The organism is Amycolatopsis sp. WAC 04169 (assembly GCF_003947535.1).
Lineage (GTDB): Bacteria > Actinomycetota > Actinomycetes > Mycobacteriales > Pseudonocardiaceae > Amycolatopsis > Amycolatopsis keratiniphila.
This window is the reverse complement of the sequence record NZ_QHJI01000015.1, coordinates 1-112,588: the sequence shown is the minus strand read 5'-3', so window position 1 is coordinate 112,588 and position 112,588 is coordinate 1. Positions and strand designations below refer to the sequence as shown.

Annotated in this window: 109 protein-coding genes (1 of these 109 cut by a window edge); 52 read left to right on the top strand and 57 right to left on the bottom strand. The window is 69.3% G+C overall.

The annotated features are described in order from the left end of the window. On the top strand, positions 1-720 hold the 3' end of the coding sequence (locus tag DMC61_RS36840; protein WP_125695147.1) for an FAD-dependent oxidoreductase. 786 nt of this gene lie to the left of the window's left edge; 720 of the gene's 1,506 nt are visible here — the last part of the coding sequence; its start codon lies beyond the left edge, outside the window; the stop codon is at positions 718-720. Between the two features lie 115 nt (positions 721-835). Here the strand turns inward: DMC61_RS36840 and DMC61_RS36835 are convergent, their stop codons facing one another. The 7 genes from DMC61_RS36835 to DMC61_RS36805 form a co-directional block, all read right to left on the bottom strand. Further along, a complete protein-coding gene (locus DMC61_RS36835; RefSeq protein WP_125695146.1) occupies positions 836-2,059 on the bottom strand; it encodes a cytochrome P450 in 1,224 nt (407 codons plus the stop codon). Between the two features lie 86 nt (positions 2,060-2,145). Then, entirely contained in the window at positions 2,146-3,099 is a 954-nt protein-coding gene (locus DMC61_RS36830; RefSeq protein ID WP_125695145.1) for a PDR/VanB family oxidoreductase, read from the bottom strand. 15 nt (positions 3,100-3,114) lie between these two features. Then, positions 3,115-3,864, bottom strand: a complete 750-nt coding sequence (locus DMC61_RS36825) for an SDR family NAD(P)-dependent oxidoreductase (RefSeq protein WP_125695144.1) — start codon at positions 3,862-3,864, stop codon at positions 3,115-3,117. Continuing rightward, positions 3,861-4,355 carry an aromatic-ring-hydroxylating dioxygenase subunit beta gene (locus DMC61_RS36820; RefSeq protein WP_125695143.1) on the bottom strand — a complete coding sequence of 165 codons (495 nt, stop codon included), beginning with the start codon at positions 4,353-4,355 and terminating at the stop codon, positions 3,861-3,863. The genes DMC61_RS36825 and DMC61_RS36820 overlap by 4 nt, the downstream gene beginning before the upstream one ends. Next, a complete protein-coding gene (locus DMC61_RS36815; protein WP_125695142.1) occupies positions 4,348-5,643 on the bottom strand; it encodes a Rieske 2Fe-2S domain-containing protein in 1,296 nt (431 codons plus the stop codon). Before DMC61_RS36815 ends, DMC61_RS36820 begins: the two co-directional genes overlap by 8 nt. 5 nt (positions 5,644-5,648) lie before the next feature. After that, positions 5,649-6,020, bottom strand: a complete 372-nt coding sequence (locus DMC61_RS36810) for a hypothetical protein (protein WP_016334550.1) — start codon at positions 6,018-6,020, stop codon at positions 5,649-5,651. A gap of 38 nt (positions 6,021-6,058) precedes the next feature. Then, positions 6,059-7,198 (bottom strand): acyl-CoA dehydrogenase family protein, encoded by a 1,140-nt coding sequence (locus DMC61_RS36805; RefSeq protein WP_125695141.1) that lies wholly within the window; start codon positions 7,196-7,198, stop codon positions 6,059-6,061. Between the two features lie 159 nt (positions 7,199-7,357). On the opposite strand from DMC61_RS36805, the gene DMC61_RS36800 reads away from it, so the two are divergent. From DMC61_RS36800 to DMC61_RS36780, 5 genes are all read left to right on the top strand, one after another. Next, a complete protein-coding gene (locus DMC61_RS36800; protein ID WP_125695140.1) occupies positions 7,358-8,845 on the top strand; it encodes a PAS domain-containing sensor histidine kinase in 1,488 nt (495 codons plus the stop codon). A 70-nt stretch (positions 8,846-8,915) separates the two neighbouring features. Continuing rightward, on the top strand, positions 8,916-9,416 hold the full coding sequence (locus DMC61_RS36795) for a flavin reductase (protein WP_063276534.1): 501 nt from the start codon (positions 8,916-8,918) through the stop codon (positions 9,414-9,416). Next, a complete protein-coding gene (locus tag DMC61_RS36790; protein WP_125695139.1) occupies positions 9,413-9,673 on the top strand; it encodes a hypothetical protein in 261 nt (86 codons plus the stop codon). Before DMC61_RS36795 ends, DMC61_RS36790 begins: the two co-directional genes overlap by 4 nt. After that, positions 9,670-10,890: an amidase gene (locus DMC61_RS36785; RefSeq protein ID WP_125695138.1), complete on the top strand. Its 1,221-nt coding sequence runs from the start codon at positions 9,670-9,672 to the stop codon at positions 10,888-10,890. Before DMC61_RS36790 ends, DMC61_RS36785 begins: the two co-directional genes overlap by 4 nt. A gap of 13 nt (positions 10,891-10,903) precedes the next feature. Continuing rightward, positions 10,904-11,545, top strand: a complete 642-nt coding sequence (locus DMC61_RS36780; RefSeq protein ID WP_125695137.1) for a response regulator transcription factor — start codon at positions 10,904-10,906, stop codon at positions 11,543-11,545. Between the two features lie 71 nt (positions 11,546-11,616). Here the strand turns inward: DMC61_RS36780 and DMC61_RS36775 are convergent, their stop codons facing one another. Both DMC61_RS36775 and DMC61_RS36770 read right to left on the bottom strand, forming a co-directional pair. Then, on the bottom strand, positions 11,617-12,165 hold the full coding sequence (locus tag DMC61_RS36775) for a nuclear transport factor 2 family protein (RefSeq protein WP_125695136.1): 549 nt from the start codon (positions 12,163-12,165) through the stop codon (positions 11,617-11,619). Then, the gene (locus DMC61_RS36770; protein ID WP_125695135.1) at positions 12,162-13,484 is read right to left on the bottom strand and encodes an MFS transporter; all 1,323 of its coding nucleotides are present in this window, start codon (positions 13,482-13,484) and stop codon (positions 12,162-12,164) included. Before DMC61_RS36770 ends, DMC61_RS36775 begins: the two co-directional genes overlap by 4 nt. A gap of 160 nt (positions 13,485-13,644) precedes the next feature. On the opposite strand from DMC61_RS36770, the gene DMC61_RS36765 reads away from it, so the two are divergent. The 3 genes from DMC61_RS36765 (at position 13,645) to DMC61_RS36755 (ending at position 18,476) form a co-directional block, all read left to right on the top strand. Beyond that, on the top strand, positions 13,645-15,051 hold the full coding sequence (locus DMC61_RS36765; protein WP_125695134.1) for an amidase: 1,407 nt from the start codon (positions 13,645-13,647) through the stop codon (positions 15,049-15,051). A 112-nt stretch (positions 15,052-15,163) separates the two neighbouring features. Beyond that, on the top strand, positions 15,164-15,904 hold the full coding sequence (locus tag DMC61_RS36760) for an ABC transporter ATP-binding protein (protein ID WP_125695133.1): 741 nt from the start codon (positions 15,164-15,166) through the stop codon (positions 15,902-15,904). 4 nt (positions 15,905-15,908) lie between these two features. Beyond that, positions 15,909-18,476, top strand: coding sequence for an FtsX-like permease family protein (locus tag DMC61_RS36755; protein WP_125695132.1), 2,568 nt, complete (start codon positions 15,909-15,911; stop codon positions 18,474-18,476). A gap of 18 nt (positions 18,477-18,494) precedes the next feature. On the opposite strand, the gene DMC61_RS36750 is transcribed toward DMC61_RS36755, so the two are convergent. Then, a complete protein-coding gene (locus DMC61_RS36750; RefSeq protein WP_125695131.1) occupies positions 18,495-19,844 on the bottom strand; it encodes a DUF2252 domain-containing protein in 1,350 nt (449 codons plus the stop codon). A 51-nt stretch (positions 19,845-19,895) separates the two neighbouring features. Beyond that, on the bottom strand, positions 19,896-20,753 hold the full coding sequence (locus tag DMC61_RS36745) for a DUF1206 domain-containing protein (RefSeq protein ID WP_125695130.1): 858 nt from the start codon (positions 20,751-20,753) through the stop codon (positions 19,896-19,898). Positions 20,754-20,803: 50 nt separating this feature from the next. Between DMC61_RS36745 and DMC61_RS36740 the strand changes: the two genes are divergently transcribed. Together DMC61_RS36740 and DMC61_RS36735 are read left to right on the top strand one after the other, a co-directional pair. Next, positions 20,804-21,163, top strand: coding sequence for an antibiotic biosynthesis monooxygenase (locus DMC61_RS36740; protein ID WP_125695129.1), 360 nt, complete (start codon positions 20,804-20,806; stop codon positions 21,161-21,163). 95 nt (positions 21,164-21,258) lie between these two features. Next, positions 21,259-22,206, top strand: a complete 948-nt coding sequence (locus tag DMC61_RS36735; protein ID WP_125695128.1) for a nitroreductase — start codon at positions 21,259-21,261, stop codon at positions 22,204-22,206. On the opposite strand, the gene DMC61_RS36730 is transcribed toward DMC61_RS36735, so the two are convergent. The 5 genes from DMC61_RS36730 to DMC61_RS36710 form a co-directional block, all read right to left on the bottom strand. Next, positions 22,140-23,507 carry a DJ-1/PfpI family protein gene (locus DMC61_RS36730; protein ID WP_125695127.1) on the bottom strand — a complete coding sequence of 456 codons (1,368 nt, stop codon included), beginning with the start codon at positions 23,505-23,507 and terminating at the stop codon, positions 22,140-22,142. The genes DMC61_RS36735 and DMC61_RS36730 overlap by 67 nt on opposite strands. 2 nt (positions 23,508-23,509) lie before the next feature. Beyond that, the gene (locus DMC61_RS36725; RefSeq protein ID WP_125695126.1) at positions 23,510-23,908 is read right to left on the bottom strand and encodes a hypothetical protein; all 399 of its coding nucleotides are present in this window, start codon (positions 23,906-23,908) and stop codon (positions 23,510-23,512) included. Between the two features lie 295 nt (positions 23,909-24,203). Then, positions 24,204-24,845 carry a response regulator transcription factor gene (locus DMC61_RS36720; protein WP_063272518.1) on the bottom strand — a complete coding sequence of 214 codons (642 nt, stop codon included), beginning with the start codon at positions 24,843-24,845 and terminating at the stop codon, positions 24,204-24,206. Then, a complete protein-coding gene (locus tag DMC61_RS36715) occupies positions 24,842-25,945 on the bottom strand; it encodes a sensor histidine kinase (protein WP_125695125.1) in 1,104 nt (367 codons plus the stop codon). Before DMC61_RS36715 ends, DMC61_RS36720 begins: the two co-directional genes overlap by 4 nt. 91 nt (positions 25,946-26,036) lie before the next feature. Further along, complete coding sequence (locus tag DMC61_RS36710; protein WP_125695124.1) at positions 26,037-27,035, bottom strand: LacI family DNA-binding transcriptional regulator; 999 nt, start codon at positions 27,033-27,035, stop codon at positions 26,037-26,039. Between the two features lie 161 nt (positions 27,036-27,196). Between DMC61_RS36710 and DMC61_RS36705 the strand changes: the two genes are divergently transcribed. From DMC61_RS36705 to DMC61_RS36680, 6 genes are all read left to right on the top strand, one after another. After that, positions 27,197-28,264 (top strand): ABC transporter substrate-binding protein, encoded by a 1,068-nt coding sequence (locus tag DMC61_RS36705; protein WP_125695123.1) that lies wholly within the window; start codon positions 27,197-27,199, stop codon positions 28,262-28,264. A gap of 2 nt (positions 28,265-28,266) precedes the next feature. After that, positions 28,267-29,742, top strand: a complete 1,476-nt coding sequence (locus tag DMC61_RS36700) for a sugar ABC transporter ATP-binding protein (protein WP_125695122.1) — start codon at positions 28,267-28,269, stop codon at positions 29,740-29,742. A gap of 34 nt (positions 29,743-29,776) precedes the next feature. After that, positions 29,777-30,733, top strand: a complete 957-nt coding sequence (locus DMC61_RS36695) for an ABC transporter permease (protein WP_125695121.1) — start codon at positions 29,777-29,779, stop codon at positions 30,731-30,733. Next, positions 30,730-31,722 carry an ABC transporter permease gene (locus DMC61_RS36690; RefSeq protein WP_016334527.1) on the top strand — a complete coding sequence of 331 codons (993 nt, stop codon included), beginning with the start codon at positions 30,730-30,732 and terminating at the stop codon, positions 31,720-31,722. The genes DMC61_RS36695 and DMC61_RS36690 overlap by 4 nt, the downstream gene beginning before the upstream one ends. A gap of 10 nt (positions 31,723-31,732) precedes the next feature. Further along, the gene (locus tag DMC61_RS36685; RefSeq protein ID WP_125695120.1) at positions 31,733-34,456 is read left to right on the top strand and encodes an AbfB domain-containing protein; all 2,724 of its coding nucleotides are present in this window, start codon (positions 31,733-31,735) and stop codon (positions 34,454-34,456) included. 89 nt (positions 34,457-34,545) lie between these two features. Further along, positions 34,546-35,298 carry a LysR family substrate-binding domain-containing protein gene (locus tag DMC61_RS36680; RefSeq protein WP_125695119.1) on the top strand — a complete coding sequence of 251 codons (753 nt, stop codon included), beginning with the start codon at positions 34,546-34,548 and terminating at the stop codon, positions 35,296-35,298. Between the two features lie 98 nt (positions 35,299-35,396). Here the strand turns inward: DMC61_RS36680 and DMC61_RS36675 are convergent, their stop codons facing one another. The 5 genes from DMC61_RS36675 to DMC61_RS36655 form a co-directional block, all read right to left on the bottom strand. Continuing rightward, positions 35,397-35,753: a hypothetical protein gene (locus DMC61_RS36675; protein WP_233595071.1), complete on the bottom strand. Its 357-nt coding sequence runs from the start codon at positions 35,751-35,753 to the stop codon at positions 35,397-35,399. A gap of 1 nt (position 35,754) precedes the next feature. Continuing rightward, positions 35,755-36,105 (bottom strand): DUF5997 family protein, encoded by a 351-nt coding sequence (locus tag DMC61_RS36670; protein WP_016334523.1) that lies wholly within the window; start codon positions 36,103-36,105, stop codon positions 35,755-35,757. Between the two features lie 75 nt (positions 36,106-36,180). After that, positions 36,181-36,450: a PASTA domain-containing protein gene (locus tag DMC61_RS36665; RefSeq protein WP_125695118.1), complete on the bottom strand. Its 270-nt coding sequence runs from the start codon at positions 36,448-36,450 to the stop codon at positions 36,181-36,183. Between the two features lie 27 nt (positions 36,451-36,477). Then, the gene (locus DMC61_RS36660; protein WP_125695117.1) at positions 36,478-37,494 is read right to left on the bottom strand and encodes a DUF1648 domain-containing protein; all 1,017 of its coding nucleotides are present in this window, start codon (positions 37,492-37,494) and stop codon (positions 36,478-36,480) included. Further along, a complete protein-coding gene (locus DMC61_RS36655) occupies positions 37,491-37,886 on the bottom strand; it encodes a GntR family transcriptional regulator (RefSeq protein WP_125695116.1) in 396 nt (131 codons plus the stop codon). The genes DMC61_RS36660 and DMC61_RS36655 overlap by 4 nt, the downstream gene beginning before the upstream one ends. A gap of 70 nt (positions 37,887-37,956) precedes the next feature. Between DMC61_RS36655 and DMC61_RS36650 the strand changes: the two genes are divergently transcribed. Continuing rightward, positions 37,957-38,307, top strand: a complete 351-nt coding sequence (locus DMC61_RS36650; RefSeq protein ID WP_233595070.1) for a hypothetical protein — start codon at positions 37,957-37,959, stop codon at positions 38,305-38,307. On the opposite strand, the gene DMC61_RS36645 is transcribed toward DMC61_RS36650, so the two are convergent. Continuing rightward, the gene (locus DMC61_RS36645; protein WP_125695114.1) at positions 38,304-38,798 is read right to left on the bottom strand and encodes a hypothetical protein; all 495 of its coding nucleotides are present in this window, start codon (positions 38,796-38,798) and stop codon (positions 38,304-38,306) included. The genes DMC61_RS36650 and DMC61_RS36645 overlap by 4 nt on opposite strands. A gap of 211 nt (positions 38,799-39,009) precedes the next feature. Here DMC61_RS36645 and DMC61_RS36640 point away from each other — a divergent pair, with 211 nt between their 5' ends. Beyond that, entirely contained in the window at positions 39,010-40,146 is a 1,137-nt protein-coding gene (locus tag DMC61_RS36640; RefSeq protein WP_125695113.1) for a serine hydrolase, read from the top strand. Between the two features lie 57 nt (positions 40,147-40,203). Here DMC61_RS36640 and DMC61_RS36635 read toward each other — a convergent pair whose 3' ends face one another. The 3 genes from DMC61_RS36635 to DMC61_RS36625 all read right to left on the bottom strand — a co-directional run bounded on the left by DMC61_RS36635 (position 40,204) and on the right by DMC61_RS36625 (position 43,430). Then, entirely contained in the window at positions 40,204-40,953 is a 750-nt protein-coding gene (locus tag DMC61_RS36635) for an isocitrate lyase/phosphoenolpyruvate mutase family protein (RefSeq protein WP_125695112.1), read from the bottom strand. Further along, positions 40,950-42,335: an MFS transporter gene (locus DMC61_RS36630; RefSeq protein ID WP_125695111.1), complete on the bottom strand. Its 1,386-nt coding sequence runs from the start codon at positions 42,333-42,335 to the stop codon at positions 40,950-40,952. The genes DMC61_RS36635 and DMC61_RS36630 overlap by 4 nt, the downstream gene beginning before the upstream one ends. A gap of 75 nt (positions 42,336-42,410) precedes the next feature. Next, positions 42,411-43,430 (bottom strand): sigma-70 family RNA polymerase sigma factor, encoded by a 1,020-nt coding sequence (locus DMC61_RS36625; RefSeq protein WP_125695110.1) that lies wholly within the window; start codon positions 43,428-43,430, stop codon positions 42,411-42,413. Between the two features lie 382 nt (positions 43,431-43,812). Between DMC61_RS36625 and fusA the strand changes: the two genes are divergently transcribed. Beyond that, positions 43,813-45,852 (top strand): elongation factor G, encoded by a 2,040-nt coding sequence (gene fusA, locus DMC61_RS36620; protein WP_125695109.1) that lies wholly within the window; start codon positions 43,813-43,815, stop codon positions 45,850-45,852. 112 nt (positions 45,853-45,964) lie between these two features. Here the strand turns inward: fusA and DMC61_RS36615 are convergent, their stop codons facing one another. From DMC61_RS36615 to pdhA, 6 genes are all read right to left on the bottom strand, one after another. Beyond that, positions 45,965-46,738 (bottom strand): PE-PPE domain-containing protein, encoded by a 774-nt coding sequence (locus DMC61_RS36615; RefSeq protein ID WP_016334513.1) that lies wholly within the window; start codon positions 46,736-46,738, stop codon positions 45,965-45,967. Between the two features lie 78 nt (positions 46,739-46,816). Further along, a complete protein-coding gene (locus tag DMC61_RS36610; RefSeq protein WP_233595069.1) occupies positions 46,817-47,080 on the bottom strand; it encodes a VOC family protein in 264 nt (87 codons plus the stop codon). Continuing rightward, complete coding sequence (locus DMC61_RS36605; protein WP_125695107.1) at positions 47,001-48,389, bottom strand: MFS transporter; 1,389 nt, start codon at positions 48,387-48,389, stop codon at positions 47,001-47,003. Before DMC61_RS36605 ends, DMC61_RS36610 begins: the two co-directional genes overlap by 80 nt. Positions 48,390-48,470: 81 nt before the next feature. Beyond that, positions 48,471-49,664 (bottom strand): dihydrolipoamide acetyltransferase family protein, encoded by a 1,194-nt coding sequence (locus DMC61_RS36600; RefSeq protein ID WP_125695106.1) that lies wholly within the window; start codon positions 49,662-49,664, stop codon positions 48,471-48,473. Next, positions 49,657-50,655, bottom strand: coding sequence for an alpha-ketoacid dehydrogenase subunit beta (locus DMC61_RS36595; RefSeq protein WP_125695105.1), 999 nt, complete (start codon positions 50,653-50,655; stop codon positions 49,657-49,659). The genes DMC61_RS36600 and DMC61_RS36595 overlap by 8 nt, the downstream gene beginning before the upstream one ends. Further along, the gene (gene pdhA / locus DMC61_RS36590; protein ID WP_125695104.1) at positions 50,655-51,743 is read right to left on the bottom strand and encodes a pyruvate dehydrogenase (acetyl-transferring) E1 component subunit alpha; all 1,089 of its coding nucleotides are present in this window, start codon (positions 51,741-51,743) and stop codon (positions 50,655-50,657) included. The genes DMC61_RS36595 and pdhA overlap by 1 nt, the downstream gene beginning before the upstream one ends. Before the next feature lie 135 nt (positions 51,744-51,878). On the opposite strand from pdhA, the gene DMC61_RS36585 reads away from it, so the two are divergent. The 3 genes from DMC61_RS36585 (at position 51,879) to DMC61_RS36575 (ending at position 53,670) form a co-directional block, all read left to right on the top strand. After that, complete coding sequence (locus DMC61_RS36585; protein ID WP_072027029.1) at positions 51,879-52,361, top strand: Lrp/AsnC family transcriptional regulator; 483 nt, start codon at positions 51,879-51,881, stop codon at positions 52,359-52,361. Between the two features lie 339 nt (positions 52,362-52,700). After that, a complete protein-coding gene (locus DMC61_RS36580) occupies positions 52,701-53,105 on the top strand; it encodes a hypothetical protein (RefSeq protein ID WP_125695103.1) in 405 nt (134 codons plus the stop codon). Between the two features lie 103 nt (positions 53,106-53,208). Then, the gene (locus DMC61_RS36575; protein ID WP_016334506.1) at positions 53,209-53,670 is read left to right on the top strand and encodes a hypothetical protein; all 462 of its coding nucleotides are present in this window, start codon (positions 53,209-53,211) and stop codon (positions 53,668-53,670) included. Here DMC61_RS36575 and DMC61_RS36570 read toward each other — a convergent pair. Then, a complete protein-coding gene (locus tag DMC61_RS36570) occupies positions 53,627-54,802 on the bottom strand; it encodes an ROK family transcriptional regulator (RefSeq protein WP_125695102.1) in 1,176 nt (391 codons plus the stop codon). The genes DMC61_RS36575 and DMC61_RS36570 overlap by 44 nt on opposite strands. Before the next feature lie 93 nt (positions 54,803-54,895). Between DMC61_RS36570 and xylA the strand changes: the two genes are divergently transcribed. After that, on the top strand, positions 54,896-56,065 hold the full coding sequence (gene xylA / locus DMC61_RS36565; protein WP_125695101.1) for a xylose isomerase: 1,170 nt from the start codon (positions 54,896-54,898) through the stop codon (positions 56,063-56,065). Here the strand turns inward: xylA and DMC61_RS36560 are convergent. Both DMC61_RS36560 and DMC61_RS36555 read right to left on the bottom strand, forming a co-directional pair. Then, complete coding sequence (locus DMC61_RS36560; RefSeq protein ID WP_125695100.1) at positions 56,062-57,078, bottom strand: alpha/beta fold hydrolase; 1,017 nt, start codon at positions 57,076-57,078, stop codon at positions 56,062-56,064. The two genes, xylA and DMC61_RS36560, sit on opposite strands and share 4 nt — an antisense overlap. A gap of 96 nt (positions 57,079-57,174) precedes the next feature. Next, a complete protein-coding gene (locus DMC61_RS36555) occupies positions 57,175-57,930 on the bottom strand; it encodes a thioesterase II family protein (protein WP_125695099.1) in 756 nt (251 codons plus the stop codon). A gap of 161 nt (positions 57,931-58,091) precedes the next feature. On the opposite strand from DMC61_RS36555, the gene DMC61_RS36550 reads away from it, so the two are divergent. Next, positions 58,092-58,469 carry a hypothetical protein gene (locus DMC61_RS36550; RefSeq protein ID WP_063272543.1) on the top strand — a complete coding sequence of 126 codons (378 nt, stop codon included), beginning with the start codon at positions 58,092-58,094 and terminating at the stop codon, positions 58,467-58,469. Here the strand turns inward: DMC61_RS36550 and DMC61_RS36545 are convergent. Then, positions 58,466-59,329 (bottom strand): alpha/beta fold hydrolase, encoded by an 864-nt coding sequence (locus DMC61_RS36545; RefSeq protein ID WP_125695098.1) that lies wholly within the window; start codon positions 59,327-59,329, stop codon positions 58,466-58,468. The genes DMC61_RS36550 and DMC61_RS36545 overlap by 4 nt on opposite strands. A 57-nt stretch (positions 59,330-59,386) precedes the next feature. On the opposite strand from DMC61_RS36545, the gene DMC61_RS36540 reads away from it, so the two are divergent. Together DMC61_RS36540 and DMC61_RS36535 are read left to right on the top strand one after the other, a co-directional pair. After that, positions 59,387-60,223: a helix-turn-helix domain-containing protein gene (locus DMC61_RS36540; RefSeq protein WP_125695097.1), complete on the top strand. Its 837-nt coding sequence runs from the start codon at positions 59,387-59,389 to the stop codon at positions 60,221-60,223. Then, positions 60,220-61,068, top strand: a complete 849-nt coding sequence (locus DMC61_RS36535) for a fructosamine kinase family protein (RefSeq protein ID WP_125695096.1) — start codon at positions 60,220-60,222, stop codon at positions 61,066-61,068. The genes DMC61_RS36540 and DMC61_RS36535 overlap by 4 nt, the downstream gene beginning before the upstream one ends. Before the next feature lies 1 nt (position 61,069). On the opposite strand, the gene DMC61_RS36530 is transcribed toward DMC61_RS36535, so the two are convergent. Next, on the bottom strand, positions 61,070-61,738 hold the full coding sequence (locus DMC61_RS36530) for a TetR/AcrR family transcriptional regulator (protein ID WP_125695095.1): 669 nt from the start codon (positions 61,736-61,738) through the stop codon (positions 61,070-61,072). Between the two features lie 92 nt (positions 61,739-61,830). Here DMC61_RS36530 and DMC61_RS36525 point away from each other — a divergent pair, with 92 nt between their 5' ends. Further along, the gene (locus DMC61_RS36525) at positions 61,831-62,556 is read left to right on the top strand and encodes an SDR family oxidoreductase (RefSeq protein ID WP_125695094.1); all 726 of its coding nucleotides are present in this window, start codon (positions 61,831-61,833) and stop codon (positions 62,554-62,556) included. Between the two features lie 145 nt (positions 62,557-62,701). Here DMC61_RS36525 and DMC61_RS36520 read toward each other — a convergent pair whose 3' ends face one another. The 3 genes from DMC61_RS36520 to DMC61_RS36510 all read right to left on the bottom strand — a co-directional run bounded on the left by DMC61_RS36520 (position 62,702) and on the right by DMC61_RS36510 (position 64,792). Continuing rightward, entirely contained in the window at positions 62,702-62,965 is a 264-nt protein-coding gene (locus tag DMC61_RS36520) for an amphi-Trp domain-containing protein (protein WP_016334492.1), read from the bottom strand. Between the two features lie 82 nt (positions 62,966-63,047). Further along, positions 63,048-63,644 carry an SUMF1/EgtB/PvdO family nonheme iron enzyme gene (locus DMC61_RS36515; RefSeq protein ID WP_125695093.1) on the bottom strand — a complete coding sequence of 199 codons (597 nt, stop codon included), beginning with the start codon at positions 63,642-63,644 and terminating at the stop codon, positions 63,048-63,050. After that, positions 63,635-64,792, bottom strand: a complete 1,158-nt coding sequence (locus tag DMC61_RS36510; protein WP_125695092.1) for a Cmx/CmrA family chloramphenicol efflux MFS transporter — start codon at positions 64,790-64,792, stop codon at positions 63,635-63,637. The genes DMC61_RS36515 and DMC61_RS36510 overlap by 10 nt, the downstream gene beginning before the upstream one ends. A 377-nt stretch (positions 64,793-65,169) precedes the next feature. Here DMC61_RS36510 and DMC61_RS36505 point away from each other — a divergent pair, with 377 nt between their 5' ends. Continuing rightward, a complete protein-coding gene (locus DMC61_RS36505; protein ID WP_072027041.1) occupies positions 65,170-66,249 on the top strand; it encodes a dihydrodipicolinate reductase in 1,080 nt (359 codons plus the stop codon). Next, positions 66,246-66,725, top strand: coding sequence for a carboxymuconolactone decarboxylase family protein (locus DMC61_RS36500; protein ID WP_125695091.1), 480 nt, complete (start codon positions 66,246-66,248; stop codon positions 66,723-66,725). The genes DMC61_RS36505 and DMC61_RS36500 overlap by 4 nt, the downstream gene beginning before the upstream one ends. Positions 66,726-66,767: 42 nt before the next feature. Here the strand turns inward: DMC61_RS36500 and DMC61_RS36495 are convergent, their stop codons facing one another. Then, a complete protein-coding gene (locus tag DMC61_RS36495) occupies positions 66,768-68,309 on the bottom strand; it encodes a GMC oxidoreductase (RefSeq protein WP_125695090.1) in 1,542 nt (513 codons plus the stop codon). A gap of 173 nt (positions 68,310-68,482) precedes the next feature. Between DMC61_RS36495 and DMC61_RS36490 the strand changes: the two genes are divergently transcribed. Beyond that, complete coding sequence (locus DMC61_RS36490) at positions 68,483-68,848, top strand: RNA-binding S4 domain-containing protein (RefSeq protein ID WP_125695089.1); 366 nt, start codon at positions 68,483-68,485, stop codon at positions 68,846-68,848. On the opposite strand, the gene DMC61_RS36485 is transcribed toward DMC61_RS36490, so the two are convergent. After that, positions 68,834-69,823 carry a DUF5937 family protein gene (locus DMC61_RS36485; protein ID WP_125695088.1) on the bottom strand — a complete coding sequence of 330 codons (990 nt, stop codon included), beginning with the start codon at positions 69,821-69,823 and terminating at the stop codon, positions 68,834-68,836. The two genes, DMC61_RS36490 and DMC61_RS36485, sit on opposite strands and share 15 nt — an antisense overlap. Positions 69,824-69,871: 48 nt before the next feature. Between DMC61_RS36485 and DMC61_RS36480 the strand changes: the two genes are divergently transcribed. From DMC61_RS36480 to DMC61_RS41865, 5 genes are all read left to right on the top strand, one after another. Continuing rightward, a complete protein-coding gene (locus tag DMC61_RS36480) occupies positions 69,872-71,059 on the top strand; it encodes an MFS transporter (protein ID WP_125695087.1) in 1,188 nt (395 codons plus the stop codon). Positions 71,060-71,089: 30 nt separating this feature from the next. Then, on the top strand, positions 71,090-71,656 hold the full coding sequence (locus DMC61_RS36475; RefSeq protein WP_233595068.1) for an NADPH-dependent FMN reductase: 567 nt from the start codon (positions 71,090-71,092) through the stop codon (positions 71,654-71,656). Positions 71,657-71,755: 99 nt separating this feature from the next. Continuing rightward, positions 71,756-74,080, top strand: coding sequence for a cellulose binding domain-containing protein (locus tag DMC61_RS36470; protein ID WP_233595067.1), 2,325 nt, complete (start codon positions 71,756-71,758; stop codon positions 74,078-74,080). Continuing rightward, complete coding sequence (locus DMC61_RS41870; RefSeq protein WP_233595066.1) at positions 74,077-74,898, top strand: cellulose binding domain-containing protein; 822 nt, start codon at positions 74,077-74,079, stop codon at positions 74,896-74,898. Before DMC61_RS36470 ends, DMC61_RS41870 begins: the two co-directional genes overlap by 4 nt. Beyond that, complete coding sequence (locus DMC61_RS41865; protein ID WP_233595065.1) at positions 74,847-75,530, top strand: right-handed parallel beta-helix repeat-containing protein; 684 nt, start codon at positions 74,847-74,849, stop codon at positions 75,528-75,530. Before DMC61_RS41870 ends, DMC61_RS41865 begins: the two co-directional genes overlap by 52 nt. A 44-nt stretch (positions 75,531-75,574) precedes the next feature. On the opposite strand, the gene DMC61_RS36460 is transcribed toward DMC61_RS41865, so the two are convergent. Beyond that, entirely contained in the window at positions 75,575-76,315 is a 741-nt protein-coding gene (locus tag DMC61_RS36460; protein WP_125695218.1) for a class I SAM-dependent methyltransferase, read from the bottom strand. A gap of 113 nt (positions 76,316-76,428) precedes the next feature. Here DMC61_RS36460 and DMC61_RS36455 point away from each other — a divergent pair, with 113 nt between their 5' ends. Continuing rightward, positions 76,429-77,001, top strand: coding sequence for a TetR/AcrR family transcriptional regulator (locus tag DMC61_RS36455; RefSeq protein ID WP_125695085.1), 573 nt, complete (start codon positions 76,429-76,431; stop codon positions 76,999-77,001). 182 nt (positions 77,002-77,183) lie between these two features. On the opposite strand, the gene DMC61_RS36450 is transcribed toward DMC61_RS36455, so the two are convergent. The 3 genes from DMC61_RS36450 to DMC61_RS36440 form a co-directional block, all read right to left on the bottom strand. After that, on the bottom strand, positions 77,184-78,017 hold the full coding sequence (locus tag DMC61_RS36450) for a bifunctional 5,10-methylenetetrahydrofolate dehydrogenase/5,10-methenyltetrahydrofolate cyclohydrolase (protein WP_125695084.1): 834 nt from the start codon (positions 78,015-78,017) through the stop codon (positions 77,184-77,186). Further along, complete coding sequence (locus DMC61_RS36445; protein WP_125695083.1) at positions 78,014-78,637, bottom strand: cyclodeaminase/cyclohydrolase family protein; 624 nt, start codon at positions 78,635-78,637, stop codon at positions 78,014-78,016. The genes DMC61_RS36450 and DMC61_RS36445 overlap by 4 nt, the downstream gene beginning before the upstream one ends. Positions 78,638-78,758: 121 nt before the next feature. Beyond that, a complete protein-coding gene (locus DMC61_RS36440) occupies positions 78,759-79,583 on the bottom strand; it encodes a peptidoglycan-binding protein (RefSeq protein ID WP_125695082.1) in 825 nt (274 codons plus the stop codon). Between the two features lie 170 nt (positions 79,584-79,753). Between DMC61_RS36440 and DMC61_RS36435 the strand changes: the two genes are divergently transcribed. The 3 genes from DMC61_RS36435 (at position 79,754) to DMC61_RS36425 (ending at position 84,163) form a co-directional block, all read left to right on the top strand. After that, the gene (locus DMC61_RS36435; RefSeq protein ID WP_125695081.1) at positions 79,754-80,209 is read left to right on the top strand and encodes a hypothetical protein; all 456 of its coding nucleotides are present in this window, start codon (positions 79,754-79,756) and stop codon (positions 80,207-80,209) included. A 189-nt stretch (positions 80,210-80,398) separates the two neighbouring features. Continuing rightward, complete coding sequence (locus DMC61_RS36430; protein ID WP_125695080.1) at positions 80,399-82,732, top strand: chitobiase/beta-hexosaminidase C-terminal domain-containing protein; 2,334 nt, start codon at positions 80,399-80,401, stop codon at positions 82,730-82,732. Between the two features lie 105 nt (positions 82,733-82,837). Next, positions 82,838-84,163, top strand: coding sequence for an aldehyde dehydrogenase family protein (locus tag DMC61_RS36425; protein WP_255431768.1), 1,326 nt, complete (start codon positions 82,838-82,840; stop codon positions 84,161-84,163). Position 84,164: 1 nt separating this feature from the next. On the opposite strand, the gene DMC61_RS36420 is transcribed toward DMC61_RS36425, so the two are convergent. Beyond that, complete coding sequence (locus DMC61_RS36420; RefSeq protein WP_125695078.1) at positions 84,165-84,833, bottom strand: hypothetical protein; 669 nt, start codon at positions 84,831-84,833, stop codon at positions 84,165-84,167. Between the two features lie 166 nt (positions 84,834-84,999). Between DMC61_RS36420 and DMC61_RS36415 the strand changes: the two genes are divergently transcribed. Together DMC61_RS36415 and DMC61_RS36410 are read left to right on the top strand one after the other, a co-directional pair. Further along, positions 85,000-85,455 carry a DUF4383 domain-containing protein gene (locus DMC61_RS36415; RefSeq protein WP_125695077.1) on the top strand — a complete coding sequence of 152 codons (456 nt, stop codon included), beginning with the start codon at positions 85,000-85,002 and terminating at the stop codon, positions 85,453-85,455. Positions 85,456-85,487: 32 nt separating this feature from the next. Beyond that, the gene (locus tag DMC61_RS36410; RefSeq protein WP_063273916.1) at positions 85,488-86,369 is read left to right on the top strand and encodes a manganese catalase family protein; all 882 of its coding nucleotides are present in this window, start codon (positions 85,488-85,490) and stop codon (positions 86,367-86,369) included. Between the two features lie 37 nt (positions 86,370-86,406). On the opposite strand, the gene DMC61_RS36405 is transcribed toward DMC61_RS36410, so the two are convergent. From DMC61_RS36405 to DMC61_RS36385, 5 genes are all read right to left on the bottom strand, one after another. Continuing rightward, complete coding sequence (locus tag DMC61_RS36405) at positions 86,407-86,622, bottom strand: ferrous iron transport protein A (protein WP_125695076.1); 216 nt, start codon at positions 86,620-86,622, stop codon at positions 86,407-86,409. Then, positions 86,619-86,858 (bottom strand): glutaredoxin domain-containing protein, encoded by a 240-nt coding sequence (locus DMC61_RS36400; RefSeq protein ID WP_037338316.1) that lies wholly within the window; start codon positions 86,856-86,858, stop codon positions 86,619-86,621. Before DMC61_RS36400 ends, DMC61_RS36405 begins: the two co-directional genes overlap by 4 nt. A 3-nt stretch (positions 86,859-86,861) precedes the next feature. Next, complete coding sequence (locus tag DMC61_RS36395) at positions 86,862-89,750, bottom strand: helix-turn-helix transcriptional regulator (protein ID WP_125695075.1); 2,889 nt, start codon at positions 89,748-89,750, stop codon at positions 86,862-86,864. 89 nt (positions 89,751-89,839) lie between these two features. After that, positions 89,840-90,034, bottom strand: coding sequence for a hypothetical protein (locus DMC61_RS36390; RefSeq protein ID WP_016334466.1), 195 nt, complete (start codon positions 90,032-90,034; stop codon positions 89,840-89,842). Positions 90,035-90,047: 13 nt separating this feature from the next. Further along, positions 90,048-92,918: a type 2 lanthipeptide synthetase LanM family protein gene (locus tag DMC61_RS36385; RefSeq protein WP_125695074.1), complete on the bottom strand. Its 2,871-nt coding sequence runs from the start codon at positions 92,916-92,918 to the stop codon at positions 90,048-90,050. A gap of 258 nt (positions 92,919-93,176) precedes the next feature. Between DMC61_RS36385 and DMC61_RS36380 the strand changes: the two genes are divergently transcribed. Next, the gene (locus DMC61_RS36380) at positions 93,177-94,409 is read left to right on the top strand and encodes an acetyl-CoA hydrolase/transferase family protein (protein WP_125695073.1); all 1,233 of its coding nucleotides are present in this window, start codon (positions 93,177-93,179) and stop codon (positions 94,407-94,409) included. A 1,015-nt stretch (positions 94,410-95,424) separates the two neighbouring features. Here the strand turns inward: DMC61_RS36380 and DMC61_RS36375 are convergent. Beyond that, the gene (locus tag DMC61_RS36375; RefSeq protein WP_233595064.1) at positions 95,425-96,168 is read right to left on the bottom strand and encodes a hypothetical protein; all 744 of its coding nucleotides are present in this window, start codon (positions 96,166-96,168) and stop codon (positions 95,425-95,427) included. Between the two features lie 311 nt (positions 96,169-96,479). On the opposite strand from DMC61_RS36375, the gene DMC61_RS36370 reads away from it, so the two are divergent. Both DMC61_RS36370 and DMC61_RS36365 read left to right on the top strand, forming a co-directional pair. Further along, positions 96,480-97,610, top strand: a complete 1,131-nt coding sequence (locus DMC61_RS36370; RefSeq protein ID WP_199750188.1) for a sensor histidine kinase — start codon at positions 96,480-96,482, stop codon at positions 97,608-97,610. Further along, positions 97,607-98,272, top strand: a complete 666-nt coding sequence (locus tag DMC61_RS36365; protein ID WP_199750187.1) for a response regulator transcription factor — start codon at positions 97,607-97,609, stop codon at positions 98,270-98,272. The genes DMC61_RS36370 and DMC61_RS36365 overlap by 4 nt, the downstream gene beginning before the upstream one ends. 36 nt (positions 98,273-98,308) lie before the next feature. On the opposite strand, the gene DMC61_RS36360 is transcribed toward DMC61_RS36365, so the two are convergent. Next, complete coding sequence (locus DMC61_RS36360) at positions 98,309-99,442, bottom strand: peptidoglycan-binding protein (RefSeq protein ID WP_125695072.1); 1,134 nt, start codon at positions 99,440-99,442, stop codon at positions 98,309-98,311. 32 nt (positions 99,443-99,474) lie between these two features. Then, the gene (locus DMC61_RS36355; RefSeq protein WP_125695071.1) at positions 99,475-100,473 is read right to left on the bottom strand and encodes a peptidoglycan-binding protein; all 999 of its coding nucleotides are present in this window, start codon (positions 100,471-100,473) and stop codon (positions 99,475-99,477) included. A gap of 250 nt (positions 100,474-100,723) precedes the next feature. Here DMC61_RS36355 and DMC61_RS36350 point away from each other — a divergent pair, with 250 nt between their 5' ends. After that, positions 100,724-101,686 carry a helix-turn-helix transcriptional regulator gene (locus DMC61_RS36350; RefSeq protein ID WP_158634157.1) on the top strand — a complete coding sequence of 321 codons (963 nt, stop codon included), beginning with the start codon at positions 100,724-100,726 and terminating at the stop codon, positions 101,684-101,686. A 50-nt stretch (positions 101,687-101,736) separates the two neighbouring features. Here the strand turns inward: DMC61_RS36350 and DMC61_RS36345 are convergent, their stop codons facing one another. From DMC61_RS36345 to DMC61_RS36335, 3 genes are all read right to left on the bottom strand, one after another. Beyond that, positions 101,737-103,263 (bottom strand): alkaline phosphatase, encoded by a 1,527-nt coding sequence (locus DMC61_RS36345; protein WP_125695069.1) that lies wholly within the window; start codon positions 103,261-103,263, stop codon positions 101,737-101,739. Between the two features lie 10 nt (positions 103,264-103,273). Beyond that, the gene (locus DMC61_RS36340) at positions 103,274-104,875 is read right to left on the bottom strand and encodes an FG-GAP repeat protein (protein ID WP_125695068.1); all 1,602 of its coding nucleotides are present in this window, start codon (positions 104,873-104,875) and stop codon (positions 103,274-103,276) included. Between the two features lie 74 nt (positions 104,876-104,949). Beyond that, positions 104,950-106,644: a glycoside hydrolase domain-containing protein gene (locus tag DMC61_RS36335; protein WP_125695067.1), complete on the bottom strand. Its 1,695-nt coding sequence runs from the start codon at positions 106,642-106,644 to the stop codon at positions 104,950-104,952. A gap of 145 nt (positions 106,645-106,789) precedes the next feature. On the opposite strand from DMC61_RS36335, the gene DMC61_RS36330 reads away from it, so the two are divergent. The 6 genes from DMC61_RS36330 to DMC61_RS36305 all read left to right on the top strand — a co-directional run bounded on the left by DMC61_RS36330 (position 106,790) and on the right by DMC61_RS36305 (position 112,396). Beyond that, the gene (locus DMC61_RS36330; protein WP_125695066.1) at positions 106,790-107,707 is read left to right on the top strand and encodes a peptidoglycan-binding protein; all 918 of its coding nucleotides are present in this window, start codon (positions 106,790-106,792) and stop codon (positions 107,705-107,707) included. 26 nt (positions 107,708-107,733) lie between these two features. After that, entirely contained in the window at positions 107,734-108,705 is a 972-nt protein-coding gene (locus DMC61_RS36325; protein WP_125695065.1) for a penicillin-insensitive murein endopeptidase, read from the top strand. Positions 108,706-108,817: 112 nt separating this feature from the next. Beyond that, positions 108,818-110,140 carry a M20/M25/M40 family metallo-hydrolase gene (locus DMC61_RS36320; protein ID WP_016334451.1) on the top strand — a complete coding sequence of 441 codons (1,323 nt, stop codon included), beginning with the start codon at positions 108,818-108,820 and terminating at the stop codon, positions 110,138-110,140. Beyond that, complete coding sequence (locus tag DMC61_RS36315; RefSeq protein WP_125695064.1) at positions 110,140-111,018, top strand: alpha/beta fold hydrolase; 879 nt, start codon at positions 110,140-110,142, stop codon at positions 111,016-111,018. The genes DMC61_RS36320 and DMC61_RS36315 overlap by 1 nt, the downstream gene beginning before the upstream one ends. 40 nt (positions 111,019-111,058) lie before the next feature. Further along, positions 111,059-111,649: a helix-turn-helix domain-containing protein gene (locus tag DMC61_RS36310; protein ID WP_125695063.1), complete on the top strand. Its 591-nt coding sequence runs from the start codon at positions 111,059-111,061 to the stop codon at positions 111,647-111,649. Continuing rightward, the gene (locus DMC61_RS36305; RefSeq protein WP_125695062.1) at positions 111,650-112,396 is read left to right on the top strand and encodes an SRPBCC domain-containing protein; all 747 of its coding nucleotides are present in this window, start codon (positions 111,650-111,652) and stop codon (positions 112,394-112,396) included. Positions 112,397-112,588: the final 192 nt, after the last annotated feature.

The following is a 112,588-nucleotide window of genomic DNA, read 5'->3' as shown; positions in this document are numbered from 1 at the left end:
AACGTCGCGCTGGACGTGGCCCGGATCCTCACCGCCGACCCCGACGACCTCGCCGGGACGACGATCGCCCCGCACGCACTGGAACGCTTGCGTACCAGCAAGATCCGGGAGGTCGTACTGCTCGCCCGGCGCGGCCCGGAGGACGCCGCGTACACGTCTCCGGAGCTGCTCGCGCTGGCGGGACGCGCTGGTGTGCCGCTGGTAGTGGACGACGCCGACCCGCGCACCACGGCCGCGATCGATGCGGGCAGCGGCAAGGCGGCGCTGCTGCGGGAACTCGACCGCGAGGCCGTCGACTGGACCGTTCCGCCGGAGTCGGACGCTCGCCGGATCGTTCTGCGGTTCCACTCCGCGCCCACCGAGATCGTCGGCGACACCCAGGTGCGCGGCCTGCGCGTCACGGGACAGGATGGGCCGGTGGAGATCGCCGCCGGTCAGGTCGTGCGTGCTGTCGGCTATCGCGGAGTCCCGGTGCCGGGGCTTCCGTTCGACGACGACCGCGGCACGATCCCGAACACGTCCGGTCGCGTCGACGGGCGCCGTGGCGCGTACGTGGTCGGCTGGATCAAACGCGGTCCTTCGGGCGGAATCGGCGCGAACCGCACTTGCGCGCGGGAGACCGTGGCGACCTTGCTTGAGGACATCACTTCCGGCGCGCTTCCGGTGCGGGGGCGGCGGTCGCCGGTGGCCGCTTTGGCGGCGCGGTTCCGCGGTCGGTGACGGGGACGATTCCTTGCTGCCGTGCGCAAAGGCGTGACTCGCGTGATCAGGGATGTAACTCGCGTGATTGGGTGCCGCACTCGGTGTTTCGCCGCTGATCACGTGAGTTCCGTCTTCAATCACGTGACGCCGGGCGCTTGAGCGAGACCGGCAGCGATCGATGGCCGTTGGAGATGAACGAGTCCAGATGCCGTAAAGCGTCCGGCGAGGCCGCGAGGGTCATGTCCGGGAAACGCTCGAACAGGGCCGGAAGGGCGATCGCCGCCTCCAGCCGGGCCAGCGGCGCGCCGATGCAGAAGTGCGCCCCGAAGCCGAAAGCGATGTGCGCTTTGTCCTTCCGCTTGATGTCGAACGCGTCGGCGTCCTGCCCGTGCAGTGCCGGATCCCGCCCGGCGGCGGCGTAGCCGGCCAGGATCGCGTCGCCCTGCCGGATCACCACGTCGGCGACGGCGATGTCTTCGACGGCGTAGCGCAACGGCAGGTTCGCCACGGGAGCCTGCCAGCGCAGGGTTTCCTCGATCGCGTCGGTCCAGGAGGCCTGTCCGGCGCGGAGCAGAGCGAGCTGATCGGGATGGGTCAGCAGCGCGGTGATGGCCTGGTCGAGGAGGTTCACGGTGGTTTCGTGACCGGCGGAGATGAACAGGATCAGGGTGTCGATCAGTTCCGTTTCGTCGAGCCGGGCGCCGTCGTCCTGTGCGGCGATGAGCGCGGTGGTGAGATCCTCGCCCGGGTTCTCCCGCTTGGCGGCGACGAGTTCGGTGAAGATCGAGTGGATGTCCTGGTAGGCGGCCAGCATCGCTTCTTGGCTGGCCGAGGTCCGGAAGAAGACGTCGACCGAATGTCGCAGTCTGTCGCGGGCCGCGTCCGGTACGCCGAACAGGTGGCAGATCACTTCGATGGGCACCGGATAGGCGAAGTTCTCCCGCAGGTCGACGGGTTCGCCCTCGGCCAGGGCCGCGAGCCCGTCCAGCAGATCGGTGACGATCCGGGTGATCCAGGGCTCCAGCGTGGCGATCCTGCGTGCCGTGAAGGCCTGCGTGACGAGGGATCGGAGCCGTTTGTGGTCGGCGCCGTAAGCGGTGAACATGTTCCGCACGTTGACCCACACCAGCAACGGCCATTCCGCGCTGACCTCGGCCAGCGCCGGCCAATGCTGCCGGGCGTCCTTGGAAACACGCGGATCGCTGAGCAGGTCACGCAGCAGCTCGTAACCCGTCACCGACCAGGCCACGACACGGCCCGGCAACTCGACTCGGGTGATCGGGCCTCGTTCGCGCAGTCGTGCGTTCTCGGCGTGGATGTCTTGGCCGTTCGGGTCCAGAACCAGGGGACGCGTCACCGGGGATCACCCTTTCTCGGCGGAGCGGACCGGGTCCAGCGTGCCAGCGGTGGCCGTCACCCGGCTATTCGCCAAACGGTGGTCGCTCAGTAAAGCTCGATGACGAGCCGGTCGGTGAGCGCGCGTGAGACGCACAGCGCCATTTGGCCTTCACGGTCGGCGGCGGTCAGGCAGTTGTCCCGATGGTCCGGGGTGCCTTCGAGCACGCCGGACACGCACGAGCCGCAAATCCCTTCCTCACAGGACTTGAAGACCTCGATGCCGTTGTCTTCGAGCACCGCCAGGATCGATTTCCCGGCCGGTACCTCGAATTCCTCGCCGGTGTCGAGTTCGACGGTGAGGGGACGGTCGCCGGAGGTGTCCACTTCGGCGGCTTCGAAATGTTCGACGTGCACATGGTCGGCGCCGACGACCGGCCCGAGCACGTCGCCGACCTGTCGCATGAAACCGTCGGGGCCACAGGTGTAGACGTGGGCCGACGGGGTCAGGCCCTCGGCGATCGTCCGCAGCACGGCGGGATGTTCGGCGCGGGGGACGCCGAAATGCGGCCGGATCCGGTCGGCGAACTCGACCCGGTTTTCAAGAAGTTCCACGAACGCCGCGGTTTCCCGTGAGCGCGCGAAGTAGTGCAGCTCGAATTCACTGCCCCAGGTGTAGAGCTCGTAGGCCATCGAGAGCAGCGGCGTGATGCCGATACCCCCGGCGACGAGGACGTGCCGGTCCGCGTCTTCGGCGACGGCCAGCAGATTGCGCGGCTCGCTGACCTTGAGGTGGTCGCCGACCGAGACCTGGTGCATCGCCACGGATCCGCCGCGCGACTCCGGTTCCCGTTTGACCGCGATCAGGATCGAGCGCGGGTCGTCGGGGGCGCCGCACAGCGAATACTGCCGCAGCACCCCCGTCGGGCCGACGACGTCGACGTGCGCCCCTGCCCGGTACCGGACGCGCAGCGGCTCGTCGTCCTGCCGGACCAGCCGCAGGGTACGGATTTCCGGTGTCTCTTCGGTGATTTCGACGACGCGGAAGAGGACGTTCGTCATCTGGTTGCCTCCTGGTCAGCGCATGAACAGGCCGCCGTTCGCGTCCCAGCAGGCGCCGGTGACGGAGGCGGCTTCGGGGGAGGCGAGCAGCGCCACCATCTCGGCGATGAACGTCATGCTGCCCAGCCGTCCGACCGGGATGCCGGCCGTCAGCTTCGCGAGGTTCTCCTCGCCGACGATGCGGTGGACCATGGGGCTGTCCTGCGGTCCGGGGGAGACCGCGTTCACCGTGACTCCCCGTGCGGCGAGCTCGCGGGCGAACACCTTGGTCGCCGTGAGGATCGCGCCCTTGGAGGACGCGTAGTGCCCGCCGGTCGAGGTGCCGCCGTTCTGCCCGGCCAGCGAGGCCAGGTTGACGATCCGGCCGTATCCGGCTTCGGCCATGTGCGCGCCGAACAGCTGACAGGCGTGGAAGGTGCCGTTGAAGTTCACCGCCATCACCTCGTCGAGCTCCTGCGGCGTGATCTCCAGCAACGGTCGTGCTTGGGTGCGGGCGGCGTTGTTGACCAGCACCTGCACCCCGCCGAAGTCGCCCAGCACCGACGCGAGCAGCTGATCGATGTCCGGGCGGCTGGCGACGTCGACGCGGTAGCTCTGGGCGTGTGCCCCGGTCCGGTCCAATTCGGTCGCGAGCCGTTTCGCGGCCGCCTCGTCGAGATCGGCGATCGCCACCCGGTGGCCGCCGCTGTGCAGGCGCCGTGCGATCTGCTCGCCGAGCCCGGTCGCCCCGCCGGTGATCACGGCGACCGGCGCGTTGCCGCTCACAGCAGGAATCCCGCGGCGGGAACGGCTTCGTCGGCGTTGACCAGCCGGACGACCTTGCGGGCGAAGCGGTCTTCACTGGCACTGGCACCGAGGCGGACGACGTAGTCGACGTCCGCGGCCCAGAGGTCGTGACGGCCGCGTTTGTACGCCACGATGATCTGGGCGGCCTTGAGCGTGACCGACCGGTCGTCGACGTCCGTGGGGATGAAACGCGAGACGGTCCGCACGGTGATCGCCGAGTCCACCGCGGCGATCGCGTAGCCCTCGGTCATCCGCCGCACGCGCAGTCCGCGCATCCGGGCGTCGTCGTTGACCATGTTGAGGACGTCGTCGAAATCCTCGGCGTCGCGGTCGATCGGGATGACGTACCTCGCGTCTTCGGCGTAAAGCCCTTGCCAGGTCTCGTAATCCTTGGCGTCCAGCAGCGCGGCCTCGCGCCACGCCAGTTCGATCGCGCGGACCACGCGGGGATCGGTGAGGGTCTCAGTCATCGCTCATCATCCGCTTCCATTGGGCGTACGCCGCCCGCATCCCGGTCTCGTCGGTGACGTGGCTGGTCGGCCAGCCCTCGGCGGAGGGCTTCTCGCGACCGAGACCGCGGTTGACCATGATCGGCAGTTCGGGTGCGCCCTGGGCGCCGCGCTGCACCCGGTCCCAGCCCTCGGAGTCGTCCGGGGTGCCGAATCCGAACGGGCCCTGGAAATGTTCGTGGGCGCGCAGCCGCTCCCGGTTGACCGGTCCGACGATCTCGGCCGGGCCGTCGCTGCCGAGGGCGACGTGCTCGATCACGGTCTCGTCGACGCTGATCGGCCGCAGCACCCGGAAGAACGAGATCGACATCGACACGTTCGGGAACAGGTTGAGGTTGAACCCCGTGCCGTGCACGGCACGGACGAGCCTGCGGATCTCGGCCTCGTCCGCCCCCGCGGCTTCGAGCCGGGCGACCAGTCCGTCGAAGCGCGGCTGGAGCGGTTCGCTGCCGTCGTCCGCGTTCAGATCGGAGTGTTCGGGGACCATCTGCATCACAGAGTGGCCGTTCCCCAGATCGTGGGTGACCGCCGTCGGATCGGTCATGAACGACATCATCTCGGCGGTTTCCGCGTCGACCGAGGCCATCCAGGAGCGGTGCACGATGGGGAAGTGGTACCCGTCGGTGGTGTTCTCCAGCTGGATCTTCCAGTTGCCCCGATAGGTGAACCGGTGGGTGCCGAGCACCTTCACCGGGTAACCGCCGCCCTGCGCCATGAAGCGATCGATCCACAGCTTGACGTCACCGAGGAAGTCGGCCAGCGGCTCGGCCTCGGTGTTCAAGGTCGCGAAGATCATCCCGCCGTAGGACTCGGTGCGCAGGGTCTTCAACCCGAGATCGGCCTTGTCCATGACGCCCTCGTACCCGTCGGGATACGGGATGCCGCGCAGTTTGCCGTCCAGCCCGTAGGACCAGGCGTGATACGGACAGGTGAACCCGTTGGCGTGGCCGGTCTTCTTCTCGCAGAGCGACGCGCCCCGGTGGCGGCAGCGGTTCACGAGCGTACGGATCTCGCCCTTGCGGTCCTTGGTGACGATGACCGGATGGCGCCCGACATGGGTCGATTTGAAGCTGCCGGCCTTGGGCAGTTCCGATTCGTGGGCGACCCAGATCCAGGACCGCTCGAAGATCTTCGTCATCTCCTGGTCGAAGATCGCGGGGTCGGTGTACATCCGGCCGGCGACCCGGTCGCCGAGGACGAGGTCCGCGGGCGGGAGGTCGTACACGGTGGCGGCGGTGAATTCGGTCATCGCGATCAGCCCCGGTATTCGCGCGGAGTGAGGGCGCGGCCGATGCGCGCTTCGATCTTGGCGTACTTCCACAGCTTCCACGGGCTGTCGCCGACCGGTGTGGTGCGCAGGAAGTCGCACGCCTTCTTGACGGTCTCCTGCGTGTCGACGTCGCAGAGCAGGTAACAGGTCCACGGCCAGCCGTCGGACGGGCCGACCATATGCGAGTCGTCGTCGATGTCGCCGATGAAGTCCACGCCGGGCAGGCCCTTGATGCCGTCCATCAATGCGACGAAGGCGGTCCAGACGTCGCCGGCGGCGACGCCGCCTTCGGGCAGGTCGAAGAAGTTCTGGTTGATACCGATGCAGAACAGCACGCGCAGCGGGGTATCGCTCATGGTGGTGGTCCAACTCCTCGTCAGCGGTCGGTGGTGGGTCACTGGAAGCCGGGAACGGTGGGCGGATGGCCCATCAGCACGGCACCCGCGGCGTCGTACATGGCCGGTCCCAGGAAGGCGTGCTGCTGCGGGACCAGGGCGTCGCCGAGCAGCCACTGCAACGGATGGTCCGTGGCGATGGCACCCGTCCCGGACAGGCCGATGACCCGGTTGACGGTCTCGGCGGCGGTCTTCGCGAGATGGGTCGAGGCCAGCCGGAGATGGGCGTTCTGGTGTGGCGCCACGGGATCGCCGTCCAGCACGGTCTGCCACGCCTCGTCGGTGACCTCGTAGAAGTACGCCCGCGCGGAACGCATCGTCGCCTCGGCTTCGGCGAGTCCCGTCCGGTAGTAGGCGCGGTCGGCGAGTTTCGGCGCACCCGTGACGCCCGAACGGCCGCTGCCGACCTCGGTCGCGAAGTCGAGTGCCGCGCGGGCGACCCCCGCGCCGACGACCGCCAGCACCTGGGAGGCGTACGCGAGCGTGGGGTAGCGGTACAGCGGCTCGTCGATGGTGGGCTCACCGCCGCGGATGAACGTCCATTCGCGTGGCACCTCGACCTTGTCGACGACCAGGTCGAAGGAACCGGTGCCCTTCATCCCGACGACGTCCCACTCCTGGACGATCTCGACCTGCTCGGGCCGCAGCAGGGCGGTGCGCGGCTTTCCGGCGGTCGTGTCGTCCCCCGGGATGCCGACGCCCAGGACGTCCGCGCCCATACAGCCGCTCGCGAACTTCCAGCGTCCGTCGACCAGGAAGCCGGAGGCGGTGGGCTCGGCTCGTTGCACGGGGAAGAGACCACCGGCGAAGCACACGTCCGGACCGTCGGCGTACAGCTCGGCCTGCGTCTCGACGGGCAGCGCCGCGAGATAGACCAGCGCGGAGCCGAAACTGGCCACCCAGCCGGTGGATCCGTCGACGACGGAGATCCGCTCCACCGTCCGCAGGAATTCGGCCGGGGGCAGGGGCCTGCCGCCGAACCGTTCCGGCGTCGCGGACCGGTAGACGCCCGCCGCCTTGAGCCTGCCGACGAAGTCGCGGGAGACGTACCGCTGGTCGCGGAACTCCTGACGGCGCTCGAGGAGTTCGGCCAGGACATCGTCGAGTGTCACGGCCGGGCTCTCCTGGATCTGGGCCATCGGGCGCTCCTCGCGTCGTAGGGAAGATGTCTCCGACGCTAGGGATCACCGCCGCGCGTGGCCATTGGTCATTGCCTGCCGACGGCCGGGGATTCCCACGCAGAGGGGTAGGGGAAATCCTTACCGGAGGGTCCGGCGGCGAACTCCTATGCTGAGCCCGTGGAGGTCGACCCGATCGCGCCCGAGCTGGCCACCGGCGACTTCGTGGCGATGATGAACGCCTCGAAGGTGTGCGTGCTGGTCCACGACGCGGCGACCAAGAACATCCTGTGGGCCAATCCCGCCGCGTGCGAAATGCTCGAATTCAGTCTTTCCGAGCTGCGCCCGCTCAAGGCCAACCACATGAGCAGCTCCGCCCAGCAGTACGACCGGGTGATCGGACGGGCGTGGCTCCAGGCGGCGGTGGAACACGGTTCGAGCCGGATCGTGTGGCACTACCGGAGCAAATCCGGCCGGGTCATCCCCACCGACGCGGTCGCCATCCGGGTCGAGCTGGAGCGCGGGCCCGCGGTGATGGTCCAGTTCCGCGACATCCAGCGCGCGGAAGAGATCGAACGGGAGCTGAAGCTGACCACGTCGTACGTCGACGCGCTGGCGCGGCACACCTCGACCGTGGCGTTCATGCTCGACGCCGCCGGCTCGGTGCGGTTCGCGACGGACAGCGCGCTGACCTTCCTCGGCCTGACCGGCGACGACGACCGCCTGGCAGGCGAGCCGCTGACCGCGTACGCGCGGCTGTATCTGGGCGGCAGGCCGGTGCGCTGGGCCGAAGTGGTCGCCGGCGCCGATCCGGTCGGGCCGGTGCAGCTGGAGTTGCCGGGGGAGAGCTCGACCTGGCTGGAAGGGAGTCTGGAGCGGCTTTCCGAATCCGAGGTCGACGCGTATCTGATGATCCTGCACGACGTGTCCGAGCGCGTCCGCGGCGAAGCCCGGCGAGAACTGGAGCTGCGGCACGAGAACTACCTGGCGCGCTACAACGCCATGGGGGACATGGCGATGGCGATCGCGCACGAACTCGGGCAGCCGCTGGCCGCCGCCGCGAACTTCATCGCGGGTATCCGGGCGCGTGCGGCCACGATCGCGGACGGCGGCGACGTCCGCGAGCAGATGGGCTACGGCCTGGACAGCGTCGCCCGCCAGATCGACCGGGCCAAGGACATCGTCGGTTCACTGCGGTCCTTCGTCGGGCATCTGGAACAGGTCGAGCAGGTGGTCGACCTCAACGAGATCGTCCGGGAGTGCCTGTACTTCATCGAGCTGAGCGCCGCGCCGAACTCGGTCGCCGTCGAGGTCCGGCTCGATCCGGCACCGGTGCTGGTGCGGTGCGAACGCGTCCTCACCGGGCAGGTGGTGATGAACCTCTGCCTCAACGCGATCGACGAGACCACCGAATGCGAACCCGTGCAGCGGCGGATCACGGTGGGCACCCGGGCCAAGGAGGGGGTCGGCGTCCTCACCGTCGACGATCACGGCCGCGGCGTCGCCAGGGATCCGTTCGCCGAGTCGTTCACCAGCAAACCCGGTGGCAGCGGGATCGGGCTGGCGCTGAGCCATCGCATCATCACCCGGCAGCACGGGAGCATCTGGGCCGAGCGGCGGGACGGTGGCGGCTCGCGGTTCGGGTTCGCCCTGCCGCTGGCCACGTAAGGGAAATCCTCAGGCGGCGCGGTGGAACTCGGGATATCGCCGGTTTCGGCCACGGCTCTAGCGTCGGGGTATGCCCGATGAGCTGACCACCACCCAGCGACGGTTCCGCGCGGCGATGGCGAACCTTTCGACGGCTGTCAACATCGTCACCACCGACGGCGTCAGCGGCCGTGCCGGCATCACGGTGAGCGCGGTCTGCTCGGTCACCGACTCGCCGCCGACGCTGCTGGTCTGCGTCAACCAGTCGAGCTACACACACGACATCTTCCGGACCAACGGCAGGATGGCCATCAACGTCCTGGCCGCCCAGCACGAGGATCTCGCCCTGCAGTTCGCCGGTGCGACGGACGTGCCGATGCTCGACCGGTTCCGGTTCGAGGTCTGGGATCACGACAGGTTCGGCATCCCCGTGGTCCGTGACGCGGCCGCCGTCCTCATCGGAGGAGTCGGCGCCGAGTTCACCCAAGGGACGCACACGGTGCTCTTCGTCGAGGTCGAAGACGTCTTCGTCGACGAGGAGGCCGGTGGTCTCGCCTACTTCCGGCGCGAATTCCACCGGATCGCGCCATGAGCGAGCGCACCACGTTGATGTGTTACAACGACAACCACGGCTACGGCTGGCGCCATGTGGATCTGTTCGTGCACGACTCCGAGGGCCGTGAGCTGAACTGGGTCCATTGGCAGGCCCCGGCCGACGGTCCCGACGCCGCCGACGAGGTGACGGCGCGGGTCGAACCCCGGCTGAAGCGGACGTCGGAGTGGCGGCACGGGGTCAGCGCGGGCGGCGTGGACTATTGGGAAGCGGATGCCGCGTGGGAGGACGAGTGAACCTCGTGCGCCCGTGGTCGCTGCGGGAACTCGTCCAGGACCTGCGGCTGGGGCGGACCACTCCGGAAGCGGCTGCGAAACGCGCGCTCGCCCGGATCGCCGGGACGGACTCGGATCTGCACGCCTGGGTCGACCGGACGGACTTCCTGCCGGGCGCGGGTGTGCCACTCGGGGTCAAGGACATCATCGACTTGGCGGGTGTGCCCACCCGTTGCGGTTCGACGCTGCGCGCGGAAGCCGCTCCGGCGGCTTCGGACGCGGCGATCGTGACCGCGTGGCGCGCGGCCGGACTGGCTCCGCTCGGAAAGACGGTCACGACCGAGTTCGCGTTCTTCGCCCCTGGCCCGACCCGGAATCCCGCTGCTCCCGGTCACACCCCGGGCGGCTCGTCGAGCGGGTCGGCCGCGGCGGTCGCGTCCGGGCAGGTGCCGTTGGCGCTCGGTTCGCAGACCGCCGGGTCGGTCACCAGGCCGGCGTCGTACTGCGGGGTCGCGTCGCTGGTGATGAGCCACGGCCGGTACCCGGTCACCGGGGTGACGGGATTGAGCCCCAGTCTGGACAGCCACGGCGTCTTCGCGGCCACGGCCGCCGACCTCGCGATCGCGTGGCACGCGCTGACCGACGATCCCGCGCAGGAACCGCGTCCGCCGCGGATCCTGGTGTGGTCCGCCGACGCGCTCGACGTCGTCGAAACACCGATGCGGCATGCGTTGAACCAGGCGTCGAAGCGTCTGCACGAAGCAGGGGCGACCGTCGAGCCGTTCCGCGACGAACGACTGATGGCCGAGCTCACGGCCGCGCATCCGGTCGTGATGGCCTATGAGGCGGCGCAGGAACGGGCCGCGGAACTCGCCGTGGCCGAGCGGTTGAGCGTGCCTTTGGCACAACTGCTCCGGGCCGGTGCCGCGACTTCGGCCGACGAGTACGAAGCCGCCCGCGCGACCATCGCCGACGGCGCGGTGCGGCTCGCGGAGATGTTCGACGTCGTGCTCGGCCCGGCCGCGCCCGGCGCGGCGCCACCCGGACTGGAGGCGACGGGGAACCCGGTGCTGAGCCGGGGCTGGCAGGCACTCGGCCTGCCCGTGGTCGCCTTGCCCGGCTTCACCGACACGGCGGGGCTGCCGCTGGGTCTGCAACTCGTCGGCCGCCATGGTGGGGAGAACGAACTGCTCGGCCACGCGTGCTGGGCGGAGCGGGTGCTCGCCGGGGATTCATGATAGGGAGCTCTCCATGGTCACCACCGATTCCGCGTCCGGCGGCGAGACGTCGCCGGTGGTCTACATCGTCGACGACGACGAGGCCATCCGCCAATCCCTGGTGTTCCTGCTGGAGAGCGTCGGCATCCAGGCGCTCGTCTACCCGGACGGGCCGACGTTCCTGGAGGAGTTCGACCCGGACGAGCCGAGCGTGCTGATCGTCGACGTCCGGATGCCGGGGCTCAGCGGCCTGCAACTGCAGGAGAAGCTGGTCGCCCGCGAATTCCCGGCCCCGGTGATCTTCTGTTCCGCGCACGGCGACATCCCGATGTCGGTGCGGGCGCTCCGCCTCGGCGCCGTCGACTTCCTCGAGAAGCCGTACGAGCCGCAGCGGATGCTGGAGGTCGTCCAGGCGCAGCTGGTGGTCGCGGCGGAACGGTTCGCGGAGGCCGCCTGCCGGAAAGCCGTCACCGAGCGGATCGCGACGCTGACCCCGCGCGAACGCGAGGTGCTCCGGCTGGTGATCGACGGTCTGCCCAGCCAGCTGATCGCGCGGCAGCTGGGCACGAGCGTGAAGACCGTCGATGTGCACCGGGCCCGGATCAAGGCCAAGACCGAGTCGGACAGCCTGGGCACTTTGGTGCGCGATGTGCTTCAGCACCAGGTCACCGTGTAGGTGCCGATCGGTCCAAGTGGTCGTGAGTGGCGATTCGGGTTAGAACACGAATCGCCACTCACGACACGCGATCAAGCCATCAGCACCGAAGCTGCAGGGAAGTCCGAAGCGAACCCCGCGGGCAGCGGGGCGATGAAGACGTTCTCGGTCCGCGTACGGGTGATGAGCCAACGCCCGTCCTGACGCCGGAACGCGTTGTTGAGCCTGCTCGATCGCAGCAGTCCCGTCCCGTCGGCGTACAGCCAAGGCTGGACGTGGATCCATTGCCCGTCGGCCCGATCGCCGTCGACGTGGATCTGCTCCGAGGTCAGGTAGTGCGCGTTGAGGACCAGCGCCGGGTCCCGTTTCTCACCCCAGAACCGCCCGAAATGCGCCCGGATCGCGTCCTTGCCCACCGCACGGCCGAACTGCCCCTCGTAGTACTCGCCGACGCCCTCCCAGACCGCGTCCTCGGCGTACAGGTCGAGGATCAGGTCGATGCGCCGCTCGTCGTCGGTGACGCCGTACTCCGGGCACGGCGTGTCGCAGAGGAACATGTAGCGCGCCTGCACGCGGCGGATCTCGGCCTCGGCCTCCAGCATCTCGACGCGGCGCCGGAGTTCGGTGAGTTCGTCGTTCATCGGTGGGTCCTCACGGGTGCGGTTTCGGGAAGGGCCAGCAGGCAGACGACGGTCAGTGCCATCCCGCCCGCCAGGTAGTAGCCGACCGACGTCGACGTGCCGGTCCATTCGATGAGCCGGTTCGCCATCGACGGTGCGAGGCCGCCGCCGAGCACCGCACCGATCTGGTACGCGAGCCCGGCGCCGGACTGCCGTTGTTCGGGCGTGAACAGTTCCGTCAGGTAGGTGATCAGCGGACCGAACAGGAATCCGGTGAGCGCGAAACCACCGGCGATGGCGAGCGCCCAGGCGGTCAGCGTGCCGACCCGCGCGATCGGGAAGAGCACGAACATGTACGCCAGGACCGCGACGGACGCCGCGAGCATCACCGGTTTGCGGCCGAGCCGGTCGGAGAGCCGGGCGCCGAGCACCACCGTCACCGCGTGGATCGCGAGGCCGGGCAACGTGCACCACAGCACGTCCTGGATGTCCAGGCCGAGACCCTTCGGCGCGGGGCCGGCGGCGTAGGAGAGCATGAACCCGGCCAGCACGAACATGACGCCGTTGAGCCCGGTGTTCGCGCCGGCCGCGAGCAGCAGCCTGCCCCAGTTGTCGCGGATGACGTTCCAGATCGGGATCTTGACGATCTTCTCGTCCAGTTTGCTGGCCGCGAGCTCCTGGAACACGGGCGATTCCTCGAGCGCCCGCCGCGCCCAGACACCGATGGCGAGGACGACCGCGCCCGCGATGAACGGGATCCGCCAGCCCCAGCTGGTGACGACCCCTTGCGGCAAGTAGAAGATCAGCACGAAGGCGAGGTTCGCCAGCAGCGCGCCGAGCGGTGAGCCCAAGGCGACGAAGGCGCCGAACGCCGCCCGTCGTGACGGCGGCGCGTGCTCGACGGCGAGTACCGACGCCCCGCCCAGCTCGCCGCCCCGGGAGAAGCCGTGCACCAGACGCAACAGGACGAGCAGGAACGGCGCCGCGACGCCCATGGTGGCGTACCCGGGCAAGAGTCCCATCAGGACGGTGGCCGCGCCCATGAGGTAGAAGGTGATGAGCATGGCGCGGCGGCGGCCGTAGCGGTCGCCGACCCAGCCCATCACGATCGCGCCGAGCGGCGCGACGACGTAGCCGATCGTGTAGGTCGCCAGGCTCATGAACGAGGCGAACCAGGGATCGGTGTCGCCGGAGAAGAACACCTTGGGGAAGACCAGCGCGGAGGCGACGGTGTAGATGGAGAAGTCGAAGAACTCCAGCGAGGTCCCGGCACCCGCGCCGATCGCGAGCCGGCGGGTCTGGGTCGAGGTGGTCTTGGATGGAGCGGTGGATGCTGTCATGCGCGCTCTTCCTTGAACGGTGACGGGCGGTCGACGTTGCACCCCTCCCGGCAACGTTCGTCTCAAGGTAGGAAGGTCGAAGTACCGCGCCAAGTGGAGGAACCCGTTCCCCGGCTGAAGGTTTTCCCTACCCGGTTCCCGACATGAAGGAGGTCCGCGCGTGAGCGCCGTCAACGATCTGCCCGCCACCACCCAGGCCGAGTTGCTGGCCACCGGCGAGTTGTCGGCGAGGGAACTGCTCGACGCCACCCTCGGTCGCGTGGCGGAGCTGAACCCGGCACTGAACGCCGTCGTCAGCATCGACGAGGAGAGCGCACGGACCGCCGCCGCGGCGGCCGACGAAGCACGGGCGGCCGGGCGGTCGCTCGGACCGCTGCACGGGCTTCCGCTCGCCGTGAAGGATCTCCACGCGACGGCCGGGATGCGCACCACCTTCGGCTCGCCCGCGTTCGCGGACAACGTTCCCGACGCCGACGAACTCGTCGTCGCCCGGATGCGCGCCGCGGGTGCGATCGTCTTCGGCAAGACGAACGTGCCCGAGTTCGGCGCGGGCTCGCACACCTTCAACCCGGTGTTCGGCCTGACCCGCAATCCCTACGCGCCGGACCGTTCGGCGGGTGGTTCGAGCGGGGGTGCCGCCGCCGCGCTCGCGGCCGGGATGACGTCGCTGGCCGACGGCAGCGACATGGGCGGATCGCTGCGGAATCCCGCCTCGTTCTGCAACGTCGTCGGCCACCGCCCGAGCCCCGGGCGGGTCCCGACCTGGCCGGCGCGGGACGCCTGGTTCACCCTGGGCGTCCAAGGCCCGATGGGACGCACGGTCGCCGACACGGCGCTGCTGTTGTCGGTGCAGGCGGGTCCCGACGACCGCGCTCCGCTGTCGCTGGCCGAATCCGGCAGCGTGTTCGCGGCCGGATTGCCGACCCGGCTGGACGGGCTGCGCGTCGCGGTGTCGCCCGATCTCGGCGGCCGGGTGCCCGTCGACGCCGAGGTCGCGGCGATCGTGGAAGACCAGGTGGACGTTCTGCGCCGCCTCGGTGCCGAGGTCGTCTCGGGCTGCCCGGATCTGACCGGGGCGGAGGAGGTCTTCCGTACCTTCCGCGCCCTGAACTACGCGCAGTCGGTCGGTGATCTCGTCGACGGTGAACCGGACAAGGTCAAGGAGACCGTCCGCTGGAATGTCGCGAAAGGACGCGCGCTCACCGGCGCGGACATCGCGACCGCCAACCGGCTGCGCACCGAACTGTTCCACCGCGTCCGCGCGTTCTTCTCCGAAGTGGACGCCGTCGTTCTCCCCGCCAGCCAGGTCCTTCCGTTCGACGCGGAGCTGGAGTACCCGAAGAGCGTGGGCGGGACCGAGGTCGAGGACTATCTGCACTGGATGCGGACGGCCTACTTGATTTCGGCCACGGAGTGCCCGGCCACGGCCGTCCCCGCGGGTTTCACCACCGATGGGCTGCCGGTCGGGGTCCAAGTGGTCACGCCACACCATGCCGATCTGCGAGCGCTGGGGATCGCGCACGCGCTGGAGCAGGCGAACGGTCACACCGCTCGCAGGCCGGTCTGACCGTCTCGTGGTGGTGCCAGCGCTACCACGAGTCTTCCCTCACGCGGGATCGATCCGAGCCCTCGCCGACCGTACGTTTGGCGGGAGAGATCACCACCGCTAAGGGGAAATGATGAATTCAGGGGGCGCGTGCGCCTTGACGCTGGAATCCGTGAGCAAGGTCTACGGATCCGGCGACGGCGCGGTCACGGCTTTGAACGGGGTGACCGTCGAAGTGCGCCGGGGCACGTTCACCGCGGTGATGGGACCGTCGGGCTCGGGCAAGAGCACCTTCCTGCACTGCGCGGCCGGGCTGGACAAGCCGAGCTCGGGCCGGGTGCTGCTGGGGGACACGGAACTGAGCAGGATGCGTGAGAAAGCGCTCACCGAGCTGCGGAGGACGCGCATCGGGTTCGTGTTCCAGGCCTACAACCTGCTGCCGTCGCTGAACGTGCTGCAGAACATCACGTTGCCGATGCGGCTGGCCGGGAAGAAGCCGGACCCGCAGTGGCTGCGCGAGATCGTCGAGGGCGTGGGGATCGCGAAGCGGCTCGAACACCGTCCGTCCGAACTGTCCGGTGGCCAGCAGCAGCGGGTCGCGATCGCCCGCGCGCTGGTCACCCGGCCGGAGGTCGTCCTCGCCGACGAGCCGACCGGGGCGCTGGACACGCGCACCGCGAAACAGGTCCTCGACCTTCTTCGCTCCATTGTGGACAGTATGGGGCAGACCGTGCTGATGGTCACCCATGACCCGGTCGCGGCGTCGGCCGCGCACAGCGTGCTGTTCCTCGCCGACGGCAGGCTGGCCGGGCACCTCCCGGCGCCGACGCCGGACCGCGTCGCCGAGCGCATGACCCACCTCGGGGAGTGGTGACGTCATGTGGGATTTGGCCTGGCAGACGACGAAGACCCGCTTGAGCGGTTTCGTCGGCGCGTTCGTCGCGATCCTGTGCGGGACGGCGCTGGTCGCCGGTTGCGGCGTCCTGATGGAATCCGGTCTGCGCGCCGGTGTCCCCACCCAGCGGTACGCCGACGCGGCGGTCGTCGTGGGCGGCGGGCAGACGGTCGCACCGCCCGGGACCGGCGCGCTCGACAGCCAGCAGGTCGCCGAGCAGGCGTCGGTGCCGGTGACGCTCACCGGGGCGATCACCGCGCTGCCCGGCGTCCGGGGTGTGGTGGCGGAGCAGAGCTTCCCGGCCACCGTGGTGACCGCCGACGGCCGGGCGCTGAACGGGCCGGAAGGCGGCCAGTCGCTCGGTCACAACTGGGACGCCGCCGTGCTGGCGCCGTTCTCCCTGCGTGACGGCCGCGCGCCCGCCGGTGCCGACGAGGTGGTCCTGGACGCGGACCTGGCGTCGCGGAGCGGCGTGTCGGTCGGGCAGCGGGTGAAGATCGCCGTCCGTTCGGCACCGGTCGAGTTCCGGGTCTCCGGGATCGCCGCCCCGAAGACGGGCGATGGCCTCACGCGGCAGTCCGCGCTGTTCTTCTCACCGGAGAAGGCCGTCGAACTCGCCGGGACGCCGGGGCAGGCGCACGCGATCGGCGTGCTGGCTGAGCCCGGTGTCACGCCGGGCGACCTCGCCGAGAAGATCAGCGCCGCGGTCGGCGACAAGGTGACGGTGGCGACCGGGGTCGAGCGCAGCACGGTCGAATTCCTCGACGTCAGCCAGACCCGGATGCTGCTGATGGCGCTCGCGGGCTCGTTCGGCGGTTTCGCGCTCCTCATCGCGGTGTTCGTCGTGGCCAGCACGCTGGCGCTCGTCATCAACCAGCGTCGCCGGGAGTTCGCCCTGCTGCGGGCGATCGCGGCGACACCGCAGCAGATCCGCAAGCTGATCGGCGCCGAGACGATGCTGGTCGCCTCGGTCGCCGGGGTGCTGGGCAGCGGACTCGGGGTGGCGGTGGGCTTCGGCCTGCGGAACGCCTTCGGTGCCATCGGGGTGATCCCGCCGGACTTCGAACTGGCGATCAGCCCGATCCCGCTCGTCGCCGCGCTGGTGCTGGGCTTGGGCACGGCACGGTTGGCCGCCTGGTCGGCTTCGCGGCGTCCGTCGTCGATCCGCCCGGTGGAGGCCCTCGGCGAGGCCGCGGTGGAGCGGCGCGAACTCGGCCGGGTGCGCCTCATCGTCGGCTGCGCGCTGGTGGTGGCCGGTTTCGCCGGGTCGATGGTCCCGATCTTCGTACGCGGTGAGGCGGGGCTTGCGGCTTCGGGCAGTTCGGCGCTGGTGATCGTGATCGGACTGGGCGTGCTCGGCCCGAAGGTGGTCGCGCTCATGACCCGGCTGATCGCCCCGGTGCTGAACCGGACTTCGCGGATCAGCGGCTACCTGGCCGCCGCGAACAGCCAGGCCAACTCGCGACGGCTGGCGGCCGCGGTGACGCCGGTGATGCTGGCGGTCTCGTTCGCGCTGACGATGTTCTACAGCCAAACCTCGGCGGCCGCGGCACGCCAGGAGGAGACCGTCGAGTCGACCACGGCGGACTACGTGCTCGCCAGTGGCGCCGGCGGGCTGTCCCCGGAGGTCGCCGAGGCGGCACGGCGGGTCCCCGGTGTCTCCGCCGCGACGCCGGTCGTGCGCACCGAGGTGCTGAACACGGTGCAGGAGCAGGACAAACTGCGCGTCGAGCGGTACGCGGCGCAGGGACTGGACGGCGCGCAGGTCCGCGGGAACGTCGATCTGGGTGTCGTGTCGGGCAGGATCACCGACCTGACCGGGAACACCGTGGCGATGAGCGAGTCGGAAGCCGATTGGTACGAGAAGAAGATCGGCGACGAGGTCGAGTTCTTCTTCGGTGACGGCTCTCCGGCGAAGCTGCGGCTGGTCGCCACCTACACCCGTGAGCAGGCTTTCGGCCGGTACGTGCTGCCCGCCGAACTCGCGAGGGCGCACACCGGCGACCGGATGGACGATTCGGTGCTGGTGCGGCGGCAACCCGACGCGGATCCCGCCGCCGTGACCGCCGCGCTGAACGAACTTGGGGCCCGCTATCCCGGCCTGGCCGTGACGCCGGGGTCGGCGGTGGCCGCGCCCGCGAACGGGCAGCAGGACGCCCAGTTCTACGTGAACCTGGTCGCGGTCGGGGTGATCCTCGGCTACGTCGTGATCTCGGTGGCGAACACGCTGGTGATGAGCACGGCGCAGCGCTCGCGGGAGTTCGCGCTGCTGCGCCTGATCGGCACCACGAAACGCCAGGTGGTGCGGATGATGCGGTTCGAGGCGCTGGCGACGGTCGGGGTCGCGGCCCTGCTGGGCACCGTGGTGGCGGGGATCCCCCTGGTGCTGCTGAACCTCGGCCTGCGCGGGACACCGCTGCCGTCGGGCACGGTCACCGTCTTCGGCGGGGTCATCGCCGGGGCGATCCTGCTCGGCCTGCTCTCGCTCGGCCTCGCCACCCGCGTGGCGCTGCGGTCGAAGCCGATCGAGGCGATCGGTCTCCGCGAATAGCCGGTCCCCGTCGTCCGGTCAGCCCTCGGCGGCCGGCCGGACGGCGGGGATCTTCCCACCGCGGAAGGCGTCCACGAACAAGCGGTGGTCGTCCCGCGACTGCTCGGCGTAGGCCATCCCGAACTCGGTCAGCGTGCGGACGAACTCGTCCTCGCGGTCACCGATGACCCCGGCGATGGCCTCTTCGCTCTGGAAATCGACCAGTGTCTGCTCGGAGTCCGAATCGGACACACAGTGCATCTTCGCGGTGGCGCGGCCGAGATAGTCGAGGACCGGCCCCATCTCCGACGGTTCGGTCAGCTCCGACCAGTCCAGGTCGTCGACGTAGGGCGACAACTCCGAGACGACGAAACCGGTCCCGTCGATCTCCGTGTATCCGAGCCAGGGGTCCGCGTGCGCCTGCAACGCGCGCTGGGAGACGGCGGTGCGGTGCCCCTCGTTGGTGAAGTAGCCGCGGATGCGCTCCTCGGCGACGATGCGGCTCGGCGCCGCGACGTTCCCTTGCTTCATCGACAGGACGACGTCGTTCTCGAGCGCCTGGGTCCGGCCTTCGACGAGGATGTTGTACGCGGGCAACCCGGCGGAGCCGATGCCGAATCCGGTCCGGCCGACGATGTCCTTGACCCGGTAGGTGATACTGCCGAACCGCTTGTTCTCCGGGATGGTGTCCAGATAGGACTCGAAGGCCTTGGTCGCGATCTCGCGCTCGGCCCGGTCGAGGACCCGGACGCCCGGCCCGTGCCGGAACCTGCGGTCGTAGTCCTCCACGGTGGTCAGCTCGTCGAGCAGATCGATCCGCGTCTTGAGCCGGGCCCGGAGCAGGACGTTGTGCAGGACGCCCTCGGTGCTGTCCAGCTGGAGCCGGACGAGTTCGTCGCCGGGGCGCTCGGCGTACTCGCGGACCTGTTTGACGTAGGCACGCAGATAGGTGCCGATCAGCGCCTCGATGTCGTCGTCGGAGATCGCCTTGCTCCACGCCAGCAGCGCGACACTGGCGGCCAGCCGTTTGAGGTCCCAGGTGAAGCAGCCGAGGTAGGCCTCGTCGAAGTCGTTGACGTCGAACACCAGCGTCCCGGACGAATCCATGTAACTGCCGAAATTCTCGGCGTGCAGGTCGCCCTGGATCCACACGCGACCGGTCTCGGCGTTCGACCACGGGTCGTCCTCGTGCGCCATGTCCGCATAGAACAGGCATGCCGAGCCCCGGTAGAAGGCGAACGGGGCGGCGGCCATCTTGCGGAACTTGCGGCGGAACGCGTCGGCGTCCGCACGCATGAGGTCCTCGAAAGCCTCCACCAGCACCTCGACGATCCGCGCCTGGCGAGCGTCCTCGCCCTGCTCACGGATCGACTCGATCACACCTGCCATCACGACCTCCCGACGTCGTTCACGGTGCCACAGGTCGGTTCGCCGGGCAGATCAGATCTTGCGGAAACGCGCGTCCAGCAGCGCGAAGGCACCGAACGCGGCGATGCCGGCCGCGAGCGCGAGGAGCATCGGGCCGCCGTACGGCTGAGCGGAGAGCGTCTTCAGCGCGGCGTCGAGGCCGCTCGCCTTGGCCGGGTCGAAGGTCACCGCGGCGATGATCGTCAGCACGCCGATGGTCCCGTACGCGGCGGAGAGCGCGATCCAGCCGATCTGCCCGAGCCGGATCGTGAGTGTCCTGGCCGTCCCGGTGGCGCCGCCGAAGTCGAGCTCCCGCACGAAGGTCTTCCGGAGTCCGCGTTGGGCGAGGAACACCGCCACCGCGACGACGGCGACTCCGGCGACGGTCACCAGTGCAGGCCCGTAGGACTCCGCGAGAATCCCGGCCACGAGGGAGCCTTGGCCGTCGTCGGCGCCCGAGAGGGCGATCTTCACCGCGCTGTAGGAGACCAGGCCGTACAGCACCACCTCGATCCCGCTGACGATCCTGCGCACGGTCCGCCGCCGCGTCTTCACGTGCCGGTGCCCGGTGATCGCCTCGCTGAGCTGCCACATCGCCAGCACGGCGAGACCGGCCGCGATCAGCCACAGCAGCCACGCGCCCCCTTCGGCGACGACCATCTGCAGCGCGCCCGCCTTGTCCGCCCGCGCGTGGTCGCCGAGCGCGACCTGTGCCGCGAGCCACGCCACGAGCAGGTGCACGACGGCGTAGCAGACCAGCCCACCCCGGGCGATGAGACCGAACATCTTGCTGTCGCGCATCGGGCGATCCTCGCCGAGCAGCCGTTCGCTCGCCAGGTCCGGCCGGAGCAATGTGCCCGGAATGTCGGGCAGGTCACTCTTGATCTCCACCGAGGTCGAGGGTGAAGGCTGGGGTTCATCAGCTGCTTCGAGGAGTGAACATGAGTGAGGACAAGGGTTTCTACTCGATCATCGAGTACGCGGTCGACGGGCCGGAGACCCAGGCGGCGTTGGTGGAGGCATTCGCCGAGATCCAGGACCGCTGGGTCCGGTTCTACCCGGGCTACGTCTCGGCCCGGTTCCACGCGAGTGTGGACGGGACGCGGGTCGTCAACCTGGTCAGCTGGGCGAGCGAGGCGGACTACCGGCATTTCGAAGAGACGTCGGACACCGCGGGCCGGCTCGCGGCCATCCAGGCGGCACTCGACGGCCTGCCCGGCGAGGTCGAATCGCGGGTGAGCGCGAACCCTCGTTACCGGGTCGTCCGGGAGACCGGCCCCGGGCCGAGGGTGGGGGACTGAAGGCCGAAGGTCCCGATCCGGAAAGGACCACCGCCACTTCCGGCCCCGGCTCCCGCACGAAAGGCTGAGGCGACCCCTCCGGCTAGGGAGCCGCGATGATCCTCACCGAAGCACCGGTCGTCACCGCCGCGCTGGAGGCCGCCGTCCGGGCACCGTCACCCCACAACACCCAGCCGTGGCTCTTCGAGGTCGGGCCGGACGTCATCGGCGTCGTCCTCGACGAGGATCGCGTGCTCCAGGTCTGCGACCCGGACCGCCGTGAGGCGCGGTTGGCCTGCGGCGCGGCGCTGCTGAACCTCGAACTCGCGATCGCCGTCGCGGGGCGGTCCTGCGACGTGGAGTTCCTGCCCGAGAAGGACCGGCCGGAACTGCTGGCCAGGGTGAGGATCGGGCCGCGGCACCGGGCGAGTGCGGCCGAGCAGCGCCTGGCGGCATCGATCCGCATGCGGTACAGCAACCGGCGGCCGTTCGCCTCGACCCCGGTCCCGGCCGGGGCCCGGCACGCGGTGCGGCGGGCGGCCGGGGACGAGGGCGCGAAACTGATCCTGCTCGACGAGGTGGGTCTGCTGGAGGCCGTCGCGGGACTCATCCGGCGGGCGGATCACCTGCAGACCCACGACGACCGCTTCCAGGCGGAACTCCGGGCGTGGACCAGGGAAGCCGGGAGCCACGACGGCGTCCCGGCATACGCGGGCGGGCCGCGACCCTCGGGTGGGTTGCTGCCCGTCCGGCATCACGGGGAGAGCGACCAGGTCCGGGAGTTCGAACGCGATCCGGTCGTCGCGGTGCTGACGACACCGACCGACGGACCGCTCGCCCAGGTCCGGGCCGGGCGGGCGATGCAGCGGGCGTTGCTGACGGCGACTTCGCTCGGCCTCAGCGCGTCGTTCTACTCGCAGCCCATGGAGATCCCGTCCGCCCGGGCCGTTCTCCGGTCGCTGGTCGGGGGCAACGCGCAGGTCGTTTTCCGGCTGGGTTACGGCTTCCCGGGGTCCACCACACCTCGCCGCCCGGTCGGTGACGTCCTGCGGATCCTGCGGTAGAGGGCCCGGATCCCGAAGGCCACGAGCAGACCGAGGACGGCCAGCCCGATCGGGCGCAGCGAGACCGTCCACGGCCACGCCTCGCCGTCCAGCGAGAGATGCCCCGTCTCGTACTCCAAGGTCCTGGCAGTCCACCGCGTGGTCGCGGTGTCGGTGGTGCGCACCAGGTCTTCGAGGACGGCGTCGAACGGGAACCCGGGCCCGGCGTGCAGGTACACCGGTGAGAGCGCGGAGTACCGGTCGGCGGCGTGACTCGCGGCGGCGTCCGCGCCGGGGACGACGAGCCGGTCTTCCGGCACCGGCGTGCCGCGGGGGACGAAGGTCAGTCCGTGCCGGGACCGGATCGGCGAGCCGTCGAGCCCGACGGCCGTCGTCTCGACCGCCAGCGACTGGCCGTAGGTGTCGAACACCGCCGCGAGTTCGAGTTCCCGGATCCCGGGAGTCAGCAGGACCCCCAGCATCGGCTTGTCCCACCGGAACGCGGTGTTGAACCCGACGACGGTGTCCGCCGCTTCGAAGCCGTTCTGCGTCATCGGCGCGCTCGAAGCGGGGGAATAGTGGGTCCAGCCGACGGCGTCGGCCGCCTTCCGCGCGGTTCCGGTGCCGGCGAACCGCTCGGTGAGATGGAGCGCCCCGTCGATCCCGGAAAGGATCCCCGCCGTGGTCACGATGTTCCCGTCGTCGACGTAGCGCGTGCCGCGGATCCAGTCCACGGCGGGGAATTCGTCGTCGAAGCCGCCGATGCGGATCCAGTGCGCGGTGGCCTTCCTCCCGTCGAGGAGGCCGGCCGAGGCGAGGACGCCCGAACCGTTGCACACGCTCATGAGCAGCGAGCCCCGCGACGACTGCCGCTTCAGCCACTCGGTCACCGGCCGCGTGGTCGGCTCGCCGAGATCCGGCAACGCGGGTACCACCACGACGTCCGGGGCTTTGGCCGAGAGCAGCCGATCGAGCTCGGCGAAGTCCAGGTCCGGGCTCAGATCGAGCCCGCCGGTCAAGGTGACCGGCCGGGCCTGCGGGGCGACGGTGTAGACGTTGAACGCGCCGGACGCCGCCAGGACCTCGTACGGTGCGAGCGCGTCGGAGACGACGGCGCCTTCGTTGCCGACGACGACCACCGCGGTCGGCTTCGCGGGATCGTGCGCCTTGCTCGCCGGCGGCGGCGCGATCCCGTCGGTTCTCGACGTGTAGCGGTTTTCGAAGCTGGCGTCGAGCGTGACGGCGCCGAGCGTGACCGGCAGGGCCAGCGCGGCGACGGTGAACGCCAGCACGGTCAGCGTGAGACGGACGATGGAGCGCATGGTCAGGCTCCGTACTCGGCGCGGCGGCGGAACATGGCGGCGAGCATCGCGGGCACCATCAGCACGTGCCCGGCCGTCATCAGGGTCGATCCCGAGATCAGACCGGTCCAGAAGAACGGCAGGAACAGCAGATAGGGCACGTACATCGCGGCCGACATCTCCGCGATCGAAGCCCAGCCGTGACGCCGGATCCGCATCCACAGCGCCATGCCGAGCGACATGTTCGTCGCCATCACCAGCGCGTTCGCGGTCACGTTCCCCGTGAGGCCCGGCCACAGGAACGACCAGACCGGTTCGAGGACGATCATCCCGGCCACCATCGAGACGAGCATCTCCACGGCGTGGCGGGTGAAGTGCAGGACGGACTGTTTGCGGGACTTCTGTTCGGTCGTGTGGTTCATTTCCGGCTCCCTCGGTCGTTGCGACGGGAGCAATGTTCGGCCGCGGCGGGACACGAGGTCAGGTGCCGGAAGTCATGTGCGAGGTCATGTGACCGGGTCTTCGGATCGGTCCAGGTGGTCAGGACGAGGCACCGCACTCACGTGATCGAAGCCGCAACTCGTGTGATCAGGGGCGGAACACTCGAGTGCGGCCTTCAGTCACGCGAGTTACGTGCCTGATCACGCGAGTCACGCCTTTACTCACGCCGCGCCCTGCGTTCCTAGTCCGACCGAAACGCCTTTCACGACCTAACGCTCAGAACAGGCCGAGTTCCTTCGCGCGCAGGGCGGCCTGGGTGCGGTCGCGCACCTGGAGCTTGGACAAGACACTCGTCACCAGGTTCTTCACCGTGCCCTCGGCGAGGAACAGCGTCTTGGCGATCTCACGGTTGCTGCGGCCGTCCGCCAGGAGCCGGACGACCTCCAGTTCCCGGTCCGAAAGCGGGGTCACCGACGGCCGGGGTGTCTCGGCGGGCAGCCGGGCCACGCGCGCGACGAGTTTCGCCGCGACGGAAGGCTGCAGCACCGATTCGCCCCGTTGGGCCGCCACCAGCGCTTCGACCAGCCGCGTCGACGAGACGTCCTTGAGCAGATAGCCGACGGCGCCCGCACGCAACGCGGCGAACACGTCTTCGTCGTCGTCGAACGTCGTCAGCGCCAGGACGCGCACGCCGGGTTGTTCGGCGCGAAGCCGTGCGGTGGCCGCGATCCCGTCCAGCACGGGCATCCGGAGATCCATCAACGCGACGTCGGGCCGGAGTTCGGCGCAGAGCCGCACGGCCTCCTCGCCGTTCGCCGCCTCGCCGACGACGTCGATCTCGGGCTGGACTTCCAGGAGGGTCGCCAGCGCTTCGCGGAACAACGCCTGGTCGTCGACGATCAGCACGCGGACGGTCATCCCGGCACCTCCACGGTGAGCGTCAGGCCTTGCCCTTCGGCGGAGTCGACGGAGACCCGGCCGCCGAGCCCGGCGACCCGCTCGCGGAGTCCGACGAGACCGAAACCCTTGTCCGGTGGGGAATCCGCGGCGATCCCGAGACCGTCGTCGCGAACCTCGAGGCGCACACGGTCGGCGACGGCGTAGTCGAGCACCACGGTCGCGGCCTTGGCCCGCGCGTGCTTGCGCACGTTGGTCAGTCCCTCCTGGGCCGCCCGGAACAGCGACTCCTCGACGTCGGCGCGGGTGTCCCGCGCGGTGCCCTTGACCTCGAACCCGGTCGGCACGCCCGCCGCGGAAGCCTCGTCCGCCAGCGTCCGCAACGCGTCCGTGAGCGGTCCGGAACGCGGCTCCCGCAGCGCCGACACCGACCGGCGGACCTCCGCCAGCGCCTCGCGCGACTGATCCTGCGCCTTGGCGAGCATCCCGTCGGCCCGCTCCGTGTCCCCGGTGCCGATCACCGCGCGGGCCGCCTGCAACATCATCTGGACGACCGTGAGGTGGTGGCCGAGCCCGTCGTGGATGTCGCGCGCGAGACGGTTGCGTTCCTGGATGGTCGCGAGCTGTTCGGCTTGGGCGGCGTGGTCGCGAAGCCGTTCGTGTGCCTCGGCCAGTTCCTCGCGCGCCCGCTTCTCCCGGACGACCAGCTCGGTCACCACGGCGGCGAAGACCATGACCGCGAGCGTCCCGAGCCCTTCACGGAGCCCGTCCATCGGCGCCATCGGCAGGTGGATGAGCGGGATCACGACCGCGACCCCGAACGCCACCGGCAACGGCAGCAGCAACACGGTGTGGCAGACGAGGACCACGAGAAGCAGGACCGCCCCGACGGCGGCGCCCGACAGCGAGAACAGGGTGAAGCCGAGCGGTAACTGAACGCAGACGTACGCGATCGCCCACGCGCGTCCGTGTTCCTGCACCCAGGGGAAACCCACGATCGCGATCGCCGCGTAGACCAGCCCGGCGAGGAGCGTCGGCAGCACGAGCGTCTCGTACTTGGCCGAGCCGAGCGGCAACGTCACGTACGCGACGAGGGTCAGCACCGCCAGGGCCCGGTTCACGGACACACCATGCCACGCCTCCCGCATTTCGTCCTCTGAATGCGGTCCTTGCGCGCGCAAACTACCGCATTCAGAGGACTAAATGCGGGGATCAGGCGATGGTGCTGTTCCGGATTTCGAGCGAGAAGGGGGTCTGGACGTCTTCCGGTTCGAGCTCGCTTCCGCCGGCGATACGGCGGCGCAGTAGATCGACCGCGGCCCGCGCGATCGCCGCCTTGTCCGGCGCGATCGTCGTCAGGGACGGCAGGCTGTACGCGCTCTCCTCGTTGTTGTCGAAGCCGACGATCGCCATGTCCGACGGCACCTGGACGCCGCGTTCGGCCGCGGCGCGAAGGGCGCCGATGGCGAGGAGGTCGTTGAAGCAGAAGACCGCGTCGGGCGGTTCCGGCAGCGCGAGGAGATGCGCCATCGCCTCGGCGCCGTTGGCACGGTGATACCGCAGGGCGGGCAGGACCAGTTCCGGGATGGGCGCGAGCCCCGCCTCGGCGAGCGCGGAGTGGTAGCCCTCCAAACGCTGGGCGGCGGTATGGCGCTGCGGATGCGCACCGATCGCGGCGATCCGCCGGCGGCCGAGCGAGATCAGATGCCGTACCGCGATCCGGGCGGCCTGGACGTTGTCGATACCGACGTGGTCGATCGGGACGTCGACGACGTGCTCGCCGAGCATCACCAGCGGTACACCTGGCGCGAGGTCCTCGAAATCGTTGGTGTGCAACGCTTCCGGGCTGATGATCGCCCCGTCGATCAGATGCGGGCCCAGCGCGGACAGCGCGTTGCGCTCCCGTTCCCTGGTGCCGAGGGTCTGTTCGATGAGGACGTTCCACTCGTGCTCCTGCGCCGCCTGCAGCACCAGACCCGCCAGCTCGCCGAAGTACGGGATGCTCAGCTCGGGCAGCATCAGCCCGAGGAACCCGGTGCGCCCGCGGCGAAGGTTGCGGGCACCGAGATTGGGCCGGTACCCGGTCGACGCCAGTGCCTCCTCGACGCGTTTGCGATTCTCAGGCTTGACGAAGTCGTAGCCGTTGACCACGTTCGACACGGTCTTGACCGAGACGCCCGCAAGCTTGGCGACGTCCTTGAGCGTGGCCACCCTCGCTCCCCTCCACAGTGCTCCGGTACAGATCCGGCACAGCCTAGCCGCGCGAACGGCGGATTTACAACGTTGTACCAACGATGTAAATCTGGCATCGTCCCTATGAGTGACATGGGTCACCGCAGATCCGTGTGCTCGACTTCCCCGAGGAGCGATCGATGTCCCTGCCCATCCGCCGCACCCTGCTCCTGGTGACCGGCCTCGCGCTCGCGCTGACGGCCTGCACCAGCCGTGAGACCCAGCAATCCGCCCCGTCGGGGGCGGGGCCCGCCGCTTCGGCGGCGCCGAACCAGGCCGCGGGGCCGGGCTGCGCCCGCGAGAAGACCGGCTACCCGCAGGTGGACGTGAAGAACGCGGTCATCGGCTTCTCCCAGTCGGAGAAGGAGGCGAACCCGTTCCGGATCGCCGAGACACAGTCCATCAAGGACGAAGCGAAGAAACTCGGTGTCCCGGACGACAAACTCCTGGTCACCAACGCGCAGAGCGATCTCAACAAGCAGGTCAGCGACATCAAGTCCCTGCTGGACAGAGGTGCGCAGCTGCTCATCGTGGCCCCGTTGAACTCCGACGGCCTCCAGCCCGCCCTCGACGCGGCGAAGGCCAAGAAGGTCCCGGTCATCACGATCGACCGCAAGGTGACCTCGCAGCCGTGCACCGACTACCTGACCTTCATCGGGTCGAACTTCGTCGAGCAGGGCAAACGCGCGGCGCAGGAGATGGTGAAGGCGACCGGTGGCACCGGCAAGGTCGCGATCCTGCTCGGCGCGTCCGGCAACAACGTGACCACCGACCGCACCAAGGGGTTCAAGGACGAGATCGCCGCGACCACGGGCATCCAGGTCGTCGCCGAGCAGACCGGCGAGTTCGACCGGTCCAAGGGCCAGGCGGTCATGGAGCAGCTGATCCAGAGCAACCCCGAGATCACCGCGGTCTACGCCGAGAACGACGAGATGGGCATCGGCGCGGTCACCGCGCTCAAGGCCGCGGGCAAGACGCCGGGCAAGGACGTCAAGATCGTCTCGATCGACGGCACCCGCAACGCCGTCCAGCTCATCGCCGACGGCAGCTACAACGCGGTGATCGAGTCCAACCCGCGTTTCGGTCCGCTCGCCTTCGCGACGCTGCAGGACTTCGCCGCGGGCAAGGAGATCCCGCCGACCGTCGTGATCTCCGACGACCAGTACGACTCGGCGAACGCCGCGCAGAAGCTCGGAAACGCGTACTGACGATGGAACCGGTTCTCGAGGTCGAAGGCGTGACGAAGACGTTCGCCGGGGTGCGCGCGCTCGACGACGTGTCGTTCGCGCTGCGGCCGGGCGAGGTGCACGCGCTGGTGGGCGAAAACGGCGCCGGCAAGTCGACGCTGATCAAGGTGCTCACCGGCGTGCACAAACCGGATTCCGGCACGATCCACGCGCGGGGCGCGATCTCCACGATCTACCAGGAGGTCAACCTCATCCCGCTGATGAGCGTGGCGAGCAACGTGTACCTCGGCCGCGAGCCGAGGAAGCGGTTCGGTCTGGTCGACTGGGCGCGGATGAACTCCGACGCGGCGGCCCTGCTGGCGGACTACGGCATCGACACCGATGTCCGCCGTCCACTCGGGACACTCGGTGTCGGCGCGCAGCAGATGGTCGCTCTGGCCCGCGCGGTGTCGGTCGACGCCGACGTCGTGATCATGGACGAGCCGACGTCCTCGTTGGAACCGCGCGAGGTCGAGACGCTGTTCGAGGTCATCGGCAGGCTGCACGAACGCGGGATCGCGATCGTGTACGTCAGCCACCGGATGGACGAGCTGTACCGGATCTGCGAACGCGTCACGGTGCTGCGGGACGGGAAGCGAGTCCACACCGGACCGCTCGCCGATCTGCCGCGGCTGGAGCTGGTGTCGATGATGCTCGGCCGCAGTGTCGGCGACATCCGCACCCACGGCGCGACGGCCTTCGAGGGCGACCACGAGGCCGGCCGTGAACCGGTGCTGCGCGCGGAGAACCTCACCAGCGGCAACCGGCTGGGCGGTGTCTCGGTGGAGATCAAACCGGGCGAGATCGTCGGCCTCGCGGGACTGCTCGGCTCGGGCCGCACGGAGACCGCGCGGGCGATCGTCGGCGACCTGCCGCTGTCGGGCGGCACGGTGCTCGTCGGCGGAAAGCAAGTGCCACAAGGGAATGTGGCGGCCGCGATGCGCGCGGGCGTGAGCATGCTCGCCGAGGACCGCAAGATCGAAGGGATCATTCCCCATCTTTCGGTGCGGGAGAACATCGTTCTCGCCGCGCTGCCGAAGCTGTCCCGCTTCGGCCTGGTCAGCCGGGCCCGGCAGGACAGGATCGTCGACACGTTCGTGAAACGCCTGCGGATCAAGGTGTCGAGCCCGGATCAGAAGGTCGCCGAGCTCTCCGGCGGCAATCAGCAGAAGGTGCTGCTGGCCCGCTGGCTGTGCACCGAGCCGAAGGTGCTGCTGCTCGACGAGCCGACCCGGGGTATCGACGTCGGTGCGAAGGCCGAGGTGCAGGCGCTCATCGACGAACTCGCGAAAGAAGGGCTCGCCGTCCTGCTGATCTCGTCGGAGATGGAGGAGCTTCTCGACGGAGCCGACCGGCTGATCGTGCTCAAGGACGGCGCGGTGGTCGGGGAACTCGCGGGGGAGCAGCTGACGCAGGACCACGTGCTGGCCGCGATCGCCTCGGGCGGCGCGGATGACTAGCACCCGGCGGAGAACGGAGGAACCGGGACCCACCATGACGGACACGGCGAAAACGGTGGACCGGACCCGGGTGGCGCGGTGGCTGCAGGAGTACGGCGTGTACGTCGCCGTCGTCGCGCTCGTGCTGTTCAACATCGCGTTCACGGCGAACTTCCTGACCGTCGGCAACTTCCGCACCCAGCTCATCCAGGCCGCGCCGGTACTGGTGGTCGCGCTCGGGATGGCGCTGGTGATCGGCACCGAAGGAGTCGACCTGTCGGTGGGCGCGGTGATGGCGCTCTCGGCCGCGCTCGTCCCGCTGTACCTCGGCGCCGGGACCCTGCCGGCGGTGGCGGTCGCGCTCGCGGCGGGGCTGGCCGCGGGGACGCTGAACGGGGTCCTCGTCGCCAAAGTCGGGATCCAGCCGATCGTGGCGACGCTCGCCTTGCTCGTCGGCGGGCGCGGGCTGGCGCTCGTCCTTGCCGACGGCCAGCTGATCCAGTTGCACGACCCGGATTTCCTCGCGCTCGGCAACGGCGACGTGCTCGGGATCCCGGTGAGCGTGCTCATCGCGGGCGTACTGGCCGTCCTGGTGGCGGCGCTGGTCGGGAAGACGGCGTTCGGCAGGCGGCTCGTCGCCATCGGCGGCAACCGGCGGGCCAGCGTGCTCGCCGGGCTGCCGGTCAACCGCGTCCTCATCGGCGTCTACGCGATCTGCGGGTTGCTGGCGGCGCTGGCCGGGGTGCTCTCCACCGCGCGGCTCGGCGCCGGTGACCCCGCGGACGCCGGGCTGCTGATGGAACTGTCCGCGATCACCGCGGTCGTGGTCGGCGGCACCCCGCTGACCGGCGGCCGCGTCCGCATCCTCGGCACGGTGATGGGGGTCCTGCTCATGCAGCTCGTCCGCGCCACGCTCATCAAGCACAACCTGCCGGATTCGACCGCGCAGATGATCCAGGCCGCGATCATCGTCGGCGCGGTGTACGTCGCACGGGAACGGAGCAGCCGATGACCGCGGCGCCCACGATGGCCGCCCAGGACTCCACCCGGCGCGAGCTCATGACCGGCGTCCTGCAGAAACAGGGCGCGGCGATCGCGCTCGTGCTCATGGTCGCCGTCGCGTGGCTGCTGTTCCCGCGGTTCGGCAGCCTGGACAACCTGCGCGACATCGCGTTGCAGAGCTCGTTCCTCGCGATCATCGCGCTCGGGATGACGTTCGTGATCATCACCGGCGGGATCGACCTTTCGGTGGGGTCGGTCTACGCGCTCGGCGGGGTCCTCGCGGCCTACGGGTCGCAATGGGGATTCCTCGTCGCACTGCTGCTGCCGTTGGCGGTATGCGGGCTGATCGGCCTGATCAACGGGTTGCTCGTCGCTAAGACCGGGATGGCTCCGTTCATCGTCACACTGGCGTCGCTGCTGTTCGCCCGCGGGCTGCTGCTCGCGATCACCACCGAGGGCGCGACGACGTACAAGATCCCGGAGGGCGAGGCGTTCGTCGAACTCGGGCGCGGCACGCTGTTCGGGTTCGGCTATCCGGTGTTCATCGCGGCGGCGCTGTGCCTGCTCGGCGGGCTCCTGCTGCGGCGGACGCGGTTCGGGCAAGCGGTGTTCGCGACCGGCGGTTCGGAGCAGTCCGCGAAGCTGATGGGGCTGCCGGTGGCGCGGACCAAGGTCACCGTCTACGTGATGAGCGGGGTGCTCTCCGGGCTCGCGGGCGCGCTGACCGCGGCCTACCTGCAATCCGGTGTCACGGTGATCGGGGTCGGCCTCGAACTGGACGCCATCTCCGTCGTCGTCATCGGCGGCACCCTGCTGACCGGCGGGATGGGCACGATTCTCGGAACGGTCATCGGCGTGGGCATCCGAACGGTCATCCAGAACGTCATCAACCAGATAGGAACTCTCGACAGCAACTACCAATCGGTGGTCAGCGGTGCGTTCCTGCTGGTGGTCGTTGTCCTGCAGCGGTCGCTGGCCCGCACGACCGCCCGGAGATAGGGGAGATCGCATGCACCGAAGAACCGCGCGGGCCCTGAGCGTCGTGGCCGGTCTGCTGGCCGCCGCGACGACACTCGTCCCCGTCGCCCAAGCCGCTCCTGTTCCGCTCCCGACCCCGTGGACGGACCAGGTCTCACCGTCGAACGCGCTGCCCGAGTATCCGCGCCCGCAACTGGTGCGCTCGGAATGGCTCAACCTCAACGGAACCTGGGGTTTCACCGGCGCGCCGAACCTGAATTCGCCGCCGATCGGCAGGCCGTTGAGTGAAAACGTACTCGTGCCCTACCCGATCGAGTCGATGCTTTCGGGGATCAAACGGCATGAGGACAACATGTTCTACCGGCGGACGTTCACCGTTCCGTCCACTTGGGACGGTCGCCGGGTGAAGCTGAACTTCGGCGCCGTGACCTGGGAGACCAAGGTCTGGGTCAACGGGACGCCGGTCGGCAGCCACACCGGTGGCTTCGACGCCTTCTCCTTCGACATCACCCCGGCGCTGAAGGCCGGGGAGAACGAGATCGTCGTCGGCGTCGCGTCGCCGGTCGACGGCAGCCGGTACCCGGTGGGGAAGCAGCGCAAGTCGCCCAGCGGCATCTTCTATACGGCGGCGTCGGGAATCTGGCAGACCGTGTGGCTGGAACCGGTCCGGGCCGAGCACATCACGCGGCTCGACACCACTCCCGACGTCCCCGGTGGCGCGCTCGACCTCGTCGTCCAGGGCACTCCCGGGCAGCAGGCGACCGCCGAAGTGCTTTCGGGCGGCCAAGTGGTCGGCACCGCCACCGGTGCCGTCGGGTCCCATCTGCGGATCCCGGTGCCGAACGCGCGGCTGTGGTCGCCCGAAGACCCGTTCCTCTACGACCTGCGGGTGCGGCTGCCGGGTGGCGACGTCGTCACCGGGTACTTCGGCATGCGGTCGCTGGGCAAGGCGATGGTCGGCGGCGTGATGCGGCCGCTGCTCAACGGCAAGTTCGTCTTCCAGCTGGGCACGCTGGACCAGGGATACTGGCCGGACGGCATCTACACCGCGCCGACCGACGAGGCCCTGCGGTTCGACCTCGAACGCCAGAAGGCCTTGGGCTTCAACATGGTCCGCAAACACATCAAGGTCGAGCCGGCGCGGTGGTTCTACCACGCCGACAAACTGGGGCTGATGGTCTGGCAGGACATGCCGTCGCTCGACTCGATCGACGAGGTCCCGAACGGGCGCGCGAACTTCGAGTCCGAACTGCGGCGGATGATCGAGCAGCACAAGGGCATCACCTCGATCGTGCAGTGGGTGCCGTTCAACGAAGGCTGGGGCGAGTACGACGCCGGCCGCATCGTGGATCTGGTCCGCTCGATCGACGACACCCGGCTGATCAACCACAACTCGGGATCGAACTGCTGCGTGTCCGATCCGGATCCGGGCAACGGCGACGTGATCGACGATCACGCGTATCAGGTCTCCACCGGGACGAGGCAACCCGACGCGCGAAGGATCGCGGTGCTGGGGGAGTACGGCGGCCTCGGGCGGCGGGTCACCGGGCACGAATGGGAACCGGGCAAGGGCTTCGCGTACGGCGCGCTGTACCCGGACGAGACGTCGCTGACGAACCGGTACGTCGAGATCACCAAGCAGGTCGGGCGGTTCGTGCACGGCCGCGGGCTTTCCGCGTCGGTCTACACCGAGCCGTACGACGTGGAGAACGAGGTCAACGGCTTCTACACCTACGACCGTCGCGTGCTGAAGATGACCGAAGCGCGGGTGCGCGAGATCAACCAGAAGGTGCTCGCCATCGCCAAGGGCACCGAGGTCGGCCGAGGCGAACTCCTGTCGCTTCGGGTCACGACGGCCGGGTACACGGATCGGTATCTGCGGCACCAGGACGATTTCGTCCGCACGGACGTCCTCGGTGAAGGCAGTGCGGACCTCGGCAAGAAGGACGCGACGTTCTGGGCCCGGCAGGGGCTGGCCGACGCGTCGTGCCTCTCGTTCGAGTCGCGGAACTATCCCGGGCACTTCCTGCGGCACGCGTCGTCGCGGATCCGCAAGGACGCGAACGACGGTTCGGCATCGTTCGCCGGCGACGCGACCTTCTGCGCGAGGGAAGGCGCCGGAGGAACGGCACTGGAGTCGTTCAACCAGCGTGGCGCGTTCATCCGCCACTACGCCGCGACGGTCTACCTCGCGCGCAGCGGCGGGCCGAACCCTTGGGACACGCCGTCGAGCTTCGCGGCGGACACGACGTGGGCGGCGTCGGTCCCGCTCTGGCGCAGTGGCGCGGATCTGCCGCTGGACCAGGCGCGGTCGTTCAAGGTGACCACGCCCGGCTTCACGGACCGCTTCCTGCGGCACCGTGACGGCCTCGCGCGGACGGACGTGGTGAACGCGGGGAGCGCGGCGTTGCTGAAGGCGGACGCGACGTTCGTCGTGCGGCGCGGTCTCGCGGACCCCTCGTGCTACTCGCTGGAGGCGCGGAATTATCCCGGCAATTTCCTGCGGCACGCGGACTTCCGGGTGCGCCTCGGCGGGAACGACAACACCGACCTGTTCCGGAAGGACGCGACGTTCTGCGCCCAGCCCGCGGCCGGCGGCGTGCGGTTGGCGTCGGTGAACGAACTGGGCACGAACATGCGGCACTACGCCGAGGAGGTCTACGTCGCCACCAGCGGCGGCGGCCACCCGTTCGACAACCCGGTCTCGTACGACCAGGACGTCACGTGGGCGGTCTCCGGGGCCTGGGCTCCGTAGCCGGTCCGGTGGGTCGTGAGGGGCGATTCGGGTTAGAACACGAATCGCCACTCACGACCCTGCCGACCACGCCCGGTAACCTTGCCCCCATGACCGGCCCGGACACCCCCGCCTCCTTCAAACTCGCGTACGTCCCCGGCGTGACGCCCTCGAAGTGGGTCCGGATCTGGGACGAGCGGTCGCCCGACGTCCCGCTCGAACTCGTCCAGACGACGGCGGCCGAGGCGGTCGCGCTGGTCCGGGAGCGTGAGGTGGACGCCGTCCTGCTGCGGCTCCCGATCGATCGCGAGGGCCTGCACGCGATCCCGCTCTACACCGAGACGACGGTCGTGGTCGTCCCGAAGGATCACCTGGTCGCCGCCCTGGACGAGGTCTCCGTCGACGACATCGCCGACGAGGTCGTGCTGCACCCGCTCGACGACACGCTGGACTGGGAAGCGCCGCCGGGCAAGCCCGCGCTGGAGCGGCCCGCCACCACCGCGGACGCCATCGAACTGGTCGCCGCCGGGGTCGGGCTCCTGATCGTCCCGCAGTCGCTCGCGCGGCTGCATCATCGGCGTGACCTGACCTACCGTCCGATCTCCGGCACTCCGGAGTCGGGTGTAGCGCTGTCCTGGCCGGACGACGAGACGACCGACCTGATGGAGCAGTTCATCGGGATCGTCCGCGGCCGTACGGTCAACAGCACGCGCGGGCGCCAGCAGGCCCAGGAGAAGCAAGCGCCGGTGAAGAAGACCCCGGTCAAGAGCAACCGTCCCCAGGCCGGCGGCCGGAAACCGCAGCCGGGGAATCGCCGCGCTCCCCAGGGCGGGAAACGCGGCAAGCCCCGTCGTCGCGGGTAGCGCCTTCGGCCGGCCTCGCAGGGCCGGGGTTGCGAAAGCCACTTTCGCAACCTTCAACGTTGCGAAAGTGGCTTTCGCAACTCAGCCGAACAGCGCCTTCACCGCGTCAAGCAGGTGAGCGCCGTCGTAGCGAGCCGCCGGACGTCGCTCCAGCCACTGTCACCGAACCACGCCGCATCCGAACTCGCGGCGCCTTGACGATCCGACACGGCGACGACCGCGGCCACGACCTCGCGAATCACGTCGCTTTCATGGCTGTCACGGAGGATGGTCCCGATCGAGGTGGCCGGATCCACCAGGTCCCACGGGGTGTCGTCCACCAGCCAATGGACGGCGTTCGTGAGGTCCGGCAATCGGTCGTCCCGGCCCACGCCGTCCAGCACCGGAGGCTCTGCCGCGAGCACTCTGAGTGCGTTGAGTACGTCCTCACGCCGACCGGGCCATGCGACGTCCATGTCAGCTCTCGCTGCGGGCGGCCTTGAGGCGCGCCTCCTCCTTGCGGACCTCGGCCTGGGTCTCGCGCTCCCGCTGCAGCCAGTCGGGGTTCTCGGACTTGATCGCGTCGATCTCTTCGGTGGTGAGGGCGCCGGTGATCCCGCCACGCGCCAGACCGCTGATGGAGACGCCCAGCTTCGCCGCGATGACCGGACGCGGATGCGGCCCGTTGCGGCGCAGATCCCGCAGCCACTCGGGCGGCTCGGTCTGCAGTGCGTTCAGCTCGTCGCGGGAGACGACACCCTCCTGGAACTCCGCCGGGGTCGCCTCCAGGTACACACCCAGCTTCTTCGCCGCTGTCGCGGGCTTCATGGTTTGAGGGGTTTTCTGCGACGTCATTGCTTCAGGGTAACGAGCGGCCCGGGCACCGCCGATCACACCCGGTGATCAGCCCTCGCCCTGGTCTTCGAGAAGGTCCGGCAGCGGGCGCCGCGGCTCGCGGACACCGGACGGGTCACCGCCGCCGGTGATCCAGACGGTCACCACGCTCCACCGCGGGAGCCGTGTCCCGGCGGCGGGCAACTGCGCGACGACGAGGCCGTTCAGGAGGGGATGCGGGCTGTCCGGATCGGGGCCCTGGAGTGACAAGCCCGCGTCGTGCCCGGACAGCCAGGCGTCGAGCGCCTGCTTTCCCACGAAGTCCGGCACCACGGCCACGGTTCCTCACCCACCGCCAGGGTACCGTCAACCGCCCTTCGCCGGGAGTGTCACGACACCGAATCCGGTGAGCACCCCGGCCACCGCGACCGCGGCGAGTACGGCCCAGGCGATCGGATGCCCGAGGTTGAGCGTCCAGTAGGTCCCGACCCGCCGGTGCACCAGCAGCGCCGGATCGTTCCGGTTCAGGTAGACCATCCCGGCCGCGTACCAGTGGCGGTCGTCGTCGCGCTGTTCGTAGCGGGTCTCCGGTTCGTCGCCGGCGCGCGCCAACCGATGCCCGGCGTCGCCCGTCCGGACGGTGAAACCGAGCCACGCGATGAACGCGGCGGCGAGCGGGAGGTACGCCACGATCGTCACCGGCACCGTCGTCTCGACGACTTCCCACCGCTGAAGCGAGACGACGAGCAGGGTCGCGTTGACGCAGCCCGCCGAGATCAGCAGCAGGGCGAGCACGCCGTGCAGATACTCCCGGTATCGCGAGGCCGAAACCGCAGGCTGTGCGGAGTCGATCTCCGGCCTGGCCCGTGAGATCGCGACGGCCATGAGCGAGGTCAGCGCGATGACCGCGACCTGCGCGAAGAGCGTCGAGAAGTCCACCGCACCGGTGAACCATCCGCTGACCGCCGTGGCGACCGCGAGCACCACCGACGGTGCCAAAAGTATCCACTGTGGACGGACCGGATCCGAACGCAGCGAGGTGTCGGTGCTGACTGCCTGCCGCGTGCCGGAATACCAGCCTTCCTCGCGTTTCGCGGCGGCGATCGAGCGGTGGGCCAGGCCACCGAGCAGCGAGTAGACGGCGGTGAGAGCGAGCACGACGACCTCGGGCGCGAGCCAGCCGAAGAGCACCACGGCGCAGGCCACGATCGCACCCAGCCCGATACCCCGGTTGTAGCGACGGCGAGTGAGAAGGATGACGGCCTCTCCGGACCGCTTGGCCGGAATCCGGACACCGAACGGGAGTGTCGGCCGGGCGAGCGTGGGCGCGGAGCCGAAGGCCGCCGCGATGAACGCGATCAAGGCCAGGTGCAGCCAGATCATCGTCGCGCGCTCACCGCGAAGGAGTCCAACACCGCTTCGCATCGGCTCGTCACTTCGCGCGGGCCCACGCCGAGAGCGACGGCTTCGGCGAGCAGGGTGCGCAGACGCTCCTGCCACTCGTCCGCGTAACCGTCGTCGGCCGGACCGGAACTCGCGTCCCGCCGGACGACCGCGCCGGTCTTGCGGTTGATGCGGATGAACCCCTGCTTCCGCAGCAGGTCGTAGGCCTTGTTGACGGTGTGGAAGTTGATCGCCAGGTCGGCGCCGAGCTGCCGGGTGGAGGGCAGGGCACTGCCCTCGGTGAGCGTGCCGTCGGCGACGGCTTCGACGATCCGGTCGCGGATCTGCTGGTAGATCGGAACCTCGCTGTCGAGGTCGAGAGTCAGCAACACCCGCCAAGGATATCTGCTATACACTTGCTATAACAAATACATCAGCTGGCTGGAGTGGAAGGTGGTCATGATGGCGACTATCGACATCGCCGATGGCGGGATGCGGGTGAGGTTCTCGTCCTGGGAGCGGCTGGCCGTGTGGCGTGACGAAGTGGTCGTGCTGCCGTCGGCGATCAAGGCCGTCGAGCTCGTCGAAGAGCCCCTGCGGCAGACGCGTGGGGGACGGGCCGGGGCGCTGATCAGCGGAGTGCTGAAGGTGGGCTACTGGGGGCTGGGCACGGGGACGCGCCAGCTGGTGTCGGCTCGCCGGGGTGTGCCGGGGCTGCGGATCGAGATCGATCGCGCGGTCGCCGGGCTCCCGTTCGACGAGGTGCTCGTCAGCGTGCCGAACGCGGCGGATCTCGTCGGCGTGCTCGTCTAGAGATAGTCGAAGAACCGGTCCCACCACGACGGTGGCCGATCCGGTGGATACAGGGCGTCGAAACCGCTGATCCCGGTGTACTTGGTCCACAGCGGGTGTTCGGAGACGGGCAGGTAGCCGAGCGCTTCCAGCTCGTCTTCGAGCCGTCTTCGCACCGGTGCCGGGAAGAACTCGCGTTCCTCGTCTTCGTCGTAGCTGCCCGGATTTCCCAAGGTCACCGCGACGAGGCCGCCGAAGTTGCTGACCGTCACGGTCACCTGGTCCAGTGCGGCGGTCGCGTCCGCCGGGATCACGATCCGGCCGAGGTGGCTGGCGTCCTGGACATGACGGTCGACTTCGCAGGAACAGTCGAACAGTCGCTCGAGCCGTTCGGCCAGCCGCTCGAATCGGGCGCGTGCGGCCGGTCCGTCGAAGTCGTGCGGCACCTCCCAGTGGCCGGGTTCGTCCAGCTCTCGCAGCAGTGCCCAGGTCTGCTGTTCGTCGAGGGGCATCGTCGCCTCCCGGCCTCGGGTGGTCTAGTCCACTTACCGAACTGACCTTAGCCAGCCGCGTCCCGCCCGGACAATGGTGGGACGAATTCCGGTCGAAAAATTTCGTGGGGTAGCGCCTGCACCACCCCGGATTCGGGAGCCTGCACTGCTGATCTTCGCGCCCACCTCGGCCAATGTTGTCACTGTCGATCTCGTCGGAGAAGGAGTGCGAATGACGGTACGCAAGGGTGTGGTGGTCCTGACCGTGGCGGGGCTGATGGGCGCCGCGTGGACGACGGCGGCGGACGCGGCCCCGGCGAAGGGAGCGGAGCTGCGGAAGAGCCTCGACTCGTTGGTGCGTCAGGAGAAATTCCCCGCCGCGCTGGTCGCCGTGAGCGACGGCAGGCGGACGACGTCGCTGGTCGCGGGCTCGTCGCGGATCGACCGCCAGGTCCCGGTCCCGCGTGACGGCCGGGTGCGGGCGGGCAGCAACACCAAGACGTTCACGGCGGTCGCCGTCCTGCAACTGGTGGCCGAGGGCAAGGTCGAACTGGACGCGCCGATCGAGAAGTACCTGCCCGGCATCGTGCGCGGAGAGGGCATCGACGCCACCAAGATCACCATCCGGCACCTCCTGCAGCACACCAGCGGGCTGCCGAACTACACCGAGTACCTGGGAGTCCAGGATTTCGAGCGGATCCAGCACCGGTATTTCCCCACGCACGAACTGCTCGCCGCGGCCCTGAGCCACCCGGCGAAGTTCGCGCCCGGCACCAAGTGGGAGTACAGCAATACCGGGTACCTGCTGGCGGGCATGGTGATCGAGAAGGTGACCGGACGCCCGCTCCAGGAGCAGATCACCGAACGCGTGATCAAGAAGGCGGGTTTGAAGAACACCTACTGGCCGCAGGTCGGTGACCAGACCATCCAGGGACGGCACCCGCAGGGCTATGCCATCGGCAACTCCGCCACCGGCAAGGTGGTCGACGCGACCGAGATGGATCCGTCCTGGGGCGGTGCCGCCGGTCAGCTGATCTCGACGCCCAGTGACCTCGGCGAGTTCTTCCGGGTCCTGCTCGAAGGGAAGCTGCTGCCCGCCGCGCAACTGGCCGAAATGCGGAAGACGGTCGACGCGCCCATGTTCCCCGGCACGAAGTACGGCCTCGGCCTGATGAGCAACCCGCTCAGCTGCGGCGGTGTGTACTGGGGCCACGGCGGGGACATCCACGGGTTCGAAACCCGCGGCGGCGCCACGGACGACGGCCGCACCGTCGGCCTCGCGGTGACCGCGATGCCGGGGACCTTCGGCGACGGGGAGAAGGGCTCCAACGCCGTCATGGCCACTGTGGACACCGCGTTCTGCAAGTGACGACGCGAAAGCCACTTTCGCAACCTTCAAGGTTGCGAAAGTGGCTTTCGCAACTGGTCACCCTTCGAGCTTCCCGATGGCGGTGCGGAATCCCTCCAGCGCCGCGCGATAGAAGCGCGGGCCGTAAGACACCCGTGCCACACCGAGTTCGCGCAGCGCGGCCAGATCCAGTTCCTCGCCGACGTTCCCGTTCACCGGGCACCCGAGTTCGGTGACCAGCGTGGCGAGGTCGTCCCGGCGCCGGACCCCGATCGGGTACACACAGTCGGCACCGGCCTCCCGGTAGAGCCTGCCTCTCCGGACGGTCTCGGCGAGCCGATCGGGCTCGGGGATCCCGCGGTCGCCCAGGAACGTGTCGACCCGGGCGTTGACGACGATCGGGACCCCGGCGACGGTCGCGGCCGAGCGGATCTCGGCGATCCGCCCGGCGTGCGCGTCGGCGTCGGCCAGTCCGCCCGACCGGTGATCGGTGTCCTCCAGGTTGCAGCCGACGGCTCCCGTCTCCAGCAGCCGGTCCACGAATTCCCGCGGAGCCAGGCCGTAACCGGCTTCCGCGTCCACGGTCACCGGAACCGGGGCCACGCGGGCGATCCGGGCCGCCGCCGCGAACATCTCCTGCCACGGCGCGCCTTCGCCGTCGGGGTATCCGAGCATCGCCGAGACGGCGGCACTGGCCGTGGCGATCGCGGGGAATCCCGCCTCCGCCACGATTTCGGCGCTCGCCGCGTCCCAGACGTTCGGCAGCACGAGCATTCCCCCGCTGTGCAGGCCTCGGAGTGTTTCGGCCCGCGTCTTCGGATCGGTCATCGGTTTCCTCCTCGATCGGTACTGGACAGGGCGGCCGGCATGCGCAGAGCGACGAGCATGCCGACGAAGGCGAACGCCACGACAGAGGCCATCGCGGCCGTGAAACCGCTGCCGAACTCCTCGGGCGACAGATGGCTTCCGGCACCGGCGAAGACGGCGACCGCCACCGCCACTCCGAAGACCCCGCCGAAGATCCGCAGCGTCATGAACGCGCCGGAGGCTTGGCCGATCTCGGCGGGCCGGACCACTCCGACGGCCGAGCGCTGTGCGGCGGGCATGGCCGACGTGATCCCGGCGCCGCTGACGATCAGCCCCGGCAGCAGGATGGCGTAACCCGCGCCGGGTTCGGCGACCAGCACGATCCAGCCCATGCCGATCGTCTGGAGGAGCAATCCGACGGCGACGAACGTCCGCGCGCTGTACTTGTCCGCCAGCTTGCCGGCGAGCGGCGCGCAGATCATCAGGGTCGCGGTCCACGGCATCATCCGCAGTCCCGCCTCGAACGGTCCGAGACCTTGCGCGGTCTGGAAATACTGGGGCAGGAAGAACAACGTGCCGTACAGGGAGGCGAAGACGCAGAAGTTCGCCCCGTTGGCCGTCGAGAAGGCGCGCAGCCGGAAGAACCGCATCGGCAGCATCGGCGCTTCGCTGCGGCGCTCCCACCACACGAAGGCGATCACCAGTGCGACGCCGAGGGCCAGCGAGCCCAGGACCTCCGCACTGTCCCAGCCCGCGAGGTTTCCCCGGACCAGGCCCCAAACGATGCCCAGCGATCCCAGTGACACCAGGACGACGCCGCCGTGATCGAGCCGGTGGCCCGGTCCGGTGCTCTCGTCGACGCACCGGAGCGTCAGCAGGACCGCGGCCACGCCGACCGGCAGGTTGAGCCAGAAGATCCACTGCCCCGCCAGCCCTTCGGCGATGACCCCGCCGATGAACGGGCCGCTGAACGTCGCCAGTCCGGTGAGCCCCAGATACAGCCCCATCGCCTTGCCCCGCCGCTCGGGCGGGAAGATCGCGCTGATCAGGGTGAGCGAAAGCGGCAGCACCATCGCGGCACCGGCGCCCTGCACCGCCCGCGCGACGATCAGCGTGCCGATGTCCCCGGACACCGCGCAGCCCACCGAGGCGAGGGTGAACACCGTGAGCCCGGTGACGAACATGCGGCGGCGGCCGAACCGGTCGCCGAGTGCCGCCCCGGTGAGCAGCAGGACGGCGAAGCTGAGGTTGTAGGCGTTGACGATCCATTCGAGCTGCTCGATCGACGCGGACAGATCCTCGCGGACCGTGCCCAGCGCCGTCGTCACGACCTGGCTGTCCAGCGCCATCATGAACGACGCCAATGAGGCGAGCGCCAGGACCCACGCCTGTTTCGGGGTCAAGATTTCTCCTTGGAAGGGTCTTCCGGGCATCACGAGACACACGCCCGGTCGGCCGTGGCCAGGGGAATGCGGGCGTCAGCCGCGCAGCGAGCGGGGCAGCCCGAAGGCCGCGAGCAGTGAGTTGTCGAGGAACCGGGTCACCGCGGTGACCCGGTCGCCCGCGAGTTCCAGTACAAGTACGCCGTGCGCGTGGCCGATGGGCGTCCTCGGATCGCGGAGGTAGCAGCCGAAGGCGGGCTGGCCGTTGGCGCGCGTCGGGATCAGCGAATACCGGCGGCCATCGCGGAGCGCGACGGTCGCCAGGAAATGCCCGACGGCCTCTGGGCCCTGGTACTCCAAAGGAAGCGGGGGCATGGTCAGCCAGGCGTCGTCGGTCAGAAGCGCCACGATGGCCTCGACGTCGCCGTTCTCGAAGGCACGGGTGAACTCGTCGACGATCCGGCGTTCGCGCGGGGAATCGGGCAGGGGAGCGGACTCCCGTTCACCCGGCGGCATCTCCTTGGCCAGCGCCGAACGGGCCCGGTTCAGCGCGCTGGTCACGGCGTTCTCGGTGGTGTCGAGGATGCCCGCCACCTCGGCGGCGCGGAACCCGAGGACATCGCGCAGGACCAGCACGGCCCGCTGCCGGGGAGGAAGCCTCTGGAGCGCCGCCAGGAACGCGAGCGAGATCGACTCCCTCGCCTCGTAGCGGGCCTCCGGGCCGGGCACCCGATCGGCGATTTCGGCGAGCAGCAGGTCCGGGTACGGCTCCAGCCAGCTGGGTTCCGGGCGACGGCGCGTCGGCTCGGGCAAGGGGACCTCCGGTCGGTAGGCCGCGTGGTCGTGCGGGCGGCGGTCGCCCGCACGCAGCGCGTTGAGGCAGCGGTTGGTCGCGATCCGGTACAGCCAGGTCCGGATGGACGCGCGTTCCTCGTACGCGTCGATCCCGCGCCACGCGGCCAGCAACGTCTCCTGCAGCAGATCCTCGGCGTCCTGCACCGAGCCCAGGATGCGGTAGCAGTGCACCTGCAGTTCACGGCGGTACGGCGCGACGAGGTCACGGAACGCCTCGCCGTCACCGGTCTTCGCCAGGGCCAGCAGCTCGTCCACCCGCATACCGGGTTCCCTCCTCTTGTGGTGTCTCTCGAAGGGATGGACACCGCCGTCGCCGGAAACTGGTCGGTCGGCGACCAGTTTCCCCCGAAATCGCGGAAAACCGGTTCGCGGTCCACATCGGAGTGGCTACACTCGCCACGAAATCACCCCGGCGAGGAAGGACAGGACCGTGCGTCATCACCACGCCGTCGTCGTCCCCTCGGCTCGCTACGAGGTGATCCTGGTGTCTCCGCGCACCCGGTGCCGGCCGCGCGGCTAGCACCGGCCCGTCTCACGAACGCCTGACCTCTTCCCGTTGCCGCGCAACGGTGAGAGGCGCCTGTCCGCGTTCGCCAAATCGCGCCGTCGGAGTTTCGCCAGTTCATCCCGAAAGGCCCGCGCCATGCGCACCGTCCCGCTGTCCGCCGTCCGCAACCTGGGCATCCTCGCCCATGTCGACGCCGGCAAGACCACTCTCACCGAACGGATCCTGTACGTCACCGGCACCACCTACAAACGAGGTGAGGTCCACGACGGCACGACCGTGACCGACTTCGATTCCCAGGAGCGAGACCGTGGCATCACCATCTTCGCCGCCGCCGTCAGCTGCACGTGGGACGGCCATCGCGTCAACCTGATCGACACCCCCGGCCACGTCGACTTCTCCGACGAGGTCGAACGGTCGCTGCGGGTGCTCGACGGCGCGATCGCCATGTTCGACGGTGTCGCCGGTGTCGAGCCGCAGAGTGAATCGGTGTGGCGTCAGGCCGATCGGCACGGCGTGCCGCGGATCGCGTTCGTCAACAAACTCGACCGTGCGGGTGCCGACCTGGACGCCGCCGTGGCGTCCATCCGGGAGCGGCTGCATCCGCGCCCGCTGGTGGTCCAGCTGCCTATCGGGGCGGAAGACGGCTTCGTGGGTGTCGTGGACCTGCTGCGGATGCGGGCACTCGTCTGGGCCGATGGCGCCGAGACCGCCGAGGAAGGGCCGATTCCGGAGTCCCTTGTGGACGAAGCGAACCGGCGACGGCGTCTGCTCGACGAGGCCGTGGCGGAAGCCCATCCGGGCGCGCTGGAGGAGTTCTGCGTGTCGTCGGCGGTGTCGACGAAGACGCTGGTCTCGGCGCTGCGCGAGCTGACCCGGACCGGCGACGGCGTCGTGGTCCTGTGCGGCTCGGCCTACCGCAACCGCGGGGTGGAGCCGTTGCTGGAAGCCGTGGTGGCGTATCTGCCCGCACCGTCGGATGTTCCGCCGGTCCAGGGCGAGTACGACGGCGCGACCCAGGAACGTCCCGCCGATCCGTCGGCGCCGTTCGCGGCACTGGCGTTCAAGGTGACCTCGACCGCCACCGGGCGGCTGACGTTCCTGCGGGTGTATTCGGGCACGATCCGGACTTCGGAGGCGGTGATGGACGTGGGCAGTGGTCGTATCGAGCGGGTCGGCCGCATCCTGCGCGTCCAGGCAGACCGGCATACCAGGGTGGACAGCGCCGTCGCGGGCGACATCGTCGCGGTGGTCGGGCTCAAGACGGTCCGTCCCGGCGCGACGCTGTGCACGCCGTCGGAACCGCTCCTGCTCGAGCCGCCCGTCGCGGCCGATCCGGTCGTGTCGGTCGCCGTCGAACCGCGGACGGGTACCGACACGGAACGCTTGATGTCGGCGCTGGCGCGGCTGGTCGAGGAGGATCCGTCGCTGCTCGTTCGCACCGATCGCGAGACCGGTCAGACCCTGTTGTCGGGCATGGGCGAACTACATCTGGAGGTGGCGGTGGAGAAGATCCGGCGCGACCACGGGCTGGACGTCGGCGTCGGACGGCCCCGGGTCGCCTACCGCGAGACGGTCGCGCGCGGCGTGTCCGGATTCGTGCACCGGCATGTCAAACAGGATGGCGGTGCCGGGCAGTTCGCGCACATCGTCATCGATACGGAACCATTGGAGGAAGGGGAATTCGAGTTCGAGTCCACTGTGGTCGGTGGGCGGGTGCCTCGGGAATACGTCCGTGCCGTCGAAGCGGGTTGCCGTGACGCGCTGGCGGAAGGCCCGCTCGCCGGGCATCCGGTGACCGGTGTCCGGGTCACGCTGACGGACGGGGCGACCCACCCGAAGGACTCTTCGGAACTGGCGTTCCGGGCGGCCGGGCGGTTCGCGCTCCGGGCGGCGTTGGCCGCCGGCGAGATGACACTGCTGGAGCCGATCACCGAAGTGACCGTGACGGTGCCCGAAAGCGCCGTCGGCGTGGTGCTCGGCGACCTCGCCGCCCGGCGTGGCCGGGTGCTGGGGTCGGTGGTGCGCGCGGGAACGACCGTGGTGACCGCGACCGTGCCGCTGGCCGAACTTTTCGGCTACGCGACGCGGCTGCGCAGCCGGACCCAGGGGCGGGGCACGTTCACCGCCCGGCCGGTCGGCCACGCTCCGGCACCGGAGGGCCTGCCGGTCCGGTAGTTCGCGCCGGTCCGAAGTCCGACGATGGCCCGCCCACGACACTGTGGGCGGGCCATCGCCCGGATCGCTGTCACCCGGCTATCGGGCGCCGGGCGACAGCCGTCTCAGCCGGTCACACCGAAGGCCACGGAGGACGGCAGTTCTGCCGCGGCAGCGCGTGCGATCCGTTGGTGTACACGCCGTCCGCGATCGTGTCCTCCATGATCGAACGGTGATCGGTGGGGCGGGCCCACTGGTAGCAGAGGTGCTGGGCGAAATAGCCGCCGGGCGCCTCGATGGTGTCGAAGTGGCAGACACCGTCGGTTTCGATGCAGTAGCGGATGAACGGGATACCGCCGAAGTCGGTGCGCCCGGGCCCGAACGACACGTAGCCGCCGAACGGCGACGGCGCCCCGGTTCCCGCCGGGAGCACCGCGCTGATCCCGCGTCCCGGCGGACCGACGGGCTGCATCGGATCGGCGAAGATCTTCGCCCGGAACCGTGACTTGTCCACGGCCAGCTTCCCGTCGGCGATGTCGTTCAGCACCAGGTTCGCGACGAGGGCGCCCTGCGAGTAGCCGACGACGGTGAACTCCGCCCCGGGGTTCTCGTCGAACGAGCTCTGGACGACACGGCGGGCCTCTTCGTGCCCGCGAGCGACGCTCTGGTCCATGGGCGTCTGGTCGCAGTTCGGTGCTCCGGCGGCCCCTGCCGGGTAGTGGACCACCTTCTTGATCCCGCCCCGCAACCAGGCGTCGTTGTACACGGTCGCGGCCCCGTCGCAAGTGCCGCCGACGAGGATGTAGTAGCGCGCCTGGTCGGCCTGGGCCGATGGCGCCATGACGCTGATCAAGCCGGTGGCCAGTGCGGCCGCCGCCAGGACCCCCCTGAGTTTCTTCACATTCATCGTCCTTTCGTTCGACTACGGTGCGTGGTCGAACGCTAGGGACGAGTCATGAAATTTCGATGAAACCCCCTTCGGACTTCAGCGGTGGGACAGGACGTTGACGACGTGGCCGCTCGGATCCCGGACGAAGAACCGCCGGACACCCCACGGCTCGTCGGTCAGTTCGTGCACGATCTCGGCACCGGCGGCCTTGGCCGCCGCGTAGCGCGCGTCGACGTCGTCGACCTCGATCGAAGCGATCGGCACGACGGGCGCCGTTTCGTCATGGGTCATGAGGCTCAGCTGGACTTCCGGCCGCTCCGGATCGGCCAGGGTCACGATCCAGCCGTGATCCATCACCACCTCGAAGCCGAGAACCTGTACGTAGAAGGCCTTCGCCTCCTCCAGCGTCCGTGTCTCGAGGTTGGTGACCACTCTCTTGATCGACATGCCCGGATACTGGCACAGGGGTCCGACGGTTTCGGGGGAGCAGGAGCGGCGTCGCCAGCATGAGCGCCCCGGCGATGCCGACCGCGGCGCGCGGGCCGGTCAACATGGCGAGCAGACCCCACAGCGCGGTCAGGGTGGCGGTGGTGAGCTTCCCGGCGATCGACCAGGCCGAAAGTGTGCGGGCCGCGCGGTCGAGGGGCACCTGCTCGAGCCTGCTGGTGGCGAGCACCGGGTTGAACACACCGATACAGGTGATCAGGCAGAGTTCGACGACGATGACCAGGATCAGGCCGGGCACACCGGGCTGGATGAAGACGAGCCAAACAGGCCAGCAGACCCGCAGCCAGCCGAAGACGAACAGGACCTTGTCCCGGCCGTACCGCGCGACCAAGGGCCGCGAGAGCCGCGCCCCGATCAACCCACCGAGGCAGGGCACGGCGAAGGCGACCGCGTACTCCCAGGGCGCGAAGCCGAGCTGCCCGAGCATCAGCACGGCGAACAGCGGTGCGGTCGCCATGATCAGGCCGTTGACCACGATCGTGTTGACGAACAGGGGACGCAGCAACGGATGGGCGAGGATGAACCGCCAGCCCTCCCGCAGGTCGCGGCCGGTCAGCCGGGGACCTTCCGGCTTCGCGGGCGGCGGTTCCGAACCGCCCACGGCACGGATCCCGAGCGCCGAAAGCAGATAGCTGACCGCGTCGGCGGCGATCGTGATCACCGGCCCGAACAGGCCGACCGCGAAACCACCGAGCGGCGGCCCGAGCACGGTCGCCGTCCAGGTCGTCGATTCGAACCTGGCGTTCGCGATCAGCAAGTCCTCGCGGGGCAGCAGGGTTTTGAGGAAAGCCCCGCTGGCGGCCAGGAACGTGATGTCGGCCGCCGCGACGACGACCGACACCGCGAGAAGCTGGCCGAAACCGAGCAGCCCGAACGCGTACGCCACCGGCACGGTCAGCAGCGCCCCGCACCGGACGAGGTCCATCGCGATCATCACCGGCCGTTTGCGCCGGAACTCGACCCACGGGCCGAGCGGCAGCGCGACCACGGCGCCGACGACGAGGCCGGCGGCCGCCAGGAGCGAGACCTCGGCGGTGCCCGCGCCGAGCACCACGATCGCGATCAGGCTGAACGCGTCGAACGCGAACCTGGTCCCGAACGCGCTCGCCGCATATGCCGCCCACAGCCAGCCGAACCGTCGCCCCAGCGATCTCCCACCCACGCGCGAGATCAAAGCAAGCCGTGGCCCCGAAGTCGAACAACGGGTCGTTGGCAGGTCACAACCGCGGGTTGTGCGACCCGCTCAGAGTTCCCCGAGCGCGGCGACCGGCGATTCGACGCAGTCGGCGACGAACCGCAGGAACCCGCCGGCGGTCCCGCCGTCGCACACCCGGTGGTCGAACGCCAGCGTCAGCTCGCAGATCTTCCTCGCCACCAGCTCGCCGTCGACCACCCAGGCGCGGTCGATGATCCGGCCGATGCCGAGGATCGCCGCCTCCGGGTGATTGATGATCGCGGCCGAGCCGTCCACCCCGAACACCCCGTAGTTGTTGACCGTGAAGGTCCCGCCGGTGAGGCCCGCCGGGCCGAGCTTTCCTTCCCTGGCCTGTGTGGTCCGGTCACCGATCGCCGCCGAAAGCTCCCTTGTGGACAGTGAGCCCGCGTCGCGGACCACCGGCACGACGAGCCCGCGGTCGGTCTGCGCGGCGAAACCGAGGTTGATGTCCCGGAGCTGGACAATCTCGTCGCCTTCGACACGGGAGTTCAGCTCGGGGAACTTCCGCAGGCCCGCGACGGCGAACCGGGCGACGAGGCCGAGCAGACTGACCGGGCGATCCGGCGCCGAGGCGTTGAGCGACTTCCGTGCGGCGACGAGTCCGGTCGCGTCGACGTCGACCCAGACCGTCGCCTCCGGGATCTGCCGCCGCGAGGTCGTCAGCTTGTCCGCGACCGCCTTGCGGACCCCGGTCAGCGGGATCCGTGTCTCGCCGTCTCGCTGCTGCGGGACGGCGAGGGCCGCTTCGACGTCGGCGCGCCGGATGATGCCGCCCGGACCGCTGCCGGTCAGCTTCGTCAGGTCGATCTTGTTGTCCGCGGCCATTTTGCGGACGAACGGCGAGATCACGCCCGGCGCTTTCGACGGCTTCTCCGGGGTGGCGACGACGGTGCGTGTCCGGCGGCGCCTGGTCGTGGTGGTCGTGCCGTAGCCGATGAGGACGTTGCCGCTGCCCTCGCTCGCGGTCGTCACGCCGGGTTCGGTGAACCCGGGGCCGATGGTGAGCAGGGGAGCGCCGACGGGCAGCGACTGGCCGGGTTCGCCGTGGAGGCGGGTGACGACGCCGGCGAACGGCACCGGCACTTCGACGGCCGCCTTCGCGGTCTCGACTTCGACAACGGGCTGGTCGACGCCGACGGTGTCGCCCTCCGCGACGAGCCAGGTGACGATGGTGCCCTCGGTCAGGCCTTCACCGAGGTCGGGGAGCAGGAAGTCAGGCACCGGCCACCACCGGTTCGTCGTTCCACTGCAGCCGGGCGACGGTGTCCAGGATCCGGTCGACGTCCGGAAGCTGATGACGCTCCAGCTTCGGCGGCGGGTAAGGGACGTCGAGCCCGGTCACGCGCAGGACGGGCGCGTGCAGCTGGTGGAAGCATTGCTCGGTGATCCGGGCGACCACCTCGGCGCCGTAGCCGCCGAACCCGGCCGCCTCGTGGACGACGACCGCGCGTCCCGTGCGGCGGACCGAGGCGGCGACGGTCTCGTCGTCGAACGGGCTCAGCGACCGGAGATCGACCACCTCGACGTCCCAGCCCTCGGCGGTCGCGGCCTCCGCGGTCTCCAGCGCGGTGGCGACCATCGGGCCGTACGCGATGAGCGTGACGTCCTTGCCCTCGCGACGCACGACCGCGCGGTCCATGGCCGCACCCTCCCGGGTGAAGGAAACGGGTTCCTTCGACCAGTAGCGGCATTTGGGTTCGAGGAAGATCACCGGATCCGGCGAGTCGATCGCGTCGCGCAGGAGGTCGTAGGCGTCCTGCGGAGTGCCGGGCGTGACGACGCGCAGGCCGGGCGTGTGGGTGTAGTAGGCCTCGCTCGAATCGCAGTGGTGTTCCACGCCGCCGATCCCGCCCGCGTAGGGGATCCGGATGACCATCGGCAGTGACAAGGCACCGCGGGTGCGGTTCCGCAGCTTCGCGACGTGCGAGGTGATCTGTTCGAAGGCGGGGTAGGCGAAGGCGTCGAACTGCATTTCGACCACCGGGCGGAACCCGCCCATCGCCATCCCGACCGCGAACCCGACGATGCCGGACTCGGCCAAGGGCGTGTCGAAACAGCGTTCCTCGCCGAAGTCGGCGGTGATGCCGTCGGTCACCCGGAACACGCCGCCGAGCGGGCCGACGTCCTCACCGAAGATCAGCACGCGGTCGTCGTCCTTGACCGCGTCACGCAGGGCGGCGTTGAGCGCTTGTGCCATCGAGATCTCGGTCATCAGGCCTCCAGTTCGGCCGCGACCAGCGCCCGCTGGGCGGCCAGCTGACGGGTCGGGACGGCGTACACGTGCTCGAACAGCGACAACGGATCAGGCTCCACGTCGGCGTTGAGGGTGTCGCGCACTCCGGCGGCGAACGTCTCGGCCTCGGCCCGGAATCGCTCGATGTCGTTGTCGGACAACAACTTCTCGTTGGTCAGATAGGTCTGGAGGCGGCGAACCGGGTCGGCCGCGCGCCATTTCTCGACCTCGGCCTCGTCGCGGTAACGGGTGGCGTCGTCGGCGTTGGTGTGCGCGTCGATCCGGTAGGTGTGCGCCTCCACCAGGACCGGCCCCCGACTGGAACGCGCGTGCGCGACGGCGTCGTCCAGCACGGAGAGGACGGCGAGGGCGTCGTTGCCGTCGACCTGTTCGGAGCGGACGCCGTAACCGACGCCCTTGTACGCCAGCGCGGGCGCGGCGCTCTGCTTCTCGAACGGCACCGAGATCGCGAACCCGTTGTTCTGCACGAAGAACACCGCCGGCGCCTTGAACACGGCGGCGAAGTTGAGCGCCTCGTGGAAGTCGCCCTCACTGGTGGCGCCGTCGCCGATGAGCGCGAACGCGACGGCGTCCTCGCCCCGGCGTTGCATCGCGTGGGCGAGCCCGGCGGCGTGGAGGGTCTGCGTCGCCAGCGGGGTGCACTGGGGAGCGACCCGCGTCTTGGCGGGGTCGTAGCCGCAGTGCGCGTCGCCGCGGAGCAGTGTCAGGATCTCGCCCGGTTCGAGGCCGCGAGCGACCAGCGCGACCGAATCGCGGTAGGTGGGGAAGAGCCAGTCGGCGTCGGTGAGGGCGAGCGCGCTCGCGACCTGGCAGGCCTCCTGGCCTGCACTGGACGGGTACACGGCGAGGCGGCCCTGCCTGGTCAGCGCGGTCGCCTGCGCGTCGAACCGGCGGCCGAGCACCATCAGCCGGTAGGCCTCGACGAGCCGTTCGGACGGCGGCACGGTGTAGTCACCGTGCTCGTCGACGCGTGTGCCGTCCTCGGCGAGGAACCGCACCGGGGTTCCGGACGGCAGCAACGCGGCGGCAGGGGTCTCCCGCGACATGGCGCAGCACCACCTTTCACAGACATATGATGCTGAGATGGTGGTTTCCGGAGTCCCAGTGTTCAAGAGGCGTACGAAATGAGCGACAAACTGCCCGCAGAATCGGTTCAGCCAGGCCGACCGTCCAGTAGTGGCGTGGCTCACGGGCCGGATCCGGGACGAACGGTCCTTGCCCTCGACGACATCGATCGGGCCATCCTCGCCGAGCTGACCGCGGACGGCAGGCTCGCCGTCCGGGCGCTGGCGGAACGGCTGCACATCTCGCGCACCAACGCCTACGCGAGGCTGGACAGGCTGATGTCCGAAGGCGTCATCACCGGCTTCGGCGCCCGTATCGATCCGCGGCGGGCAGGGCTCGGAACGAGCGCGTACATCCTGATCACCGTCGAGCAGACGTCGTGGCGCACGATGTCCGCCGAACTGCGTGAAATCCCGTTCGTCGAGCACGTCTCGCTCGTCGGTGGCGATTTCGACATCCTGCTGCTGGTGCGGACGCCGGACAACGCTTCGCTGCGGGACGTCGTCCTGGAACGGTTGCAGGCGCTGGACGGCGTGCGCTCGACGCGGACCTGGCTGATCTTCGAGGAGCAGCCGGGCGTCGCCCCTCGTGAGTGGTGAGGACGGTTCTAACGGACTCGGATTTACCTACCCACTGATGTGTTTGGCGGTCGACGGGGGAAGATTCCGGCCGCTGAACGTCCGGAATCTTCCCCGGTCACCTCGTCTGCCACCGGTCGCGCCTCGCGCGACCTTGATCAACGGAGGATCGGGGACGTTGAGTGTCCCGAACCTTCCGTTGATCAAGGTCCAAGACCGGGCGTCCCTGGCGACGATGGAGGATTTGGGACGTTCAACGTCCCAAATCCTCCATCGTCGCGCCCGGCAGCCGCTGACGCTGTAACGCTCTCCGCGCTTCCGCCGAATACAGGCGGGTTCGATGGCGGAGGCGGAGGAATCGTGGCGCGTGTCCTGGTCCTGATGGCGGTCGCGGCGGTCGTCTTCGCGACGCCTGCGTGCGCGCGGTCGGAGCCGGCATCGCGTCCCGCAACCACGGTCACGACGAGCGTCGAGCCGACCGCGACCGATCCGCCGAGCACTGAGATGACCACTTCGGTCACCGCCGCACCGACCACGAGCAAGGTGCTCGTCAAAACGAAGACGGACCAGCGGAGAGCGGCCTGCCGCAAGAACGAGAATCACTGCTACGAGCCAGGGACGAACACCAAATGCCGGACCGGTGGCTGCGTCAACACCGGACGCGGGATGACGCAGCGCGACGTCGACAGACAGCGCGACAAGTGGCTTCGCGAGCATCCGGGTTGGTGCCCCGCGGGCGAGACCGGAGCGGTGGCACCCTGTTGACCGGCACACGCCATTCGGGTGATAACGGTTCGGCATTCGATGTATCTGACGTCCACCCCATTGACACCTTCCTGCGATCGCGGCGACTGGGTGGAGGATTGCGGTGACGGTGGAGGACGCGGGTCAGGACTACCTGACGCGGCAGATCGGGGCGCTGCTCGAAGCGATTCGCGAGGAGGGGCCGGTCGGCGAGGGCAGACGCAGTTTCCGGATCGCCGGGCATCTCGCCGCGGAGGGCGGGTTCCACCTCGGCGACATCCTCGCCGCGACCGCGCAACTGCTGGCGGTCCACGCTTGGAACAACGGCTACCTCGCCGCGGCGGAACTGCTGACGCGCCGCATGCGGGAGTTCGGCGCCGAGTCGGCGGAACTGGTGCGCTACCTCGTGCGGCTGGAGACCGGCTGCGAACAGGGCTGGCTCCCGCACGCGGACCGCGACGAACTCATCGCCTACGCCCGGCGCGTTCAGCGCGCGGACATCGAGGAGCGTGCGCTGTCCATCGAGGCCTCGTTGCCCGGGGTCACCGATCCCGAGCGTCCTGATCGGATGGCGAGTGAGTCGTGAGATGGTGCTCGGGATCGGCGAGGATGCCGCGGATCACCGAGCCCGCGGCGCCGCGGACGGCGGCTCCCGTGCCGAGCGCCGACTGGACGACGCGCACCGGCGACCACGCCGTGCTGGGCACTCGCCGCTCCAGTTCGGCGAGGAGTGGCTCACGCAGCCACGGCTCCAGCCGCGCGTAGGTTCCGCCTAGCACCACCGCCGGGACGTCCATCAGATTGACCACAGTGGACAGTCCGACGCCGAGGTGTCCCGCGGCGGTGGTCACCGCGGAAAGCGCGCCGTCGTCGCCGGACTCCAGTGCGGAAACCAGCTCGTCCACGGTGTCCGCCTCCGCGAGCCGCCGGATCTCCTCCTGGCCCGCCATGCGTTCCAGGCAGCCGTTCGCGCCGCAGGAGCACGGCGGCCCGTCGGGTGCCACCGGCAGGTGGCCGATCTCGCCGCCCGCGCCTCGGACGCCTTCGAAGAGGGCCCGGTCCAGCACGATTCCCGCACCGATCCCGATCTCGCCCGACACGTGGACGAAATCCGGCAACGCCGTGCCGTGCCAGAGTTCGGCGAGTGCCGCGAAGTTCGCTTCGTTGGCGACGGTGAACGTCCCGCCGAGCCGGTCCGCGAGGTCGACGTCGCGCCAGCCCAGGTTGGGGGCGAGCCGCACGAGGCCGGATTCGACCAGGCCCGGCACCGCGATACCGACGCCGCCGACCGGGACGCCCAGCGCGTCCGCCTGCTTCCGGGCTTTGCGCAGAAACGCCGACACGCGCTGGAAAACCCGTGGGGTGCGATTGTCCGCGTATCGCACCTCCTGCGCCCGGACGGCGCCGGTCAGATCGACGAGACAGGACGCCAGGTAGTCGACGCCGATCTCGATGCCGAGTCCGTGCGGGCCGGTGGGGGAGAGCGACACGACGGTGCCGCGCCGTCCGGGGCCGACGCGTTGTTCCGGTTCGCCTTCGGCCACGAGATCCGCCGCGATCAACCGGTCGACCACGCTCGACACGGTCGCCTTCGTCAGGCCGGTGGCGGCCGCGAGGCCCGCCCGCGACGTGCCGGGACCGTCCGCGATCGCCCCGAGGACGAGCGCGGCGTTGTGCTGCCGCACGGTGTGCTGTCCCGCCGGGCGCGTGCCGATCATCGCGCGATTGTATTCGTTCGATGCCTGAACGAAAGCCTTGACCCGCCGGGCCGGGCGTCGATAAGTTCAGGCATCAAACTAATAGGAGGCGAGATGGCTCAGGCACCGACGCGTGAGGACAAGTTCAGCTTCGGGCTGTGGACCGTGGGCTGGCAGGCGAACGACATGTTCGGCCCGGCGAGCCGCCCTCCGCTCGACCCGGTCGAGGCCGTGCACCGCCTCTCGGACCTCGGCGCCTGGGGGATCACCTTCCACGACGACGACCTCGTTCCGTTCGGTTCGGCGGACGCGGACCGCGCGCGGCAGCTGAAGCGCTTCCAGGGCGCGCTCGCCGAGACCGGTCTCGTGGTCCCGATGGTGACCACGAACCTGTTCAGCCACCCCGTTTTCAAGGACGGCGGGCTGACCAGCAACGACCGCGACGTCCGCCGCTACGCGCTGCGGAAGGTGCTGCGGAACCTCGACCTCGCCGCCGAGCTCGGCGCGTCGACGTTCGTGCTCTGGGGCGGCCGCGAAGGCAGCGAGACGGACGCCGCGAAGGACGTCCGCGCGGCGATGGACCGCTACCGCGAGGGCATCGACTTCCTCGCCCAGTACGTCCTCGACCAGGGCTACGGCCTCCGGCTCGCGCTCGAACCGAAGCCGAACGAACCTCGCGGCGACATCCTGCTGCCGACCATCGGCCACGCGCTCGCCTTCATCTCCACGCTCGACAACCACGAGATCGTCGGCGTGAACCCCGAGGTCGGGCACGAGCAGATGGCCGGGCTCAACATCGTCCACGGCATCGGGCAGGCCCTGTGGCAGGGCAAGCTGTTCCACATCGACCTCAACGGCCAGCGCGGCCCCCGGTTCGACCAGGACCTCGTGTTCGGTCACGGCGACGTGCTGTCGTCGTTCTTCCTGGTCGACCTGCTGGAGCACGGCGGTTACGACGGGCCGCGCCACTTCGACTACAAACCGCTGCGCACGGAGAACATGGACGGTGTGTGGGCCAGCGCCGAGGCGAACATGGCCGGCTATCTGCTGTTCGCCGAGCGTTCCCGCGCGTTCCGGGCCGATCCCGAGGTGCGGGCCGCGCTGGACGCCGCCCTCGTCCCCGAGCTCGCGACGCCGACCCTGAACGAGGGCGAGACGGCGGCGGATCTGCTGGCGGACCGGTCGGCGTTCGAGGACTTCGACCCGGACACGGCGGCGGAACGCGGTTACGGCTTCATCCGTCTGTCCCAGCTGGCCCTCGAACACCTCACCGGAGCCCGCTAGAACCGGTCGACGTCGATGACGGCCTTGGCGAACGCCTCCGGCGCCTCCTGCGGCACGTTGTGGCCGATCCCGTCGAGGACGCGGTGCTCGTACTTGCCGGAGAACTTCGACCGGTACGCCTTGCCGTCGGTGTTCGGGCCGTCGAAGTCGCTGCCGATCGTGATGGTGGGCACCGAAACCGCCGGTCCCTGCGCCAGCTTCTGTTCGAGCGCGTCGAGTTTCGGGTCGCCCTCGGCGAGGCTCAGCCGCCACCGGTAGTTGTGGATCACGATGGCCACGTGGTCCGGGTTGTCGAAGCAGGCCGCCGAACGGTCGTAGGTCGCGTCGTCGAAGGTCCACTTCGGCGACGCGATCTTCCAGATCAGCTTGTTGAAGTCGTGCCGGTTCTTCGTGTAGCCGAGGATGCCGCGCTCGGTGGCGAAGTAGTACTGGTACCACCAGCCGAGCTCTGCGGTCGGGGAGAGCGGCTGCTTGTTCGTCTCCCGGTTGGTCACCAGGTAGCCGCTCACCGACACGAGCGCCTTGCACCGCTCCGGCCATAGCGCGGCGATGATCACGGCGGTGCGGGCACCCCAGTCGAAGCCGCCGAAGACGGCCTTCTCGATCTTGAGTGCGTCCAGCAGTGCGACGATGTCGGCGGCGATCGCGGACTGCTGGCCGTTGCGGAACGTGTCCTTCGACAGGAACCGCGTCGGTCCGTAGCCGCGCAGGAACGGCACGATCACCCGGTAGCCGGCCGCGACCAGGCGCGGGGTGACGTCGACGTAGCTGTGGATGTCGTAGGGCCAGCCGTGCAGGAGGACCACCACCGGTCCGTCGGCGGGGCCGGCTTCGGCATAACCGATGCTCAGTTCCCCGGCGTCGATCTGCTTGAGCGGGCCGAACGAGGTGTGCCCGCCGGTCGTGGCGGGCGCCGCCGCCGGGGCCGCCGCGGGTGGGGCCGAGCAGCCCACGACGGTGGCACCCGCGGTCGCGGCGACGACGGCCTGCGCGAACCTTCTCCTGCTGAGCATCCTGATTCCTCCCGCGAAACGCCTGGTACGGGACGAAATTAGGCGGGCGGCTCCGGACGCGGCGACCGTCGGACGACGTCACCGGTGTAAGTCGCCTTAGGCCACTTCAGGCTCGGCGGCCACGAAGGCGGCTTCCAACCGGTGGATCCGCGCCCAGAACTCGGCCTCCCGGCCGGATTCGAGAACGCCCAGGTAGCCGCCGGGGACGACGCGGCCCACGAACGGGCCGGACGTCCACACCCGCCAGCCTCCCGTGGCGTCGTCGCCCGAAGCGGACGCGGGGTCGTCGGCGCCGCGGATCGCCGCGATCGGGCACGAGAGCTGGGTCCGCGCAGGCCCGTGGTACGCGTTCAGGAGCTGCAGATCGCCGAGCAGCAGGTCCAGGGCGTACTCCCAGCTTTCGGGCGAGTCGCGGTAGCCCGCCACAGGGGTGAGCCCGGTACGGCCGAACACCCGCCCCATCGCCGAGGCGCCCGCTTTGGCGTTCTTGTCCGGTGAACGCCGTTGCGGCGCGCACGCGTCCACGACGATCAGAGCGTGAGGCGACACACCCAGCCGTTGAGTCGTTTCCAGCGCGACGAAGGCGCCCATGCCGAAGGCGATCGTCACGGAACGGGAGAACCATGCCGTCGGCACCGTGGCCGCCGACTGCGCGGCGAGTTCTTCGACAGTGGAAGCCGGTGGCTCCGCGAGCCTTCCGCCGTGCCCGGCGTATTCGATGCCTCGAACGTCCGCGTCCACCACGCCGGCGAGTGGCTCGAATGCCTGGAGCGTGCCGCCGGCGGGCGGAAACAGCAGGTAGCCGCGGCCACGACTGTCTGATGTGGACAGTGAAACGAGTGCGGCCGTCATGATCCGAAAGATACGCGCCATTAACCCGAATGGGGTAACGGTTCGGATTCGGCCAAGATCAATTCACCCGCGAGGGGGAGCTCTTCGGGAAAAGATGCCCGGCCGTGTCGTATCTGGCGCCGCCCGTTCGACGTCTTGATAAGAGCCGGAAGGAGAAAGCGATGAACACCACGACACTGGCCTCGACCACGCGGCTGAACCCGGTGAGCCGCACCTTGCCGGTTCTGCTGGCGATGGAGGACGACGCGGAAGACGTCGGCCGCCTGTCCCCGGACGACCGCCTGACCTGCCACGTGCACGGCCGCTGGATCCACCAGTGCGTGGCCTCGCCGCTGCACGTCAATCCCGTCACACGACATCGCTGGTGCCGTTCGTGCGCGACCGCGTTGACCGTCTCCATCGACGAACTGTCCGGTGACGTCACGATGTTCTGCCCTCGGTGCGGCCACGGCGAAAGCGCCGCCTCCGCCCGGCTGATCGCCGCGTGCCGGGCCAGCCTGGCCGCCGCGCGCCGCCGTTCCCGTGCGCTGGCCGCCTAGCCTGCCCACGCGAGGACGCGCTCGATGATCCGGTCGCGATCCTGCGGGCGTAGATAGAGGTAGTGCCCGGCGTCCGGGAGGATCTCGACGTCGGCATGGGGAAGCAGGCTTTCGAGTCGTGCGGCGGCGGCGACCGGATCGTGCACGACACTGCGCCCGCCGAACAGGGCGAGCGTGGGCACTTCGATGGACCGTAGCGCCGCCTCGCTCGGGCAGACCTGGAACGGAACCCGGGCGCGATAGCACCGGATCCCGGCGAGAACGAGCCGGGCGGCGGGCTGGTCGAGGACGTCCTCCCCGGCGGACCACGCCGTGAACCGCCGCCACAGGCGATCGCTGTCGAGCACGGCCGCGGGGAGGCCGTACCAGAACACGCGCCGGGAGAACGGTGCCGAGACGGTGGTGGCGTCGAGCAAGCCGATGGATGCGAGTCTGCCGGGCGCGTGGATGGCCTGGTTGACCGCGTGCCAGCCGCCGGTCGAACCGCCCACGAGATGGACGTCCGTCAATTCGAGGCTCTCGAAGACGGCGTCGAGGGCGCTCGCGCGGTCACGAAGGTCTTCGAATGGGACCTTGTGCACGCTGCGGCCCGCTTCGCCGAGAGTGTCGATCGCGTAGACCGTGTGCCGCTCGGCCAAGGCGGGGATCAGCGCCGCGAAACAGGCTGAGGTGGCCATGAGTCCCGGCAGGAGGGCGATCGGCGTGCCGCCGTCGCCGTAGCGGTAGACCCGTGTGGTGCCGTGACGCGTTTCGACGTCGAAGACCGCACCCGGCTCCGGGCACTCGGCCATGGCTCGGTCATAGGCGGCGAAGTAGCGCTTCTCGGCCGCCGGATTTCTGAACCCCCCGATTTTCCGCATGCGCCGAACGTTAGGCGGAGCCACGGGCCCGGTCTTGAACGAAAGTAAAGTGGAGGCATGGGCGGGTGGGGTCTCGTGGTGCCGCGGCGGGACATCACCCGTGCGCCCGGCGAACGGATGCTCAGGTGGCCGCATCCCGCGCTGGCCGCCCATGTGGCGAGCTACGTGGCGCACGATCTTCCCGACGCGGGCGCGTACTCCTGGCAGATCACGCCGTTGTCCGTGCTCACCTGGGTGATCGACCTCGACGCTCCGGTCCGCGGTGCCGGGATCCCCGATACGCCGGTGCTGGGGCTGCGGGACCGGCCGTTGCGCGTCGAACAGGCCGGGGCTTCGCGCGGGATCATCGTCACCCTAACCCCGCTCGGTTCGTACGCGTTGTTCGGGATTCCGTTGCGGGAACTGACGAATTCCGTGGTCGCGGCGTCCGAGTTGCTGACGGCCGGGCCGTTGATCGAACGCCTGGCCGAGGCGGCGGACTGGCCGGAGCGATTCCGGCTGCTGGACGACTATCTCGCGGCGAAGCTGGCTCGCGGCCCCGTGCTGGCGGCTCCGGTCCGGCACGCGTGGGACCGGCTTTCGGCGGGCCCGGTCCGTGTCGACGCCCTCGCCGACGAGATCGGCTGGAGCAGGCAACATCTCAACGCCCGGTTTCGCGAGCAGATCGGGCTGAATCCCCGCACGGCCGGGCGGATCGCGCGGCTCAATCGCGTACTGAGACTGCTGGACAGGGCGTCGTCCCTGTCGTGGGCCGAGGTCGCGCACCTGGGCGGCTACAGCGATCAGGCGCATCTCGTCCGTGAGTTCCGGGCGTTGACCGGATGCAGCCCGACCGAGGTCGGGAAACCGGCGGGGCTGTTCGTTCACCCGATCGGAGGTAGGTTGCGGACATGACCCAGGTTTCGCCGCCTGCCGAGGCTGCCACGAGGATCACCGGACGCTCGGTTTCCGAGCAGAGAAGCCTCTCCAGCGGAGTCACCGAAGTGGTGCTGGACAGCGGCGACACGGTGGTCGTCAAACGGGGCCATGCGCGGAACGCGACACCCGCGGAGGCAGCGGGCCTGCGATGGCTGGGGGAGCCCGGCGCCGTGCGGGTGCCCGAGGTTCGCGGTCACGACGACGAGTGGCTGGTCACGGACCTGGTCGGCGGAGGACGCCCGACGCATCACGCGGCGGAGCGGTTGGGGCGAGGGCTCGCGGCACTGCACGCGGCGGGCGCGCCCGCGTTCGGCGCGGCTCCGCCGGACGGGCCGGTCGACGCGTGGATCGGTCTGGCCCCGATGAAGAACACGCCGGGGGAGGACTGGCCGCGGTGGTACGCCGAGCACCGGGTCCTGCCCTATGTCCGCCGCGCCGTCGACGAGGGCACGTTGACCGCTGACGAGGCCGCCGTCATCGAGCGCGCCTGCGCGCGACTCCCGGAGGTGACCGAACCTCCGGCGCGTCTGCACGGCGATCTGTGGAACGGCAATGTGCTGTGGGGACCCGTCGAAGCCTCGCTCATCGATCCGGCGGCGCACGGCGGCCATCGCGAAACCGATCTCGCCATGCTGCAGTTGTTCGGCTGCCCGTTGCTGGACCGGGTGCTCGCCGCCTACCAGGAGGTCGCTCCGCTCGCCGACGGCTGGACCGACCGGATCGGCGCGCACCAGTTGTTCCCGCTCCTGGTCCACACCGTCCTTTTCGGACGGTCTTACGCCGGGCAGGCGGTCGCGGCGGCGAAGGCTGTCGGCCGGTAGGTCACCGGGCGAGGCGGTCGAGCCATTCGGCGAGCATGGCGTGCTCGGCCGCGGTCAGCGCGTCTCCAGGTTCCTTCTCCAGCGCGGCTTTGAGCGCGATCGCACGGCTGGGGATGTCCGACGCCTTGTCCGTGCTGTCGGTGGTGATGGTCGCGATGACGTGTTCGCGCGCGGCGACGATGAGGTCCGGGTCGCGTTGCCCGGGCGGGCTGGAGAGGAAGGAGAGGATCACGCCCATCCCGGTCGCGTGCACCAGTTGCGCGGCCTGTTCGACCGGGACGCGCAGCCTGCCGGCCTCGGCGATGCGTCCGACGATCCGGCGGAGGATCGCGTCCGCCTCGCGGCGGGCTTCGCGGACGCGGGGCTCGCCGTACATGAGCATGTAGAAGGCCGGCTGCTGCAGCCCGAATTCGACGTGCAGGTCCCAGCCTCGCCGCAGGTCGCCCACCGGGTCGTCGGTCTCGCCGAGGGCGTGTTTTCCCTCCAGGTAGCTCTTGAAGCCATACGCGGCGACGGCGTCGAGCAGGCCGTCCTTGTCGCCGAAGGTCCGGTAGAGCGTCGGTGCCTGCACTCCGGCGGCGGCGCTGACCGCACGCGTCGACAACGCCTCGCGCCCGCCCTCCCGCAGAAGCTCGGCCGCCGCGCGGATCAACCGGTCTTTCGTCGTCATGTATCGACGATAACACTCAGGCGGTAGCACCGGTTCGATATCGGTGATACGGTGATTTCGTTACCAACGGAAACGCCTGATGGGAGCATGTCATGGCACGCGTAGCGATCGTCACCGGTGGGTCGCGGGGCATCGGCAGGGAGTCCGCCGAGCGGCTCGCGTCGGACGGGTTCGCGGTCGTCGTCGTGTACGGCGGCAATAAGGACGAGGCGCAGGCCGCGGTCGACGCGATCACCGCCAATGGCGGCCAGGCGATCGCGGCCCAGGCCGACGTCGCCGACGAGCAAGCCGTGGAGGCCGTGTTCGACGCCGCGGAGAAGACTTTCGGCGGGGTCGACGTCGTGGTCCACGCGGCGGGCATCATGTATCTCGCGCCGGTCGCCGAACTGGATCTCGACCGGCTGGACCGGCTGCACCGCACCAACATCCGCGGCACCTTCGTGGTCGACCAGCAGGCCGCCCGCCGCGTGCGCGACGGCGGCGCGATCATCAACTTTTCCACGTCCGTGCTCGGCCTCGCCCTGCCGGGATATGCGGCCTATGCCGCCACGAAGGGTGCGGTCGAGGCTGTCACCCTGGTCCTCGCCCGCGAACTGCGCGGCCGCGACATCACCGTGAACGCGGTCGCCCCCGGCCCGACCGCGACGGCGCTGTTCCTCGACGGCAAGGACGAGGCGACCATCGCGAGCATGGCGGCGCAGCCCCCGCTCGAACGCCTCGGCACCCCGTCCGACATCGCCGAGGTCGTCTCGTTCCTCGCCGGTCCGGCGCGATGGGTCAACGGGCAGGTGCTTCGCGCGAACGGCGGCATCGTTTGAGGCCGCCCGCTTGGTAAGGCGAAGGGGCGGGTTGCGAAAGCCACTTTCGCAACGCTGAAGGTTGCGAAAGTGGCTTTCGCAACGTCGGCGGAGGTTGCGCCGCCGACGCCCGGGCTTCCTTACCTGTCCTTTGTGGACGGAAGGATCAGACGACGGTGCCTTCGGCGTCGTCGTCCGAATCGGTCTCTTCGATCTTCCACTTCAGCTGGAACTCGACCTCTTCCTCACCGTCGCCGCGCTCGTGCTCGATCGAGAACTGCGCGCGGGCGGGGACGCGGAACCGTTCCCCGGCGATCTGGATGCGGAACGAGGTCTCGGACTCGAGCGCGTCGGCGAGCCGGCGCAGTTTCGCGACGACGTCGGCGGTGGAGTAGACGCGTTCGACGTCTCGGGGAGCGGTTCCGGTCACGGTTTCCTCCAGAGGTCCGACACCCTGGCCGGGTGTCCTGGCGTCATTCAATCGGGTGATCGACTCGCATGAGAGGCCGGGGTCACAGTGACCTGGCGACGCGGAAGCCGACGTCGTCGACCCGGAAGGTCGGGTGACTGCGCCGCCGCACCGAGGCCCGGCAGCTCCAGTGCTCGTCGAACCAGCCACCGCCCTTCAGGACGCGGTACTCGCCGTACACCTCGGCGTCGTACACGTCCCAGCACCACTCCCAGACGTTGCCGAGCATGTCGTGCAGGCCCCACGCGTTGGGCGCCTTCCCGCCGACGTCGTGCAGGGATCCCGCCGAGTTCTCGCGGTACCAAGCGATCTCGTCGAGCGGCCCGTAGCGGGGACCGGTCGTGCCGGCGCGGCAGGCGTGTTCCCATTCCGCTTCGGTGGGCAGGCGGTAGCCGTTCGCGGACCGGTCCCACGTCGAGGATTCCGGCTCATAGACGGGAGTCAGCCCCTCGCGCTCGGACAGCGTGTTACAGAACCGGAGGGCGTCCTGCCAAGAGACGTCGACGAGAGGAAGCCTCCCGGTCTCCTGGGTGACCGGAACGGAGGCGAGAAGGAAGGACGCGACGTCGACGGTCCAGCTCCGCTGCGTCCGCCGGTCCGTCAGCCTCGCCGGGCCCGCCGGGACGGTGATCATTTCCATGGTCCGGCCGATGTTACCCAGCCCCGCCACAGGGCGAGCGGAAGCGCGACGACGGCGATCGCCGCGCTGATCCAGACGGCGTCCCGGTAGTCACCGGTCGACTCCGTGACGAAACCGGCGAGCACCGGTCCCACGAACGCGCCGACGTTGAACGCGACCGTCGCGAACGAACCACCCAGGGCCGGGGCTCCGGGAGCCACGTGCATGACCCGCGCGATGAGCGCGGAACCGCAGCCGAACGACAGTCCACCTTGGACGGTCGCCAGTACGAACAACGGGACCGGCTGCGTGCCGGTCATGGCCAGCGCCGCCCAGCCGACCGGCAGGGCGCACAACCCGAGGACCAGACCGCGCCGGAGTTCGCCGTTCCCCTTGCGGCCCGCCACCGTGACACCGAGGAACGCGCCGACGCCGAACGCCGCCAGCAGGCCGGAAACCGCTTCGGCGGGAAGATTGGCGACGTCCGTCGCGATGACGGCGAGAAAGGCGAACGTCGTGAAGGTCGCGCCGTTGACCAACGCGCCGAGGAGCATCGCCTGCCGCACGGAAGGGGATTTCAGCTCGCGCATCTCGCGCCTGATCGAGACTTCGGACGGGCTCGCCGCGTCGGCCGGTGCCGAACGGAACACCAGCACCAGCGCGGGAAGGCAGAGCGCGGCGACCGCCCAGAACGCGGAACGCCAGCCCGCGAGATCACCGAGAACGGCCCCCGCGGGCACTCCGGCGACACACGACAGCGTGATACCCGACAACAGGATCGCGGTCGCCCGCGCTTGTTTCCCTTGTGGTGCCAGCGCGACCGCGACCGGCATCGCCACGGCGAGGAAGCCGGCGTTGACCACCGCCGCGACGATCCGGGTGCCGAACAGCACCGGGAAGCTCGTCGTGACGGCGCCGATGACGTGGACGACGACGAAGGCGGTCAGAAAACCGGCCAGCGCTCGCCGTCGGGGCCAGCGCGCGCTGAGTACGGCCATCGCGGGGGCGCCGAAGATCATTCCGACGGCATAGGCCGACGTCAGCGCGGCGGCCGCGCCCACCGGGACGGACAACTCACCGGCGATCCCCGGGACGAGGCCGGAAGCCATGAATTCGGAGGTGCCTTGCGCGAAAACGGCAAGGCCGAGGACATAGACGAACAGGGGCAACGGACGACTCCCAAGAAAAGTGAACAGGAGGAGCCGTGCGCTGGACAGGAGGAACCCGGCCGGACGCACGGAACAGCGCTCCGGTCACCGGGAAGCGAGCAGGCCGATGCCTAACGGCCGGACACGACGACTCGCCGCCGGATGACCGGCGGCGGGATTCTGTTCGCTTCGGGGCTCGTCACAGGAGCGCACACTACACAGACACCGCGCGAACGGTCCAACGGGTATTGCCGGCACCGGGAAAACGACGCTCGTTCCGCGTACCGGAACGCTTTCGTTGCCCACTCGAATGAACCCGAGTAATGCACTCTGACCTGCGGTTTTCGTGATTGTTTCGGTACTGGGAACCGAACTCGGATTCGGTTAACCTCGACTTCATGATTCCCACGGTTGTCTGGGGTACGGGCAACATCGGCCGTGCCTCCATCCGGGCCGTCGACGCGCATCCGGCGCTGGAACTCACCGGGGTACTCGTGCACGATCCCGCGAAGGTCGGCCGTGACGCGGCCGCGCTCGCGGGGATCGACGGCGAACTGGGTGTGGCGGCGACCGACGACGTCGAAACGGTCCTGGCGGCGGGTCCACGGGCGGTGGTGTACGCGGCGTCCGGCGACATCCGGCCCGCCGAAGCGCTGGCCGACATCGTCCGCGCGGTCCGGGCCGGGGCGGTGGTGGTGACGCCCGCGCTCTACGCGCTGTACGACCAGCGAAACGCGCCGGACGAACTGCGTGAGCCGGTGCTCGCCGCGATCGCGGAGGGCGGCGGCTCGCTGTTCGTCTCCGGCGTGGATCCCGGCTGGGGCAACGACATCCTGCCGTTGCTGATCAGCGGGCTCGGTACCACCGTGGACGCGGTCCGCTGCCAGGAGATCTTCGACTACTCCACCTACGACCAGCCGGATTCCGTCCGCTATCTGGTCGGGATGGGGCAGCCGATGGACTATCAGCCGCCGATGCTGGCCCCGTCGGTACCCACGATGGTGTGGGGCGGGCAGGTGCGGCTCATCGCCCGCGGCCTCGGCGTCGAACTGGACGAGATCCGCGAGACGCTCGACCGCCGCCCGCTCGAGGAAACCGTGACCACGCGGGCGATGGGCGAGTTCGAGGCGGGCACGCAGGGCGCTGTCCGGTTCGAGGTGCAGGGGATCGTGGACGGCGAACCACGCATCGTCGTCGAGCACGTCACCCGGATCCACGCCTCGTGCGCGCCGGACTGGCCGATGCCGCCCAGCGGCGACGGGGCGCACAAGGTGATCATCGAAGGCCGTCCCAGGATCGAGGTTTCGGTCGAGGCCACCGACGAGGGCGAGAACCGGTCCGCCGGCGGCAACGCGACCGCGGTCGGCAGGCTGGTCGGCGCCATCGACTGGCTCGTGGACGCCAAACCGGGCCTCTACGACGCACTCGACGTCCCGTTGCGACCGGCCACCGGCAAGCTAGGAAGGAGCGCGCGATGAACATCGACATTCCCGAGGGCAAGGACCCGATCGGCTACGTATGGGGCGAGATGGTGCCCGGGATCGGTGTCGCGGCATCGAATCTCTCGCTCGCCGTGTACTCGCACACCACGCTGGGGCTCCGCGAGTTCGAGGCGGCCCGGCTGCGGATCGCGCAGATCAACGGCTGCGTCTTCTGCCTGGACTGGCGGACCGAACGCGACGGGGTGAAGGTCGAGGAGGAGTTCGCCGACGCGGTGACCGAGTGGCGCACCACCGACGCGTTCGACGACCGGACCCGCCTGGCCGCCGAGTACGCCGAACGCTACGCGCTCGACCACCACGGCATCGACGACGAATTCTGGAAACGGATGGCCGAGCACTACAGCCAGAAGGAGATCGTCGAACTGAGCATGAGCATCGGTTCGTGGCTCGCCTTCGGACGGCTGAACCACGTTTTGGGCATCGACACCGTCTGCGTTCTTCCGAAGCTGTGAGAATAGGCCGGGGTGGCGGCCCCGGCCTATTTCGGATCGTCGTCACAGATCGGTGGCGACGATCTTTTCGATGTTCCTTTCCGCGAGCGCGGTAATGGTGACGAACGGATTCACCGAGGTATTACCCGGGATCAACGCGCCGTCGATCACGTAAAGGCCCGGATAGCCGTGGAGCCTGCCGTAATTGTCGGTCGCCTTGCCGAGCACCGCGCCGCCGAGCGGGTGGTAGGTGAGATGGTCACCCCAGATCTTGTACGTGCCGAAGAGGTCGGTCCGGTAGATCGTGCCCTCTTTCGCGTTGATCTTGTCGAAGATCGTCTTCGCCATCTCGATCGACGGCTGTTTCCAGGCGGTCTGCCAGTTCAGGTCGACCTTGTTCGCGCTCGGGTTCCAGGAGAACGTCGCGCGGTTGGGGTTCTTGGTGATCGACAGGTAGAACGAGGCGTAGGTCTCGATGCCGGTCGGCAGCGGCGCGACCTCGGCGAATGCACCACCCGCCGCCCAATTGTCGATCCCCGCGGTGGGGATGGACGACTGCAGCGCACCGGTGGCGTCCCACATGTGGTTCGCGCGGCCGCACATGACGTTTCCGTTGTCGCCCCAGCCTTTTCCGACCTCGTTGCTGAGGTTGGGCAGGGCGCCGGTCGCCTTGAGCTTGACCAGCAGCTTGCTCGTGCCGACGCTGCCGGCCGCGAAGAACACCTTGTCCGCGGTGACCGCCTTCGTCGCCGTCACGGTGCCGCTCGTATCGAGTTGCTCCATCGCCACGGTGTAGCCGCCACCGGACGCGGGCGTGACCGACGTGACGCGATGCAGCGCCGAGATCGTCACCCGCCCTGTCGCCTTGATCCGCGGGAGATAGGTCTGCTGCAACGACTTCTTGCCCGCGTTGTTGCCGTAGAGGATCTCCCCTGCCAGCGCGGACCTGGGCACGGTGCCCGCCTGTTCCTTCTTCATGTAGTCCCAGTCGTACACGTCCGGGACGAACAGGAACGGGAAACCGGACCGCTGGGCGTGTTTCCGGCCGACTCGCGCGTACTGGTAGCACTCGGCGGTCTCGAACCAGTCCGGGTCGATGGTGGCGACGCCGAGACCGGCGTTGGCGCGCGGGTAGTAGACGCCGTACATCTCGTCCGCGTTGACCGTGGGCAGGACGGACCCGAAGTTCTCGCGCTTCGGCGTGACGGCCATCCCGCCGTTCACCAGTGAGCCGCCGCCGACACCGCGGCCCTGGTAGACGGTGATGCCACCGAACTCTTCGGCGTCGAGGATCCCGGTGTGGCGCGGGACGTCCTTGTCGAGCGGGAAGCCGAGGAAGTTGCTCAGCGGCTGCTTGGTCCTCGTCCGCAGCCAGAAGGAGCGATAGTCGGGCTTGGTGGTGTTGGCGAAGATCTTGCCGTCCGTGCCAGGGGTGTCCCACGCCATGCCGAGTTCGACGAGGTGGACGTCGACACCCGCTTCGGCGAGCCGGAGCGCGGCGACACAGCCGCCGTATCCGGAACCGACGACGAGCGCGGGGATACGGGCGGCGTCGGCGATCGAACTTTTCGCGGAAGCGGTCCCGCCGAGGGCAGCGGCCCCCAAGATAGAACCAGTTCCAGCAATAAAGAGGCGGCGGGATAACTGTCCGGAAGCGCTTCTCCGCATGGTTTCGTCGCTCACGTGATCTTCCTCACCGTTGAGGGATTTAGAACAAGTTATACCTGCGTCTATACCGAGTGGCAATAAAGACGATCGATAGGCCACTATGTACTGCTGTGGAGTCCACTCGAGTTGATCGCTGGCTGTGGGCCGTCCGGCTGACCAAGACGCGTCCGGACGCCGCAGCGGCATGCCGTGGCGGCCATGTCCGCGTGAGCGGCAAACCGGCCAAACCCGCGACCACCGTCGTGGCGGGTGACGAGGTCCGTGCGCGGGTGCACGACACGACGCGGATCCTGGAAGTGACGCGGGTGATCCAGAAGCGGGTCGGTGCCGCCGACGCGGCCACCTGTTTCATCGACCGGACGCCGGCGCCGCCGCCCGAGGCCGCCGTGCCGGTCGCTCGGCGGGAGCGGGGCGCGGGGCGTCCGACGAAACGGGAACGCCGCGTGCTCGATCGGTTCCGTTCAGGAGAGCGCTGACCCGTTGGCGCACAAGGTGTCGCCGAGTGCAGAGCGCGCGTAGAAGACCTCTCGTCCGCTGCGATGCCGGGTGATCAGCCCATTGTCGTGCAGGACCTTCAGGTGCTGGCTGACCGCGCCGGGCGCCATCGACAGCCGTCGGCCCAGGGCGGTCGTCGTCACGCTCTCTGAGAGGGCCACGAGGACGCGGGCGCGGGTCCGTCCGATCAGGGCGTCGAGGGCGCCGGTGGTCGGGACGATGTCGTGTGCCCACACGGTGGCGACCCCGGGCGCGGGGTAGACGAGGATCGGCTGGTACGGCTCGGCCATCACCGCGGTGTCGGGCCAGTGGAAGACGCTGGGGATCAGGATGAGGCCGTCTCCGCCGAGCGGCCCGCGGCGATTCCACGCGCGGGTGCGCACCTTCAGCCGCCCGTCGTCCCAGGAGATGTTCGGGTGCAGATCGTTGAACAGTGCCCCGGCCCCGTCGCGGGCCAGTTGGCGCGAGCGCCGGACGATCTCCGCTTCGAACAGGCCCCGGATCTGCGGCCAGAATCTCGCCAGTGCCGTGTCCCAGTAGAGCCGGAGCTCGTCGGCCGCCCGCACGACCCCGGCGGCGGGGTCGGCGAGGAACCGCTGCACGACGTCGCTCGCGGCGGCGGGCACCCGGGAGGCTTCCGCGACGGCTTCGTCGAGGTCGGCGCGGGCGATCCAGTCGAGCTCGGCATCGATCTCGGGGACCGGGCTGGCCGGTGGCGGTGTCAGGAAGTCCGCGAAGTAGGCACCGGGCGGGACCAGCGCGAAGAGCAGGCGCAGGTCGAGTTCGCGCAGCAGCGGCCGGACGGCGCGGATCCAGGGCAGGTGTACCGCGTGCCGCCCGGGATCCTGCAGGAGCCGCAGGCTCGCGATCGCCTCGGAAGCGGGGGAGAACGCGAAGCGCAGCCGGGCGAGGTCGCTGGAGGTGAAGTCGAACTCCGCCCACGAGGATTCAGCCACAACTAAAACTTTTATCGGCTCCGGTACCCCCGGTCAACGATGGTCCGCATGATCACCCTCACCCCTCCGGCCGCCGGGCCGCTCTCGCTTCCGCGTCCGTTCTGGATGTTGTGGCTGGGCGTCCTCGTCAACCGCGCCGGTGCGATGGTGCAGCCGTTCCTGTCCGTCTACCTGACCCGCGTGCAGGGCTTCGGCATCGGCGAGACCGGCGCGGTGATGGCCGTGTTCGGGGTCGGCTCGGTGCTCTCGCACGTGGTGGCGGGCCGGCTCGCCGATCGCTTCGGCCGCCGGGTGACCTTGACCGGCGGCATGCTCGCGACCTCGGCGTCGATGGTCCTGATGGGCGCGGCGACCGGGTTCCCGCTCGTGGCGGTGACGGCGTTCCTGCTCGGGCTCACCATCGAGGCCTACCGCCCCGCGTCGCAGGCCATGGTGGCCGACCTGGTCCCGCCGTCGGTCCGGCCGCGGGCGTACGGCCTGCTCTTCTGGGGCGTGAACCTCGGTTACGCCGTCGCGATGGTGGCGGGCGGCTGGTTCGCCGATCGCGGCGCGACGGCGATGTTCGGCGTCAACGCCGCCGTCGCCATCGCGTTCGCGGTGCTCGTGTGGCGGGCGGTGCCGGAATCGAGGCCGGCCGAGGCGGCGGAAAGCGGCGCGTGGCGCCTCGTGCTCCGGGACCCGTTGATGCTCGCCTTCAGCATCGTGACGACGGCCTACGGGGCCATGTACGCCCAGGCGTTCACGACCCTGCCGCTCGCCATGGCCGGGCAGGGCATCACCGGTGTCCACTTCGGACTGGTCATGGCACTCAACGGCGTCCTGATCGTCGCCGTGCAGCCGCTGGCCGGGAACCGGCTCTCGCGGCTCGATCCCAACCGGGTGCTGGCGGCCGGGGCGGCGGTCGTGGCCGTGGGGTTCGCGCTGACCGCTTTCGTGCACGACGCGAAAGGGCTCGCGTTCACGGTGGTGATCTGGACGGCGGGGGAGATCGCGGTCGCGGGGTCGATCCCGACCATCGTGTCCCTCCTGTCGCCGCCCGCTTTGCAAGGCACGTACGCGGGGCTTTCGGGGATGAGCTGGTCGGTGGGCGCTGTCCTCGCGCCGGTACTCGGCTCCTTCCTGCTGCCGTTCGGGCCTGGCGCGCTTTGGGGTGGCGTCGGTCTGGTCGGTCTGGCCGCGGCCCTCGGTGCCGCGGCACTGGGCGGCCCGGTGCGGCGCCGGGCCCGCTTCCTCTGATTCGGTTCGACAACGAGAAAGGCAATGAGCATGACCTACGAAGTCGGTTATGTGGTCGGAAGCTTGTCGCGCGGTTCGATCAACCGGCGGCTGGCCGGAGCGCTCTCCGGACTGGCGCCACAGGACTTGCGGTTCACCGAGATCCCGATCCGCGACCTGCCGCTGTACGACCACGACCTCGACCCGGATTTCCCGTCGGCGGCCCGGGAGCTGAAGCGGGCGATCGAGGGATCGGACGCGCTCCTGTTCGTCACGCCGGAGTACAACCGCTCGATCCCGGGGGCGCTCAAGAACGCGATCGACTGGGCGACCCGGCCGTGGGGGTCGAACTCCCTCGACGGGAAGCCCGCCGCGGTGATCGGCGCGTCGCCGGGACTGATCTCCACGGCGGTCGCCCAGCACCACCTGAAGAGCATCCTGTCCTTCACCAACTCCCCGGTGCTGGGCCAGCCCGAGGCCTACATCAGGTACACCGACGGGCTGATCACGGACAACGGCAAGGTGACGGACGAGGGAACCGAAGCGTTCCTCCGCCGCTATCTCGAGGCCTTCCACACCCACATCTCGACGTTCAGCCGTTCACATACATGGACATGATTCACATCCGTTGACGGACGCCAGGGACGTGAACTATAAAGGCGGGGTCCGGGTGTACACGCCGCAACACCTTCCGTCAGTCCGTCACGGAGGTTTCGGGTGTCCCGAAAAAGTCCTCTTCGCCGTGCCGTCCTACCGGCGGTCGCCGCCGTGGTCGCCACCGCCGCACTCCTGCAGGTACCGCCCACAACGGCGGACGCGGCGCCGGGGCCAGGCGCGCTGACCGGCCTCGACCTCGGCGCGGCCAATCGCCGCGCGCCGGTCGCCGGCCTCTACGACTGGTCCAAAGCCGGGTATCGCGGTGGTGCCGCGCTACCCGGCTCGGGCGAAGTGAATCCGAACGCCACCTGCCAGGTCACCGCGGCCGAACTGGCGAGCCAGTACAACGTCAAGCCCGACGACGGCGCCGACGACACGAACGGGATCCAGGCGGCGATCGACGGGATCAAGAGCGCGTGCTCGCCGTCGGGGAGCTACACGAAGCTGAGCACGATCACCTTCCCGGCCGGCCGGTTCGACGTCACGCACGAGATCCACGTCGACGCCGACTACCTGATCCTGCGCGGCGCGGGCAAGGATGCCACGAAGTTCGTCTACAAGCCGGACTCGAACACCCTTTACGACACCCTCACCCCGGACGGTTCCGACTGGGACGAGGACGGGATGACCTCGGGCGCGGGCAAGGGCGGCTGGTTGTGGCCGGGCCGCGGGCTGTTCCGCGTCCAGTCAAGGGGAGTGCACACGTCCTACGCGAGCGACTACGCCGCCGCGCCCGCGAACCGCAAGGACATCTTCGAGGGCACGATCAACGTCCACTGGAAGGCCGGGGTGAAGCTGCGGGGCAAGCCGGGCGACACCGCGTTCGCCGCGCGGACGGGGGAGAAGGTCGTCCACCTGGCGAGCAGCGGTGCCCTGACCGCCCTCGCCGCCGGGAACCTGGTCAACATCCGGGCGGCCAACTCGCAGAAGTTCTACGAGCAGCAGCAGGCGACGCCGACGACGTTCCCGTTGCTGAACATGCACATGCGCCAGCAGATCTTCACGATCGCGGCGCTCGACACCACGGCACGCACGATCACCCTCGACAAACCGCTCGAGTACGACGTCCCGGTGAACTCCACTTCGGACGGTTCGGCCCCGATCGACGGCGCCACCTACGACTCGAAGGCGGCACCGCTGGTAGACCCGGTGCTCGGCGTCGGATTCGAGAACCTCGGCTTCACCCAGGACATGCCGGGCCTGAACCCCGCGGAGGCGAACAACAACTACGGGAACATGGCACCCGCCGCGGAGATGCACGGGATCGTGTTCAAGTGGGCGGCGAACTCCTGGGTCCGCGGTATCCGCGCGGACATGACCGGTTCGCACCCGATCGTCACCGAAGAGGCGAAGAACCTCCAGATCGTCGACAACGAACTCAACGGTTCGTGGAACAAGGGCAAGGGCGGCAACGGCTACTTCCGCGGCTCCCGGGTCTGGGATTCGCTCTACGCGGGCAACACCTCGACCCTGCTTCGGCACTTCACCTTCCAGTGGTCCGCCGCGGGCAACGTGGTGATCGGCAACTCGTTCGACTCCGACCTGAACCTCCACGGCGGCTGGGAACGCAACAACCTCTTCGAGCTCAACACGGTCAAGGTCCCGTACGCGCACCGTTCCGGGAACTGCCGCGCCAACTGCGGCGAGGAGGGCGGCGGCGGTCCCGACGACTCGAACTGGTTCCCGATCTGGTGGGGCGCGGGCAAGAAGGCCGTCAAGTGGTCGGGTGCCTCCGGCTACCGCAACGTGTTCTTCAACAACGCCATGACCAAACAGCTCGCGGACAACGGGCCGTATAACGACTTCTACGCCGACCGGCACCGCGTCTACTCCTTCGGGTGGGACGGCACCGCCTACAAGCACCTCGACATCGGCGGCACCCCGATCGCCGACTGGGCGAAGAACGAGCAGCGTGACTACACCGGCGGGCACGGGGTGGACGCCTCCAAGACCGACGCCTCGTCGTCGCTGTTCCTGAAGTCCGTCGACGGGACTCCGCCGTCGTCCCCGACCAGCCAAAGCCCGACCACGACCACACCGACGTCCACCACGACGACGCAGAATCCCAGTGCCTGCCTGAACGCGACCTTCATCCGCAAGTCGGTGTGGGACAGCGGCTACGGCGCCGGCTTCACGATCAGCAACACGTGTTCGGCCTCCGTGGGCTCGTGGGCCGTCGAGTTCGACCTGCCCGCCGGGACGACGATCACCGGTTCCTGGAGTTCGGTGCTGACCAGGACCGGACAGCACTACCGATTCGGGAACGCCACCCACAACGGGAGCGTCAAACCCGGCGGCACGGCGACGTTCGGCTTCAACGCCGCCGGCCAGGGACTGCCGTTCGCCTGCTCGATCGCCGGAACGAAGTGCGGAGGCACGGAATGACCAGGAAACGACTGCTCGCCGCGATCGCGGCCACGGCGCCGGCGGCGGGACTGTTCGGTGCCGTCGTCACGGCAGAGGCCGCCGCGCCGAGCCTGACCGCGACGTTCGCGCAAGGCTCGGTCTGGGACAGCGGATACGGCGGGAAGTACACGCTGACCAACGCGGGGGACGCGAACAGTACACAGTGGACGATGGAGTTCGATCTCCCCGAGGGCACCGCGATCACCACGTCGTGGAGCTCGGTGCTCACCAGGACCGGGCAGCACTACAAGGTCACCAACGCCGCCTTCAACGGCACGATCAAACCCGGCGGCACGGCGTCCTTCGGCTTCAACACCACGGGCCTCGGCCTGCCGAGCGGGTGCACGATCAACGGCAGCCCGTGCGGGGGAGGGGCGCCGACCACGACCACCACTCCGCCGTCGCCGACCAGCACGAGCACTTCGCCGCCGACGACCACCACCAGCGTGCCGTCCGGGGACGTCGTCGACGTGGGCACCGCGGCGGAACTGCAGGCCGCGCTGGCCGCGGCGAGCCCCGGCCGGACCATCCGGCTGGCCGCGGGAACGTACCGGGGCTCGTTCGTCGCGACGAAACCGGGCACGGCGGCGGCGCCGATCACGGTGACCGGACCGTCGACGGCGGTCCTGATCAACGACGGCCCGTCCGGTGAGGCTCTTCCTGTCCGGCTCCGACGGCGGGCTGGGATTCCGGGTACGGGTTCTGGCTCTATGGCGCGCCGTACTGGCACCTCAAGGGCTTCACCGTGCAGGAAGCCAAGAAGGGCATCGTCGCCGACAACTCGCACCACACGGTGATCGAAGGCGTGCGGGTGCACCGGATCGACGAGGAGGCCGTGCACTTCCGCCGTTCCTCGGCCGACAGCGTCATCCGTGATTCGACGATCAGCCACACCGGGCTCGTACAGGCGGGTTACGGCGAGGGCGTCTACCTCGGCTCGGCGAACTCGAACTGGGCCTGCCACGGGAACTCCGGCGGGGTCGACCGAAGCGACCAGATCCAGGTGCTCAACAACCACATCGGACCGTACGTGGCCGCGGAGGGCATCGACGTCAAGGAGGGCACCGAGGGCGGCGTGATCCGCGGCAACACCTTCGACGGTCAAGGGGTTTCCGGGCAGAACTCGGCCGATTCCTGGGTCGACGTCAAGGGATTCGGATACGTCATCGAGGGGAACACCGGCACCTTCGCCTCGCCGGGGACCTTCGCGAACGGTTACGAGACGCACAATCCCGGTACCACGCCGTCGTTCCCGAATGGCTGCGGGAACGTGTGGCGGGACAACAAGTCCGATCTCGGCGGCGTCGGCCAGTACGCCATCAAGATCACGTCGACGTCGAAGTGCTCGGAACGGCCGAACGTCGTCTACGCGTCCAACACCGTGTCCAGGGCGGTGAACGGGCTGACCAACGTCCCCGTCACGCCTTGACGGACGCCGGTGACGGGAGCGGCGCGGCTCCCGTCACCGGCGGGTCAGTCGCGGACCGCGGTGATCGCGACGGTGGCGTAGCGCGTGGTGAACCGGCCGCCCATCCTGTCGATCGCCGCCCCGACTTCAGCGAGGATCTCTTGTCGCACTGTGGATTCGACCCAGGTCAGCGAGCCGAACGTCGGGAGCTGGTCCAGCCATTCGTCCCGGGTGTAGACCCGGTCCCAGTCGTAACGGCTTCGTTCCGGCTCGCCGAACCCGCCCGCTTCGCGCAGACCGTCGGCGACCTTCACGACGAGTGGCCCGTACGGGTCAGAGGGCTGTTTCGGCACGCTCTTGAGGTCGATCGGGGCGTCCGGCACGAGCCGCCGGTAAGCCTCCGCCAAGGCGTCCGCGACCTCTTCCGGCGGTTCGGGTACGTGCCAGAACGCGGCGAAGAGTCCACCGGGCCGTAGGACTTCGGCGGCCTTGGCGGCGCCCGCCACCGGGTCGACCCAATGCCAGGCCTGCCCGGAGACGAGCAGGTCGAACCGGCGTCCGGCGGGTTCCCAATCCTCGAACTTCGCGACTTCGACGTTGATCCCGCTCCGCCGGGCGAACTCGGCCATCCTCGCGTCCGGCTCGACGCCCAGCACGCGACAGCCCGCGGCTTGGAACTGGCGTGCTTCGATGCCGGTGCCGACGCCGACATCGAGGGTCTCGCGGCCGGGAGCGGCGGCGATGAGGTGGCCGACGAGTTCCGGGGGATAGGCGGGGCGGGCCCGGTCGTAGCGTTCGACGTCCACGCCGAAGGATTCCGCGGCCTGTCGATAGCGATGAGGTTCCTGCCGCGAAGGTAGAGTGGGCATGCGCCCACCTTAAGTGGGCACTTGCCCACTCGTCAACGCAAGGGAGCCGGATGCCGACAGGAGTGGCTTTGCGCGCCGTCCGCGCGCAGTTGTTCGACGCCGCCGAGCGGGTCCTGCTGAGGGACGGCCCGAGCGGGCTCACCAGCCGGGCGGTGACCACGGAGGCGGACTGCGCGAAAGGCGTGCTGCACCGGCATTTCGACGACTTCGACGGTTTCCTCGCCGAGTTCGTGCTGGACCGGATCGAGAAGCTCGACGAGAAGGGCCTGCGGGACGCCGTCGGCACCGGGACGGTCGTGGACAACCTCACCACGGCGCTCGCGGCGGTCTTCGAGTCGGTCGCGGTCGCGATCGTCCCGCTCGTGATCTTCCGCGACGAGCTTCGTGCGCGGCTACGTCGCGAATGGCCCGCCGGGGTTCCGGTGCTGACCCAGGCCGCCGTCATGATCGGCGGCTATCTCAAGGCGGAACGGGAGCAGGGCCGGATCGCCGAGAACGCCGACGTCGAGACTTTGGCCGCCACGCTCATCGGCGCCGCGCATCTGCTGTACGCGGACCGCACCGCGCCCGCGCCGGAAGCGGCACAGGTGCGGAAGGTGGTGGAGACGGTGATCGGGACGTGACTCGCGTGATCAGAGACGTATCTCGCGTGATTGAAGCCGGAACTCACGAGTTCCGCCTCTGATCACGCGAGTTCCGCCTTCAATCACGCGAGTGCGGAGTCTGATCACGCGCCGCGACACTTTCTCCATACCGAAAGAAAAGGCGGCGAGTCCTCAGTGGACTCGCCGCCTCCTTCAGTGGATCAGGACTGCGCGGCGGTGACGGTGTGCCGCAGCAGAAGCGACGTCGTCACGGGGCCGACGCCACCGGGGACCGGCGTGATCGAACCGGCGATCTCCTCGACCGCGGCCTGGTCGACGTCGCCGACGAGCCCGCCTTCGGGAGTCGGGTTCGTGCCGACGTCGATCACCACGGCCCCGGGCTTGACGTGGTCCGCGCCGATGAAGTGCGCGCGGCCGACGGCCACGACCAGGACGTCCGCGGCCTTGGTGACCGCCGCGAGATCCTTGGTGCGGGAGTGGCAGATGGTCACCGTCGCGTGCTCGCCGAGCAACAGCAGCGCGGCGGGCTTGCCGACGATCGTCGAACGGCCCACGACGGCGACCTGGGCGCCGGACAGGGCGACCTGCTCGCGCTTCAGGATCTCCAGCACCGCGGCGGCGGTGGCGGGCGCGTAGGTCGGGAGGCCGGCGGTGAGGCGGCCGAGGCTGACCGGGTTCGCGCCGTCGACGTCCTTGCGCGGGTCGATGTGCGCGCCGACGTCGTCGAGCGTCACGCCTTCGGGCAGCGGGGTCTGGCAGATGATGCCGTGCACCGACGGGTCGGCGGACAGCTTGTCGAGCTCGCGGGTGACGTCCGCGCCGGTCGGCTTCTCGAGCTGGACCACCCGGCAGTCGACGCCGACCTTCTTCGCGGCGCGCTCGATCGAGCGTACGTACCAGGCGGTGGCGTCGTCGTCGGTCGGCACGAGCACGGCCAGCGTCGGGGCGGTGCCCGATTCGCGGAGCTTGGCGGCGGTCTCGGTGACCTCGGCGGTGATGGCGGCGGCGATCGCGCGCCCGTTGATCAGGGTCATCGGGCGAGCCTTTCGCGAACCTGGGCGATCAGGGCGTCGGCGCGCCCGGCCGCGGGGGTGAACTCGGTGAGACGGGCCTCGGTCTCCTTGCGGAGCTGCTCGTCCGCCATGGACGCGAGGTTGACCTCGACATTGACCACGCCCGATTCGAGCGCGGACTTCGCGGACGAGGCCGCGACCGCGATGTCGGAGATGACATTGGTGTTGGCGCCTTCGAGGATCGAGGCGGCGACGTCGATGACCTCGGCGGCGAGGGCGGCCGTGCGCAGCGGCACCTCGGCGGCGCCGACCAGCGCGGCCTGGATCGCGGCCGTGCGGGCCTGCTTCTCCTCGTCGGTGGCCTTGGGGAGCTTGTACGCGGCGACCACGGCGTCGAACGCGGCGGCGTCGTCGGCGGCGAGGCCGAGAGCGCGCGCACGGAGGTCTTCGGCCTTGGCCAGCGCCTCGGTCATGGTGGCCTCGTGCTCGGCGTACTTCGGCTTGCCGATGGTCAGGTTGCACACCATGGAGACCAGGGCGGCACCGACCGCGGCGTTCATCGCGGCACCCGCGCCACCACCGGGCGTCGAGGCCTTCGATGCCAGCTCTTCGAGCCACTGACCGACCGGTTGAGCCTCCACGCGATGTTCCCTTCCCGCTGATTTCACCGTCGCGCCGAAGCCTACCCGGGGGATCCCGGACAGCCCGAAGGCCACCTTCGCGACGATCGACGCCGGTGAAGGTGGCCTTCGGAAAGCGTGTTCAGGAGCGCAGGTATTCCTCCCAAGTGAGCTTCGGCGTGACGGCGGGGCCGTCGTCGGCACCGCGGCCGGCGAGACCGTTGTAGCCGAGGTAGTAGTCGCCTGCCTGGTGCTGCGCACCGGACGACAGGTCCGGATCGGACAGTGCGATGGCGTGGATGTGGTAGGCGAAACCCTGGGCCGGAGTCCGGACCCAAGCCGCGAAGCCCACCTGGCGCAGCTTCCGCGCGACATCTGTCCGCGTGGTCGAGGACATGCCCTCGACGCCGATGTCGAGCGCGCCGCCACCGTCGTGCGTCCCGGCCGAAGCACCGACGCCGCCGGGGTTGTACGAGCCCTGCGTGATGGTGAGCTGCCTGCCGAGCAGACCTTCGGCCTTCACCAGCATCGCCTTGGTCCGGGTGTTCATCGTCTTGCCGTGGTAGGTCAGGCGGCTACCCGCCGAGACCACCGCGGTGACGGTGTAGCGGTTCTCGCCCAGCTTCTCGAGCGACGTCTTCCCCGGCAGGCCCGAGGCGTCGATCCCGGTGTAGCCCAGCGACTTCTGGTAGCTGGAGTACGCCGTGATCGTCGAGGTGCCGAAGTGGCCGTCGACGTATTGCTGGTCGAGCAGCCCCTTGGCGGCCAGTGCCTGCTCCACCAGCAGCACACTGTCCTTGGCCCCGGGGGTCAACGCGCTGTCGGCGCGGCGCGGGTCGATCTGCGCGGCCTTGAGCACCGCTTCCATGCTGGCCGCGGGCAACGCGGTCACTTCGGCGCCGGCCGGTGCGGCCACGCCGAAGGAGAGCGCGGTCGCTGTCGCGAGCACGGCTACCTTGGTCAACAATTCCTGCCTCCTGAACGGATCCGGTTGTCCGGGCAGCATGGGCAGCGGGAATACAAGGGCCGTACAAACGAACCTTTCTCAGGTCGTTGTCGCCCGGTCGGGTGTCACTCCGGCGAAACCGGGGGTGAGCTGATAAGACTTCCGGTGGACGCCGAAAGGTCGAGACCCACATGGTGCTACGTACTCCGCCACCCTCAAGGGCTCATCTCAGACTGCTCGCGGCGGCGGACACGTCCCCTCCCGCGCGGCGCCGGGACCGGTACGGCGAGATCGCCGACCGGCGGCTGGCCGCGATCCTCGCCGCCGAGGACGTGGCGGAGGAACACGGGCTGAGCGCGCATATCCGGACGACCTGTTACGTGCACCGCCGCTGGGTGCATCAGTGCATCTCGGATCCGATGCACATCCTGATCGTCACCGGGCATCGGTGGTGCCGCCGCTGCGATCGCACGGTCGAAGTCCAGGTCGACGAGACCTTCCCGGGAACGGTCGAGCTCTTCTGCGACGGCTGTGGCGTCCCGCCGGACTCGGTCGCGAACCGCGAGGTCCTCCGCGCGTGCCGGACCAGCCTGAGCGCGATGCACGGTGGGGAAGCGTCGACGCTCTACGTCGTCCCAGACCGCTGACCAGCACCCGAACGCTCCCGTCGACGGCGCCGAACGGCCCTGTCGTCGTGGGCCGCCTGGCGTAGTCAGTGGTTTGGACCATCAGTGTTACCGAAGCGTGATCTGGACATATCGCACGGACGGCTACTTTGTTGTGGCGCGCAACGAATTGCTTCGCCCGTGGATTTCCAACGCCGGAGGTGTCACGACGTGAATCGGATCTTTGTGCAGCCCAAGCGCCGGAAAGGGGTCCGGGGCGCGCTCGCCCTCGGCCTTTCCGCGCTCCTGATCGCGGCCGGGCTCGGCGGTGCCACCGCCGCGGCCGCCGACTACAGCCAGAGCGCCGCGTCCTTGAACGCGACCCAGGCGCAGTTCTCCTTCACGCCGGCGACCCCGGCGCGTTACGTCGACATCCACTACACCGGTGTCCCGGGCGTGGGGCAGCAGAACGTCCGCATGACCGACAACGGAGGCACGTGGCGGCACACCGTCGGCTCACTGTCGGCGGGCACGGTGCTCGACTACTGGTTCACCTACGAGAAGAACGGGCCGCAATACGACACCCCGCACTTCACGTACACCCACGGCGGCAGCGGCACGACCGTCGCTTCACCGACCTTCGATCCGCCGGGCGGCAGTTACCCGAGCGCCCGTTCGGTGACCTTGTCGAGCGCGACCGCCGGCGCGACCATCCGGTACACAGTGGACGGTTCCACGCCGACGGCGTCGTCCACTGTGTACACCGGGCCGATCACGGTCTCCGCCTCCTCGACGATCTCCGCGATCGCGCTCAAGGCCGGCTCGGCGAACTCCCCGGTGTCCTCGGCGACCTACACGATCGGATCGACACAGGGGACCTGCCCGGCTCAGGCCGAGGTCCCGGACTTCGGCCCGAACGTGCGGATCTTCGACCCTGGTATGTCCGCTGCGTCGATCCAGTCCCGGCTCGACGCGGACTTCAACGCGCAGAAGGACACCCTGACCGCGCAGTTCACCGAGCGCCGGTACGCGCACCTGTTCAAGCCCGGTGTGTACAACGGCATCCACGACAACGTCGGCTACTACACCTCGGTCGCGGGTCTCGGGCAGAACCCGGGCGACGTGGTGATCAACGGTGACGTCACCGTCGACGCGTTCAACGAGTCGGACAAGGGCGTGGCGCTGCAGAACTTCTGGCGCTCGGCGGAGAACCTCGCTGTCGTCCCGAGCAGCGGCTCGACCCGCTGGGCGGTCGCGCAGGCCGCACCGTTCCGCCGGATGGACATCCGTGGCGGGCTCCAGCTCTATCCGGCCAGCTACGGCTTCGCGAGCGGCGGCTACACCGCCGACACCAAGGTCTCCGGACAGGCCGCGTCGATCTCACAGCAGCAGTGGTACACCCGGGACAGCAGCTACGGCAGCTGGGACGGCGGCGTCTGGAACATGGTCTTCTCCGGCACGAGCGGCGCTCCCGCGAACACCTTCCCGAACCCGCCGGAGACGACGCTCGGCACCACACCGGTGTCCCGCGACGTCCCGTATCTCTACCTCGACGGCTCCGGCAAGTACCGCGTGTTCCTGCCTTCCTTGCGCACCAACGCCTCCGGGCCGAGCTGGGCCAACGGCGGCACCCAGGGCTCTTCGCTGCCGATGAGCCAGTTCCACGTCGTGAAGGCGGGGGACACGGCGTCGTCGATCAACACCGCCCTTTCCCAGGGCTGCAACCTGTTCTTCACGCCGGGCGTCTATCACCTGAACCAGACGCTCAACGTGACCAAGGCGAACACCGTCGTCCTCGGTGTCGGCTACCCGACGCTGGTTCCGGACAACGGCGTCGACGCCATGAAGGTCGCCGACGTGGACGGTGTCCGGCTGAAGGGCCTGCTGTTCGACGCCGGAACGACCAACTCGCAGTCGCTGCTCACAGTCGGCCAGGCTGGGTCGACCGCGAACCACGCGGCGAACCCGACCACCTTGCAGGACGTGTTCTTCCGGATCGGCGGTCAGATCGCGGGGAAGGCGACGAACAGCCTGATCGTCAACAGCCGTGACACGATCATCGACCACATCTGGGCCTGGCGGGCCGACCACGGCAACGCGGGCACCTACGGCTGGACGATCAACACCGGCGACACCGGCGTGGTCGTCAACGGCGACAACGTGCTGGCGACCGGCCTGTTCGTCGAGCACTACCAGAAGTACCAGGTGATCTGGAACGGCCAGAACGGCAGGACGATCTTCTTCCAGAACGAGATCCCGTACGACGTCCCGGACCAGGCGGGCTGGAAGAGTCCCAACGGGCTCAACGGGTACGCCGCCTACAAGGTGGGGGACAACGTGACCACGCACGAGGCGTGGGGCCTGGGCAGCTACTGCTTCTTCAACGACAACCCGTCGGTGAACCTGTATCACGCGTTCGAGGTGCCGAACCGCTCCGGCGTCCGGTTCCACAATCTGGTGACGGTCTCGCTGAACTACAAGGGGACCATCACCCACGTGATCAACGACGCCGGGGCGGTGACGCCGCCGGACACGCGGCCGAGCAACCTGGTGAGCTACCCGTAACGCCGGGCTGAAGGCTCCCTTCGCCGCGTCTCATGCGACGAAGGGAGCCTTCAGCTTCTTGTATAACGCTCTATACCGCCCAATGCTGGGCAGCCGCCGAGGTCCATGACTAGGCTCGAATCCATGACCAGCAGCGATGCCTCCGCCGTCGTCGAAGAACTACGCGCACTCTTCCGTTCCGGTGTCACGAAGCCGGTGGAGTGGCGGCGAACGCAGCTCACCGGCCTGCGGAAGCTCCTGTCCGAGCAGGCCGACGTCTTCCTCAAGGCGCTCTACGCCGATCTGCGCAAGAACACCGCCGAGGCGAAGCGTGCGGAGATCGCGCTCGTACGGAACGAAATCGACCACACGCTGGAGAATCTCGACTCCTGGCTGAGCCCGGAGCCCGCCGATCTGCCGTACCCGCTGCGACCGGCCGACGGCCGCGTCGTGCGTGAGCCGCTCGGGGTCGCGCTGATCATCGGGCCGTGGAACTACCCGCTGCAGCTGGTGCTCGCGCCGCTGGTCGGAGCGCTGGCGGCGGGCAACTGCGCGGTCGTCAAGCCGAGTGAGCTGTCCCCGAACACCTCGGCCGCGATCGCGGAGCATCTGCCGAACTACGTCGAGGGTGTCCGTGTCGTCGAAGGCGCGATCCCCGAGACGACGGCGTTGCTGGAGCAGAAGTTCGACACCATCTTCTATACCGGCAACGGGACGGTCGGCCGGATCGTCATGGCCGCGGCGGCGAAGCATCTCACGCCGGTCACGCTGGAGCTGGGCGGGAAGAGCCCGGCGATCGTCGAGCCGGGGGCGGACCTCGCCGTGACCGCCCAGCGGCTGGCGTACGGCAAGTTCGCCAACGCGGGCCAGACCTGCGTCGCGCCCGACTACGTCCTCGCGATCGGTGACACCGGCCCGAAGCTGGCGGAACACCTGGCCGAGACCGTCCGAGCGATGTTCGGCGAAGACCCGGCCACCAGCGAGGCATACGGCCGCATCATCTCGACCCGGCACCACGACCGGCTCACCGCCTTGCTGGACAACGGAACCGTGGTCGTCGGCGGCCAGGCCGACCGCGACGAGAAGTACATCGCGCCGACCGTGCTCACGGACGTCTCGCCGGACGCCCCGGTGATGCGGGACGAGATCTTCGGCCCGATCCTGCCGATCATCGACGTGCCCGACGTCGACGCGGCGCTGGAGTTCGTCAACGAACGCGACAAGCCGCTGGCGCTGTACGCCTTCACCGAATCGGAGGAAACGAAGCGCAGGATCGAGACGGAGACCTCGTCGGGCGGGCTGGTGTTCGGTGCGGCGATCATCCATCTCGCGGCGCCGGAACTACCGTTCGGCGGCGTGGGGGAGAGCGGGATGGGCCGTTATCACGGGCGCTACTCGATCGACAACTTCAGCCACGTGAAGGCGGTGCTGGACAAGCCTCTCGCGGGATGAGTCAGCGGCCCTCGCGGCTGCCCTCGTAGGCACGCTCGCGCAACCCGGTGAGCCAGCGAGGCCGCAGCTCCCAGCCAGGCGGAGCGTTCAGCATCGGATCGAAGGCCGGGCGCGAGGCGTCTTCGCCCACCTCGTGGAGGGTCAGCGTCGCGCACGGATTCCGATGCCCGTTCACGCGGACGGTTTCGACGAGATAGGTCACCGGCCCTTCCTTCACCAGCCGGCTCAGGGCGTCCAGCGACGCTTCGGCGTGCCGCGGCGTTTCCGCGCGGGCCGACAGCCAGACCAGTTCGCCGTTCACGCGGTAGGGCAGCAACGAGCTGTAGCGGCCGGCGGTCCAGGATCGCGCCGGCCGCGGCAACACGCGGCCGGCGGAAGTGGTCAGGGTGAGATCCCACGGGGCACCGTTCGCGGCGGGGATCCGGACGGCGAGCCCCAGCGCGTCCGGCACGCGCCCCGGGAGACCGGCCCCTTTGGACATTCGCACGGTGACGGCCACCGGATCCGGCGGAAGTGCGATTTCGTCGCGCCTCAAAGCGTGAAGTTCGCCTTTGAGCAGTAGGCCGTTCGGGTGGAACGCCCGCGCCCCGCGGAGCGCGGAGAGGGCGTGGAAACCGGCCCGGAAAAGCCTGCCGATCGGCCCTGCCTGCGGTGCGTCGCGCTCGGCCACGATTTCCGCCTCCTTGTCATATGAGTGCTTCGCGCCGACTACCCCGGCAGCACCGGATTACACGGGAATTCCCACGGATTCGAAATCGCCGCTTCCCCGGTGTGGCCGGCTCCGGCGCGGGTACTCGACGTTCCAGAGGCTCATTCCACCTGGATCGGAGGAAATCATGACTGCATCGCCGGCCACCGTTCGGCGGGCTCCGCGCCAGCTCATCGCCCTCGTCGTGGGCGCGGTCTTCCTACTCGTCGGCATTCTCGGCTTCATCCCCGGAATCACGACGAACTACGAGCAGCTGAGCGGTGCCGGGCACGAGTCCGGCGCGTTGCTGCTGGGCGTGTTCCAGGTTTCGATCCTGCACAACATCGTCCACCTGGCGTTCGGCGTCGCGGGCATCCTGCTGGCCCGGACGGCGAGCGGTGCGAAGGCGTTCCTCGTCGGCGGCGGGGTGGTCTACCTCGTGCTGTGGCTGTACGGACTGCTGATCGACCACGGGTCGGCGGCGAATTTCGTGCCGGTCAACAGCGCCGACAACTGGCTGCACCTCGGGCTCGCCATCGGGATGATCGCACTCGGGCTCATTCCGCTCTCCGGTTCGAAGGCGCCGATCGCCGACTCGCGCTGATCCATTCTTTCCCCATTATTCGGAGGTAATCAGTGTTCCGTCACACCAAATCGCTCCAGTTCGAGGCCAAACCGGAAAAGCCGGACGCCTTGTACGCCCGTAAGCTCCAGGAACTCATCGGCGGTGCTTACGGTGAAATGACCGTCACCATGCAGTACCTCTTCCAAGGCTGGAATTGCCGGATCGAGGGCAAGTACAAGGATTTGATCATGGACACGGCGACCGAGGAGATCGGGCACGTCGAGATGCTCGCGACCATGGTCGCCCGGCTGCTGGAAGGGGCACCCGCCACCACGGTCGCCGAGGCGGCGAAGGATCCGGCCACCGCGGCGATCCTGGGCGGGATGGATCCCCAGCAGGCGATCATCTCCGGTGGCGGCGCGACGCCGAGCGACAGCCAGGGCTACCCCTGGAACGGCCGCTACGTCGTGGCGTCGGGCAACCTGCTGGCCGATTTCCGGGCGAACGCCGCGGCCGAGGCGCAGGGCCGGTTGCAGACGGCCCGGCTGTACAACATGACCGACGACCCGGGCGTGAAGGCGATGCTGCAGTTCAACCTCGCCCGCGACACGGTGCACCAGAAGCAGTGGCTCGCCGCGATCGAGGAACTCAAGGCCGACGGCCTGGAAAGCGACATCGCGCCGACGGCGTTGTTCGACGAGGAGAACCAGGACCACAACAACACCGTGTGGCATCTGTCCGACGGGCCGGACGGCGCGAAGGGCGGCTGGAGCTTCGGCGAAGACGGGATCGAGTACCTGATGGAGCCGGAGGCGCTCGGCGGTCCGGGCACCGCTCCGAAACCGGATCCCGCGCTGTACGGCACCTACGCGCCGCTGCAGGATGCCGTCGGGACGATCAAGGGGAAGGCGAAGGACGCGAAGAAGAAGGCCACGAAGTCACGGAAGAGCTAGCCCGACTCGAGAGGGGTAAGGACGGTTCTGACCGTCCTTACCCCTCTCGAGGCCTGCGTGGAGCCGGAGGCGGCGGAACCGTCTTCGCCAGGATGATGTCCGCCAGCCGGATCGTCGCGAGGCCGCGTCTGGTCTCCACCGTGCACTCGGTCTCGTCACGGGAGCGCAGGTAACCGAGAGCGTCGGTGAAGCCGCCTTCGATCCGGTACCGCACGACGACCCTCGTGCCGACCGGCACGTCCGGGAGGGTCACCGGTTCAGGTGCGCGGTGAGTTCGTCGTCGCTCGGCTCGACCAGATGGGTGCCGTCCGGCCAGACGATGGTCGGAATCCGCCGCTCACCGTTCTGCAGTGCGCGCACCGTCTCCTCCGCGCCGGAGTCCGCTTCGACGTCGATGTAGTCGTACTCGACGCCCTTCGAGTCCAGCAGGGCCCGGCTGCGTTTGACGTCGGGGCACCAGCCGGCGCCGTACACGATCAGGTCGCTCATGGCTCACAGCATGCCAGGTCGCGGTCCGGCGGCGTGTTCGGCGAGGGCGGCACGGTCGGCGAGCCCGGTCTTGGCGAGCAGGCTCGCGACATGCTTCTCGACCGTCCGGGGCGAGATGTGCAGGCGGGCGCCGATGTCCTTGTTCCCGATCCGCTCGGCGAGCAGCACGAGCACCTCGTATTCGCGCACGGTGACCCCGGCCGCGCGCAGGTCGCCGGGGACCCGGTCGACCCCGGAGCGCCGTTGCCGCACGGGCGCTCCGAGCTTGCGGAGCAGGGTCCGGCAGGCGGCCGCCACCGCCTGGATGTCCCTGCCGTGGAAGTACTCCTCAGCCTCCTTGAGCCAGCCGGCCGGATCGCCCCAGCCGTCGGCGGCGGCCGGTTCGGCGATCAGCCGGAGCCCGAGATGGCGGGCCAGGGGATAGGGCGCCGACGTCTTCAGCGCGGAGGCCACCGCTCGTTCGGCTTCGGCCGCGTCGCCGCGCCGGCCGTGCTCGACGGCCTGCGCGAATTCGACGAACTGCCGGTTCCAGCGCATCCCGCTCACCGCCGATCCGCCGTCCGGGCAGGGCGCACCGCCGAGGGTGTCGACGAGCGTCCTGAGCCCGTGCTGGCCGGCGAGGTGGAACCGGCTCGGCCGCCGGTCCTCCAGCTCGATGACCTGGCCGAGTTCGCGGCGGGCCCGGTCGAAGTCCTCTTCGAGCAGCGAACAGAAGACCCGTGCCAGACCGATGCTGAGCACCATCTCCTGCGCGTTCTCGCCGCCGCTTTCGCGGAAGTCGTCGAGTGCCTGCTCCATCGCGGGACGGTCCGCCCGGTGCCCGGCCGACATCGCCCTGGTCATATGCGCGTACTGCAGCAACGCGGTCAGCCGGAGCCTGCCGAGCACGGCGAGGTTCTCGGCGAGCAGCGTGTGCGCGGTGCCGAAGTCGCAGCGCAGGATCGCGTGCATGGTGCGCACGGAATCGACCGCGCAGTGCAGCGTGATCGACCCGGTCCGCTGGGCGTCGGCACGGGCGAGCAGCAGAGTCTGCTCGTCGCCGTTCATCAGTACGCGGTGTCCGCCGAGCCGGACCAGCGCCTGGGTGCGGAGGTGGTGCAGATGGTTGTCCTCGGCGGTCCGCCGCGCGAGTTGCATGTAGTGCTCGGATTCGCTGAGGTCCCGGGACAGCGCGAGCATCCCGAGCACCTGCAACGCCTGGCAGACGACGAACGGCTGCTCGGTCGCCTCGGCCACCTTCCACGCCTGACGTGCGAGCCGCTCGGCCGTCCCGGTCCGGCCGGGGACGTCGAGCCAGAGGTTCGCCTCGACGGCGTCGAGCGCGGCCTGCTGAGCGGGTGAGATCGCCGACCCCAGGGGAGCGCGGGCGCGTTCGATCTGGCCGAGACATTCGTCGTGCCGTCCCGCGATGTAGGCCGCCCAGGCCAGCTGGGTGCGGAGTTTCGCGGCCCGTTCGAGCGTGCCGATCTCGCCGAACGCGGCGGAGAGTTCCACGGCGCGGTCGAATTGACCGGTCTGCCCGAGCGCGTGCACCAGCGTCTCCAGCACCTCGGCCCGATCACCCGCGTCGGCAGCGGCGAGCAGGTCGAGGGCCTTCGTGAGCATCGTGACCGCGGAATCCGCGGCGCCCGCGTCGAGCGCGCGACGGCCGGTCTCCGCGAACAACCGGCCCGCCGCCCGCTCGTCCAGGGCGGTCAGCCGGAGCGACGCGACGAGCGCGCACAGGTCGCCCGGCAGGCCCGGGTACAGCTCCTCGACCGCGTCGGCGGTTTGACGGGCGAGTTCCGCCTTCCGCGCCGGTGACTGACGCGCCAGCAACGCTTCCGCGGTCAGCGGATGACGGAAGGCGTACCAGCCGGGCGTCATCTCGTCGGTGGTCACCAGGTTCGCGGAGACCGCGGCGCCCAGGTGATTGTGCAGCGTCCGGTCGTTGGTCCCGGTGACCGCCTGCACCACCGTCAGTGGGAAGCGGCGGCCGATGATCGCCGCGACCGAAAGAAGTTCACCCGCCTGCTCGCCGAGTTGCTCCATCCGGACGCCGATACTGGTGACCAGCGCGGCCGGGACGCGGGCGCGGAGTTCACCGATGACGCGCCAGCCGTCGCGGCCCTCGACCAGCAGGCCGTCGTTCACCATGCCGTGGAGCAGTTCCTCGACGATGAACGGAAGACCGGCGCTGTTGCGCCACAACAGTTCCGTCGCGGCCGACGGCAGCCGCCCCGGCTCGGTCTCGAGACAGGCGGCGGCGAGCGCGTGGGTGTCGGCGAGGCCGAGCCTGCCGAGTTCGACGACGGCGCAGCTCATCCGCTGTGCTCCGGAGGTCGCCAGGCGCAGCGCGTCGGAGGGTTCGCTGCGGAGCGTGCCGACGAACAGGGTCTGCGCCGCGGGCAGGTTGTCGACGAGGTATTCGAGGATGAACAGCGTCTCGGCGTCGGCGTCCTGGAGATCGTCGAGGACCAGCAGCGCGCCGCGGTCGCGGCTGGTGACGGCCAGCAGCCGGAACACCGCTTCGGCGAGCACCATCAGGGAGCCGGACTCGCGAGGCCGGTCCCCTCGGCTCCAATCGGGGATGAGCTGGGCGAGCACGGGGATGAACGGGTCGAGTTCGGTCGCCTCCGGCGGGCCGCCGCCACGAAAATGCGACAGCAGTGCCTGGGTGAGCGGCCGGAACGGGACGAGCGGGCCGATCGAACTGGCCCTGCCCTGCAGCACCGGGACGTCGGCGGCGACCGCCCGCGAGGCGGCTTCGATGGCGAGCCGGGATTTGCCGACGCCGCCTTCGCCCACGAGAAAGATCGCGCCGCCGCGACCCGCGATGGCGCGATCGAGAGCTCCGGAGAGCTCGGCCAGTTCGGCGTCGCGGCCGATCATCCGCGACGAACGGATACCCACCGCCGTGACTATAGCGAGCGGATTCCGCTGTCACGGCCAAAAGTCGATCACGAAGGCGGGCGGCGCGAACCCGCCTTCGTGAGCTCTACTCAGATCCAGCCGCCGGTGAAGACGCTGACGACGGACGGCGAACCGGTGTCCGTGGACAGGGTGGCGAGCGGGTTGGCGCTCAGCCGCGGCTTGCTGCCCGCCAGCGCGTGGTTGCGCGAGCCGACCTCGAGGGCGCGCGGCAGGTTCACGGCGCCGAGGACGTCTTCGGTGGCGGGCAGATCTCTTTCGTACATGTGGTTCTTCTCCTCATACTCGGTTTACCGGCGGAAAAACGGTGGCCGCGGGATGCGGCCGGTCGGGGCGGAGCAGGAGCGCGGAGGGGACCCGGTCGCCGAATCCCAGCCGCAGCAGGCCGTAGCCGATCCCCGCCAGGCCGCTCAGCAGCCCTGGCGAGGGAACCGCGCCGGGTGTGCCGCAGCGGGCACCGCGCTGATCGATGGCGGCGAGCAGATGACCGGTCCGGCGGCGTGCCGCGGCCGCGGCGCCAGTGTGCCCGTTCTCCGCCAGCACGCACAACACGTCCAGCACTCCGGACTCGCCGTGGCAGAGGCTGAGATCCTTCAGCGGTGCCCGGTCGGTCAGCCGTCTGATCGTCCGGTCCAGCTCCCTGGCGTGTTCGGGATCGGGCAGGTGCGCGGCCGTTCCGAGGGCGTCGCCCGCGAGGCCGTCACACCACCCGCCGGTGCTTTCCGCCCGATCGTCCGCCTTTCCGGGCGGTTCTTCGCCGGGACGTTCGTGTGCCCGCAGGACCCAGTCGATCCCGGCCGAACCACGGGCGAAGGACTTCTCCGCTGGACGTTCGCGTTCGAGCAGCTGTGCCGCGTAGCGGTCCGCCCGGGCCAGCGCCGTCTCCAGTCCTGTTTGGACATACACCGAACGCATCGAGGCGACGCCGCCCGCGAGTCCGGTCGTGAACCCGGAGGGTGTTTCGGCGGTGGCCTCGGGCATCAGGTCGACGGCCTGCTCGATGAGATCGCCCGCGGGAAGCCCGACCAGCGTGCTGAGCCGGGCGATCGTGTACGCGACGCCGCCGAGCCCGAGCAGCCCGCCGCAGCCGGCGGTGGCGGCCAATTCGCGGTCGGCGCGGAGGGTGGCGAAGAGGCCGGGGAGCGGGCTGATCGCGTACGCGGCCAGATCGCGGTAGCGCGCGATCCCGGTCAGTTCGGCGAGCTGGGCGAGGAACAACGCCACACCGCAGTAGCCCTCGCCGAGACCCGCGCCCATCGGGAGGACGGTCCAATAACGGTCGTCGACGAGCTCGATGCCGAGCCAGTTGGAGCGGTGCTCGTCGGAGAAGGCGTTGGCGACGATCTGGTCGGCGATCCCGCACGCGGTGACCAGTAACCGTTCCGCGTCGGGCGCCTGATTCGGCACCGCCGTCTCCGCGGTCTCGCCGTTGCCGTGGTGGCCGTCGGCCGCCGTGCTGATGGCGAGGGTGGCGGTGATCAGCCACTCCTGGTCCCGCTGGTCGAGCGGATCCATGTCGGCGACCTTCGCCAGCACGGTGCTCAGCGACGGCCGGTCGACGACCCCTTCGACGCTCTCGCCACGCGAATCCAGCAGCGACGTCGAACCGGGGTTCGAGGTGAACATCGGCACGTCACCCGCCCACAGGTCGTCCCGCTCGTGCGGCACCAGCCGGAGCAGCTTCTCCTCCCGCACCGAGTCCTCTTCGAGCAGGTCGAACGCGCGGTCGCGGTCGGCGGCGTCGCGAAGCAGGTCGGGATGGGTGGTCTCGTCCAGCAGGCGGGAGTAGAAGTTCGTCGGCCGGATGAGCACCCGGATGGGATCCTCGGCGCAGCGCCGGAGAAGCTCGGTGAGCTCGTCCCGTCCGGAGGAGATCGCGTCGTAGCCGAGCCGGAACCCGGCCAGCAGCGCCGCGCTGTGTTCGGCGGGAGCGACGTCGCGGCCGTCGAGGCGCGGCAGGTTGTTGCTTCCGGCGAGTTCTCCGGGCACCCGGACCAGGCGCATCCGGTCGGTCCCCGCGTCGGCCCAATCGACCCGGTCGGTGGGCAGCTTGCCACCGCGGCCGGCGAGACCGGAGATGTCGACGGCACCGTGCTCGCCGGCGAAGAGCTGGGGGAGCAGCAGCGTGCGCTGCACCGACCGCGCCAGCATCGCCGCCGCGGGGTCGCCCTCCGGTGGAACAGGCGGCGACGGCTGGAACAGGGTCTCGATGTCGATCAGCACCGGCTGGTCGCCGCAGGCGATGACGTTCTCGTAGTGGACGTCGGTGGCGTCGAGCGCGTGCAGGAGCGCCAGGAGGATGCCCTGCCTGCGGTAGAAACGGTCGACGTCGCCGAGGTCGGCGCACGGCCGGTGTTCGACGAACCGGAGCCAGCCGTAGCCGTCACGCGGCAGCGCGTCGGCGGTGCGCAGTTCAAGGCCCGGCAGCCGCTTGTTGAGCTGTTCGACTACGTCGGTGAAACGCTCGTGCAGGATCAGCGGACGGGGTTTGTAGATCACCTTGGCGCCGCTGGAGAAGCGGAGCAGTTTGACCGAACGCCCGCAGGCGTGCGAGTCACCGAATCCGCCCGCGACCTCGACGAGCGTGCCGAGTTCGCCGTCGACGACCGAGCAGGGCAGCAGGGCCGCGTCGGCCGAGAACCGGGCGAGCGTTTCGGCCTGGGCTTCGGCGGCGTACAGGCAGGCCTGGGCGAGGAGCCTGGCCAGCACCGGGTACTCGCCGAACAACCGGGTGAGCCCGGCCGGCGTCGATTGACTGCGCACGAAATCCGAGAAGCGCTCTTCGGGCGTCTCGCCCTGGAGGGTTCCGGCCTTGCGGGCACGGTGGAGTTCGAGGACCAGCGTGCGGACGGAAAGGTTGAGCAGGTGCTGGTCGAGATTGGCCGCGAAACCCTGGCGAAGCGCATCGACGTCGGCGCCGGGGAGATCGTCCGGGACCGCGTCGCGCGAGGCGGCGTCGACGAGAGACCTGAAGACCCCGGCGAACGCCGCACGCCAGTCACCGACTGGGGGGCGCTCCGGCAGAAGCGTGGTGATGGCGTGTTCGGCGAAGTCGGCCCAGAGGGGCTTGTCCGCTGACCGCTCGCGCGGGGTCCGGCCGTGCTCCCACCACCTCGGCGGCAGGGACGTCGCCGATGGTTGGGGCGTCACGGCGGTAATGCTGTCAGCTCGGCGCGGCCCGCACATGGGGGCGGCACCCCCACATTCAGCGCACGCACGAAGATGTCCGGAGAGTGACCGCCGGGCACGGACGGTGGCCGTCCGGTGCCGCACCGGAATATGGGGTCCCGGTACCCATGTGCGGGCACCGGCCCCGGTCGCACCATGGTGAGGAGGTGCCGGGCGCGGGCCGGTTTCCCTGGGGGTCCGGCCCGCGCCGGCAAGGGGCTCCTCGGGCATGATCGGCTCATGCGCGTCTTGTCGGAAAGCCAGCTCGGTTCCATTCTCGCGGGCGTGCCCGCTTCGTGCCCGCGAGTGGTGGTGAGCGGGAATTTCGCCACGCCGATGCGGGCGCTGAAGGTGCTGGACGCGGCGCTGGCGGAGTACCGCCTGTTCGCGTTGAACGCCCAGGCGGGCATGCCGGATCGCGAGGGTGTGCTACTGGAGACGCCGTTCGTGGGCGCGGGAATGCGCGGCCGTCCCGGGCTGCGGTATTTCCCGTCCCGGCTGTCGCTGGTGCCGCAGTTGCTCAAGCACTCGCTGCCGCCGGACGTGGTCCTGCTGCACACCTCGGTCCCGGTGGACGGCGTGGTGTCGCTGGGTACGGAGGTGAACATCCTGCCCGCGGCCATCGAAGCGGTGCGGGCCCGCGGTGGCCTGGTGATCGCGCAGCTCAATCCCGAGATGCCGTTCACCTACGGCGACGGTCTCGTGCCGGTCGACGAGATCGACTACGGCATCGAGGTGGAGGAACCACTGCTGTCGCCGGTTCCGCGGCCGGTGGGGGACACGGCGCGGACCATCGGTGAGCGGGTGGCCGGGCTGGTCGAGGACGGCGCGACCCTGCAACTGGGCATCGGCGGGATCCCCGACGCGACCCTGGCGGCGGTGACCGGACGGCGTGGGCTCGCGATCTGGTCGGAGATGTTCAGCGACGGCGTGCTCGCGCTCGACCGCGCCGGGGCCCTCGATCCGGCGGAGCCGGTGACCGCGTCGTTCGTGTTCGGCAGTGCGGACCTGTACCGCTGGCTCGACCGCAATCCGCGAATTCGCTTGCTGCGCACGGAAAAGACCAACGATCCCGCGGTGATCGCCCGGCAGCGCGGTCTGGTGTCGGTGAACAGCGCCCTCGAGGTCGACCTGTACGCACAGGCCAATGCGAGCCGAGTTAGAGGGGCGATCTATTCCGGATTCGGCGGGCAGACCGACTTCGTGGTCGGGGCGTTGCATTCACCCGGCGGCCGGGCGATCATCGCGCTGCCGTCGTGGCATCCGAAGGCCGACGTTTCGACGGTCGTGCCCCGGCTGACCGGTCCGGTGACCTCGTTCCAGCACAGTTTCGTGGTCAGTGAGCACGGTGTCGCGACGATCTGGGGCAACGACGCGAGCGAGCAGGCGCGGCAGATCGTCGGCCAGGTCGCGCATCCTTCGGCAAGGGAAGAACTCGTGACGCGGGGCCGGGAACTGGGGTTCGCGCTTTAGCGGTATTCCATTCCGGAGTGAAAAACCGGAACCCGGTAAAGGGACACGAACGTGCCCCTTTACCGGGTCGCAAACACGAGGGGCCGACCCGCGCCAACAGATTGGCCCCCGTCAATCCCTGTGCTTAGAGCGTCAGACCAGCCATCCGAGCACGTGGGCCAGGTGCGCGAGCAGACCCGAAATGAGGTCGTGACCGTGGTGCACGTGCTGGGTGAACATCTGCATTGAGGGGCTCCTTGTTCGGATTTCGTGTTCGGTTGTGCTCTCGCGAGGAGCGATCGAAGATTTTCACCACATTGGCACCCTGTCAAAAAACGATTTCCCGGGCTTTCGGCCGGTCGTGAATCTTCCTACGATAAACACGTAAGTCTTTCGTGTTTTGCGGCAGGGGTGGGTTCTGGGAGCCATGACACCGTGCGTAGCGGGGTTGCGGCGGGTCGATGTGGACGCTGAGCCTCCGCTACGGCAAGTGGGCGGCGGGATGACACGAACCGGTGATCCTCTTGCCACGAATGGTGAGTCGGCGAGAATCACCGATACGGGTGACGAGGCCAGGGGGAGCGCGTTCTCATCCAGGCTCGTTGCGCGAGATGATGCCTCTTGTGGATGTCGACCAGGCGCTCCTCTTCCGCGGGCCCGGGAGTTGCTGCGCTATCGCTTCAAGCACTGTGTCCGTTTCTGGGCTGGGTCGTGAGTGATAATGCGGGTTAGAATCACCCAAATCACTCACGACCCCCGCGCGAAGTGGCCGAAGCGGGCTTTTTCGCTCGAACAGCATTCCTGTGGAGAGCCTCTACCCGGGACGAAGCTGCGGCCCGGCACCGCGGACACCGATGCGTGGTCCGCCGAGCTGGGGCGGCCGTTCCATGAAGCGATGATCGAAGCCAACGGCCACACCAGCTCGCTCGTGTTCTCCGACCTGTCGGTCGACCGCGTCGAGATCGGTTACTCGCCCTTCACCGCGGCCGATGACGGCGACGCCCAGGAAGCGCCCGCCTCAGCCGCCGAACCGTTATCACGGATGGATGGGCGCGCCCCAGTCGTAGAGCTCCAAGGGAATGGCTTTGACCGCTCGGGCCTTGGAATCGAGGTAGCGGCACGAGATGCCGGGAACGTAGATCCACTCGCCGACGACTGACGACCCGGACGGCCGTCGCCGGGTGGAGTCGAATGCGAAGCGCACGTGCTCGGGCATGTCACAGGCCGCGTACTCGGTGCTGTTCTGGTAGCGCAGTACCGACTCGACCTGGTCGCGGATGATCGGCCCGGCGGTGAGGTCCGCCTTGTAGGAGACGGTCCCTTGTTCGGTGCGGCCGTTGGTCAGTCCGGTGCCCTGGAACTTGATGTCGCGCAGAACGTAGTCGTAACCCTCGCCGAGATAGGTGACCGTGCAGGTCACCGTGGTGGTGCGGCCCGGGTCGAACGCGGGGCAGGACGAGCGCGCCGCGGGGTCGAGACGATGCGCGAATCTGGTCACTTTTTGCAGTGCTTCCCAGGCGATCCGCTCCCGCAGCGGTGCGGAATCCGCGGGCTTGGGAGGCAACTTGCTCATATCCGGCTCGGGATACTTCGCCGGGACCGCGCCTTGACGCAGCGACGAAAGATCGACCGTCGGCGTCGTGCTCGCGGGTGCGGTGGTCGCCGGAGACGGTGGTGGCGTGCCGGGCGGGGGAGTCGTCGGAGAACTGCATGCTGCCGCGAACAGGAGCAGTGCCGCCCCCGTCGAGAGTCCGAGGACGGTGCCTTTCACGCCGGTCATCTCCGATCTCGCTGATTCGATGACCAGTTCCCCCGGCCCCTCCGGGAAGGAAACTAGCGGGCAAGCAGCTGCCGAATGAGCGTAAAAATACCGTTTTCCACCGGCCCTGGCGGAATGTGAGATCTCCGAGAATCGAACCACCGATACCGGATCGGTTTGTCCACGCCTCCCAACTTGGCCGGTGTGACAGCGGTCCGGACGTCAACCTGTGCGGTAGTGAGGTACTCCCGGAGCCGGACGCGCGGTGATGGCTTCGACGGCTATCGTTTCGTGTGCGCCCACCGACCTGGCTGAGAAGGAACGCTCTCGAAGTGGGTGACGCGGTCCTCGCGGTGTTCATGATCGCGTTCACCATCGAGGCAGGCTTCGCTGTCGGCCTCCCCGGATTCCGGCCGTTCGACGCGATCGGCGTCCTGCTGAGTGTGCTGGTCAACGCCCCACTCGCGGTTCGGCGCCGTGCGCCGCTGACGGTTTTCGTCCTCGTGCTGGCCGGATGGGCCGGCTACCTGCTCCCGGGGTACTGGCCGGGCGTCAGCGCGCTGACGCTGTTGCTCGGTCTGTACACCGTCGCCGCGTACCGGTCTCTTCCGGTGACGGCGCTGTGCGCGGCGGCCACGCTGGCGGGCGAGACCTATTCGGCCTGTCATGCGCAGCTGATCGGCTCGGTGTGGACGGCGGTGTTCCAGAGCGTGCTCCTGACCGGCGTCGCATGGGGTTTCGGCGCGAACGCGGGGCGGCTGGCCCAGCGCAACGGCCAGCTGCGGGTGCTGACCGAGCAACTGCGCCGCGAACAGGAGGACAGGGCGCGGCGGGCCGTGACGGAGGAACGGGTCCGCACCGCGCGTGAGCTGCACGACGTCGTGGCCCACCACATGTCGGTCATCGCGGTGCAGGCGGAGATGGCGCGCTACGTGTTCGAGTCGGATCCGGCGGCCAGCCGGACGGCGCTGGACGTCATCGGCCGCACCGGCAGTGAGGGCCTGGACGAACTGCGGCGCATGCTGACGGTGCTGCGGTCCGGCGAAGACGACGACACTTACGTACCGGCCCCTGGACTGGAGGGGTTGAAGGAACTGGCGGCGAGGGTCGGTGCCGCGGGGGTGCACGTCGAGGTTTCCGTGCGGGGGACGGTTCGCTCGCTGCCGGACGGGGTGGGACTCTGCGTTTATCGCGTCGTGCAGGAGGCCTTGACCAATGTCGTCAAACACGCCCGTCCGGCCAGGGCGTGGGTGTCGCTGACGTACGGCGCGGAGGAAGTGACGGTCCGGATCGCCGACGACGGCCGCTCCGAACGGTTCCACGAGGGCGCCGGACACGGCATGATCGGCATGCGTGAGCGCGCCGAACTGTATGGGGGAACACTCCTGGCGGGCGCGAGCGCGGAAGGGGGTTTCGTGGTGACGCTCGTGCTCCCGCTGGCGGCAGGGGGAGTCGGTTCATGATCGAGGTGCTGGTCGTCGACGACCAGGATCTGGTCCGCGCCGGGTTCGTCGCGCTGTTGCGGGCCGCGCCCGGCATCACCGTCGTCGGTGAGGCCGCCGACGGACAGGAAGCGGTGGACCTGGCGGCGCGGCTGCGGCCCGACGTCGTCTTGATGGACATCCGGATGCCGGGCACGAACGGTGTGGTCGCGACCGAGCGCATCCTCGCCGCGGAACGCGACCGGCCGACGCGTGTGCTGGTACTGACGACGTTCGATCTGGACGAGTACGTGTACGCGGCCTTGCGGGCGGGGGCTTCGGGCTTCCTGTTCAAGGACGTCCGGGCGGAACGGCTGGTCGCCGCGATCCACACGATCGCGGCGGGGGAGCAGCTGTTCGCGCCCTCGGTCATGCGGCGGCTTATCGAGGCCTACGCGAACCGTCCGGGCGGCCCCACCGGCGCGCCCGGACCGGAACTGGACTGCCTCACCGTCCGGGAGACCGAGGTGCTCCGCCTGGTCGGCAAGGGCATGACCAACGGCGGCATCGCCGGCGAGCTGGTGGTGAGCGAATCCACGGTGAAGACGCACGTGAACCGCGCGATGACGAAACTCGGACTCTCCAGCCGCGCGCAGATCGTCGCGCTGGCCTACGAGTCCGGTCTCGTCACGCCGGGCGCCTGAGGCTTCCGGCGAAGAGCCCGGAAGCCTCAGGACACTTCACCGTCCGGCCTGCAAGGCCCGCCAGGTGTTCGCGCCGGCGATCCCGTCGGCATCGAGTCCCCGCGAGGTTTGATAGCCCTTGACGGCCGCGGTGGTCTTGGCGCCGAACTTGCCGTCGACGGTCAGCTTCGCCGAGATGGCGGCGTTGAGCGACCGTTGCAGCCGAAAAACGGCTTCACCGGACGAGCCGTCCTGAAGCTGCGGCGTGGCGCCGCGGGCCAGCAGCGCCGTCCAGGTGTGCGAGTCCACCGAGCCCGTCTCCGCGAGCCCCACCTGCGCCTGGAACCACTTCACCGCGGACACCGTCGCCGCATCCAGGACACCGCTGGGATCACCGGCCCCCGTGTCCTGCCCGGCTGCACGGAGCAGGCATTGCGCCGCCTTCACCTCGGACCGGGTCACGCCGGCGTCGAGCCGCGGATAGGGGCCGTCGACACCGGCGTTCGCGCAGCCACGGGAACGGGATACCAGCTCCGTCGCGGCCCGCCTGCCTTCGGTGGCCGCGTCGGCGGCGTCGTGGATGGGCGAGGCCTTGACTCCGGGGAAGACGATGTAGTCGACGACCTTGCCGGACACCCCGCCCGAACGCGGGTCTGGGTTGATGCCGAGCGCTTTGGCCAGCGCGTAGGAGCCTTCGCCGATCGCCCCCGTCGGGCCGACGTCGCCTACGACGGCGTAGGCGACCTTGCCCTGATAGACGACCGCGGCGACCGTGGCACCGGTGATGCCGGAGCCGGCGTAACTCCACGTCGAGCTGATCCCGGGTACCACGATGTAAGGCAGTTTCTCGGCGTTGAGCGGCTTGCCGTCCGGCTGCGCCCACGCGGTCTGCCCCTGCCAAGAGGGGTCGGTCGAAGCGTTGCACTTCTCGGTGCGCTGCCCGTCGCAGTCGATCGTCATCCCGGACCGCCAGTGCACCGCCCCGCCGGTCGCGCAGACCGGAACCGTGCGGGTACCGCCGCTGCGTTCGGCGTATTTGCCGGCGGACACCTGCTGCGCGCAGGTCGCCACCACCGCACTCAACTCGGCACCGGTCGGATCAGCGGCCGTGGCCGCCGTCGCCTGGTTCGCCGTCGCGAGGCCGAAGGCGACCATCATGGCCATTCCCAGCGCCGCCGTCTTCACCCGCATCGCATTCCTCTTCTCCGTCCACAGTGGATTTATCATTTGCCGGCCTGCAACGCAGCCCAGGTCTTCGGCCCGGCGATTCCGTCGGAGGTGAGCCCGTGCGCGCTCTGATACCGCTTCACCGCGGCCGTGGTGTTCGCGCCGAACCGGCCGTCGAGTTCGAGGCCCGCGTCGAGGGCGGCGTTCAGCGCACGCTGAAGACGCAGCACCGCGTCTCCGGAGGCGCCGTCCTGGAGCTGTGGCGTCGTCCCCCTCGCCAGCAACGCCGTCCACGTGTGCGAGTCCACCTTGCCGAGCGCCGGCAGGCCCAGGCTCGCCTGGAACTGTTTCGTGGCGTCGGCGGTCGTCGTGTCGAAGGTGCCGGTGGGACCGTTCGCCCCGGTGGGGAATCCCGCCGCGGTGAGCAGGCACTGCGCCGTCTTGACCAGGGCCCCGGTCGCGGCCGAGGCGATCTCGGGATAGCGGGGATGGTCGAGGCTCACCGCCGCGCAGGTCTTGGCGTCGCCTTCGACGACGTTGCGGTACCGGATCGCGGTGAATCCCGCCGTCCGGTCAGCCGACCAGGTGCGCTGTGACGCGACGGTCCCGGAGCGGTACTCCTCCCACACCACCGCCTGGGTCTTCGCGGTGTCCGCCCACCGGATGAACAGTGCCATGTGCTGGTGGGCATTGGAATGCACCCACAGGCTGTCACCCGGCAAGAGGTTCTTCTTGTCGATCCGGGTGGCGACCTGCATGATGTCGCCCGTCCAGCGAGCGGTCTTCAGGCCCCAGGCCATCGACACGTAGCCGGAGCAGTCCTGCCGGTAGGTGCCGTACTGGTTGGTGTGCTTGGCTTCCTGGCTGTAGGGCACTCGCTCGTCGAGCCAGCTCTTCGCTCTGGTCAGAATGTCGTCCCTGGTCAGTTTCAAGTCGGCGGTGGGATGCCCGGCGGCGTGGAGATCCGGTTCCGCGTGGGCGAGCCGGGAAACCGGCTGGAGGAGTCCACAAAGGACCAATACGGCGGCGAGGACGCTCGCGGCTGTGGTTCGCATGGCCCCAGCATCGGAGACCCCGGCCGGGCGAGGCAAAGGTTTTCGCCCACCCCAAAGTGGTGTCCGGCGGGTCAACCCTGGTGGTAGACGGAACCTGGTCCTGTGCGGTATTTCCGCCCGTGATGCTGTCGGGACACACCGCGGATCCCCTAACATCGGGCGTCGCAAGGGGGATTCATTCCAGGGGGGATGTCTTGTCGTTCGTTCTCGTTTCGGTTCAACGGAAGTGCGGTTCTCGTGGGAGACGGCCGTGCTGAGAATCCATTTCACTCCCGAAGACCTCGCCAGGACCCGGATCAGTGCGGCACCGCAGCCGATGTGGGAGATCCTGCTCAGCATGTACCGGCTGCGAGGCCGCGAAGGCGGGATCATCTTCGAAGAATGGCGAAGATCGGTGGCACAGGCGGCACACGTCACCACCCGGTTGCTGGCCGACCTCGCCTCCCAATCCGGCTACGCGGTCGATTTCCTCACCCCGACCCTGCGGAACCTGTCGCTGGCGGAGGGGCTCGAGGCGCTGCGCCGGACCCCGAGGAAGCGGCTTCGGACCGATCTCACCGTACTCGCCGGGAGCCGGCGGCTCCCGTCCTGGACCACCGGTCTCGCCGAGGGCAGGCCGGAGACGCTCACCCAACTCGCGGACTCGGTCGAGCGGTACTACACGGCCTGCCTCGCCCCGTACTGGGTGCGGGTGTGCGGCCGGGTCGAGCAGGTACGCGCCAGACAGGTCAAGACGATGACCGAAGAGGGATGCGAGGCCCTGCTCGCCGAGGTGCATCCCACGGCGCGGTGGAACTACCCCGTCCTGGAGTTGGACTATCCGGTCGAGCACGAACTGCGCCTGAACGGCCGAGGGCTGTGTCTCACGCCGTCCTTCTTCTGCTGGGGGCTGCCCACGACGTTCTTGGCCGGTGAGCTGGAACCGACCCTCGTGTATCCGATCGAGCACAAGGTTGGCTGGTCGGCGAACGGAGCGGCGCACCGGCCGCTGACGTCCCTGCTCGGCCGGACACGGGCCCGGGTCCTCGAGGCGATCGGGGAGTCTCCCGGCACCACCACCGAAGTGGCTTCCCGGACGAAGACCAGCCTCCCGACGGCGAGCCAGCAGGCCGCCACCCTGCGCGCCGCCGGTCTGGTCACCAGCCGCCAGGCCGGGCAGTCCGTGCTGCATTCGATCACCCCGCTCGGCCTCGCGCTCCTGGCCGAAGGCTGAGCGCCCGGGGCCCTGTCGCGAGAGATGCGCGGCCGGGCCCCGGACACCGGTCACGGGGCCTGCAAGCCCGGACGGCCTTCTTCGATGACGTACGACCGCGCCGTCAAGGCCGCCTTGTTGCGCACGGTGACCTGCTCGACGTAGCGGAAGTCGACGTCCATCTTGGCCTGGCTCAGTTTCGTCCGGACGTAGCCTCGGTACTGGGAGTAGAACTTGAGGTGCGGATTCTCGGCCTGGTCGGGAACACCGCCGACTTTCGCGCCGTCGCCGCCGGAGGAGACGGAACTGGTGACCAGTTCCGTGCCGATCACCGGGGAGCCCGGATTGGTGTAGTCGGCCTTGAGTTCGTTCGCCCAGGCCCGGTGCACGTCACCGGTGAGCACCACCGGGTTGCGGACGCCGCGCTGGACCCAGCCCTTCTGGATACGGTCACGGGAAGCCGGATAACCGTCCCAGCCATCCATTCCCGACGCGCCGTTCTGGTCCGCCCGCCGCGCGAAGAACACCTGCTGGCCGATCACGTCCCAGGTGCCTTGCCGCTGCGAGAAACCGTCCAGCAGCCAGTTCTCCTGCGCCATGCCGGGCAGGCTCCGCGACGGATCACCGGCCTCGGGGCAGTACTTCCAGCCGTCGCCACAAGCCTGATCGCTCCGGTACTGCCGGGTGTCGAGCATGTGGAAGGTCGCTAGCCTGCCCCAGCGGACCCGCCGGTACAGCTGGATCTTGTCCCCGTTCGGTTTCGCCCCGCCCCGCAGCGGCATGTTCTCGTAGTAGGCCTTGTAGGCGGCCTCGCGGCGCTTGGCCCATCCGTCCGGCAGGGAGGGCTTGTCGTTGTCCCGCTTGCCCGCGGCGTAGTTGTTCTCGACCTCGTGATCGTCCGGTACGACCAGCCAGGGGGCGACGGCGTGCGCGGCCTGGAGATCGGCGTCCATCTTGTACTCCGCGTACCGTTGCCGATAGGCGCCGAGGGTGGTCAGTTCCTCCTTGTTCTGGTGCCGGCGTGGGCACGGATCTTCGGCCTTGTGGCTGGTTTCGTAGATGTAGTCACCGAGATGCAGGATCAGGCCGGGCCGCTCCTCGGCCATGCGCCGGTAGACGGTGTAGAAGCCGTCTTCGTAGTGCGCGCACGAAGTGAAGGCCATCAGCAGGTCGCGTCCGAACGTGTCGAACGCGGGAGCGGTGCGGGTCCGGCCGACGGGCGAGATGTGCCCCGCGGCGCGGAACCGGTAGAAGTACTCGTAGTCCGGCTGCAGTCCGTGGACCTCGACGTGCACCGAGTGCGCGTCCGCGTACACGGCGGTGACCTGGCCGTTCTTGACCACGTTCGTGAACTTGTCGTCGGTCGCGACCTCCCAGTCCACCGCGGTCGCCGTGGTCGGCATCCCGCCGTTGCCGTTCTCCAGGGGGTCCGGTGCGAGCCTGGTCCACAGCACGACACCGTCGGGCAGCGGATCGCCCGAGGCGACGCCGAGTTTGAACGGGTAGGGCAGCGCGGCGGTCGCCCGGCCGCCCAGTGCCACCGCCCCCACGGCGACGGCGGTACCCAGGACGAAGGTCCGTCGGTTGAACTTGCTCATTTCCCCATCCCTACTTCGGTGTTTCCAGGTTGTCGTCGAGTACGGCGGAGTTGCCCGCGAACGGGGCCCCTGGGCCGAAAGCCGTCGCCGTCCCGATCTCCGCGCGGGCGAGCTTGCGCGCCGACGTCACGGTCAGGGCGTTGCCGCTGAGACCGGTGTTCAGCACGAACATCGCCCCGGTCTGCGGGGTTCCGTTCTCCCAGGGAGCCGAGACGGTCAGTTCGGGCTTGCCGTCACCGGTGATGTCGAGGATCCGCAGGCCGTAGCCGAAGCCCTCGCCGACGGCGGCGCCGCCGTTGACCGGCGCGGTGTTCTCACCGACCGCGGTGGCGGGGTAGGACGACAACCCGGTGGCGCCGCCGCGCAGCAGGCACAGCGCGCCGGTGCGGTTGTCCTCCTTCGGGATTCCGACGGCCAGGTCGTCGACGGTGTCGCCGTCGAGGTCGCCGACGGCGAGGGAGCCCCCGAAGTAGTCGTTCGCCTCGGGGCTTCCAGGGATCGCGTCACCGGACTGGTCGATCACCTCGACCGCGGTGGTCAGCCCGGCGTTCCCGCCCCGCACGGAGACGAGCGCTCCCGATCCGGCCGGGCCGCCGCGACGGCGGTCGGCCTGGATCACCAGGTCGGCGTTGGCGCCGCCGTGGAAGCGGCCGATGACCGCGCCCCGCCACTTGCCGTCGGTCGCCGCGTTGCCCACGCTGACGTAGGAGGACGCCTTGGCGGAGAGCCCGCTCGCGGAGCCGTGCAGGAGGTGGACCGACCCCCAGGCGTTGGCGGTCCCGGTGATCACCTCGCCGGACGAAACGACGGCGAGGTCGTCCCGTTTGTCCCCGGTGACGTCTCCGGCGGCCAGCGCCCAACCCATCAGGTCGCCCGCCTCGGATGCCCCGGCCAGCTCCGGGTCGTCCTGGTTGAACGCGATCGCGTTCTTCGCGGTGAGCCCGGCGCCGCCGCCGTAGAGGATCCACACCGCGCCGGCGCGCGCCTTCGTTTCGATCGCCTCACCCGGTGACCCGATGCCGAGGTCGGCGTAACCGTCCCCGTTGAAGTCGCCGGTCGCCAGGGAAGCACCGAACAGGTCGCCGGCCTCCATCACCCCCGGCACGTCGGCGGTGTCCTGGTTGATCGTCCCGAGCGCCCCGGGAAGGGCGCGGAGATAGGGCGCCGTGCGCTGTCCGTAGAGGATGCTGACCGTCCCGGCGTTCGCCAGGCCGCCGACCGACTCGCCCGGGTTGCCGATCGCGACGTCGGCCAGCCCGTCCCGGTTGAAGTCGCCGGTCGCGAGCGCGGCACCGAACTTGTCGGAGGCCTCCATGCCCAGACCGACTCCGGCGGTGTTCTGGTTGACCAGTGCCGACGGGGCGCCGGGCGGGGTGGCCCCGCCGGACATCACCAGTACCGAGCCGCCGAGGTCGTGGGGAGGGAGTGAGGTGTCGCCGCTGTAGGTCAGCCGGGCCCCTGTGGACAGCACGAGGTCGGCGATGCCGTCGCCGTTCACGTCCGCCTGCGGCAGGGCCGGGAGTGCCGCGGGTGTCGGCGCGGCCGTCGCCGGTGAGGTCACGAAGGTCAGTGCGGCCGCGGCCGCCAATACGGGAAACCATTTGTTCGCCACGACGCACGACGGTAAGAAGCGGGAACGAGGGTGGACAATGGTTTTCGCCTGAGTGAAAAGGTCCGGCACGGCGCTCACCGCCCGGCCTGCAGCGCGCCCCAGGTGGCCTGACCGACCACGCCGTCGACACCGAGCCCACGGGAGGTCTGGTAGTCGCGGACCGCCTTTTCGGTGTTCGGCCCGAACGCTCCGTCGATGGCGAGGGTCTTGCCGGACGCGGCGGTGAGCGCGCGCTGCAGCCGGTTCACCGCGGCGCCGGTCGCACCCTGCCGCAGGGTCGGAGTGTCCCCTGTGGACAGTAGCGCGGTCCACGTGCGCGCCTCGATCTCGCCGGTCGCGGTGAGCCCGTGAGCCTGCTGGAACGCCTTGGCGGTGGACACCGTCGCTTCGTCGAAGGTGCCTGTCGGCCGGCCGCTGGGAGACAAGAGGCATTGCGCCGCCTTGACCGGATTCCCGGTCGCGCCCGAGGCGAGTCGCGGATACGCGGCGAAGTCGAGGCTCACCGTGTCACACGGCAGCGTCGTGCCCGGCCCGACGTCCAGATAATCACGGTCGATACCCGGGATCCTCACCCCGCCCCAGGTTTCCGCGACCTCGCCGGCGTACTGGTGGATGCGCTGATGGTTCGCCCAATAGGTGCTCGGCGCGTAGGAGCCGGTGTCGATGTCGGCCTTGTCGTTCCACCAGGCGAACCAGATGTGGTCGGGTCTGGTGTAGGAGGTGTTCGTGTAGGCGCTCGCCAGGTCCTTGATCCCGGATCCGGCGCTGGTGTAGACGCCGGAAAGCCAGCCCTTAGCGTGCAGTGCCTCGGTCCAGCCGCTGACGTAGGACAGCACGCCTGCCTTGCATGCCGCCGTCGACGAGTAGCCCTCGATGTCGCTGTAGATCACACTGCCCGGGCCGAAACCGAGCGCGGTGTTGGCCGCGATCGCGCTCGCCGCCGCGTCCCGGCCCTGCTGCCGGGCGACCGCGGGATCACCGGACATCTTCAGCCGGTACCCGGTGCACGGCGCCTGTCTGCCGACGTCGGTGAGGATGAAACGCCAGCCGCGGGCCGACTGGTTCGCCACCCACGCCGGGGTGAGATTGGGTTGCGCGCAGGCACGCAGGTCACCGCTGCTGTAGATGCCGACAGCCCGGTACGGAGAAGCCCGCCAGGCGTCCATCGTGGCCTGTGCCGGTGCGGCGCAGGTTTCGAATCCCTTGCCCTGGAAGGTCCCCGGTGCCACGATCGGCGCCGCGGCGGCCGCCCTTCCCGTCCTGGCGGGCAGGGCGGCACGCGTGCCGCCCGTGACCAGACGCGCACCGGACAGCGCTGCCCGCACCGTCTGTTCGGTCGCGCCGGTGTGGCCCGCGGTGACCAGCACGCCGGCGTCCGGGACGGCGACCCGGATCGTCCCTTCGCGGGACGGTGCCCCGGGCGGTGGAGTGGCCGTCCCCGGTGGCGCGGTCACCACGTCCTCGGGTACCTGCTCGGGCGTCAGGTCGGTGAGCGGTTCGATCACCACACCCGCCGTCCGGCCGACGAGTTTCGCCGGACAGTCCGGTTCTTCGGTCTGGTGTCCCAAGTAGACGGTCTCGGAGTCGAACCGGACGCAGGTGCTCGGGGCGGTGGCCAGATCGACCACCCGCCAGCCGTCGGGGACGTCGAGCTGGTAGCCGTGGTAGGTGATGGTGCGTGAGCCCGCGGCCGCGCCGGCGGCCGGGATCACGATGGACAGCAGCGCGACCGCGAGTGCGGTGGCGCCTGCCCGCCGGATTCGTTTCATCGGTTCTCCTCCCGGAATCGAGGGCGGGAGGTTATCGGCGCGCGAGTGATGCCTGGAAGCGTTTTGGCGCCCGTGGAAAGGCTTTCAGCGCAAGGAATCCGCGTTCTAGGGTTCCGGCTCCGTACCAGCGCGAACAAGGAGTGTCATGCGGCGCCTACTGATTCTTCTCGCCACCGTCGTGGCCTTGGTGATGATCGGCGCGGGATCCGCGCACGCGGCGCCCGCCCCGGCGTGGCCGTTGGTGGGCGGTGATTCCACCGGCCCGGAGGTGACGTCGGCGCAGTACCTGCTCCGGCAGCGCGGCGCGCAGATCGAGGCCGACGGCATCGTCGGCCCGAAAACCCAGGCGGCGGTGAAAGCCTTCCAGACCGCGCAGGGACTGACGGCCGACGGCATCGTGGGTCCGAAGACCTGGGGCAAGCTGGTGATGAACCTCGACAACGGTGCCACCGGCGAGGCGGTGAAGGGGGCGCAACACCAGTTGGCGCGCCATGGTTACCAGGTCAAAGCGGACGGTACGTTCGCGGCGAGCACCGCGACCGCGGTGACGGATTTCAAGACCAAGCACGGGCTGCCCGCGACGTCGCTCGTCGACGCCACCACGTGGCAGTGGCTCATCGGCGGGACCCCCTCCGTCGCGGGCTGGTCGCTCCCGCTCTCGCGGTCCGCGCTGCCGCGCAGTGAGTACGACGATCCGCATCACGACTACCCGGCGATCGATCTGCCGGTCGGTACGGGTACCCGTGCCCTCGCGGTCACCGCGGGCACCGTGGCGCTGGTCAACGACAGTTCCTGTGGTCGAGGCGTGGTGCTGACCGCCAACGGGACCCGCTTCGTCTACTGCCACTTCTCCCAGCACGCCGTGGCGTCCGGGGCGACCGTCCAGGCAGGCCAGCTCATCGGCTACACCGGGAACACCGGCAACTCGACGGGACCGCACCTGCACTTCGGCATCAAGATCGGGACGACCAGTCATTGCCCGCAGCGGTTGCTGCTGGCGATCTACGACGGCGTGGCGCCTCCCGCGCCGTCGAGCCTGCCCACCTCGGGCTGTTCCTACTGAAACCACTGCGAAATCCGGAGAATCCCATGCGCAGATTAGCGGCGGCCCTCGCCGTCCTGGTGTTGTCGGCCGGTTCGGCGATCCTCACCGTGGAACCGGCCCACGCGTACGGAAACGCCTTCTTCCACACTCAGAGCAGCGGAAACCGGGGAGTGGAGGTGCTGGCGATGCAGCATCTCCTCGCCCACCACGGACACGCGGTACCCGCCACGGGTGTGTTCGATTCCGCCACGGTCGCGGCCGTGCGCGCGTTCCAGACCGCCGGAGCGCTCGGAGTGGACGGCATCGCCGGGCCGAAGACCTGGGCCGCGCTGGCACCGACGGTCAGGGCGGGCGACAGCGGAGAGGCGGTCAAGGCACTACAGGTGGAATTGAACGCCAAACGCAGGCTGAACCTGCCGGTGAGCGGGCGATTCGACGCGGCGACGACCACGGCGGTCCGCGGCTTCCAGGAGCACGCGGGCATCTCCGTCGACGGTATCGCCGGGCCGGCCACGTGGAAGAACCTGGTCTGGCACCACGACTATCCCGATTTCGGCCAAGGGTTGTGCGATCAAGACCCGGACGGGAACGGAACGGCGGCCAACTGGGGGACCGGCGCCGCGGTCGCACAGCTCGAACAGGCGGCGAAAACCTTCACGGCCAGTGGCCGCGGGAAAGTCCCGCTGGGCGACTTCGGTTTCGAACACGGCGGTGCCATCCCCGGGCACAGCAGTCATCGGGTGGGGCTCGACGTCGACCTGTGGCCGATCCGTACCGACGGCGCGCAATGCGGCGGAGGCAGGATCACCTGGCGCTCGTCCACCTACGACCGAGCGGCCACGCGTGACCTGGTCAAAGCCATCCGCGCGGCCGCGCCCGGACACGTGAAGCTCATCTTCTTCAACGACCCCACGCTGATCGACGAAGGCTTGACGACCAGCTACGCGAACCACGACAACCATCTGCATGTCCGCTACTGCGAAGCGGTGCATCCGAACAGCCTCTACGTCTGCTGATCGTTCACGATCGGCGGCCGCGACCCCGGTTTCGGGTCGCGGCCGCCGTCACACGCCGTCCACCAAGCGGTGGCAGCGGGTCGGTCGGCTCCGCCAATGGTAGGAATGCCTGGTGACCGAACCGAATCTGATCGAAGCAGCCGCCGAAGAGGCAGTCACCCTCACCAGTGAACTGATCCGCATCGACACCACCAACACCGGTGACCCCGACACGCTCGTCGGTGAACGCGCCGCGGCCGAGTACGTCGCCGAGAAGCTCACCGACGCGGGCTACGAGATCACCTATGTCGAGTCCGGCGGCAAGAATCGCCACAACGTGATCGTCCGGCTGCCGGGCGCGGACCCCTCGCGCGGCGCGCTCCTGATCCACGGTCACCTCGACGCCGTCCCCGCCGACGCCTCGGAGTGGTCGGTGCACCCGTTCTCCGGCGCGATCCAGGACGACTACGTCTGGGGACGTGGCGCGGTCGACATGAAAGACATGTGCGCGATGACGCTCGCGCTGGCCCGTCACTACAAGATCAACGGCATCGTCCCGCCGCGCGACCTCGTCTTCGCGTTCCTGGCCGACGAAGAGGCGGGCGGCAAGTACGGCGCGCAGTGGCTGGTCGAGAACCGGCCGGAGCTGTTCGAGGGCGTCACCGAGGCGATCAGCGAGGTCGGCGGGTTCTCGATCACGCTGAAGGACAACGTCCGCGCCTACCTCATCGAAACGGCCGAAAAGGGCATCCGCTGGATGAAGCTGCGGGTGCGCGGCACAGCGGGCCACGGCTCGATGATCCACCGCGACAACGCCGTCACCAAACTGTCCGAGGCCGTCGCCCGGCTCGGCAACCACCGGTTCCCGCTGGTCATGACCGACTCCGTCCGCGAGTTCCTGGACGGTGTCACCGAGATCACCGGCTGGGACTTCCCCGAGGACGACATCGAGGGTTCCGTCGCGAAACTCGGCAACATCTCCCGGATGATCGGCGCGACCCTGCGCGACACGGCGAACCCGACGATGCTCACCGCGGGCTACAAGTCGAACGTCATCCCGTCGGTCGCGGAGGCTTCGGTCGACTGCCGGATCCTGCCCGGCCGTCTGGAGGCGTTCAACGCCGAGCTGGACGAGATCCTCGGCCCGGACATCGAGAAGGAGTGGATGGAGCTGCCGCCGGTCGAGACGACCTTCGACGGTGCCCTGGTCGACGCCATGACCAACGCGGTCCTCGCCGAAGATCCGGGCGCCCGCACGCTCCCGTACATGCTCTCCGGCGGCACCGACGCGAAGTCCTTCCAGTCGCTCGGGATCCGTAACTTCGGGTTCGCCCCGCTTCAGCTGCCCGCGGACCTCGACTTCTCGGCGCTGTTCCACGGAGTGGACGAGCGCGTCCCGGTCGACGCGCTGAAGTTCGGTGTGCGCGTGCTCGACCGCTTCCTGCGCTCGGCCTGATGCCCGGTCTGCTGGCCGCCGACGGGACACCCCTGCACTTCGAGCGCTGGGGTGATCCGTCGGCGCCGGTGACCGTCGTCCTCCTCCACGGGTACGCGCTCGACAGGCGGAGCTGGCGTGCCATCGCGCCGGTGCTGACGGAAGCCGCGGAGAAGCCGGTCGCGGTGCTCGCCTACGACCAGCGTGGGCACGGCGAATCCGGTGAGGTCCGGGCGGCGTCGGCGACCATGGGACACCTCGCCGACGATCTGGCCGAGGTGCTGGAGAAGGTGATTCCCGACGGCAAGGTCGTCCTGGTCGGCCACGACATGGGCGGGCTCGCGATCCTGTCGCTCGCCCAGCGTCACCCGGATGTCTTCGCGGCAAGGGTGGCGGGAATCGGGTTGCTCGCGATGTCGGCGGGAGGTGTCACGCCGGACGCGATCTGGCCGAACGCGCTCGGCAAGCTCGGCCGCGACCTGGAGATGGTCTTCGGGACCAAACTCATCGGCCTGGTCCGGGAGCACACGAGCAAGGCGGTGACCGCCGGGCTGAGGTGGTGGCTCTTCGGGGATGACCCGGTGCCAGCCGACGTCGAACTGACGGTGCGGATGATCCGCGGCAACTGGCCGCAGACGGTGTCGGCGTTCCGTCCGGCGCTGGACGCCTACACGCGGGAATCCGCGTTGTCGCAGGTCGGCGCGGTGCCGGTGATCGCGATCGTGGGGGAGCGCGACAAGCTCGTACCGACGGCGGACGTCGAGGAACTGGCGGGCGCGGTACGGAACGGGACGTCCGTGGTGCTGCCTGGGGTCGGGCACGTCGTCCCGCTTGAAGCGGCTCCGCAGGTGGTGCCCCGCCTGCTGGCCCTGGCGAACCGGGCTCACCGACAAGACTGACCTCCTTGACAAAAACTCTTTTCGGTGACACCTTCTTGGCATGTTCTCCGTTGCGGTGATCGAGGACGCGGAAGCGGCCGAAGTGTCGCTGGATCCGGTCCGGGCCAGGCTGCTCGCCGAACTCGCCGAGCCGGCGTCGGCCACGATGCTGGCCGCGCGGGTGGACCTGCCGAGACAGAAGGTGAACTACCACCTTCGCGCCCTGGAGAAGCACGGGCTGGTCGAGCTCGTCGAGGAGCGCAGGAAGGGCAACGTCACCGAGCGCATGATGCGCGCCACGGCGTCCTCGTACGTCATCTCGCCGACGGCGCTCTCGGCCGTGCAACCCGATCCGGCGCAGTCACCGGATCGTCTGTCCGCGCGCTGGCTGCTCGCGGTGGCCGGCAGGCTGGTGCGCGACGTCGGCCTGCTGATCACCGGAGCGACCAAGGCGCGCAAGCGGGTCGCGACCTTCGCGATCGACGGCGAGGTGCGGTTCTCCTCCGCCGCGGACCGGGCCGCGTTCGCCGAAGAGCTCACCGTCGCGATCACGAATCTGGTGAGCAAGTACCACGACGAAGGCGCCGAACAGGGCCGCGATCACCGGATCGTCGTCGCCGTCCACCCGAGTGTCAAAACCGAGGAGCGCTGAGTGGGCCACGAATTCGAGATCACCGACCGCGTCGAGGTCGACGCGACCCCCGAACAGGTCTGGGACGCCATCGCGACCGGGCCGGGGATCACGTCGTGGTTCATGGGCCGCAACGAGGTTGACGGCGGTGTGGGCGGGACGGTGAAGACCGCGTTCGGCGGCTACGAACCCACGTCGGCGATTACGTCGTGGGACCCGCTGGAGCGGCTCGTCTACGGCACCGAACCCGCGCCGGACGGACGATTCGTCGCCTACGAGTTCCTCATCGAGGGCCGCTCCGGCGGCAGCACCGTGCTGCGGACCGTGACGAGCGGCTTCCTGCCCGGCGACGACTGGGAGGACGAGTTCGAGGCGATGACCGCCGGTGGCGAGCTGTTCCTCCGCACCCTCGTCGAGTACCTCAACCGGTTCGCCGGCCGGACAGCCGTGCCGGTGACCGTGTTCGGGCCGATGATCGGGGACTGGGACAGCGCGTGGCTGAAGCTGGGCCGGGAGCTCGGCCTCGCCGGGCGGCCGGAAACGGGGGACCGGGTCCGGCTTGCCACCGATTCCGTGTCGACTGTAGAGGGCGAGGTCTATCTCGCGAACGCGCAGACGGTCGGCATCCGGACCGCGGACTCGTTCCTGCGCTTCGTGCGCGGGTTCGCCGGGCCGATGGTCGCGATGCATCACCTGTTCGGCGACGTCGATCCTGCGGAGCAGGACGGGCTGTGGGCCGGCTGGCTGGGCCGGGTCTTCAAGAGCTGAACGGGCCCTTCGCCGCATCTGACGCGGTGAAGGACGCTTTCCTCGCATCGCATGCGGGGAAAGTCCGGCGGTCTCAATCGGTTGTTGCAAGTGGTGGCAGCTGATAGGAGATCTTCATGCCAGGACCCCGGTTGACGTGCGAGGAACGGGAAAAGATCCAGAACGGTCTGGATCACGGACTTACCCAGGACG

Bases quoted from the DNA above. Each gene is read 5' to 3' on its own strand.
- DMC61_RS36830 (WP_125695145.1), bottom strand. From the start codon at position 3,099: ATGACGAACGTCCTCTTCCGCGTCGTCGAAATCACCGAAGAGACACCG.
- DMC61_RS36820 (WP_125695143.1), bottom strand. From the start codon at position 4,355: ATGACTGAGACCCTCACCGATCCCCGCGTGGTCCGCGCGATCGAACTG.
- DMC61_RS36815 (WP_125695142.1), bottom strand. From the start codon at position 5,643: ATGACCGAATTCACCGCCGCCACCGTGTACGACCTCCCGCCCGCGGAC.
- DMC61_RS36810 (WP_016334550.1), bottom strand. From the start codon at position 6,020: ATGAGCGATACCCCGCTGCGCGTGCTGTTCTGCATCGGTATCAACCAG.
- DMC61_RS36805 (WP_125695141.1), bottom strand. From the start codon at position 7,198: ATGGCCCAGATCCAGGAGAGCCCGGCCGTGACACTCGACGATGTCCTG.
- DMC61_RS36795 (WP_063276534.1), top strand. From the start codon at position 8,916: ATGCCCGATGAGCTGACCACCACCCAGCGACGGTTCCGCGCGGCGATG.
- DMC61_RS36790 (WP_125695139.1), top strand. From the start codon at position 9,413: ATGAGCGAGCGCACCACGTTGATGTGTTACAACGACAACCACGGCTAC.
- DMC61_RS36780 (WP_125695137.1), top strand. From the start codon at position 10,904: ATGGTCACCACCGATTCCGCGTCCGGCGGCGAGACGTCGCCGGTGGTC.
- DMC61_RS36775 (WP_125695136.1), bottom strand. From the start codon at position 12,165: ATGAACGACGAACTCACCGAACTCCGGCGCCGCGTCGAGATGCTGGAG.
- DMC61_RS36770 (WP_125695135.1), bottom strand. From the start codon at position 13,484: ATGACAGCATCCACCGCTCCATCCAAGACCACCTCGACCCAGACCCGC.
- DMC61_RS36760 (WP_125695133.1), top strand. From the start codon at position 15,164: ATGAATTCAGGGGGCGCGTGCGCCTTGACGCTGGAATCCGTGAGCAAG.
- DMC61_RS36755 (WP_125695132.1), top strand. From the start codon at position 15,909: ATGTGGGATTTGGCCTGGCAGACGACGAAGACCCGCTTGAGCGGTTTC.
- DMC61_RS36750 (WP_125695131.1), bottom strand. From the start codon at position 19,844: ATGGCAGGTGTGATCGAGTCGATCCGTGAGCAGGGCGAGGACGCTCGC.
- DMC61_RS36740 (WP_125695129.1), top strand. From the start codon at position 20,804: ATGAGTGAGGACAAGGGTTTCTACTCGATCATCGAGTACGCGGTCGAC.
- DMC61_RS36735 (WP_125695128.1), top strand. From the start codon at position 21,259: ATGATCCTCACCGAAGCACCGGTCGTCACCGCCGCGCTGGAGGCCGCC.
- DMC61_RS36730 (WP_125695127.1), bottom strand. From the start codon at position 23,507: ATGCGCTCCATCGTCCGTCTCACGCTGACCGTGCTGGCGTTCACCGTC.
- DMC61_RS36725 (WP_125695126.1), bottom strand. From the start codon at position 23,908: ATGAACCACACGACCGAACAGAAGTCCCGCAAACAGTCCGTCCTGCAC.
- DMC61_RS36720 (WP_063272518.1), bottom strand. From the start codon at position 24,845: ATGACCGTCCGCGTGCTGATCGTCGACGACCAGGCGTTGTTCCGCGAA.
- DMC61_RS36705 (WP_125695123.1), top strand. From the start codon at position 27,197: ATGTCCCTGCCCATCCGCCGCACCCTGCTCCTGGTGACCGGCCTCGCG.
- DMC61_RS36700 (WP_125695122.1), top strand. From the start codon at position 28,267: ATGGAACCGGTTCTCGAGGTCGAAGGCGTGACGAAGACGTTCGCCGGG.
- DMC61_RS36695 (WP_125695121.1), top strand. From the start codon at position 29,777: ATGACGGACACGGCGAAAACGGTGGACCGGACCCGGGTGGCGCGGTGG.
- DMC61_RS36690 (WP_016334527.1), top strand. From the start codon at position 30,730: ATGACCGCGGCGCCCACGATGGCCGCCCAGGACTCCACCCGGCGCGAG.
- DMC61_RS36685 (WP_125695120.1), top strand. From the start codon at position 31,733: ATGCACCGAAGAACCGCGCGGGCCCTGAGCGTCGTGGCCGGTCTGCTG.
- DMC61_RS36680 (WP_125695119.1), top strand. From the start codon at position 34,546: ATGACCGGCCCGGACACCCCCGCCTCCTTCAAACTCGCGTACGTCCCC.
- DMC61_RS36675 (WP_233595071.1), bottom strand. From the start codon at position 35,753: ATGGACGTCGCATGGCCCGGTCGGCGTGAGGACGTACTCAACGCACTC.
- DMC61_RS36670 (WP_016334523.1), bottom strand. From the start codon at position 36,105: ATGAAGCCCGCGACAGCGGCGAAGAAGCTGGGTGTGTACCTGGAGGCG.
- DMC61_RS36660 (WP_125695117.1), bottom strand. From the start codon at position 37,494: ATGATCTGGCTGCACCTGGCCTTGATCGCGTTCATCGCGGCGGCCTTC.
- DMC61_RS36650 (WP_233595070.1), top strand. From the start codon at position 37,957: ATGGCGACTATCGACATCGCCGATGGCGGGATGCGGGTGAGGTTCTCG.
- DMC61_RS36645 (WP_125695114.1), bottom strand. From the start codon at position 38,798: ATGCCCCTCGACGAACAGCAGACCTGGGCACTGCTGCGAGAGCTGGAC.
- DMC61_RS36640 (WP_125695113.1), top strand. From the start codon at position 39,010: ATGACGGTACGCAAGGGTGTGGTGGTCCTGACCGTGGCGGGGCTGATG.
- DMC61_RS36635 (WP_125695112.1), bottom strand. From the start codon at position 40,953: ATGACCGATCCGAAGACGCGGGCCGAAACACTCCGAGGCCTGCACAGC.
- DMC61_RS36625 (WP_125695110.1), bottom strand. From the start codon at position 43,430: ATGCGGGTGGACGAGCTGCTGGCCCTGGCGAAGACCGGTGACGGCGAG.
- fusA (WP_125695109.1), top strand. From the start codon at position 43,813: ATGCGCACCGTCCCGCTGTCCGCCGTCCGCAACCTGGGCATCCTCGCC.
- DMC61_RS36615 (WP_016334513.1), bottom strand. From the start codon at position 46,738: ATGAATGTGAAGAAACTCAGGGGGGTCCTGGCGGCGGCCGCACTGGCC.
- DMC61_RS36595 (WP_125695105.1), bottom strand. From the start codon at position 50,655: ATGACCGAGATCTCGATGGCACAAGCGCTCAACGCCGCCCTGCGTGAC.
- pdhA (WP_125695104.1), bottom strand. From the start codon at position 51,743: ATGTCGCGGGAGACCCCTGCCGCCGCGTTGCTGCCGTCCGGAACCCCG.
- DMC61_RS36570 (WP_125695102.1), bottom strand. From the start codon at position 54,802: ATGATCGGCACGCGCCCGGCGGGACAGCACACCGTGCGGCAGCACAAC.
- xylA (WP_125695101.1), top strand. From the start codon at position 54,896: ATGGCTCAGGCACCGACGCGTGAGGACAAGTTCAGCTTCGGGCTGTGG.
- DMC61_RS36560 (WP_125695100.1), bottom strand. From the start codon at position 57,078: ATGCTCAGCAGGAGAAGGTTCGCGCAGGCCGTCGTCGCCGCGACCGCG.
- DMC61_RS36555 (WP_125695099.1), bottom strand. From the start codon at position 57,930: ATGACGGCCGCACTCGTTTCACTGTCCACATCAGACAGTCGTGGCCGC.
- DMC61_RS36550 (WP_063272543.1), top strand. From the start codon at position 58,092: ATGAACACCACGACACTGGCCTCGACCACGCGGCTGAACCCGGTGAGC.
- DMC61_RS36545 (WP_125695098.1), bottom strand. From the start codon at position 59,329: ATGCGGAAAATCGGGGGGTTCAGAAATCCGGCGGCCGAGAAGCGCTAC.
- DMC61_RS36540 (WP_125695097.1), top strand. From the start codon at position 59,387: ATGGGCGGGTGGGGTCTCGTGGTGCCGCGGCGGGACATCACCCGTGCG.
- DMC61_RS36535 (WP_125695096.1), top strand. From the start codon at position 60,220: ATGACCCAGGTTTCGCCGCCTGCCGAGGCTGCCACGAGGATCACCGGA.
- DMC61_RS36530 (WP_125695095.1), bottom strand. From the start codon at position 61,738: ATGACGACGAAAGACCGGTTGATCCGCGCGGCGGCCGAGCTTCTGCGG.
- DMC61_RS36525 (WP_125695094.1), top strand. From the start codon at position 61,831: ATGGCACGCGTAGCGATCGTCACCGGTGGGTCGCGGGGCATCGGCAGG.
- DMC61_RS36515 (WP_125695093.1), bottom strand. From the start codon at position 63,644: ATGGAAATGATCACCGTCCCGGCGGGCCCGGCGAGGCTGACGGACCGG.
- DMC61_RS36505 (WP_072027041.1), top strand. From the start codon at position 65,170: ATGATTCCCACGGTTGTCTGGGGTACGGGCAACATCGGCCGTGCCTCC.
- DMC61_RS36500 (WP_125695091.1), top strand. From the start codon at position 66,246: ATGAACATCGACATTCCCGAGGGCAAGGACCCGATCGGCTACGTATGG.
- DMC61_RS36480 (WP_125695087.1), top strand. From the start codon at position 69,872: ATGATCACCCTCACCCCTCCGGCCGCCGGGCCGCTCTCGCTTCCGCGT.
- DMC61_RS36475 (WP_233595068.1), top strand. From the start codon at position 71,090: ATGACCTACGAAGTCGGTTATGTGGTCGGAAGCTTGTCGCGCGGTTCG.
- DMC61_RS41870 (WP_233595066.1), top strand. From the start codon at position 74,077: ATGACCAGGAAACGACTGCTCGCCGCGATCGCGGCCACGGCGCCGGCG.
- DMC61_RS36455 (WP_125695085.1), top strand. From the start codon at position 76,429: ATGCCGACAGGAGTGGCTTTGCGCGCCGTCCGCGCGCAGTTGTTCGAC.
- DMC61_RS36450 (WP_125695084.1), bottom strand. From the start codon at position 78,017: ATGACCCTGATCAACGGGCGCGCGATCGCCGCCGCCATCACCGCCGAG.
- DMC61_RS36435 (WP_125695081.1), top strand. From the start codon at position 79,754: ATGGTGCTACGTACTCCGCCACCCTCAAGGGCTCATCTCAGACTGCTC.
- DMC61_RS36425 (WP_255431768.1), top strand. From the start codon at position 82,838: ATGACTAGGCTCGAATCCATGACCAGCAGCGATGCCTCCGCCGTCGTC.
- DMC61_RS36415 (WP_125695077.1), top strand. From the start codon at position 85,000: ATGACTGCATCGCCGGCCACCGTTCGGCGGGCTCCGCGCCAGCTCATC.
- DMC61_RS36400 (WP_037338316.1), bottom strand. From the start codon at position 86,858: ATGAGCGACCTGATCGTGTACGGCGCCGGCTGGTGCCCCGACGTCAAA.
- DMC61_RS36390 (WP_016334466.1), bottom strand. From the start codon at position 90,034: ATGTACGAAAGAGATCTGCCCGCCACCGAAGACGTCCTCGGCGCCGTG.
- DMC61_RS36380 (WP_125695073.1), top strand. From the start codon at position 93,177: ATGCGCGTCTTGTCGGAAAGCCAGCTCGGTTCCATTCTCGCGGGCGTG.
- DMC61_RS36375 (WP_233595064.1), bottom strand. From the start codon at position 96,168: ATGACCGGCGTGAAAGGCACCGTCCTCGGACTCTCGACGGGGGCGGCA.
- DMC61_RS36365 (WP_199750187.1), top strand. From the start codon at position 97,607: ATGATCGAGGTGCTGGTCGTCGACGACCAGGATCTGGTCCGCGCCGGG.
- DMC61_RS36360 (WP_125695072.1), bottom strand. From the start codon at position 99,442: ATGCGGGTGAAGACGGCGGCGCTGGGAATGGCCATGATGGTCGCCTTC.
- DMC61_RS36355 (WP_125695071.1), bottom strand. From the start codon at position 100,473: ATGCGAACCACAGCCGCGAGCGTCCTCGCCGCCGTATTGGTCCTTTGT.
- DMC61_RS36345 (WP_125695069.1), bottom strand. From the start codon at position 103,263: ATGAGCAAGTTCAACCGACGGACCTTCGTCCTGGGTACCGCCGTCGCC.
- DMC61_RS36335 (WP_125695067.1), bottom strand. From the start codon at position 106,644: ATGAAACGAATCCGGCGGGCAGGCGCCACCGCACTCGCGGTCGCGCTG.
- DMC61_RS36330 (WP_125695066.1), top strand. From the start codon at position 106,790: ATGCGGCGCCTACTGATTCTTCTCGCCACCGTCGTGGCCTTGGTGATG.
- DMC61_RS36325 (WP_125695065.1), top strand. From the start codon at position 107,734: ATGCGCAGATTAGCGGCGGCCCTCGCCGTCCTGGTGTTGTCGGCCGGT.
- DMC61_RS36315 (WP_125695064.1), top strand. From the start codon at position 110,140: ATGCCCGGTCTGCTGGCCGCCGACGGGACACCCCTGCACTTCGAGCGC.
- DMC61_RS36310 (WP_125695063.1), top strand. From the start codon at position 111,059: ATGTTCTCCGTTGCGGTGATCGAGGACGCGGAAGCGGCCGAAGTGTCG.